This is a genomic window from Actinomadura madurae, assembly GCF_047130825.1.
In the GTDB taxonomy this organism is placed as follows: domain Bacteria; phylum Actinomycetota; class Actinomycetes; order Streptosporangiales; family Streptosporangiaceae; genus Spirillospora; species Spirillospora madurae.
In genome coordinates this window covers 5052096-5167438 of the sequence record NZ_CP083237.1, presented here as the reverse complement: position 1 = coordinate 5167438, position 115343 = coordinate 5052096, and the positions used below count along the sequence as shown (strand labels likewise).

General features: G+C 67.4%; 103 protein-coding genes and 6 pseudogenes (2 of these 109 cut by a window edge). 71 read left to right on the top strand and 38 right to left on the bottom strand.

Annotation, left to right across the window (positions count from 1 at the left end):
- The 5 genes in view from clpB to dnaK are tightly spaced (each overlapping or abutting the next) and all read right to left on the bottom strand, a layout consistent with a single transcriptional unit that may run on beyond the window.
- Window positions 1-2460, bottom strand: partial view of an ATP-dependent chaperone ClpB gene (gene clpB, locus K8Z49_RS23295; RefSeq protein WP_412520866.1) — the 5' portion only. 156 nt of this gene lie to the left of the window's left edge; 2460 of the gene's 2616 nt are visible here — the first part of the coding sequence; it begins with the start codon at window positions 2458-2460; its stop codon lies off the left edge, out of view.
- The gene (locus tag K8Z49_RS23290; protein ID WP_021591225.1) at window positions 2442-2786 is read right to left on the bottom strand and encodes a chaperone modulator CbpM; all 345 of its coding nucleotides are present in this window, start codon (window positions 2784-2786) and stop codon (window positions 2442-2444) included. The genes clpB and K8Z49_RS23290 overlap by 19 nt, the downstream gene beginning before the upstream one ends.
- Entirely contained in the window at window positions 2786-3727 is a 942-nt protein-coding gene (locus K8Z49_RS23285) for a DnaJ C-terminal domain-containing protein (RefSeq protein ID WP_412520864.1), read from the bottom strand. Before K8Z49_RS23285 ends, K8Z49_RS23290 begins: the two co-directional genes overlap by 1 nt.
- Entirely contained in the window at window positions 3727-4305 is a 579-nt protein-coding gene (locus tag K8Z49_RS23280; RefSeq protein ID WP_075021473.1) for a nucleotide exchange factor GrpE, read from the bottom strand. The genes K8Z49_RS23285 and K8Z49_RS23280 overlap by 1 nt, the downstream gene beginning before the upstream one ends.
- The gene (gene dnaK, locus K8Z49_RS23275) at window positions 4274-6151 is read right to left on the bottom strand and encodes a molecular chaperone DnaK (RefSeq protein WP_075021472.1); all 1878 of its coding nucleotides are present in this window, start codon (window positions 6149-6151) and stop codon (window positions 4274-4276) included. The genes K8Z49_RS23280 and dnaK overlap by 32 nt, the downstream gene beginning before the upstream one ends.
- Before the next feature lie 357 nt (window positions 6152-6508).
- On the opposite strand from dnaK, the gene K8Z49_RS23270 reads away from it, so the two are divergent.
- Together K8Z49_RS23270 and K8Z49_RS23265 are read left to right on the top strand one after the other, a co-directional pair.
- Window positions 6509-6958 carry a DUF1931 family protein gene (locus K8Z49_RS23270; protein ID WP_021591220.1) on the top strand — a complete coding sequence of 150 codons (450 nt, stop codon included), beginning with the start codon at window positions 6509-6511 and terminating at the stop codon, window positions 6956-6958.
- Window positions 6959-7106: 148 nt separating this feature from the next.
- The gene (locus tag K8Z49_RS23265) at window positions 7107-9947 is read left to right on the top strand and encodes a helix-turn-helix transcriptional regulator (protein ID WP_412520861.1); all 2841 of its coding nucleotides are present in this window, start codon (window positions 7107-7109) and stop codon (window positions 9945-9947) included.
- Here K8Z49_RS23265 and K8Z49_RS23260 read toward each other — a convergent pair.
- On the bottom strand, window positions 9944-10375 hold the full coding sequence (locus K8Z49_RS23260; protein WP_075021470.1) for a DUF2267 domain-containing protein: 432 nt from the start codon (window positions 10373-10375) through the stop codon (window positions 9944-9946). The two genes, K8Z49_RS23265 and K8Z49_RS23260, sit on opposite strands and share 4 nt — an antisense overlap.
- 278 nt (window positions 10376-10653) lie before the next feature.
- Between K8Z49_RS23260 and K8Z49_RS23255 the strand changes: the two genes are divergently transcribed.
- A complete protein-coding gene (locus K8Z49_RS23255) occupies window positions 10654-12465 on the top strand; it encodes an MFS transporter (RefSeq protein WP_412520859.1) in 1812 nt (603 codons plus the stop codon).
- Window positions 12466-12518: 53 nt separating this feature from the next.
- The gene (locus tag K8Z49_RS23250) at window positions 12519-12740 is read left to right on the top strand and encodes a hypothetical protein (RefSeq protein WP_200871721.1); all 222 of its coding nucleotides are present in this window, start codon (window positions 12519-12521) and stop codon (window positions 12738-12740) included.
- Here K8Z49_RS23250 and K8Z49_RS23245 read toward each other — a convergent pair.
- A complete protein-coding gene (locus tag K8Z49_RS23245; RefSeq protein WP_412520857.1) occupies window positions 12728-15259 on the bottom strand; it encodes a LuxR C-terminal-related transcriptional regulator in 2532 nt (843 codons plus the stop codon). The two genes, K8Z49_RS23250 and K8Z49_RS23245, sit on opposite strands and share 13 nt — an antisense overlap.
- 171 nt (window positions 15260-15430) lie before the next feature.
- Between K8Z49_RS23245 and K8Z49_RS23240 the strand changes: the two genes are divergently transcribed.
- From K8Z49_RS23240 to K8Z49_RS23220, 5 genes are all read left to right on the top strand, one after another.
- A complete protein-coding gene (locus K8Z49_RS23240; protein ID WP_412520855.1) occupies window positions 15431-17005 on the top strand; it encodes a Na+/H+ antiporter in 1575 nt (524 codons plus the stop codon).
- A gap of 103 nt (window positions 17006-17108) precedes the next feature.
- Entirely contained in the window at window positions 17109-17558 is a 450-nt protein-coding gene (locus K8Z49_RS23235) for an Hsp20/alpha crystallin family protein (protein WP_021591213.1), read from the top strand.
- 41 nt (window positions 17559-17599) lie between these two features.
- A complete protein-coding gene (trxA, locus tag K8Z49_RS23230; RefSeq protein ID WP_075021465.1) occupies window positions 17600-18025 on the top strand; it encodes a thioredoxin in 426 nt (141 codons plus the stop codon).
- On the top strand, window positions 18009-19601 hold the full coding sequence (locus K8Z49_RS23225; RefSeq protein ID WP_412520852.1) for an FAD-dependent oxidoreductase: 1593 nt from the start codon (window positions 18009-18011) through the stop codon (window positions 19599-19601). The genes trxA and K8Z49_RS23225 overlap by 17 nt, the downstream gene beginning before the upstream one ends.
- Window positions 19602-19619: 18 nt before the next feature.
- Window positions 19620-20858, top strand: coding sequence for an FUSC family protein (locus K8Z49_RS23220; protein ID WP_412520850.1), 1239 nt, complete (start codon window positions 19620-19622; stop codon window positions 20856-20858).
- Here the strand turns inward: K8Z49_RS23220 and K8Z49_RS23215 are convergent.
- Window positions 20838-21374, bottom strand: coding sequence for a Tc toxin subunit A (locus tag K8Z49_RS23215; protein WP_412520848.1), 537 nt, complete (start codon window positions 21372-21374; stop codon window positions 20838-20840). The genes K8Z49_RS23220 and K8Z49_RS23215 overlap by 21 nt on opposite strands.
- A gap of 100 nt (window positions 21375-21474) precedes the next feature.
- On the opposite strand from K8Z49_RS23215, the pseudogene K8Z49_RS23210 reads away from it, so the two are divergent.
- Both K8Z49_RS23210 and K8Z49_RS23205 read left to right on the top strand, forming a co-directional pair.
- Window positions 21475-22227 (top strand): annotated as a pseudogene (locus K8Z49_RS23210) (alpha/beta fold hydrolase); the annotation flags it as partial.
- A gap of 13 nt (window positions 22228-22240) precedes the next feature.
- Window positions 22241-22693: an alpha/beta fold hydrolase gene (locus K8Z49_RS23205; protein ID WP_412521364.1), complete on the top strand. Its 453-nt coding sequence runs from the start codon at window positions 22241-22243 to the stop codon at window positions 22691-22693.
- Window positions 22694-23114: 421 nt separating this feature from the next.
- On the opposite strand, the pseudogene K8Z49_RS23200 reads toward K8Z49_RS23205, so the two are convergent.
- Window positions 23115-23928, bottom strand: a pseudogene (locus tag K8Z49_RS23200) (IS630 family transposase); the annotation flags it as partial.
- A 1043-nt stretch (window positions 23929-24971) separates the two neighbouring features.
- On the opposite strand from K8Z49_RS23200, the gene K8Z49_RS23195 reads away from it, so the two are divergent.
- Window positions 24972-25427, top strand: a complete 456-nt coding sequence (locus tag K8Z49_RS23195; RefSeq protein ID WP_412520846.1) for a hypothetical protein — start codon at window positions 24972-24974, stop codon at window positions 25425-25427.
- Between the two features lie 517 nt (window positions 25428-25944).
- Here the strand turns inward: K8Z49_RS23195 and K8Z49_RS23190 are convergent.
- The 4 genes from K8Z49_RS23190 to K8Z49_RS23175 are packed head-to-tail and all read right to left on the bottom strand — an operon-like array spanning window position 25945 to window position 29627.
- A complete protein-coding gene (locus K8Z49_RS23190) occupies window positions 25945-26598 on the bottom strand; it encodes a TetR/AcrR family transcriptional regulator (protein ID WP_412520844.1) in 654 nt (217 codons plus the stop codon).
- 28 nt (window positions 26599-26626) lie between these two features.
- Window positions 26627-27385 carry an SDR family NAD(P)-dependent oxidoreductase gene (locus K8Z49_RS23185; protein ID WP_412520842.1) on the bottom strand — a complete coding sequence of 253 codons (759 nt, stop codon included), beginning with the start codon at window positions 27383-27385 and terminating at the stop codon, window positions 26627-26629.
- Window positions 27382-28911, bottom strand: coding sequence for an AMP-binding protein (locus tag K8Z49_RS23180; protein ID WP_412520841.1), 1530 nt, complete (start codon window positions 28909-28911; stop codon window positions 27382-27384). The genes K8Z49_RS23185 and K8Z49_RS23180 overlap by 4 nt, the downstream gene beginning before the upstream one ends.
- Window positions 28908-29627, bottom strand: coding sequence for an enoyl-CoA hydratase/isomerase family protein (locus tag K8Z49_RS23175; protein WP_412520839.1), 720 nt, complete (start codon window positions 29625-29627; stop codon window positions 28908-28910). The genes K8Z49_RS23180 and K8Z49_RS23175 overlap by 4 nt, the downstream gene beginning before the upstream one ends.
- A 74-nt stretch (window positions 29628-29701) precedes the next feature.
- Between K8Z49_RS23175 and K8Z49_RS23170 the strand changes: the two genes are divergently transcribed.
- From K8Z49_RS23170 to K8Z49_RS23155, 4 genes are read left to right on the top strand one after another with little or no spacing between them, the layout of a single operon-like run.
- Window positions 29702-30511, top strand: a complete 810-nt coding sequence (locus tag K8Z49_RS23170; protein WP_412520837.1) for an enoyl-CoA hydratase/isomerase family protein — start codon at window positions 29702-29704, stop codon at window positions 30509-30511.
- Window positions 30508-31896 (top strand): amino acid permease, encoded by a 1389-nt coding sequence (locus K8Z49_RS23165; protein WP_412520835.1) that lies wholly within the window; start codon window positions 30508-30510, stop codon window positions 31894-31896. The genes K8Z49_RS23170 and K8Z49_RS23165 overlap by 4 nt, the downstream gene beginning before the upstream one ends.
- Window positions 31893-32597 carry a 3-hydroxyacyl-CoA dehydrogenase family protein gene (locus K8Z49_RS23160; RefSeq protein WP_412520833.1) on the top strand — a complete coding sequence of 235 codons (705 nt, stop codon included), beginning with the start codon at window positions 31893-31895 and terminating at the stop codon, window positions 32595-32597. The genes K8Z49_RS23165 and K8Z49_RS23160 overlap by 4 nt, the downstream gene beginning before the upstream one ends.
- A 7-nt stretch (window positions 32598-32604) precedes the next feature.
- Window positions 32605-33759 (top strand): acyl-CoA dehydrogenase family protein, encoded by a 1155-nt coding sequence (locus K8Z49_RS23155; protein ID WP_412520831.1) that lies wholly within the window; start codon window positions 32605-32607, stop codon window positions 33757-33759.
- A gap of 116 nt (window positions 33760-33875) precedes the next feature.
- On the opposite strand, the gene K8Z49_RS23150 is transcribed toward K8Z49_RS23155, so the two are convergent.
- Window positions 33876-34439 carry a TetR/AcrR family transcriptional regulator gene (locus tag K8Z49_RS23150; protein ID WP_412520829.1) on the bottom strand — a complete coding sequence of 188 codons (564 nt, stop codon included), beginning with the start codon at window positions 34437-34439 and terminating at the stop codon, window positions 33876-33878.
- A gap of 88 nt (window positions 34440-34527) precedes the next feature.
- Between K8Z49_RS23150 and K8Z49_RS23145 the strand changes: the two genes are divergently transcribed.
- The 3 genes from K8Z49_RS23145 to K8Z49_RS23135 all read left to right on the top strand — a co-directional run bounded on the left by K8Z49_RS23145 (window position 34528) and on the right by K8Z49_RS23135 (window position 36666).
- Window positions 34528-34926 (top strand): nuclear transport factor 2 family protein, encoded by a 399-nt coding sequence (locus tag K8Z49_RS23145; RefSeq protein WP_412520827.1) that lies wholly within the window; start codon window positions 34528-34530, stop codon window positions 34924-34926.
- A 565-nt stretch (window positions 34927-35491) separates the two neighbouring features.
- Window positions 35492-35896: a hypothetical protein gene (locus tag K8Z49_RS23140; RefSeq protein ID WP_412520825.1), complete on the top strand. Its 405-nt coding sequence runs from the start codon at window positions 35492-35494 to the stop codon at window positions 35894-35896.
- 317 nt (window positions 35897-36213) lie between these two features.
- Complete coding sequence (locus K8Z49_RS23135; RefSeq protein WP_412520823.1) at window positions 36214-36666, top strand: tyrosine-type recombinase/integrase; 453 nt, start codon at window positions 36214-36216, stop codon at window positions 36664-36666.
- 1269 nt (window positions 36667-37935) lie between these two features.
- Here K8Z49_RS23135 and K8Z49_RS23130 read toward each other — a convergent pair.
- The 5 genes from K8Z49_RS23130 to K8Z49_RS23110 all read right to left on the bottom strand — a co-directional run bounded on the left by K8Z49_RS23130 (window position 37936) and on the right by K8Z49_RS23110 (window position 40054).
- The gene (locus tag K8Z49_RS23130; protein ID WP_412520821.1) at window positions 37936-38343 is read right to left on the bottom strand and encodes a hypothetical protein; all 408 of its coding nucleotides are present in this window, start codon (window positions 38341-38343) and stop codon (window positions 37936-37938) included.
- Window positions 38344-38533: 190 nt separating this feature from the next.
- Window positions 38534-38707, bottom strand: coding sequence for a hypothetical protein (locus tag K8Z49_RS23125; RefSeq protein ID WP_412520819.1), 174 nt, complete (start codon window positions 38705-38707; stop codon window positions 38534-38536).
- A gap of 1 nt (window position 38708) precedes the next feature.
- On the bottom strand, window positions 38709-39008 hold the full coding sequence (locus tag K8Z49_RS23120; protein WP_412520817.1) for a hypothetical protein: 300 nt from the start codon (window positions 39006-39008) through the stop codon (window positions 38709-38711).
- Between the two features lie 154 nt (window positions 39009-39162).
- Window positions 39163-39366 carry a cold-shock protein gene (locus K8Z49_RS23115; protein WP_412520815.1) on the bottom strand — a complete coding sequence of 68 codons (204 nt, stop codon included), beginning with the start codon at window positions 39364-39366 and terminating at the stop codon, window positions 39163-39165.
- 295 nt (window positions 39367-39661) lie between these two features.
- Entirely contained in the window at window positions 39662-40054 is a 393-nt protein-coding gene (locus K8Z49_RS23110; protein ID WP_412521142.1) for a MerR family transcriptional regulator, read from the bottom strand.
- 1297 nt (window positions 40055-41351) lie between these two features.
- Between K8Z49_RS23110 and K8Z49_RS23105 the strand changes: the two genes are divergently transcribed.
- Both K8Z49_RS23105 and K8Z49_RS23100 read left to right on the top strand, forming a co-directional pair.
- Window positions 41352-42098, top strand: a complete 747-nt coding sequence (locus K8Z49_RS23105; protein WP_412520813.1) for a phosphotransferase family protein — start codon at window positions 41352-41354, stop codon at window positions 42096-42098.
- Between the two features lie 33 nt (window positions 42099-42131).
- Window positions 42132-42374 (top strand): pentapeptide repeat-containing protein, encoded by a 243-nt coding sequence (locus K8Z49_RS23100; protein ID WP_412521140.1) that lies wholly within the window; start codon window positions 42132-42134, stop codon window positions 42372-42374.
- A 160-nt stretch (window positions 42375-42534) separates the two neighbouring features.
- Here the strand turns inward: K8Z49_RS23100 and K8Z49_RS23095 are convergent.
- Window positions 42535-43331, bottom strand: a protein-coding gene (locus K8Z49_RS23095; protein ID WP_412521138.1) for an IS5 family transposase whose coding sequence is annotated in 2 segments (ribosomal slippage) — window positions 42535-42989 and window positions 42989-43331 — 798 coding nt in all. Because the reading frame shifts where the segments join, the coding sequence is not laid out codon by codon here.
- Between the two features lie 99 nt (window positions 43332-43430).
- Here K8Z49_RS23095 and K8Z49_RS23090 point away from each other — a divergent pair.
- From K8Z49_RS23090 to K8Z49_RS23075, 4 genes are all read left to right on the top strand, one after another.
- Window positions 43431-43883: an L-threonylcarbamoyladenylate synthase gene (locus K8Z49_RS23090; protein ID WP_412520811.1), complete on the top strand. Its 453-nt coding sequence runs from the start codon at window positions 43431-43433 to the stop codon at window positions 43881-43883.
- Window positions 43884-43892: 9 nt separating this feature from the next.
- A complete protein-coding gene (locus K8Z49_RS23085; protein WP_412520809.1) occupies window positions 43893-44924 on the top strand; it encodes an integrase core domain-containing protein in 1032 nt (343 codons plus the stop codon).
- A gap of 97 nt (window positions 44925-45021) precedes the next feature.
- On the top strand, window positions 45022-45942 hold the full coding sequence (locus K8Z49_RS23080; protein WP_412520807.1) for an IS5 family transposase: 921 nt from the start codon (window positions 45022-45024) through the stop codon (window positions 45940-45942).
- 515 nt (window positions 45943-46457) lie between these two features.
- Entirely contained in the window at window positions 46458-47675 is a 1218-nt protein-coding gene (locus tag K8Z49_RS23075; RefSeq protein ID WP_412520805.1) for a cytochrome P450, read from the top strand.
- A 441-nt stretch (window positions 47676-48116) separates the two neighbouring features.
- Here the strand turns inward: K8Z49_RS23075 and K8Z49_RS23070 are convergent.
- Window positions 48117-48913, bottom strand: a protein-coding gene (locus K8Z49_RS23070) for an IS5 family transposase (protein ID WP_412521138.1) whose coding sequence is annotated in 2 segments (ribosomal slippage) — window positions 48117-48571 and window positions 48571-48913 — 798 coding nt in all. Because the reading frame shifts where the segments join, the coding sequence is not laid out codon by codon here.
- A 150-nt stretch (window positions 48914-49063) separates the two neighbouring features.
- On the opposite strand from K8Z49_RS23070, the pseudogene K8Z49_RS23065 reads away from it, so the two are divergent.
- Both K8Z49_RS23065 and K8Z49_RS23060 read left to right on the top strand, forming a co-directional pair.
- Window positions 49064-49276 (top strand): annotated as a pseudogene (locus K8Z49_RS23065) (transposase); the annotation flags it as partial.
- Window positions 49277-49301: 25 nt separating this feature from the next.
- On the top strand, window positions 49302-49745 hold the full coding sequence (locus K8Z49_RS23060; protein WP_412520803.1) for a group II intron maturase-specific domain-containing protein: 444 nt from the start codon (window positions 49302-49304) through the stop codon (window positions 49743-49745).
- Window positions 49746-50368: 623 nt separating this feature from the next.
- Here the strand turns inward: K8Z49_RS23060 and K8Z49_RS23055 are convergent.
- The 6 genes from K8Z49_RS23055 to K8Z49_RS23030 all read right to left on the bottom strand — a co-directional run bounded on the left by K8Z49_RS23055 (window position 50369) and on the right by K8Z49_RS23030 (window position 58605).
- Window positions 50369-51277: an alpha/beta fold hydrolase gene (locus K8Z49_RS23055; protein WP_412521136.1), complete on the bottom strand. Its 909-nt coding sequence runs from the start codon at window positions 51275-51277 to the stop codon at window positions 50369-50371.
- Window positions 51278-51335: 58 nt separating this feature from the next.
- Window positions 51336-52112: an ABC transporter ATP-binding protein gene (locus K8Z49_RS23050; protein ID WP_412520801.1), complete on the bottom strand. Its 777-nt coding sequence runs from the start codon at window positions 52110-52112 to the stop codon at window positions 51336-51338.
- Entirely contained in the window at window positions 52109-54808 is a 2700-nt protein-coding gene (locus K8Z49_RS23045; RefSeq protein WP_412520799.1) for an ABC transporter permease subunit, read from the bottom strand. Before K8Z49_RS23045 ends, K8Z49_RS23050 begins: the two co-directional genes overlap by 4 nt.
- 87 nt (window positions 54809-54895) lie before the next feature.
- Complete coding sequence (locus K8Z49_RS23040) at window positions 54896-56116, bottom strand: ABC transporter substrate-binding protein (RefSeq protein WP_412520797.1); 1221 nt, start codon at window positions 56114-56116, stop codon at window positions 54896-54898.
- A gap of 608 nt (window positions 56117-56724) precedes the next feature.
- Entirely contained in the window at window positions 56725-57819 is a 1095-nt protein-coding gene (locus K8Z49_RS23035) for an acyl-CoA dehydrogenase family protein (RefSeq protein ID WP_412520795.1), read from the bottom strand.
- A 249-nt stretch (window positions 57820-58068) separates the two neighbouring features.
- Window positions 58069-58605, bottom strand: coding sequence for a nuclear transport factor 2 family protein (locus tag K8Z49_RS23030; RefSeq protein WP_412520793.1), 537 nt, complete (start codon window positions 58603-58605; stop codon window positions 58069-58071).
- 301 nt (window positions 58606-58906) lie between these two features.
- On the opposite strand from K8Z49_RS23030, the gene K8Z49_RS23025 reads away from it, so the two are divergent.
- On the top strand, window positions 58907-60466 hold the full coding sequence (locus K8Z49_RS23025) for a class I adenylate-forming enzyme family protein (protein WP_412520791.1): 1560 nt from the start codon (window positions 58907-58909) through the stop codon (window positions 60464-60466).
- 422 nt (window positions 60467-60888) lie between these two features.
- Here the strand turns inward: K8Z49_RS23025 and K8Z49_RS23020 are convergent, their stop codons facing one another.
- Complete coding sequence (locus tag K8Z49_RS23020) at window positions 60889-61245, bottom strand: enoyl-CoA hydratase-related protein (protein WP_412520789.1); 357 nt, start codon at window positions 61243-61245, stop codon at window positions 60889-60891.
- A 450-nt stretch (window positions 61246-61695) separates the two neighbouring features.
- On the opposite strand from K8Z49_RS23020, the gene K8Z49_RS23015 reads away from it, so the two are divergent.
- Complete coding sequence (locus K8Z49_RS23015; RefSeq protein ID WP_412520787.1) at window positions 61696-62877, top strand: acyl-CoA dehydrogenase family protein; 1182 nt, start codon at window positions 61696-61698, stop codon at window positions 62875-62877.
- A gap of 259 nt (window positions 62878-63136) precedes the next feature.
- Here the strand turns inward: K8Z49_RS23015 and K8Z49_RS23010 are convergent, their stop codons facing one another.
- The 3 genes from K8Z49_RS23010 to K8Z49_RS23000 form a co-directional block, all read right to left on the bottom strand.
- Entirely contained in the window at window positions 63137-63592 is a 456-nt protein-coding gene (locus K8Z49_RS23010) for a transposase (protein WP_412520785.1), read from the bottom strand.
- An 8-nt stretch (window positions 63593-63600) separates the two neighbouring features.
- Window positions 63601-63768 (bottom strand): transposase, encoded by a 168-nt coding sequence (locus K8Z49_RS23005; RefSeq protein WP_412520783.1) that lies wholly within the window; start codon window positions 63766-63768, stop codon window positions 63601-63603.
- Window positions 63769-63947: 179 nt separating this feature from the next.
- Window positions 63948-64691 carry an SDR family NAD(P)-dependent oxidoreductase gene (locus K8Z49_RS23000; RefSeq protein WP_412520781.1) on the bottom strand — a complete coding sequence of 248 codons (744 nt, stop codon included), beginning with the start codon at window positions 64689-64691 and terminating at the stop codon, window positions 63948-63950.
- A 205-nt stretch (window positions 64692-64896) separates the two neighbouring features.
- Between K8Z49_RS23000 and K8Z49_RS22995 the strand changes: the two genes are divergently transcribed.
- The 8 genes from K8Z49_RS22995 (at window position 64897) to K8Z49_RS22960 (ending at window position 72941) form a co-directional block, all read left to right on the top strand.
- The gene (locus tag K8Z49_RS22995; protein WP_412520779.1) at window positions 64897-65892 is read left to right on the top strand and encodes a VOC family protein; all 996 of its coding nucleotides are present in this window, start codon (window positions 64897-64899) and stop codon (window positions 65890-65892) included.
- 224 nt (window positions 65893-66116) lie between these two features.
- A complete protein-coding gene (locus tag K8Z49_RS22990) occupies window positions 66117-67286 on the top strand; it encodes an epoxide hydrolase family protein (protein WP_412520777.1) in 1170 nt (389 codons plus the stop codon).
- Between the two features lie 217 nt (window positions 67287-67503).
- The gene (locus K8Z49_RS22985) at window positions 67504-68163 is read left to right on the top strand and encodes an SDR family NAD(P)-dependent oxidoreductase (protein WP_412521134.1); all 660 of its coding nucleotides are present in this window, start codon (window positions 67504-67506) and stop codon (window positions 68161-68163) included.
- A gap of 246 nt (window positions 68164-68409) precedes the next feature.
- The gene (locus tag K8Z49_RS22980) at window positions 68410-68943 is read left to right on the top strand and encodes a VOC family protein (protein ID WP_412520775.1); all 534 of its coding nucleotides are present in this window, start codon (window positions 68410-68412) and stop codon (window positions 68941-68943) included.
- A gap of 38 nt (window positions 68944-68981) precedes the next feature.
- Window positions 68982-69458 carry an FAS1-like dehydratase domain-containing protein gene (locus K8Z49_RS22975; protein ID WP_412520773.1) on the top strand — a complete coding sequence of 159 codons (477 nt, stop codon included), beginning with the start codon at window positions 68982-68984 and terminating at the stop codon, window positions 69456-69458.
- Window positions 69455-69871, top strand: coding sequence for a MaoC family dehydratase (locus tag K8Z49_RS22970; protein WP_412520771.1), 417 nt, complete (start codon window positions 69455-69457; stop codon window positions 69869-69871). Before K8Z49_RS22975 ends, K8Z49_RS22970 begins: the two co-directional genes overlap by 4 nt.
- Before the next feature lie 220 nt (window positions 69872-70091).
- Complete coding sequence (locus K8Z49_RS22965) at window positions 70092-71132, top strand: hypothetical protein (protein WP_412520769.1); 1041 nt, start codon at window positions 70092-70094, stop codon at window positions 71130-71132.
- A gap of 249 nt (window positions 71133-71381) precedes the next feature.
- A complete protein-coding gene (locus tag K8Z49_RS22960) occupies window positions 71382-72941 on the top strand; it encodes a class I adenylate-forming enzyme family protein (RefSeq protein WP_412520767.1) in 1560 nt (519 codons plus the stop codon).
- A 204-nt stretch (window positions 72942-73145) separates the two neighbouring features.
- Here the strand turns inward: K8Z49_RS22960 and K8Z49_RS22955 are convergent, their stop codons facing one another.
- Window positions 73146-73961 carry an enoyl-CoA hydratase-related protein gene (locus tag K8Z49_RS22955; RefSeq protein WP_412520765.1) on the bottom strand — a complete coding sequence of 272 codons (816 nt, stop codon included), beginning with the start codon at window positions 73959-73961 and terminating at the stop codon, window positions 73146-73148.
- A 225-nt stretch (window positions 73962-74186) separates the two neighbouring features.
- Here K8Z49_RS22955 and K8Z49_RS22950 point away from each other — a divergent pair, with 225 nt between their 5' ends.
- A complete protein-coding gene (locus K8Z49_RS22950) occupies window positions 74187-75059 on the top strand; it encodes a TIGR03619 family F420-dependent LLM class oxidoreductase (protein WP_412520763.1) in 873 nt (290 codons plus the stop codon).
- A 160-nt stretch (window positions 75060-75219) separates the two neighbouring features.
- Here K8Z49_RS22950 and K8Z49_RS22945 read toward each other — a convergent pair whose 3' ends face one another.
- On the bottom strand, window positions 75220-75978 hold the full coding sequence (locus K8Z49_RS22945) for an SDR family NAD(P)-dependent oxidoreductase (protein ID WP_412520761.1): 759 nt from the start codon (window positions 75976-75978) through the stop codon (window positions 75220-75222).
- A gap of 244 nt (window positions 75979-76222) precedes the next feature.
- Between K8Z49_RS22945 and K8Z49_RS22940 the strand changes: the two genes are divergently transcribed.
- The 14 genes from K8Z49_RS22940 (at window position 76223) to K8Z49_RS22875 (ending at window position 89984) form a co-directional block, all read left to right on the top strand.
- Window positions 76223-76618 carry an SRPBCC family protein gene (locus K8Z49_RS22940; protein ID WP_412520759.1) on the top strand — a complete coding sequence of 132 codons (396 nt, stop codon included), beginning with the start codon at window positions 76223-76225 and terminating at the stop codon, window positions 76616-76618.
- 27 nt (window positions 76619-76645) lie between these two features.
- Window positions 76646-77470 (top strand): SDR family NAD(P)-dependent oxidoreductase, encoded by an 825-nt coding sequence (locus K8Z49_RS22935; RefSeq protein ID WP_412521132.1) that lies wholly within the window; start codon window positions 76646-76648, stop codon window positions 77468-77470.
- Window positions 77467-78567, top strand: coding sequence for a CaiB/BaiF CoA transferase family protein (locus K8Z49_RS22930; RefSeq protein ID WP_412520757.1), 1101 nt, complete (start codon window positions 77467-77469; stop codon window positions 78565-78567). The genes K8Z49_RS22935 and K8Z49_RS22930 overlap by 4 nt, the downstream gene beginning before the upstream one ends.
- Window positions 78568-78635: 68 nt before the next feature.
- Window positions 78636-79616, top strand: a complete 981-nt coding sequence (locus K8Z49_RS22925) for an NADPH:quinone oxidoreductase family protein (RefSeq protein WP_412520755.1) — start codon at window positions 78636-78638, stop codon at window positions 79614-79616.
- Between the two features lie 11 nt (window positions 79617-79627).
- Window positions 79628-80656, top strand: a complete 1029-nt coding sequence (locus K8Z49_RS22920; RefSeq protein ID WP_412521130.1) for a zinc-binding dehydrogenase — start codon at window positions 79628-79630, stop codon at window positions 80654-80656.
- Between the two features lie 162 nt (window positions 80657-80818).
- Entirely contained in the window at window positions 80819-81880 is a 1062-nt protein-coding gene (locus K8Z49_RS22915) for a phosphotransferase family protein (RefSeq protein ID WP_412520754.1), read from the top strand.
- A 71-nt stretch (window positions 81881-81951) separates the two neighbouring features.
- Window positions 81952-83214: an acyl-CoA dehydrogenase family protein gene (locus tag K8Z49_RS22910; protein WP_412520752.1), complete on the top strand. Its 1263-nt coding sequence runs from the start codon at window positions 81952-81954 to the stop codon at window positions 83212-83214.
- A gap of 461 nt (window positions 83215-83675) precedes the next feature.
- Complete coding sequence (locus K8Z49_RS22905; RefSeq protein WP_412520750.1) at window positions 83676-84203, top strand: aromatic-ring-hydroxylating dioxygenase subunit beta; 528 nt, start codon at window positions 83676-83678, stop codon at window positions 84201-84203.
- Window positions 84200-85012, top strand: a complete 813-nt coding sequence (locus K8Z49_RS22900; RefSeq protein ID WP_412520748.1) for an SDR family NAD(P)-dependent oxidoreductase — start codon at window positions 84200-84202, stop codon at window positions 85010-85012. The genes K8Z49_RS22905 and K8Z49_RS22900 overlap by 4 nt, the downstream gene beginning before the upstream one ends.
- Before the next feature lie 153 nt (window positions 85013-85165).
- Window positions 85166-85888, top strand: coding sequence for a dienelactone hydrolase family protein (locus K8Z49_RS22895; protein ID WP_412520746.1), 723 nt, complete (start codon window positions 85166-85168; stop codon window positions 85886-85888).
- 33 nt (window positions 85889-85921) lie between these two features.
- A complete protein-coding gene (locus tag K8Z49_RS22890) occupies window positions 85922-87244 on the top strand; it encodes an aromatic ring-hydroxylating oxygenase subunit alpha (protein WP_412520744.1) in 1323 nt (440 codons plus the stop codon).
- A gap of 162 nt (window positions 87245-87406) precedes the next feature.
- Entirely contained in the window at window positions 87407-87718 is a 312-nt protein-coding gene (locus K8Z49_RS22885) for a non-heme iron oxygenase ferredoxin subunit (protein ID WP_412520742.1), read from the top strand.
- A 71-nt stretch (window positions 87719-87789) separates the two neighbouring features.
- Window positions 87790-88980 (top strand): FAD-dependent oxidoreductase, encoded by a 1191-nt coding sequence (locus K8Z49_RS22880; protein ID WP_412520741.1) that lies wholly within the window; start codon window positions 87790-87792, stop codon window positions 88978-88980.
- Between the two features lie 35 nt (window positions 88981-89015).
- Window positions 89016-89984, top strand: coding sequence for an alpha/beta fold hydrolase (locus tag K8Z49_RS22875; RefSeq protein WP_412520739.1), 969 nt, complete (start codon window positions 89016-89018; stop codon window positions 89982-89984).
- Window positions 89985-90240: 256 nt separating this feature from the next.
- Here K8Z49_RS22875 and K8Z49_RS22870 read toward each other — a convergent pair whose 3' ends face one another.
- Window positions 90241-91146 (bottom strand): IclR family transcriptional regulator, encoded by a 906-nt coding sequence (locus K8Z49_RS22870; protein ID WP_412520737.1) that lies wholly within the window; start codon window positions 91144-91146, stop codon window positions 90241-90243.
- Window positions 91147-91267: 121 nt separating this feature from the next.
- Here K8Z49_RS22870 and K8Z49_RS22865 point away from each other — a divergent pair, with 121 nt between their 5' ends.
- The 7 genes and pseudogenes from K8Z49_RS22865 (at window position 91268) to K8Z49_RS22835 (ending at window position 96612) form a co-directional block, all read left to right on the top strand.
- Window positions 91268-92275: an amidohydrolase family protein gene (locus K8Z49_RS22865; protein ID WP_412521128.1), complete on the top strand. Its 1008-nt coding sequence runs from the start codon at window positions 91268-91270 to the stop codon at window positions 92273-92275.
- A 185-nt stretch (window positions 92276-92460) separates the two neighbouring features.
- On the top strand, window positions 92461-93660 hold the full coding sequence (locus K8Z49_RS22860; protein WP_412520735.1) for an FAD-dependent monooxygenase: 1200 nt from the start codon (window positions 92461-92463) through the stop codon (window positions 93658-93660).
- Between the two features lie 42 nt (window positions 93661-93702).
- Complete coding sequence (locus K8Z49_RS22855; protein ID WP_412520733.1) at window positions 93703-94287, top strand: AMP-binding protein; 585 nt, start codon at window positions 93703-93705, stop codon at window positions 94285-94287.
- Window positions 94288-94770: 483 nt separating this feature from the next.
- Window positions 94771-95451: a nitroreductase gene (locus K8Z49_RS22850; RefSeq protein WP_412520731.1), complete on the top strand. Its 681-nt coding sequence runs from the start codon at window positions 94771-94773 to the stop codon at window positions 95449-95451.
- A 124-nt stretch (window positions 95452-95575) separates the two neighbouring features.
- On the top strand, window positions 95576-95932 hold the full coding sequence (locus tag K8Z49_RS22845) for a hypothetical protein (RefSeq protein ID WP_412520729.1): 357 nt from the start codon (window positions 95576-95578) through the stop codon (window positions 95930-95932).
- 240 nt (window positions 95933-96172) lie between these two features.
- Window positions 96173-96295, top strand: a pseudogene (locus K8Z49_RS22840) (hypothetical protein); the annotation flags it as partial.
- A 29-nt stretch (window positions 96296-96324) separates the two neighbouring features.
- Window positions 96325-96612: a hypothetical protein gene (locus K8Z49_RS22835; RefSeq protein ID WP_412521362.1), complete on the top strand. Its 288-nt coding sequence runs from the start codon at window positions 96325-96327 to the stop codon at window positions 96610-96612.
- A gap of 177 nt (window positions 96613-96789) precedes the next feature.
- Here the strand turns inward: K8Z49_RS22835 and K8Z49_RS22830 are convergent, their stop codons facing one another.
- Window positions 96790-97650 carry an alpha/beta fold hydrolase gene (locus tag K8Z49_RS22830; RefSeq protein ID WP_412520727.1) on the bottom strand — a complete coding sequence of 287 codons (861 nt, stop codon included), beginning with the start codon at window positions 97648-97650 and terminating at the stop codon, window positions 96790-96792.
- A gap of 2080 nt (window positions 97651-99730) precedes the next feature.
- Between K8Z49_RS22830 and K8Z49_RS22825 the strand changes: the two genes are divergently transcribed.
- The 5 genes from K8Z49_RS22825 (at window position 99731) to K8Z49_RS22805 (ending at window position 104003) form a co-directional block, all read left to right on the top strand.
- Window positions 99731-101335: an ATP-binding protein gene (locus K8Z49_RS22825; RefSeq protein ID WP_412520725.1), complete on the top strand. Its 1605-nt coding sequence runs from the start codon at window positions 99731-99733 to the stop codon at window positions 101333-101335.
- A gap of 13 nt (window positions 101336-101348) precedes the next feature.
- Entirely contained in the window at window positions 101349-101747 is a 399-nt protein-coding gene (locus tag K8Z49_RS22820; RefSeq protein ID WP_412520724.1) for a roadblock/LC7 domain-containing protein, read from the top strand.
- 87 nt (window positions 101748-101834) lie between these two features.
- Window positions 101835-102191: a DUF742 domain-containing protein gene (locus K8Z49_RS22815; RefSeq protein WP_412520722.1), complete on the top strand. Its 357-nt coding sequence runs from the start codon at window positions 101835-101837 to the stop codon at window positions 102189-102191.
- Window positions 102172-102795 carry a GTP-binding protein gene (locus tag K8Z49_RS22810; protein WP_412520720.1) on the top strand — a complete coding sequence of 208 codons (624 nt, stop codon included), beginning with the start codon at window positions 102172-102174 and terminating at the stop codon, window positions 102793-102795. The genes K8Z49_RS22815 and K8Z49_RS22810 overlap by 20 nt, the downstream gene beginning before the upstream one ends.
- On the top strand, window positions 102792-104003 hold the full coding sequence (locus K8Z49_RS22805) for a cytochrome P450 (protein ID WP_412520718.1): 1212 nt from the start codon (window positions 102792-102794) through the stop codon (window positions 104001-104003). Before K8Z49_RS22810 ends, K8Z49_RS22805 begins: the two co-directional genes overlap by 4 nt.
- Window positions 104004-104319: 316 nt before the next feature.
- Here the strand turns inward: K8Z49_RS22805 and K8Z49_RS22800 are convergent.
- Window positions 104320-104604 (bottom strand): annotated as a pseudogene (locus K8Z49_RS22800) (amino acid permease); the annotation flags it as partial.
- 264 nt (window positions 104605-104868) lie between these two features.
- Here K8Z49_RS22800 and K8Z49_RS22795 point away from each other — a divergent pair.
- Window positions 104869-106022: pseudogene (locus K8Z49_RS22795) on the top strand (IS110 family transposase).
- Window positions 106023-106280: 258 nt separating this feature from the next.
- Here the strand turns inward: K8Z49_RS22795 and K8Z49_RS22790 are convergent.
- Window positions 106281-106718, bottom strand: a complete 438-nt coding sequence (locus K8Z49_RS22790; protein WP_412520716.1) for a universal stress protein — start codon at window positions 106716-106718, stop codon at window positions 106281-106283.
- 187 nt (window positions 106719-106905) lie between these two features.
- Between K8Z49_RS22790 and K8Z49_RS22785 the strand changes: the two genes are divergently transcribed.
- A complete protein-coding gene (locus K8Z49_RS22785; RefSeq protein WP_412520714.1) occupies window positions 106906-108003 on the top strand; it encodes an integrase core domain-containing protein in 1098 nt (365 codons plus the stop codon).
- A gap of 1325 nt (window positions 108004-109328) precedes the next feature.
- On the opposite strand, the gene K8Z49_RS22780 is transcribed toward K8Z49_RS22785, so the two are convergent.
- Window positions 109329-110300 carry a helix-turn-helix domain-containing protein gene (locus tag K8Z49_RS22780; protein ID WP_412520712.1) on the bottom strand — a complete coding sequence of 324 codons (972 nt, stop codon included), beginning with the start codon at window positions 110298-110300 and terminating at the stop codon, window positions 109329-109331.
- A 92-nt stretch (window positions 110301-110392) separates the two neighbouring features.
- Between K8Z49_RS22780 and K8Z49_RS22775 the strand changes: the two genes are divergently transcribed.
- The 5 genes from K8Z49_RS22775 to xerC all read left to right on the top strand — a co-directional run.
- On the top strand, window positions 110393-110758 hold the full coding sequence (locus K8Z49_RS22775; RefSeq protein ID WP_412520710.1) for a hypothetical protein: 366 nt from the start codon (window positions 110393-110395) through the stop codon (window positions 110756-110758).
- Window positions 110759-110982: 224 nt separating this feature from the next.
- Window positions 110983-111306 (top strand): MATE family efflux transporter, encoded by a 324-nt coding sequence (locus tag K8Z49_RS22770; protein ID WP_412520708.1) that lies wholly within the window; start codon window positions 110983-110985, stop codon window positions 111304-111306.
- 336 nt (window positions 111307-111642) lie between these two features.
- The gene (locus K8Z49_RS22765) at window positions 111643-113217 is read left to right on the top strand and encodes a hypothetical protein (RefSeq protein WP_412520706.1); all 1575 of its coding nucleotides are present in this window, start codon (window positions 111643-111645) and stop codon (window positions 113215-113217) included.
- Between the two features lie 270 nt (window positions 113218-113487).
- The gene (locus K8Z49_RS22760; protein WP_412520704.1) at window positions 113488-114573 is read left to right on the top strand and encodes an IS630 family transposase; all 1086 of its coding nucleotides are present in this window, start codon (window positions 113488-113490) and stop codon (window positions 114571-114573) included.
- Between the two features lie 144 nt (window positions 114574-114717).
- Window positions 114718-115343: the start of a tyrosine recombinase XerC gene (gene xerC, locus K8Z49_RS22755; protein WP_412520702.1), read on the top strand. It continues 898 nt past the right edge of the window; the window shows 626 of its 1524 coding nt (coding positions 1-626); it begins with the start codon at window positions 114718-114720; the stop codon falls past the right edge of the window.

Genomic DNA, 115343 nt, shown 5'->3' with positions numbered 1-115343 from the left:
CGGGTCGAAGCCCTGCTCGGCGATCAGCCGCCGGGCGTCCTCGTCGATCGCCAGGTGCATCTGCCGGTCGGCCAGCCGGGCGCGAAGGTCGTTGAACATCAGGTCGACGACCTGCTCGATCTGCGGCAGCGTGAGTGGCTTGAACAGGATGATGTCGTCGACCCGGTTGAGGAACTCGGGACGGAAATGCCGGCGCAACTCGCCCATCACCCGGGCGCGGGCGTCCGGCTCGATGTCGCCCTCCGAGGTGACGCCCTGCAGCAGATGCTCCGACCCGATGTTGGACGTCATGATGATCACGGTGTTGCGGAAGTCGACGGTGCGGCCTTGGGCGTCGGTCAGGCGGCCGTCGTCGAGCACCTGGAGCAGCGTGTTGAAGACGTCGCCGTGCGCCTTCTCGATCTCGTCGAACAACACGACCGAGTAGGGCTTGCGCCGGACGGCCTCGGTGAGCTGGCCGCCCTCCTCGTATCCCACATAGCCGGGGGGCGCGCCGACCAGCCGGCTGACGGTGTGACGCTCCTGGTATTCGCTCATGTCGATGCGAACCATGTTCTCCTCGGTGTCGAACAGGGCCGCGGCGAGGGTGCGGGCCAGTTCGGTCTTGCCGACGCCGGTGGGGCCGAGGAAGACGAACGAGCCGATGGGTCGGCGCGGGTCCTTGATGCCCGAGCGGGCGCGGATGATGGCGTCGGACACCAGCTGGACGGCCTCGTCCTGTCCGACCACTCGCTCGTGTAGAACCTTGTCGAGCCTGAGCAGCTTGTCCCGCTCGCCCTCTTGCAGACGGCTGACCGGGATGCCCGTCCAGCGGGACACGATCGCCGCGATCTCCTCTTCGGTCACGATCTCGCGCAGCAGCCGGCCGCCGTTCTGCTTGTCGGTCAGCCGCTCCTCCTCGGCGCGCAGCCGCCGCTCCAGCTCGGGCAGCCGGCCGTGCCGCAGCTCAGCGGCACGGTTGAGGTCGTAGTCGCGCTCGGCCCGATCGGCCTCCTGCCCGACCTGTTCGATCTCCTGACGCAGCGCCTGCACCTTGCGGAGTGCCTGGCGCTCGGCCTCCCACTGGGCGCGCATGGAGCCGGCCTCGGCGTGCAGCTCGGCCAGTTCCTTCCGGAGTTTCTCCAGGCGGGCCTTGCTCGCCGCGTCCTCCTCCTTGGACAGTGCGGCCTCCTCGATCTCCAGGCGCATGACACGGCGGGTGAGTTCGTCCAGTGGCGCGGGCATGGAGTCGATCTCGGTGCGCAGCATGGCGCACGCCTCGTCGACCAGGTCGATGGCCTTGTCCGGCAGGAACCGGTCGGAGATGTAGCGGTGGCTGAGCGTCACGGCGGCCACCAGTGCGGCGTCCTGGATCTTCACGCCGTGGAAGACCTCTAGGCGTTCGCGCAGGCCGCGCAGGATGGAGACGGTGTCATCCACGGTGGGCTCGTTGACCAGGACGGGCTGGAAACGCCGCTCCAGGGCGGCGTCCTTCTCGATGTGCTTGCGGTACTCCTCCACTGTCGTCGCGCCGATCATGTGAAGTTCGCCGCGGGCGAGCATCGGCTTGAGCATGTTGCCGGCGTCCATGGCGCCTTCGGTGGCGCCCGCGCCGACGACGTTGTGGAGCTCGTCGACGAAAAGCAGGATTCGGCCCTCGGCCGCCTTGACCTCGTTGAGCACGGCGGTGAGGCGTTCCTCGAACTCGCCCCGGTACTTGGCGCCCGCGACGAGCGAGCCCATGTCCAGGTTGAAGATCGTCTTATCGCGGAGGCCCTCGGGGACGTCGCCGTCGGTGATGCGTCGGGCGAGCCCTTCGACAATGGCGGTCTTACCGACGCCGGGGTCGCCGATCAGCACCGGGTTGTTCTTGGACTTGCGGGACAGGATCTGGACGACACGGCGGATCTCGGCGTCCCGGCCGATAACGGGGTCGAGTTTGCCTGCCGCGGCGTCGGCCACCAGGTCCCGGCCGTACTTCTCCAGCGCCTCGTAGGCGACCTCGGGCATGGCGGACGTCACCCGCTGGTGGCCGCGAATCCGGGTGAGGGCCTCCAGGAAGGAGTCCCTGGTGATGCCCTGACGGTGCAGCAGCCGGCCCGCCGCCGTCGCCGAGCCCTCCTCCAGCAGTGCGATGACCAGGTGCTCCACGGAGACATAGTCGTCCTTCAGCCGTTCGGCCTCCTGCTGGGCGGTCTCGAGCAGGCGGGAGAGCCGCTGAGTCACCAGCACCTTGCCGGGCTCGGTCCCCGGACCGCTCACGCTCGGGCGGCGGCCTAGCTCGGCCTCCAGCGCCTCCCGCAACCGTGCCGGATCGGCCTTCGCCTCGGTGAGCAGCCGCGGGACCAGTCCGCCGGCCTGGTCGAGCAGGGCGAGCAGCAGGTGCTCGCCGTCCACTTCGACGTGCCCGAAGCGCAGGGCCTTGGTCTGGGCGTCGTGCAGGGCCTCCTGGGATTTCTGGGTCAGGCGGTTGGGGTCCACGTTCGGCCTCCGGTGTGGTGTTGGATGCGTAGTTCACGCTCGAGTTCGGCGATGCGGTCGAGCAGTTCGACCACGAGTCCCAGCGCGGCGTAGTTGAGGCAGAGCCCCGTCCGCAGGCGTTCGAGGCGTGCGTACGCGGCGACCTGCGCGGGCGGGAACCAGAGCCGGCCGGACGGGTCGCGTTCGGGGTCGAGCAGCCCGAGACGCACCAGCCGGCGTGCCAGCTCGGGATGGATTCCGGCGGCATCGGCGAAGGCGTCGAGGTCCATCCGCCGGGGACGGGTCGGGATGATGGCGTAGACCGTGCCGGGCAGCAGATGTTCCATCACGATCTCCTCGGGTCGAACGGCGACGCTGAGGCGAGCTCCTCGAACAGCCGGCGTTCCGTTTCGGACGGCTCGGGCGGGACCACGATCCGGACCTCGGCGAACAGGTCGCCCGGGGCACCGCGGGGATTGGGCAGCCCGCGTCCGCGCAGCCGGAGCCGTCGCCCACTGGAGGTGCCGGGGGGCACCTTCACCTTGGCCTCGCCGCCGGGCGTCTGCAGTCCCACCGTCGTGCCGAGGGCGGCCTCCCACGGAGCGAGCGGCAGGTCGGTGTATACGTCGCGATCTTGGACGCGGTAGCGGTGATGTGGGGCGATCCGCACCACCAGGTAAAGGTCTCCAGCGGTGTCGCCGCTCCCGCCTTGCCCGGCCAACCGGATGCGCTGGCCGTCGGTCACACCGGCGGGAACGGTGACGTCGAGGTTCCGCGGGCCCTCTGGACGCTCGAGGGTGATGGTGCGCCTGGTCCCCCGGTACGCCTCCTCGACGCTGACCTCGATCTCGGCCTCCTGGTCGGCACCGCGAGACGGCGACCAGGCGGACCAGCGACCGCCGCCCCGCCGGCGGCCACCGAAGATCCCGCCGAACAACTCCTCCACGTCGATGTCCTCCCCGAACCCGCCGGTGTAGATGCCGCCCGTGGTGGCGTAGGGGCCGGCGCCCGTGGCGGCACCCGCACGGGAACGCGCCCACATGTCCGGGTCGACGTCTTCCGGAACCCGCCGGAAGTCAGGCCCGAAGACGTCATAGCGGCGGCGCTGTTCCGGATCGGACAGGATGGCGTAGGCTTCGGAGACGTCCTTGAACTTCTCCTCGGCTCCGGGGTCCTTGTTGATGTCGGGGTGATGGGCACGGGCGAGCTTGCGGTAGGCGCGCTGGATCTCGTCCTCGTCGGCGTCCCGGGAGACCCCGAGCACCTCGTACGGATCTCGGACGGCCATCAGTCACCGGCCTTGGCCGACACCGACACCAGCGCCGGACGCAACTGGTTCTCGTCGTCGCCGTAGCCCGGCTGGTGCACCTCGACCACTGTGCCGGGCGGAACGTCGGGGTCGGTGCGCACGGCGACCGCCGAGTGCCGGGCCGGGTCGAACGGGACCCCCAGGTCATCGCGACGCGGGTAACCGAGGTCGCGCAACGTCGACACGGCCCGGTCCCGGACGCTGCGAACGCCCTCGATGACGCTGGCCGGATCGGACTCGGCGTGCTGGAGGGCGCGTTCGAGGTCATCGAGAACCGGCAGCCACATCGCGGTGACCTCCGCCCGCTGGGCACGGCGCTGCGTCTCCAGTTCACGCGTCATGCGCTTGCGCAGGTTGTCGAGATCGGCGAGCGCGCGCCGCCACAGGTCCTCGAGTTCCTCGATCCGCGCCCGGAGCCGTTCGACCTCGCCGGAATCGCGGCCGGCCGCCTCGGCGGCTCTTTCCTGCTCGGCGTGCTCGGGCTGCTCGAGTGGCCGGTCCTGGCCGACTGGCTGCCCGGTCTGCTCAGTCCGTCGTGAATTCGGCGTCGATGACATCCTCGTCCGAGCCTTCCGTCGTCGCCCCAGCGGAACGCTCGCCCGCGCCCGCTCCGGTGGTCGCTCCCAAGCCGTGCAGGATCTGCTGGAGTTCGGAGGTGAGCGTGCGCAGCCGGTCCAGCGGCGCCTCCTCCTTGATGGCTTGCCGGGCGTCCTCGATCAGCCCCTCGGCCCGCGCCTTCTCATGCACGGGCACTGTGTCGGCGAGTTCGCCGAGCCGGCGTTCGACCTGGTAGATGGCCGAGTCCAGCTCGTTGCGCGCGTCGACCTGCGCGCGCAGCCGGGCGTCCTCCTGCCGGTTCCGCTCCGCATCGGCGATCATGCGTTCGACCTCGCTCTCGTCGAGGTTCGAGCTCTGGCTGATCGTGATGCGCTGCTCGGCGCCGGTGTCCTTATCGCGTGCGGAGACATTGAGGATGCCGTTGGCGTCGATGTCGAACGTCACCTCGATCTGCGGCTGGCCGCGTGGCGCGGGGCGGATGTTCTCCAGCCGGAAGCGACCGAGCACCCGGTTGTCGGCGGCCCGTTCCCGTTCACCCTGCAGGACCACGACGTCGACCGCGTTCTGGTTGTCCTCGGCGGTGCTGAACGTCTCGGTGCGGCGGGCGGGGATGGTCGTGTTGCGCTCGATGATCTTGGTCATCACCCCGCCCATGGTCTCCACGCCGAGCGACAGGGGCGTGACGTCGAGCAGCAGGACGTCCTTGACCTCGCCCTTGAGGACGCCGGCCTGGATCGCGGCGCCGAGCGCCACGACCTCGTCCGGGTTGACCGACATGTTGGGGTCCTTGCCGCCGGTCAGCCTGCGGACGAGGCTCTGCACGGCGGGGATCCGGGTGGACCCGCCGACCATGATGACCTCGTCGATGTCGTCGGCGGTGACCTTGGCATCGCTCATCGCCCGTTCCACCGGGCCGACGCAGCGCTCGATCAGGTCAGCGGTGATCTGCTCGAACGTGGAGCGCATCAGCGAGGTGTTGAGGTGTTTCGGGCCGCTGGCGTCGGCCGTGATGAACGGCAGGCTGAGCTGTGTCTGGGACACCGTGGACAGTTCGACCTTGGCCTTTTCGGCGGCCTCGAACAGCCGCTGCAGGGCTTGGGGGTCCGCGCGCAGGTCGATCCCGTTCTCCCGCTGGAAGTCATCGGCGAGGTGATCGACGATCCGGCGGTCGAAGTCGTCGCCGCCGAGATGGCCGTCACCGGAGGTGGCGCGGACCTCCACCACGTCGTCGCCGATGTTCAGCAGGCTGACGTCGAACGTGCCGCCGCCCAGGTCGAACACCAGCACGGTCTCGTTGGCCTTCTTGTCGAGGCCGTAGGCCAGTGCCGCCGCTGTGGGCTCGTTGATGATGCGCAGGACTTCGAGCCCGGCGATCTTCCCCGCGTCGCTCGTGGCGTGCCGCTGGGCGTCGTTGAAGTAGGCGGGCACGGTGATGACCGCCTCGGTGACCTTCTCGCCGAGCGACTTTCCGGCGTCGTCCGCCAGCTTGCGCAGGACCAGCGCCGAGATCTCCTCCGGCGCGTACTGCTTGCCGCGCACGTCGAAGCGCGCAGTTCCGTCAGGCCCTGCTACCACGTCGGAGGAGACCGCGTCCCTCTCGGTCTCGATCTCTTCGTAGCGTCGTCCGATGAAGCGCTTCGCCGAGGTGATGGTGCCCTTCGGGTTCAGGATCGCCTGCCGCCGGGCCAACTGCCCGACCAGCCTCTCCCCCTGTTCGGTGAAGGCCACCACGGACGGGGTCGTCCGTGATCCTTCCGCATTGGGGATGACCCGGGGCTCACCGCCTTCGGTCACCGCGATGACCGAGTTGGTGGTGCCGAGGTCTATGCCGACTGCTCTGGCCATCAGCTTCCCTCCGATGGTTCCCACCGCGCATTACGGTGGGAGGGCGTGCACCGTTGCCGGAGATGGCAACGTCTTAGTGACCGACGCTGCGTCATCAGGTGATCGGGCACATCCACCGACCGTGTAGGTCTGTGCTCGCGCCCACCGCGGCGCGTCCGTGAACTCGCCGTGAGCGGAAGGGCACCTGTCCAGGCGGGCTCGCGGGGTCAGGCACCCGGCCGGCCTGGGCGCACGACCTTGTCGCGCGGATCTGGTCCTACAAGATCTGACGATGTGACGCCCTCTCCGAGCGGGAAGGCTGTACGAACTTGGACTTCCTTCTCCTCCTTTCAGGAGACGACAGGCGAGGTAACTGGCATGGCCGTGATAGGAATCAGCAGGTTCGAGCGCTTCTTCAGAGCGGCCGCGGGGCTGGATGTCGATAAGAATGATCTGCGGCGCTACCACGAGTTCCTTGACGCAAAGCTGTACGACCTGCTCCTCAACGGACAGGCCAAGGCGAAGGCGAACGGGCGCGACATCATCGAGCCGTTCGACCTGCCGATCACGAAGGGCCTGCAGGAGAGCATCCACCGGTTCCGCCGGTTGGACGAGGAGATCGAGGTCGAGCCGATCCTGGAGTTGCTGGCGAGGCGGCCGCCGCTGGATCTCGCGGTCCGCGATGCCACCGATGAGAAGCTCCCCGAGATCGCGGGCGGCCTTTCCTACGCGCTGTCGCAGGCCTTCCGGATCATGTTCCCGGACCGGCGCAACCCGCAGACCACGCAGTGGGAGCGGGTCCAGCGCATGTTCGACCTGCTCTTGTGACCCGGACTGCCGCTTTGACCGGGTTGCGGCAGATGGTCCCCAGGTGATCCGCCTTTGTCCAATGTTGACTTGACCCTGCCTAAAAACAGGACAGCGGCGCGTTGACGATCGCGTATCGCCCTGCGCCATCCAGGGCACGTTGCCCTGTATGGACGGCAGGCCGCCGACACGGGGCACGACCTTCGGTCGTCAACAGGAACGAGCGAGCATCGACGAGTTACTGACGCGCGTCGACGGCCCGAGGGTCATGCTCGTCGAGGGGGAGGCGGGCATCGGGCGGACCCGCCTGCTCGAGGAGGCCGCACAGAGAGCCGCTGACGAGGGCTTCGCGGTGCTGGTCGCGGACACGGCCCCCGAACTGCATCGGCCCGCGATACTGGAGATGTTGCTGTCGGTACTCGACGAGCCCGGCCCGAACCCACCGCCGGCCGGACAGGACCGGCCGACCGAGCGGTTGCGGGCCGCGCTGGAGCGGCGGGCCCGCTCCACCTCGTTGCTGGTCGTCCTGGACGATCTGGAATTGGCTGATCCCGCTACGGTCCTCGCGCTGCGTACGCTGCCGATCCGGCTCGCGTCGTCTCCCGTGTGCTGGATCCTCGCACGCCATACCGGCTCCGGTGGCACCGAGCTCGACCGGCTGTTCCTCCGGTTGCAGGCGGGCGGCGCGACCCTGCTCCAGCTTCGCCCGCTGTCGGGTGAGGCCGTCTCCGACCTGGTCACCGCCGCTCTGGGTGCGCGCCCTGATCCCGACCTGCGCGTGCTCGCGGACCGGGCGGGCGGTAATCCGCTGCTGCTTCTCGAGCTGATGAACGGACTGCTCGACGAGGGCGGGGTGGTGATCTCCCAGGGCCAGGCCCGCCTCATCACCTCCCGGCTGCCGGAGCGGGCCCGTATCGTCGTCCATGGCCGACTGGACGATCTGGATCCGGCGGCCCGGCGGCTTCTCGAGGTAGCGGCGATGCTGGGGCCGGCATTCCATCCCCTGGTCGCCGCCGACCTACTTGGCATCACCCCCTCCGAACTGCTGCCGTCACTGGAGGCGATACTGGCGACAGGGTTGCTGGCGGCGCATGAAGAGGCTCTGGTGTTCCGGCACGACGTGGTGCGCGAATCGATGATCATGGATATTCCCGGTCCCGTCCGGCAAGCGCTGCACGTGCAGATCGGTAGGAACCTGCTGGAGCACGGCGGCCGGGTGAAGGCCGCAGCGACCCACCTCATGGCCGGGGCGGTACCAGGCGTCCCGGAGGTCCTCCAGAGCCTGGACCGGGCGAGCGCGGAGATGCTCGACACCTACCCGGCGGTCGCCGCCGAGCTGACCCGCCGGGCGCTCGAGCTCACCGAGCCCGCCGACCCGCGGTGGTTCGCGCGCACGATGACGGCGATGCGGACGCTGGTCGCCGCCGGTGACCTGGTGGGAGCCGCGGAGCTCGCGGAGGCCGCGCTCGACCAGTGCGCGTCCGGCCCGTCCACCGCCGAACTGCTGACCGCGCTGTCCTTCGTCCTGGTGCCGATGGGCCAGGCCGCCAAGGCGTTTGACTCGGCCAAGGCCGTGCTGGACATGCCGGATCTGCCGGCCGAGGTGCGCGACCACGCCGAACTCGCCCTCCTGCAGGCCGAGGCCGGGCTGCAGGAGGGCGGGAGCGTACTGGACCGGGCCAGAGCGATCGTCAAGGCGGACGACGTGCCCGGTCGTGGTCTGGTGACCGGGGCGCTCATCGTCCTTGCCTTGAACGGCTGGGACGAGGGCGACCTGATCGGCGCGCTCAAGTTCACACGGACCGGTGTGCGGCAGGCGTTCAACGACGGCGTGCATGAGTGCCGGCTCCACCCCGGTCTGATCCTGGCCTCGTTCCTGGTGGACGTCAGGCTCATGGACGAGGCACGGCGGGCGATGGTGCTGGGGACCGGCGGGGCCGACGGGATCGGACGGGACGGCTGGGCGGCCGGACCGGCGATCGTGCGATCACGTATCGACCTCGCGGAGGGGCGTCCGGAGGAGGCGATCCGCGGAGCGAGGGCGGCTCTGGAGGCGGCCGACGCGGGCGGGGCGCACCTGCTGGGCGCCTGTGCCCGGTCCGCGCTGTCCTTCGCGGCGCTGCGCTCCGGCGATCTCGAGACGGCCACCGAGCATAGCCTCGGCGGCGAGAACGCGGGCGGCCCGGCACTCCCTCCCTTCGACCTGACCCGTAGCGAGCTGGTCCGGGCGCAGGTGACAGAGGCGTGCGACGGGCCGCGGGCCGCCCTGCCCGCATTGAGCCTGCTCCTCGACGGCCTGGCGGAGCACAATCGGGCGCTGACCTGCGAGCCGACGGCGGCGGCCTGGCTGGTCCGGACGGCGGTCGCGGCGGGTGAGCCCGGACCGGCCGAGGAGGTCGTAGCGGCGGCCGACCGGCTCGCCGAAATGAACCCGGGACTGCCCAGCCTGGCCGCCGCCGCCGAGCACGCCCGGGGGCTGTTGCACGGCGATCCGAACCTCCTGCGAAACGCGGCCGCGGAGCACGCCGACCACTGGGCGTGCGCCTCCGCCTACGAGGACCTCGGCATGCTGCTGGACGGGGCGGGCGGCGCGCGCGGCCAGAGGATTCAGTGTTTGGACAAGGCTCTCTCCTGTTACGCGGCGGCCGGCGCCGAACGCGATGCCGCCCGGATCCGGGGGCGCCTGCGGCGGATGGGGGAACGCCGACGGCACTGGAACCATCGCGAACGTCCCGCGGCCGGCTGGGACAGCCTCACCGGGACCGAGCAGCGGATCTCCGGGCTTGTCGCCCAAGGGCTCACCAACCAGCGCATCGCTGATCAGTTGTCCGTCAGCGTTCACACCGTCGCGTTCCACCTGCGGCAGGTCTTCCGCAAACTCGACATCCGCTCACGCGTCGAATTGGCGCGGCAGGTCCTCGAACATTCTGATGACCCTCCAGACGCGCATACCAGGAAGAGTTCCGACGGCACGAAGGCCGAGTCACCCCCGGCCCGACCGACGCCCTAGACGGGAATGAGTGGGCGCAGGTCCCGGGAAATGCTGGACTTGATGTCCTCCCATTCACCTTCTGTGACGTATCGCCGCAGCGCCTGCAGGACGGTGGACACCAGCCGCTCCATACCACCGTCGACCTCGTGCGGGAAGCCACGCCGGACATGTTGGAGGAACTCCTCCTTGTCCATTTTCACCGGCACTCGGCTGGGGTCCCAGCCCTCGTAGTACACACCGCGGACCAGCAAGGGGAGTTGGGCGGAGAGATGCGCACACTCGTCCACGGTCAGCCGGTCGCGCAAAGCGTGCAAAACGGCGCGCAGCGCATCGAAGGACCAGTTCCGTCGTTCCTTTGACCACCCGTGGGCATGCTCGATCTCATTCAGCACGCGGTTCGTCTTGTCGATGGTCTTGTCGAAGGTCGCGAATCCCGTGGCGCTCATGCGAACCTCCCTTCCGTATGAGGAGGACCTTTCGTCCCACAGCGTCGCGCGGGACCGGGTGAGAACGCGTCACCCGATGAGGGTGACGCCGGAACCGGGTCCGTTTCACCCCGCATGGGTGACGTCCCCTCACCCCCTCACTCAGACGCTGGTCGATGACAGTGACCCGCTTTCAAGGGGGTAACGGGATGACGAATGCCGGCGAATTGAGCACGATTCAGACCCAGATTCCCGCTCGGCTGGATCGCCTGGCCTGGACGCGGTTCCACTGGAGAATCGTGATCGGCTTGGGCACCGTCTGGGTACTGGACGGGCTAGAGGTCACGATCGTGGGTTCGATCGCCGCCCGGATGACCGAGCCGGGCAGCGGCATCGACATCTCCAGCGGCGACATCGGCACGGCCGCGGCCTTCTACGTTGCCGGCGCATGCCTCGGCGCGCTTCTCTTCGGCCAGCTCACCGACCGCTTCGGACGCAAGAGACTGTTCATGATCACACTGGGGTTGTACCTGGTGGCGACCGTGGCGACCGCGTTCGCGACCGAGGCGTGGTACCTGTTCCTGTTCCGTTTCCTCACAGGGGCCGGCATCGGCGGTGAATACGCGGCCATCAACTCGGCCATCGACGAGTTGATCCCCGCCCGCAACCGGGGCCGGGTGGACCTCGCCATAAACGGCAGTTACTGGCTGGGCGCGGCCATTGGAAGCCTTGGCAGCGTGCTGCTCCTCAACGATGCCCTGCTGTCGGCGGACCTCGGCTGGCGGCTGGCCTTCGCCATTGGCGGGGTCCTCGGGCTGGGGATCCTGGTGGTGCGCCGGAACGTTCCGGAGAGCCCCCGCTGGCTGTTCATCCATGGCCGTGACGAGGAGGCGGAACGGATCGTCGACCGGATCGAGCGGGAGGTTCAGACCGAGACCGGGGAGCCGCTGCCCCCTCCGGCGCAGAGCATCACCGTGCGGCAGCGCAGGTCGATCAGCTTCCGCGAAATCGCCCGCGTGACGGCCAAACGTTATCCCAACCGCACCGTTCTCGGGCTGTCGTTGTTCGTCGGGCAGGCGTTCATGTACAACGCCGTCACGTTCGACCTGGGCACGATCCTCAGCGACTTTTTCGACGTCGCGTCCGGCACGGTGCCCTACTTCCTGGCCGCGTTCGCGCTCGGGAACCTGATGGGGCCGCTCCTGCTCGGACGCCTCTTCGACACCGTCGGCCGCAAGCCGATGATCGCCGGCACCTACTTCGGCTCCGCGGCGCTGATCGCGGCGACCGCCGCCCTGCTCATGGCCGACCTCCTGACCTCGACGACGTTCATCATCCTGGTCGCGCTGAGCTTCTTCGTCGCCTCGGCCGGGGCCAGCTCCGCCTACCTGACGGTCAGCGAGATCTTCCCGATGGAGACCCGCGCCCTGGCCATCGCCCTGTTCTTCGCGGTCGGCACCGCGGCCGGCGGGATCACCGGCCCGGCGCTCTTCGGTCAGTTCATCGGCAGCGGCCGGCTGGACCTGGTCGCCGTCGGGTTCTTCATCGGATGCGGGGCGATGATGCTGGGCGGGTTCGCGGAGCTGATCTTCGGCGTCCGCGCCGAACAGCAGTCGCTGGAGAACATCGCCCGTCCGCTCACCGCGGAGGAGGCCGAGGCCACCACGCCGCAGGAGCAGGAGAGCCTCCGGCGGGCCGCACTGGAGCGGGAACTGTCGGCCGAGGACAGGCGCCGGTCCGACGAACGCGATCGCCGCGCAGGGGAGCGCGCCGCCCGGCGCCGCAAGCGGGAAATGGCGAGGCCGCAGCGCTTCCGTCCCGGGCCTGGGGGCTCGCAGACCTACTCGCCGGGAATGATGGGAACCGCGGGCACGCCAAGCCGGTCGACGGCGGTCTCCGAGCGCGAACTCGACCGTGAGATCGATGATCTCGTCCACGCGACCGGGGTGGGCCCGGTGGAGCGGCGCGACCTGGCGAAGCGGGTCAGCGCCCGAAGCTGGGGCCCCGGCCGGTTCAGGCAAGCGCTGGGCGAGGCGATCAAGGAGGGGCGCCTACGGCGGCTGACGCGCAGCAGGTACGGCCCTGGAGACGCCAGGGGGGACGAGGAGTGACGCTCGCCTGCCGTCTTCTCGGCCACCGTCCGCGGTTCACCAGTGAAGGGAACATGCTGGTGTGGATCTGCGACCGGAAATGCGCGGCCGGAGGTGCCAAGGAGTACGAGACCGCCGCGGACGCCGCCCGTTACGCCCGTGCCTTCAACCGGGAGGATCGCGAGGATCTCGGCAAGCGCGCTCCGCTGATCGGGCTGTTCCCGCTCCGCCTGTTCCGAGCCTTCCGGAACCGTCACCGCAGCGGACAAGAGAGCGGCGGCGCTCAGAGAAGCTGAGCCTCCCGCGCCTTGCGCACCGCCTCCCGGCGCCGGGAGGCGGTGAGCTTCCGGTAGATGTGGCGCATGTGCGTCTTCATGGTGTTGACCGAGACGTGCAGCTCGGCCGCGATCTCCTCGGTCGTCAGGACGCTCTGGAGATACCGCAGCACCGTCAGCTCCCGCTCGGTCAGCGGCGCGACGGGGTGGTCCGTCCGCTCGGCGGCGCACTCGATGATGTCCAGGACGAACGGCCAGTATGCCGTCCCGGAGTCCAGGTGGGCGCTCAGCAGCCGCCGCGCGGCCGGGCCCTCGCGGATGAACACACCCCGGAAACGCTCCTGATCGGCGAGTTGCAGGGCCTTCTCCAGGATCGCGGACGCGTGCCGGTCCTGGCCGAGGCGGTCGGCGGCCAGCGCTTCCAGGAGGCCCGCCTCCAGGCTGCCCCCCAGTTCCATGTTCGGAGCTCCGGCGGCCGTCCGTATCGCCGCGTCCAGATCGCCGTTTCTCAGCTGCGTGCGCGCGAGCGCGACCGCCAGCGGGGCCGAGCCGCCCGACGCCCCAACCTGGTCGGCCAGTAGCCTCGCGGCCGTGCCGGTGTCCCCGAAGTTCGTCCGCAGCGCCGCCTCGGCGGCGGTGAACCGGTGGGCGATGTATCTCGGCACCGCCCAGCCGGTGAGCTGGTGGCGGACCTCGCGCAACACCTCGTCCGCTCCGGCCTGGGATCGGCCAGCCTGGAGCAACCACAGCCGGACGATGCTGATCAGTGCGGCGAGCAACTGGTCGCCGTTGCTGTCGGCGAGATCCAGGTATCGGGCCGCCTCGTCAGCCTCCCCCCATTCGTGATGCGTGATCGCCAGGGCCAGCTGGGCGTATCCGCAAGCCGCGGGGGACGTCGCGAAGCCGAGCGAATCCTGAGCGGCCTGCTCCGCGAGATGGAGTTCGCCGAGCAGCGCACGGACCACGGCGAGCCTGCTGAGGCACGCGGCCCGGACCCGTTCCAGGCCCGCCCGCTCGGCCGCGGCCAGCCCGTCGTCCAGTGCCCGTTCTGCCATGCGCAGGTCGCCGGTGGCCAGCTGGGCCGTGCCGAGTGCGGAAAGGGCGACAGAGCGGGTGCGATCGCCGTCCCGGTGTGCGAGGAGCCGTGACGCCTGGGAGAACGTCGCGGCGACGTCACCCACCGCCACCGACCGCGCCAAGCGGATCGCCGTGATCCTGTCGTCGTCGGCCTCGGTGGTCTGATCACCGGCAAGCCGCAGGTAACGGTCGGTACCTCGCCGATCGCCGAGAATCTGCTGGTTTAACGCACAGGCCAGCGCAAGATCCGAGTTGACGCGAAATGCCGCTTCTGGCGGCGCGGCATCGAACGCCCAGAGCGGCCGGTCCGGACCCGACACAACGAGATCGGGCCAATGGTCGGCCAGCAGGTCCGTGGCCATCCGCCAGTCCAAGGACAGGAGGGCGTGGTGCAGCGCGTCCGGGGACGAGCCCCGCGCGGCATACCAGGCGGCCGCCCGCCGATGCAGGTGGGGAACCTGCCGCGGCTCTCGCCTGGCCAGCTCACGACGAAGGAACTCGCCGAGAAGATGGTGGTAGCGATACGAGGAGCGCCGGTCGTCGACCGGGTCGAGGAATGCCCCCGCGTTCCCCAGCTCGGCCAGGATCTGTTCCCCGTCCGACCGGCCGGTCAGCGCGTCCGCCAGGCTGCCGTTGATCCGCTCCAGCACAGAGCCGTACAGCAGGACCTCCAGATGCGCGCCGTCGAGTCTGTCCAGCACTTCCGAGGTGAAATAGCCCGCGATGGTCTCGTGGTCGCCGGTCAGCCCACCGACGAAGCGCAGCGGATCACGATGTCCTTGCATGGACAGCCCCGCCAGCCGCAGGCCCGCCGGCCAGCCCTCTGTGCGCCGGAGCAGGATGCGCGTGTAGCGGTCAGGCAGCTCCAGGCCCAGTGCGGCCAGCAGTTCGACGGTCTCCGGCATGGTGAAGGACAGCTCCGCTGCCTCCAGCACGGTGACCGCCCCGGCGAGCCGCAGGCGCGCCAGTGGAGGTCCCGGGCCACCGCGCGTCACGATGACCACCCGCAGTGCCCGCCCGGCGTGCTGAACCAGATACTCCAGCCCCTTCAAGACCCGCGGGTCCCGTATTCGATGGAAATCGTCGAGAACGATGCCCACGGGATCGCGCAGCTCGGCCAGCTCGGCCGCCAGCCGGGGCAGGAACTCTTCATGGCGCATCTCGTCCGGCGACGGCAGGGCATGCCCCGCGAAACCCCCCGTGGAGATCAGTACGGCCCGCAGATAGCACCAGAATCGGGGGTCGTCCCCGTCTTCGATGCCGAACCAGCCGACCCGAAAGTCGGTCGCCCTCGTCCACCAGCTCAGCAGCACGGACTTCCCCCAGCCGGGCGGAGCGTTCACCAGCGTCATCGGGTGTTGCCGCGCGGTGTCGAGGACGCGGCCGAGGCGTGGCCGCTCCACCAGCCCTGGTGGAGGGGCGGGCGGCTGCAGTTTCGAACCCAGCAGAGGTACTTCGGTCACGTCCACACCCTGCGTGTGCCGCGATGCGCCTCGTATCCTCAGTCCGGGTAGCAGCCGCTACTGGCGCGATTCACTCGCCCCGGCAGTGATCGCCGGAAAATCCGTCCCGCTTGTACATTTCGCTACCTGCCTGTTCGGCTGGACGGGGTCTCCCGCGGGAAGGCCGCGATCATGGGTTCGGAATCCCTGTTCATCGTCGGCCTGGTCATCACGGCCGTGCTACTGCTCTCCCGGGCCCTGTCCTCGCGCCTAGGGATACCCGACGCGATCCTTCTCGTCGTCCTCGGCGCAGCGGCCGCGTTCCTGCCCGGCATGCCCGAGATCGAGCTGCCACCGGAACTGGTGCTACTGGGCTTCCTGCCCCCGCTCGTCTACTACGCCGCGTTCTTCAGCTCCCCGCGCGAGGCGAAGGCGGACGCAGTGCCGATCACGGCGCTCGCGATCGGCCTGACGACGGTGACCACCTTCACCGTCGCCGTGGTCCTGCGCGGGGTCCTGCCCGATCTGGGTTGGGCGGCGGCCGTCGCCCTCGGTGCCGCCGTGGCCCCCACCGACCCCGTCGCCGCGATCTCGATCATGAAGCGGCTGAACGCGCCGAACCGGATCGCGACCATCGTCGAAGGGGAGAACCTCATCAACGACGCCGTCGCGCTCACCGCCTTCGTGCTGGCCGTCGAGGCGCTGACGACACCCTTCACCGTCGGCCACGGCATCGCACGGCTGGCCGAGGTCGTCGCCGGCGGCGTGGCGTACGGCCTGGCGGTGGGGTTCATCGCGTCCCGCCTCCGCCGCCGGATCCGCGATCCCGCCAGCCAGATCATCGTGTCCCTGCTGACGCCGTACCTGGCGTTCGTCCCGGCCGACGAACTCGGCTTCTCCGGGGTACTCGCCACCGTCTGCGCGGGCTTCTATCTGGGCACCCGCGGAGAGGGCATGCTCCAGCCGGCGTCCCGGCTGCCCGGTCATCTGTTCTGGCAGGTGCTGGTCTTCCTCCTGGAGTCGGCGCTGTTCGTGCTGCTCGGTCTTGAGATTCGCGTCATCGTGCGTGAGTTGACCGGCTCGGCATGGTCGCCGGCGATCCTGGGCGCGGCCGCGGTCACGGCCGCCATCGTGGCCCTGCGGCTGGCCTGGACCCAGTTCGTCTTCCCGCTCTCCCGGTACTTGCCCGGCCGGCACGTCGCCTTCGACCATCTGAACTGGCGCGAGCGGCTCGCCATCGGCTGGAGCGGCATGCGAGGCGCGATCTCACTGGCGATCGTGCTGTCCCTGCCGGTGTCGGCGCCGGGCCTACCGCCGGAACGACGCGGAGAGCGGCTGTTCGTGACCGGCGCCGTCGTGTTCATCACCCTGCTCGGGTGTGCGACCACGCTGCCCGGCCTGCTGAGACGGCTCGGCCTGGCCGAGTCCGACCGCGTCCGGATCGAGTACCAGGAGGCGCGAAAGGCAGTGGTGGAGGCAGCCCTGGCACGGCTGGACGAGCTCATCGAGAACGGCGAGGTCGACGATCGCACCGGCAGGACCTTCCACCAGCTGTACGAGGATCTCCTGGACCAGATTCGCACCGAATTCGGCGAGGACCTCGACGAGGAGGTCACCGACTCCCTAGGCCTCCGCCGCGAACTGGTGCGGACGCAGCGCGAGAAGCTGCGCCGGCTCTACTCCAGAGGCAAGATCAGCGCCGAAGTCCTGCGGGCCGTGGACCGGTGGCTCGATCTCGAGGACCCCGACATCCGGGAAGTCGGCTGACCGGGCGCCGCCCCGTCCAGACCTGTCAACTCTGAGGATGTGCCGGACCGGCCGGACGGGCAACGTCCCACTCAGAGAACGTCCCCAACGAGAGGATCAGACCATGGCACTGCCCAGCATCCGCCACCCCGGAGACACGATGCTCACCCCGAGGCCGCGGGCATTCGACCCCCTCTACGAGCAGATGGAACAGCTGGTCAACGCGGCCTTCGCCGGCACCACCACGGAGATGCCCTGGGCACCTGCGGCGGACGTGAGCGAGACCGACGACGCCTATGTAATCGAGGCCGAACTTCCCGGCCTGAAGAAGGACGAGATCGACGTATCACTGCACGATCGGGAGCTGACCATCACCGGAGAGGTCAAGGAGCGGGAGAGCCGTGGGCTGCGGCATCGCAAGCAGCGGCGCAGCGGCCGATTCGAGTACCGCGTGTACCTGCCCGGTGACATCGACGCTGAACGGGTCGACGCGAACCTCGGCGATGGCGTGCTCACCGTGACGGTCCCCAAGGCCACGACCGAGAAGGACCGCCACATCGAGGTCAAGGACTGACCCTCACGGGGGCGACCCGCCCACGCCAGCGGGAGGAGCCGATGATCATCCGTTGCGAGCACTGCGGCAAGAAGAACCGTGTGCCGGCAGCCGCCGACGGTGGTCCAGTCTGCGGCAACTGTCACCGGCCGCTCCCGTGGATCGCAGAAGCCGGAGACGAGGATTTCGCCGAGGTGGCCGAGCGCTCCTCGGTCCCGGTCATCATCGACCTGTGGGCGACCTGGTGTGCGCCGTGCCGCACGGTCAGCCCGGTACTGGAGCGCATCGCCCACGAGATGGCCGGGCGGCTGAAGCTCGTGAAGATCGACATCGACCGGGCGCCATACATTCAGGAGCGCTTCGCCGTGCGTGCCGTTCCCACGCTCCTACTGATGCGTGACGGGAAGGTGATCGACCAGAGAGCGGGCGCCGTACCTGCTGGTCCACTCCGAACGTGGGTGGAGGAAGCCCTTGGAAGAGACATCTGATCTGTACGGCGCCTACCCCCGGCTCGACCGGGAGCAGGTCGAGCTGGTCGCGGCATACGGGGAACGACGCCCGACCCGCCGTGGCGACGTCCTCTTCTCCGAAGGGGACCGTGCCTACGACTTCTTCCTGATCCTGGCCGGGACGGTGGCGATGCTCGACAAGGGCGAAGTCATCCGGGTGCACGGTCCGGGGCGCTTCCTCGGCGGGCTGGGCCTGCTGACCGGTCAGCCCACGTTCCTCACCGCCCGCGTCGAGGAGCCGGGCGAAGTGATCGCGGTGCCGCCACGGCGGCTGCGCGAGCTGGCCGGCAGGGAGCCCTGGTTCGGCGACATCGTTCTGCGCGCGTTCCTCATCCGCCGCGCCCTGCTCGTCGAGCAGGGCGCCGGGCTGCGGATCATCGGCTCGCGGTTCTCTCCCCGCTGCCGCCGACTGCGCGACTTCGCCGCGCGCAACCGGCTGCCGCACCGATGGATCGACGTCGAGGACGATGAGGACGCCGAATCGCTGCTCAGGGAGCTCAGCGTCCGGGCGTCGGAGACACCCGTCGTGATCCTGAACGGTGAGCGAGTGCTGCGCAATCCGGGGGACGACGAACTCCCACGGCTGCTCGGGCTGCCCCCACCGGCACCGGCCTCGTCGGCGTACGACATGCTCGTCATCGGCGCGGGCCCGGCCGGGCTGGCCGCGGCCGTGTACGGTTCCTCGGAGGGCCTGGACACGATGGTCGTGGACGCCATCGCCACCGGAGGGCAGGCCGGCACATCATCCGAGATCGAGAACTACCTCGGTTTCCCTGGCGGCATTTCGGGCGCGGAGCTGACCGATCGGGCGGTCATCCAGGCCGGGAAATTCGGGGCGAAGCTCCACGTGCCCGGCGACGCCACGGGCCTGCGGGTGGGCAATGGCCGGTACACCGTCGACCTCGGCGGAGGCGGCGAGCTGTCCGGCCGCACCGTCGTCATCGCGACCGGCGCCCGTTATCGCCGGCTGGACGTCCCGCATCTGGACGACTTCGACGGTGCCGGCGTGTACTTCGCCGCGACTCAGGTTGAGGCACTGCAATGTCGGCACGTGCCCGTGGCCATCGTCGGCGGCGGCAACTCGGCCGGTCAGGCGGCCGTGTTCCTGGCCCGGCATGCCACACGCGTGTTGCTCTTCGTCCGGGGCGCGGAGCTCAGCGAGAACATGTCGCGCTACCTCATCGACCGGATCGAGCACTGCCCCGAGATCGACGTGTTCCTGAACACCGAGGTCCGTGAACTGCACGGTCACGATCTGCTGGAGGAAGTCGTCACGGGGAACAAGCAGACTCGTGAAGTCCGCCGCTTCAAGGTGCGCGCATTGTTCGTCTTCATCGGAGCCGACCCCTGCGTCGGTTGGTTGTCCGGCACGGTCGACCTCGATCACAAGGGATATGTGCGCACCGGTGGCCGGCAGGCCCTGCCGTTGGAGACCAACCTCCCCGGCGTGCTGGCCGCCGGCGACGTGCGGAGCGGCTCGATCAAGCGCGTCGCCTCTGCGGTGGGAGAGGGGGCGATGGCCGTCCGCCTGGCGTTCGAGCGCCTGAACCGATGACCGGCCGTCGGGTGTGAGATGATCGGTGACCAGCGGATACGTGCAGCAGCCCGCACCGCCGTCACACCGGTGCGGGTGCGCCTGAAGCGGCTGCGCACACAGCCGACAGCCATAGTGATCGCCCGCCTCGCCGTGACAGCGGTCCTTTCGTTCCAGCTCGCGTCATGGCTGCCCGGCACCAGCCCAAGGCCCGTCCTCGCTCCTCTGACCGCACTCCTCGTCGTCCAGGTCACGCTGTACCAGACCATCCACCATGTCTGGCAGCGCGTCGTCAGCGTCGTGGTCGGTGTGATGGTCGCGGCACTGCTGTCGAGCCTGGTGGGATTCAGCTGGTGGAGCCTGGGCCTGGCCATCACGGCCGCGCTGATCTGCGGATTCGCGATGCGGCTCGGCAACTACATCCTCGAGGTGCCGATCAGCGCCATGCTCATCCTGTCCCTCGACACCGGCGCCGCGGCCGAGGGGCGGATCGTGGAGACCCTCGTCGGCGCGCTCACCGGCCTGGTCGCCGGGTTCCTGACCTCGCCCGTCAAGATCCAGGCAGCCGAGGAGGCGCTGGAGGACCTCAGCGGCACCATGGCCCGGCACCTCCACGACATCGCCGACGCTGTGGAGAAGCGCCCCGAGCCACGCACATTCGACGAGTCGCTCTTCCGGGCCCGCACCCTCAGCCGGGAAGTCCAACGCGTGGACGGCGAACTCGTGCATGCCGAGGAGAGCATCCGCCTCAACCCGCAGGGCGTCGGAATGCTGCGGTCAATGGTGGCTTTGCGGGAGACCTTGGTCGCACTGGAACACTGCGGAATCACCATCCGCGGCCTCGCACGTTGCCTCACCGACCATGCCAACGGGCCTGAGCAGGGGCGCGAGGACCCCCTGTCCAGGAGCGACACCCGCATCCAGCTGGCCACGACCATAGGACACCTGGCCTCGGCGATGAGCACCTACGGGCGAATGCGCCGGCAGCAATTCGCCACAGGAACCACCGAGTTCGAGGACTCGCTCGCCTCCCACCTGGACGCCGCGCGCGAAGAGCGCGTAAAGCTGACCGAGATGCTGCGGGCCGACAGCCCTGACTGGCCGCTCCATGGCGAGCTTCTCGTCCACCTCGACCGTTTGAGAACCGAACTGGAATCCGGGCGACGGATACGAACGCAAGGGCGCCCCAATCGCCGACTCCGCATTCCCAAACCTTCGCCGCCCGCCACGCTCAGCCCGATAAGGCGGCGAACCGACCTACGCCGAGCACGCTCCTGACCCGTCCCGTCGTCGGCCCAGGGTCTCGGCCAGGCCCGCCTCGTCCAGCACGGTGGTGAGGGCGGCGACGTCCTCGGGAGACAGGCCGAGGTATTCGCGGGCCAGGATGTCGTGGTCGATCCGGGAGGTGAACAGCAGGTACAACCCGTCCGGCGTGACCTCGAAGTAGTCGAGGTACTTCTTGAGCCGCTCGTTTCGCAGCGAGAAGGGCAGCCCGAGCGGATGGGCGCGCGTTCGCAGCTCACCGTAGGGATCGTCGCCGACGAGCCGTTCGAGGATGTCGTTGACGATGTCGAGATACGGCGACTCGGTATAGGTGTTCTCGCCGTCCAGAACCACCTGTTCGAGATCAGGACGCCTTTCCAGGAGCGCGGGCCGCTCGAACGTTCCCTCGAGCAGCCTCAGCAACTCGACCAGATAGGCGGCCGGTGAGTGGACCGAGCGTGCCGCGTCCTCCGCACGGATCGCCGGATCGCCGAACAGCAGCTCGTGGCTGGGAAATCCATCACTCGACACATCGTCTCCTCACGACCGCGACAGCACGGGATGAACCTGAAGGGCGGGGTGGTCTCCGGGCGCATAAAGAGGCGATCGCCATGCGCGGTAAACTGGATCGGTGCCGGGGATTATCTACCGTTTCGGTGAATACGAACTGGACACAGCGCTTTTCCGACTTTTCCGGGCCGGCGAGCCGGTGCACGTCGCGCCTCGGGCTCTCGATCTGCTGTCTCACCTGGTAGCGCACCGGGATCGGGTGGTGCCGAAGAACGAGCTCCTCGACGTCGTGTGGGGCGACCGGTTCGTCAGCGAGGCCGCGCTCACCACGGCGCTGCGAACCGTTCGTCTCGCCGTCGGGGACACCGGCGGCGAACAACGGCTGATCCGCACCGTGCACCGGCGGGGTTACCAGTTCGTCGGCCCGTTGACGGTGGACCCGGCCGGAGCCCCCCGGCGGGTCGGCGCCGGGTCGGTGGCGGCGGAAGGACCGAGCGGCGCCGACCAGATCATCCGGTTCTGCCGGGCCGACGACGGCGCCCGCATCGCCTATGCCACCCTCGGCTCGGGTCCGCCGCTGCTCAAGGCGGCCAACTGGATGACCCACCTCGACCTTGAGCGGACGAGCCCGGTGTGGTCGCACTGGATCAGTGGCCTCGCGCGCGACCGTCAGCTGATCCGCTACGACGAGCGGGGGTGCGGTCTGTCGGACTGGCAGGTGCCCGGCTTCGGCTTCGACGACTGGGTCGACGACCTTGAGGCCGTGGTCGAGGCGGTGGGACTCGACCGGTTCCCGTTGCTCGGTGTCTCGCAGGGCGGCGCGGTGGCGGTGGCCTACGCCGCGCGGCATCCCGAGCGGGTCAGCCGCCTGGTCCTCGCCGGGGCCTATGCGCGCGGACGGCACGTCCGGGCCCGCGACGACGCCGAGCGCGACGCGGCGGCACTCGACCTGGACCTGGCCCCGCGTGGGGTGGGGCCACCGGGATCCCAGCTTCCTGCGGGTCTTCGCCTCGCAGTTCCTGCCGGACGGCACTCCGCAGGAATGGGAGGAGTTCGCCGCGTTCCAGCGGCGGACGACGTCGCCGGCCAACGGGGTGCGCTTTCTGGAGGAGTTCGCCCGGATCGACGTTTCCGGTATCGCCCACCGGGTGGACTGCCCGACGCTGATCCTGCACTCTCGCGACGACGCGCGGGTCCCGGCCTCGCAGGCCGGCGAACTCGCCGCGCTCATCCCCGACAGCCGCCTCGTCCTGCTGGACAGCGGCAATCACCTGCTCACCGCCTCCGAACCGGCCTGGGCCGAATTCCTATCCCGCCTCGACGCGTTCCTGACCGAGTGATCTCGTCCCCGCGGCCTGGCGGTAGCGCGTGGCGCCTGCACATGCTCGTTCAACTCTCGGGTTCGGTACCGGGGCGGACAACTCGATCATCGGGCAGCCGGCGGCCGCACGCTTGGTTGAAGCCTGAGGTTTCTCTGAGGAGATAACTTTCGAACCTGACCGGCCCGCGGCAGGCCCGATCAGAGGTGCATGACGATCTCGTGCGCGGTCAGATCCGCACGCTCGGGCAGGCGACGGGCCGGTGGCGTTCGAGAAAATGAATTTCGCGAAGCGCTGGGCACCTGGCCGGGGAACTCGGCTGACGGCGCCGGCCCGCCGGCGTCCGTCGCAGGGCTCCGTGGGCGAAGTACGGGGGCGGGTGCCGTGACACAGCGACGACGTCAGTGCGCTGAATGGGCCTCAACCACGTCCGAGGCGGAGGCTAGTGTGATCTGCCTGAAAACCGTCGGCAGAATCGTGCGAGGGGTTCGAGGATCTTCGGCGGTCTTGGTCCACACGAACGGCCTGGGGTGGTCGTTCCACTGCCGGATCCAGTCGCGGATGTCGGCCTCCAGCGCCTGAACGCTCTTGTGGGCACCGCGGCGGATCTTCTGCTCGGCCAGGAACCCGAACCAGCGTTCGACCTGGTTGATCCAGGACGATCCTGTCGGAGTGAAGTGCATGTGGAAGCGGGGGTGGCGGGCCAGCCACGCCTTGACCGCCGGGGTCTTGTGCGTGCCGTAGTTGTCGCAGATCAGATGGACGTCCAGCTCGGCCGGGACGGTCTTGTCGATGGTGATCAAGAACTTCTTGAACTCGGTCGCGCGGTGCTGGCGGTGCAGCTCGCCGATGACGCTGCCGTCGGCGGTGTTGAACGCCGCGAGCAGGGCGGTGGTGCCGTGCCGGGCGTAGTCGTGGGTGCGACGCTCGGGCGCGCCCGGCAGCACCGGCTGCGACCGGTCCAGGGCCTGGATCTGGGACTTCTCGTCGGTGCACAGCACCACGGCCTTCTCCGGCGGGTCGTGGTAGAGCCCGACGATGTCGACGATCTTCTCCACCAGCAGCGGATCGGTCGACAGCTTGAAGGTGCCGGTCCGGTGCGGCTTGAGGCCGAAGTCCCGCCAGATCCGTCCGATCGTGGACCTGCTGAGCCCGCTGCGTTCGGCCAGCGAGGTCCGCGACCAGTGGGTGGCGCCTCGCGGGGTCTCCTCCAGGGTGGCCACCACCACCTGTTCCACCTGGTCGAGGGTGATCGACGGCGGCCGGTGGCGGGTGCCCGGCACCAAACGCTGGCGACGACCCGCGGTGCTCAAGCGACGTTCTGCGGCCGCGAGCTCGGGTGAACGGCCGGCCGCGGTGCTGGCTGCGTGATGGAGAGCTGTCTGCTCTGTGATCTGTGTCGTCTCAGCCAACGAAGGGACCTACCGAACATTTCGAGCACGTCTGTGCCGAGGGACGAGGGGCCGACGCGGTGATCGGTGCTGTCCGGTCGTTGCGCTGGTGGTGACGGGCATGAGATGCGGAAAAACGTCGGCTGGTGTCCGCTTTTCCGGCCTCAGGTCGGCCTCAGGCGGGCCCCCAGGCATGATCCCCGGCACAGCCAAGGACAGGTATTTTCCCTGGTCAGGTGGTGGGTCGCGTGGGACTCGAACCCACAACCTACGGATGGAAAGCCGGAGCCCTCATATCAGAGCGGTGCTCTCGGTATCGGGTTGTACCGCTCTGTCCGCGTCCAGCACCATCCTCGTGCCGCTCCATCCCGTTCCGTGTCAGTCCGGTTCGGAGCCGCCGAGCAGACAACGAGCAAACATACCGGCCACCGAACGCGTGTAATAGCCATGGGAGTTCGTGTCGGTGGGGCGGCACGCCCCGACAGCACATGGCCCGCCGATTCACCGCTCCGCCCGCCCCCTCGCATGACGGTTGGTACGTAGTGCTGCGGCCAACCCGTCCGATTGATACGAGCCCGCATGCAGATCCGCATCGCCCGCGTGCAGGCTCAGCATTACGGCCAGTTCAGCCACCACTGCCGACGGCGTTCGCCAGTGGCGGAGGGTGTCGTCCAGTTCGAAGGTCGCTTTTGATCCCTCCCAAGTACCGGTGACTTCCCGCTGGCGGGGGAGGCGTGCGGCCACCGGGTCTGGGAAATTAGGGAGCGTCAATCGATACCTTTTCAGGAGACTAAATGATCAAGAGTACTCGGAAATGCGCCATTTTGGCGGTGGCTTCCGTCGCGCTCGTCGCCATGGGCGCCTCCAGCGCGTCGGCCAAGCCGGCTGAGAAAGTATAAGTGCCGTTGGTGAGCCTGACCGGCTCGGCCCGCATGCACTACGCCCCCTCCCCGCAAGACCGGGTTCATGTTTCGTTCGACGCGCACGCCACGTATCCGGAATGGGAGCAGGACCCCAAGCCCGGGAAAGCGGGCGGCGTCGTCCGGATCTCCCACGCATTCACCGGCCACCCGGAAGTCAGCGGGTGGGCGGAGGCCAAGGTGGACTGCGTTCTGGCCAGCGGCGCAGTCGCGGTCGTGACCGGTGACGTGATCCGCCATTCGCAGAGCTTCTCCGGCTGGAAGAACAAAAGAGTCGGGTTCGCCGTCGTCGACGCCCGCCGGGCCGACCAACTCGGCTTCACGGGCCCCGTGGACGACCTCGACGCCTGCTTCGGCAAGGCCCTCCGCCAGAGCCCAGCGCCCTTCATCCTGACGCAGAAGGGCGGGTTCATGCTGAGGAATAACCTACCTCTAGTGCACTAATATTCTCCGCCCCCAATTGAATCCCCGCCGATACGTGTGGCCGGAGCCTGCTTTCGTGGCCTCAGCTCGGCCTAAGGTCGGCCTCAGGCATGATCCCCGGTGGACCCGGAGGAGGATGTTTGCCCTGGTCGGGATCGGTGGGTCGCGTGGGACTCGAACCCACAACCTACGGATGGAAAGCCGGAGCTCTCGTATCAGAGCAGTGCTCTCAGTATCGGCATGTACCGTTCTGTCCGCATCCAGGATCATCCCCGTGCCGCTACATCCCGCTCCGTGCCAGTCTGGTTCGGAACCGCCGAGCAGACAACGCGCAGACATGCCCAGCCACCGACCGTGTGTAAGCCCTGGAGTGCGTGTCAGCGGGACGAAATGCCCTGACAGCACATGGCCCGCCCAGCGATTCCGTCCCACTTCATGATGCCGTGGTCATCACCATGACTGATACGTCCCAGCCTCACAGCGGTTTAAAGGAGACGGGCCCGCTCAATCGTCCAGACCGCGTTGGACGAGGATGTCACTAGTCGGCGGTGAGATAGGCGGGGGGATCGCTGATCGAGAGTTCCTCTCGCTTCTTCCCCGCTTGGAGGAGCCTGAGCGCCCAGTCGGAGTAGAGCCGGCACAGGGTGGTCAGCGTCAGGGTCTGGCCTTCGGAGAACCAGTCGACGCCGGTCGCCATCTGGAGCAGCGCGGTGGTCGCGATGTCGGGCTGGGACTCGGCGAGGAGATGCGCTTCGCGGCCTTGGTAGATGGTGGTGCGCCAGATCCCTTCGTAGGAGTCGCGGGCTTGCAGGACTCGTTCGCGGTGTTGGCCGGCCAGGGCGCGGATCTCGGTGTCGGCGATCGTCGTGAGTTGGCGTTCGCGGACGTGGTGCCAGACGTGGTGCTCGACGAGTGTGGCGAGCCGTACCAGCGGGTCGTCGATCTCGGCCAGCATCTGCTCCGCTGCCCGCCCGAGCGGGGCGATGGCGTCGATCATGATCTCCACGAGGAGGTCCTCTTTGGTGCCCATGTAGTGGTAGAGGGTCGAGGTCCGGATGCCGGCGGCCGTGGCGAGGTCACGGATACCGGTTCCGTGGAAGCCTCGCTCGGCGAACAGGTTCGCCGCCGCCTGCCTGATTCGCCGGACGGTCGGCTCCTGATCGACGATGCCATCGGCTGCTCTGTTCGGCATGTTCTCCTCCTTGCTGGGGCACCTGGGGTCAGCCTGCCATGGTGAGCCCACCGCTGACGCTCAGCACCTGGCCGGTGATCTGGTTCGGACAGGAGGCGAAGAAGGCGGCGGCCTGCGCGACCTCGTCGGGGTGGGTGGCCCGTCGGGTGGGAGTGGCCTTCACGATCGCCGACATGATCGAGGCTGCCCTTTCGTCCTGTGTGATCTGCGCCAGCAGGGGCGTCTCGGTCGGCCCGGGGCAGACGCAGTTGACGGCGATGCCGTTGCGGGCCGCCTCGCGGGCGATCGATTTGGTGAAGCTGATTGTGCCTCCCTTGCAGGCGGAGTAGGCGGCTTCTCCCATGGAGCCGACACGGCCGGCGTCGCTGGCGATATTGACGATGCGGCCGAAGTTTCGCTCTCTCATCCGGGGCAGCGCGGCGTGGGTCAGGTTGAACACGCCCTTGAGGTTGACGTCGACGAGTGCGTCCCATAGCGCCGGGTCGTTGTCGGTGAACGGCTGGACGTGGTCCCAGCCGGCGTTGTTGATCAGGATGTCGACGTGGCCGTGTTCGGTGACCGTCCTGGTGACGATCTGATCCATGGCCGCGTAGTCGGCGACGTCGCCTCCGACGCCGCCGGCGTTCGGCAGGGCCGCGCCATAGGCGGTCGCAGCCGTCTCGTCCAGGTCGATGATCACGACGTGGGCTCCCGCTTCGGCCAGGTGGCGCGAGATGGCGGCGCCGATGCCTTTGGCTCCTCCGCTGACTATGGCCACCCGGTCGGAAAGCTTGGTGTGTTCGGTCACGATTTCGCCCTTTCAGTGTCGAGGTCGATGGTGCTGTCGGAGAAGGGACGTTGTTTGAGCAGGTATTTGGCGACCTTCTCGGTCGGTGTTCTGGGTAGGGTCGGATAGATTTCCAGGTAACGCGGGACCATGTGGCGTGGCAGGTGGGCGGTCGCGTACCGGAGGAGGTCCTGGGGACTGAGGGTGTGGCCGGGCTGGACGACGACGCAGACCTTGAGGTCCTCCTCGGTCAGCGGGCTCGGCACTCCGATCGCGGCGACCTCGCGGATGGCCGGGTGCTGGACGAGCACTGCCTCCACGTCGCCGGCGGCGATGTTCTCGCCTCGACGCCGGATGATGTCCTTGGACCGGCCGACGAAGTAGAAGAAGCCGTCCTCGTCCTGCCGTGCCAGATCGCCTGTGTGCAGCCACAGGTCCCGGAATGCCTCAAGCGTTTCTTGTGGCATGCCCAGGTATTCGGTCAGCAACATTCCAGGTTCGCTGGCGCGGATGCATATTTCACCGGTTTCGCCGGGAGTGGTTTCGAACCCGTGCCCGTCCTGTAGCCGGACTTCGAAGGGAGGGACCGCGCGCCCGCAACTACCAGGTCGCCGCGGCTCACCCGGCCGGTTGTACAGGACGATCCCGGCATCGGTGAGTCCGTAGACCTCGATGAGTTCGACCCCGAACCGTTGCTCGAAGTCGGGCGCCCACTCCGGGAGGGGCACACCCCAGCCGAGGCGGAGCGTGTGCCTTCTGTCGTTGGGTGAGGGTGCCTGCTTGTAGAGCATGGTCAGTGTGGCGCCCATGAAGTCGAAGACTGTCGCACCGTGCGCTCGTGCCTGGTCCCAGAAACGGCTCGCCGAGAACCGTTTCTCCAGGGCGGCGGTCGCCCCGCAGGTCAGTGAGGGTGCGACCGTGAAGATCGTGGCGTCGGCGTGAAAGAGGGGGAACGGGCAGAACAGGGTGTCCTCGTCGCTGATGCCGAGTTGTTCGCAGAAGATCTCCGCATGCCGGGTGATGTAGCGGTGGCTGAGTGCGCACGCCTTGCTGCGCCCTGTGGTTCCGGAGGTGAACAGGAGCATCGCGGTGTCCCGGCCGTCCGCCTCTACGGGCTCCAGGACGTGGCTGTCCGCGCTCGAATCACGGGGTGCCGCAATATCGGCGTAGGAGGCGAGTTCGGTCGGGGTGGGCGCGACGTCGACGGCGGTGGGCAGGAGGTCGTCGTCGGCCACGAGAAGCATGGCGTCTGAGATCCGCAGTACCTGGGCGAGTATCTGATCGCGGAATTCCGTATTGATCGGCGCCGCGACGGCGCCCAGGTGGGTCAGGGCCAGCCAGGTGCGAACCATGTCCACCGAGTTGTGCATCAGCAGCGCGACGACCGTGCCACGCTGGATGCCGCGGTTGGCGAGACTGGTCGCCAGGCGGCGGACGTCCGCCGCCAATGCCCGGTAGGTGACGCGCTCGTCGCCGACGGCCACCGCGTGACGATCAGGTCGCTGCTGTGCCCAATGTTCTAGCAGGTGGGCCAATGTTCGCGTCATGACAACTCCTTACCGGCTCTGAATTCGGCCAGTGCGCGTTGCGCGGTTTCCTGGTGCCACGCCCCGCATGCCACGCGGGTCTCTTCACTCAGGGCCGCCAAAAGCCGGGGACGGTCCTCGACATGTCGCCGGCGATTCAGCCCCCGGGCCATGAGGGCGGCCCGACGGATCAGGTGTTCCCCCGGCACTACTTCATGGACCAGCCCGGCAGCGAGCGCCCACTGAGCGTCGAAGGTGCGTCCTTCGGCGATCATCGAATCGGCGTGCTCGGCGCCGACGAGGTCGGGAAGCAGTACCGAGGCCCCGTTCGTCACCGTCAGACCCCACCGCACCTCCGGGCAGCCGAAGGTCGCCGTGGTCGCGGCGATGCGTAGATCGCAGGCCAGGGTCAGTTCCAGGCCCGCGCCCATGGCTGCACCGTTGATGGCGGCGATGACGGGGACCGGGGCGTCGAGGATGGCGAGGGTGATCCGCTGCAGGGCCTCGATGGCCTTGCGGAATCGGTCCGCTGAGGCTGTCGAGATCTCGTAGAGATCGTCGCCACTGCAGAAGGCGCTTCCGGCGCCCGTCACGACGATCGCCTTTGCGTCGCACGTCGTGCCGATGGCCTCTGCGAGTCGCGTGGCGGAGAGCGAGTCGAGCGCGTTGCGGCGGTGGGGCCGTGCGAGCCGGATCAACGCGACACCATCACCCGCCGAGGCGAGCATGATCGTCATTAACACCTCTTGCCTTTGGATTCATGTCTTGCTAAACAGTAGCCGATCGATCGATCGAGAGACAAGGAGTGCTCGTGAGCGATCTCAGAGATCGATACGCGGCGTTGAAGCCGCAGCTGGACGAGACCGGAGTCCTGCGGCTGACGCTTGACGCCCCGGGACGCCGCAACGCGCTCGACGGCACGACACACGAACTCATGTCCCGAATCTGGGTGGACGCCGACGCAGAACCGGGTGTGCGGTCCGTCCTGGTCACCGGCGCGAACGGCGCCTTCTCCGCGGGCGGTGACCTGAGCTGGGTCCGCGGCTTCACCGATGACTGGAACGCCCGTGTTCAAGGCCTGAAAGAGGCGCGCGCGCTCATCTTCAACATGCTCGACTGCTCCAAGCCGATCGTGTCCGCGATCAACGGGCCGGCCGTCGGTGCCGGGCTGGCCATCGCCTTGCTCGCGGACCTCTCGATCGCCGGCCACGGGGCCCGTCTCCTGGACGGACATGTCGGCCTCGGGGTCACCGCCGGGGACCACGCGGCATTGCTGTGGCCTCTGCTGTGCGGGATGGCGCGCGCCAAACACCGGCTCCTCCTGGGGGAACCGGTCACCGGCGTCGAGGCGGCGGAGATCGGTCTGGTCTCCCTCTCCGTGTCCGACGACGAGGTTCTCCCGACGGCCGCCGACATCGCCCGTCGTCTCGCCCGTGGCTCGACAACCGCCATCGGGTGGACCAAACGGTCGCTCAACCACTGGTTCCGGCTCGCCGCGCCCTCCGCCGAGGCGGCTCTCGCGCTGGAGTTCCTCGGCTTCACCGGGCCGGATGCACGCGAAGGGCTCACCGCCATCCAGGAGCGTCGCCGTCCTGTCTTCGGCAAGGAGGGGTCGGCATGAACACCGAGATGGAAACCGAGCCCGTGCCCAGCAAGGGAACCATGGGGGGACTGCACGCCGGGCTGCGGCATCGACACGTCAGCATGATGGCCCTTGGGGGGATCATCGGCGCGGGCCTGTTCATCGGCTCCGGGTCGGTCATCCGCTCCGCCGGAGCCCTCTCCATCGCGGCCTACGCGGTCGGCGGCCTGATCCTCGTCCTCGTCATGCGCATGCTCGCGGAAATGGCGACCGCCCGGCCCGCACTCGGTTCGTTCGCCGAGTACGCGCGGCTCGCCTTCGGTGACTGGGCGGGGTTCGTGGTCGGATGGACGTACTGGTACTTCTGGGTGACGGTCGTGGCGTGGGAGGCCATCGCCGGCGCCGAAATCATCCACAACGCGTTCCCCCAGGCGCCCATGTGGGCGATCTCGGCATCGATCATGGCGGTGATGACCGTCCTGAACCTGCTGTCCGTACGCGTCTTCGGCGAGGTCGAGTTCTGGTTCGCGGCAATCAAGGTTCTGGCGATCGTCGCGTTCCTCGCCGTCGGGGTTCTCGCCCTGCTGGAGGTGCTTCCCGGCCAAGAGACGCACGGGCTCGCGATCCGGCCGGACACCATCGCCCCGCACGGCTTCTCCGGGGTGCTGAGCGCCCTGGTGGTCGTGGTGTTCTCCTACTTCGGCGCCGAGATCGTGACCATCGCCGCCTCCGAGGCCGAGAATCCGGTGCGCGCCGTCGCGCGGGCGAGCGCCACGGTGGTATGGCGGGTGGTCACCTTCTATGCCGGCGCCACCCTGGTGATCGTCCTCCTGCTGCCCTACGACCAGGTGGACGGGCGCTCCAGCCCCTTCGTCGCACTGCTGGACCGGCTCGGAGTGCCCGCCGCGGCGACGATCATGGAGGTGATCGTGCTGACCGCGGTGCTCTCCCTACTGAACTCCGGTATCTACACCTCGTCCCGGATGCTGTTCGCGCTGACCGACAAGGGAGAGGCGCCCCGCTGGCTGGCCGGCACGACCAGCCGCGGCGTACCCGCGCGGGCGATCCTGCTGGCCACGCTCGTCGGCTGGATCTCCGTCGGCATCGCCTACCTCGCTCCGGACGCGGTCTTCACCTTCCTGCTGAACGCCGCGGGCTGCGTGGCAATGGTCATCTACGCGGCCGTGGCCGCCGCACAGCTGAAGCTGCGCCGGTCCTTCGAACGCGCCAATGATCGCCTGCCGGTGCGGATGTGGGCCTACCCCTACCTCAGCTGGCTGACGGTGATCCTGCTCGTAGGCATCGTCATCGCCATGCTCGCCGACCCCGCCACCCGCGGTCAGCTCGGCCTCGGACTGATCGCCCCCGCCGCCATGATCGTCATCTACGGCGTCTGCCGGATAGTCAGGAGCGCCACTCGATGAAGGACGCCGAACGTCCCCCGACCACCGCCGTCGTCGGCGCGGGCACGATGGGACGCGGCATCGCCCAGCTACTGCTCAGCCACGGCAGCCGCGTCACCGTCGTCGATCCCAGCCCGGAAGCACTGGAACAGGCCGAGGAGCACATCCTCCGGGAGGCGGGCGGCGACCTGGACGCCTTCCGCCAGAGACTCGTCCTCGACACGGACCTCGCCCGGATTCCCGCAGATGCGAGCCTGATGATCGAGGCCGTTCCCGAGGACCCCGCGGTCAAGGCCGGTGTCCTGCGGGCGATCTCCGAGCTTTCATCGGACGCCGTGCTGGCCACGAACACCAGCTCCGTCCCCGTGACGCGGCTGGCCCAGCACGTCCGTCGGCCGGGCCGCTTCCTCGGCCTGCACTTCTTCAACCCGGTTCCGCGCTCCGCGCTGGTCGAGATCGTGGCGGGGGAGGAGACCCAACCGGAGACGATCCAGGCAAGGAGGCGGTGGTGCGGCCACTGGCAGCGCACGGCGATCGTGGTCCTGGGACCGCTCCCGCCGACCGATCTCGTCGGGCTGGACGTGCGCCTCGCCATCGCCGAAACCCTCGCCGGCGACCTTGGGGACCGCTTCACTTCACCCGCCCTACTTCGCGAGCTGGTGGCGGCTGGCCATCTGGGCCGCAAGACCGGCCGCGGCTTCTATACCTGGACCCGAACCTAGGACCATCATGTATGACGAACTGACAGGCGAACAGCAGACGATTCGCGACGTGGCGCGAGAGTTCGCCGAACATGAGATCGCGCCCCATTCCACCCACTGGGATCGCCAGGAGGCGATGGACCGCGCCGTCCTCGACAAGCTCGCCGACGTGGGTTTCCTCGGGGCCACCATCCCCACCGAGCATGGCGGCGCCGAACTCGACCCGCTCAATTACTGCCTTCTCATCGAAGAGCTGGGTCGCGTCGACTCCTCGGTGCGCGGTGTGGTCACGGTCCACGCCGGTCTCGTGGCCAAGACGATCCTGCGCTGGGGCACCGAGGACCAGCGCGCCCGCTTCCTGCCGCGCCTCGCCGCGGGCACCGCCATCGGCTGCTTCGCACTCACCGAACCCGACCACGGATCCGACGCCGCCCAGCTCACCACCCGGGCAGTCCGCCAGGACGGCGACTGGACCCTGGACGGGAGCAAGACCTTCATCACCAACGGGACCTGGGCGAACATCGCGCTCGTGTTCGCGCGGACCGGGCCGGCCTCCGGAGCCCGCGGCATCACCTGCTTCATCGTCGACACGGCGAGCGACGGATTCCGCGCAGTTCCGATCAAAGGCAAGCTCGGGCTGCGTGCCCAGGACACCGCCACCCTCTTCCTCGAGAACGTCCGCGTCCCCGACACTGATCGTCTTGGGGATGTCGGCAGCGGCTTCAAGATCGCGATGACGGCCCTGGACGCCGGGCGCATGTCACTCGCGGCGGCGGCGGTCGGCATCGCCCAGGGCTCGCTGGACGCCGCAGTGCGGTACGCCAGGGAACGTTCCGCCTTCGGCAAATCCATCGCCGGCCACCAGCTCGTCCAAGAGCTTCTCGCCGACACTGCGGTGGAACTCGACGCGGCCCGGCTGCTCACCTGGCGCGTCGCCTCCCTCATGGCCGCCGGGCGCCCTTTCACTGTGGAAGCCTCCAAAGCCAAATACTTCGCCTCCGAGACCGCAGTTCGCGCAACCAACGCCGCCGTTCAGGTACTCGGCGGCTACGGCTATCTCGACGAGTTTCCCGTTGCGCGCTTCCTGCGCGACGCCCGCGTGACCACTCTCTACGAAGGCACCAGTCAAGTGCAGAAACTTCTCATCGGCCGAGCGCTCACGGGTGTGCCCGCCTTTAGTTGAACGCGGGCAGTTGGCGGCCCTGAGCCGCGACACAGCAGGCCGCACCCCGGGGGGCCGGAACTCGGCCTCATCCTGGGAGTTGGGCCTCTGCGCCATATCACCACTTCATCCGTGGGTCAGGGGGAGTCGAGGACGGCGGCGGCGAGGTCGCGCGCGGTGTGACCGGGATGGTGGCCGTCCTTCGTGGCGCCCATCACCAATGTCCCCTCGATCAGGAGGTGCAGTTGCTCTGCCGCGCGTTCCGGGTGGCCGTGGCCCATGGCCTTGAGTTCCCGGACGAGGAGCGCGCGAAGGCGCCGCCGGAACGCCTCGGCCTCCGCGTGTGCCGGATGGCGGGGGTCAGCGAAGGAAAGGTCGGTCGCAAAGTACCTGCAGCCTCGAAAGTCCGGGTTGGAGACAAGTTCGTCGAGCCGATCGAAGAGTCCGAGAAGCCTGGCCCGGGGTTGCGTGGCGCTGGCCAGCGCGCTCTCGTACCACGCGAGATCCTCCTCGGAGGCGCGGCGCAGAACCGCCACTACCAGGCCGTCCTTGCCTCCGAAGTGCTCGTAGAGCGACCTGCGGGCGACCTTCGCCTCCTTGAGCAGCGCGTCCACTCCGGCCGAGGCGCCCTGGGAGTAGAAGAGCCGCTGTCCGGCCGCGAGAAGTCGTTCCCGGGGTCCCGGGGGGGTGTCGGGTCTCATCAGCGAATCGTGCTCCTCTCCTTGACAGTAGATCGACCAGTCTATACCGTCTACGGTAGACCAAACGGTCTACCCCAAGGAGGGCGAAATGACCGCATCCGAGATGCCGGCCGCCAAGGACACCGCTGAGACCATCGGCCTCTTCAACGAGGCGTTCCGGCGCCGCGACAAGGACGCGCTCGCCGCGCTGGTCCATGAGGACTGCCTGATGGTGTCGGCCCAGCCCGTCCCTGACGGCACCGCGTACGTCGGGAAGGAGGCGTGCGTGGCGTTCTGGGGCGAGATGATGGAGGACGAGTCGACCACGTTCGAGGTCCAGCACGTGTTGACAGATGGCGACTGGGCCGCAGTGCGGTGGCGCTACCGCTTCGGGCCCACCGACGCGGAATCGGTTCTCGGCGTGAATGTGACGCGGGTCAGCGGCGGCCGCGTCATCGAGCAGCTCGGGTACACCAAGACGCCGGGTGGGCTCCCGCTTCCAGAGTGACCCTCGATCATGGTGGGCCGTCCGTCCCGAGGAGAGGCACGATCATCGTCGCCGGTACGACGCCACTGACGGTGGTCCCCCCTTCTGACATGGAGCAGACCTCGTCAATGGGCAAGGCGAGGCGCCCGCTCCCGATATGGGCAGCGGACGCCTCCCACCTGCGGACTGAGGTGCCCCGGCTTCCGTGATGGGAGGCAAACCAGGAGGAGCTTGTGTCGCCCTGGCCCGGGGCTGTGCTGTCGTGCTCGGTAGGCCAGTCTGTCGCCGTCTGTGATGGTCGATGCATCCACTGCAGACCCACCCTGCCCTTATGAGAAGAGCGAGGAGTGCCGGTGGTGTGTACCGGCGATGCGGCTGCGAGGATCCCGACAGTGCCCGCGCGTTGGGCAGCAGGTGCCCGCGGTTGGCGGCCGAGCGCAGCCACGGCAGCTGGTACCTGCGCCTCGAACTGGGAACCGGAACGGACGGTCGTCGGAGCCGTGTCCGCCGTGGCGGTTTCCGGACCCGTAGGTCCGCGGAAGCGGCGTTGGTGCGGTTGCGTGGTCCGGCTGGGAGTCCGCTGACGGTGGCCGAGTGGCTGCAGCGGTGGCTGGAGAACCATCCGGGTGCGCCGTCCACGGTGACCGGTTACACCGATCACGTCCGGCGGTATCTGAACCCGCTGCTGGGTCACCTGCTACTGGCGGAAATGTCGGTCCTGCACGTGGAGGAGATGTTCGCGTTTATCACCCGCGAGCACAGGGACGCTGGGCGGCGCCTGTCGGCCGCGACGCTGGATCGGATCCGCGCCACTCTGCGGGCAGCGTTGAACGCCGCGGTGCGGGCTGGGTTGGTGGAGGAGAACCCGGCGTCGCTGGTGGCGTTGCCGCCGATGCGGCGGCCCCGCGCGGTGGTGTGGACCGCCGCCCGTGTCCGGCATTGGCGTAAGACCGGGGAGCGGCCCGCGGTGGCGGTGTGGACGGCGGCGTAGACCGCGCAGTTCCTGGACGCGATCGCCGCGCATCGTCTGTACGCGGCCTACCATCTGATCGCGTTGCGGGGACTGCGGCGCGGTGAGGCGGCCGGGCTGCGGTGGTGCGATGTCGACCTGGACGAGGGCACTGCGGTGATCTGCCGCCAGCTCCAACGACGCGATGGGCGGCTGATGGTGTGCCCGCCCAAGACCGCGCACAGCACCCGCGTGATCGCGCTGGACCGCACCCCACGATCGCGGCGCTGCGCGCGCACCGCTCCCGGCAGCATGCGGAGGCGGCCGCCTACGGCGAGGGGTACCGCGACAGCGGGTATGTGTTCACCAACCTCAATGGTGACCCGGTTGCCCCGGGTCGGTTCACCCACGTGTTCCAGAAGCTGATCGTCGAGCACGATGTGCCGCCGATCCGGTTGCACGACCTGCGGCACGGCGCGGCCACTTTGGCGCTGGCGGCTGGGGTGGAGTTGATGGTGGTGCAGGAGATGCTGGGGCATCCCAGCATCGTGCTGACCGCCGACACCTACACCTCCGTGCTGCCCGAGGTCGCGCACACCGCCGCGGAGAAGACCGCCGCGTACCTGCTCCGCGCGGCTGGTGTGGTGCCCGGCACCACCCAGCGCCGGGGCCGTGCTCCGGCCCGCCGTCGACGGCCGGCGGCGAGCCGTACCCGGACGGGCCTGGTACGGCGCCGGTCGACCGCCCCCGCGCCCCGAACCGGCGTGGCACCGCACCCGGGCGCGGCCAGCTGTCCGGGTTCGCGTCGATAACACGGCTTCTGCGGCGTAATCGAGAGCATCCGCTCCCCGTCCTTGCCCGTCGACCCGCGAAGGGACTAACCGCATACCGGAGACGCGGCGGCTGCGAGCAGCTCGGCGCGGGAATTCGGCCTTGCCCCCGTCAGAATGGGGGAACACGCGGGGGTGCTGGGCTCGGCCTGGGAGTATGACGGGCCCCAGGGTGGCCCCAGCCTGGCCCCAGGCATGATCAACCATGCGCGGCGTGGAGCGTGTTTGCCCTGGTGAGGGTGGTGGGTCGCGTGGGACTCGAACCCACAACCTACGGATTAAAAGCGGAGCTCTCGTATCAGAGCAATGTTCTCAGTGTCAGACTGTACTGCTCTGTCCGCGTCCAGCGGCATCCTTGTGCCGCTCCATCCCGCACCGTGCCAGTCCGGTTCCGGTCCGCCGAGCAGACAACGAGCAAACATCCCCGGCCAACGGTTCCTTGGCTCAGAGGCCTATGCGAGTGTGGCGGTGGCGCACTGCACGAGCGGACACCGTGTCTCACGCTTCCCTCCTTGGCGTCCACGGCACCGACACCTGGCCCCAACAGACACGGCCGTGTGAAGGACCCGCACATCTCGCCGCAGTGAACACGGCCATCTGTGCAGTCGACTCCGACCGGCCGCTCCTTCGGCTGCGCGCGGGAGACGGGGCCGCCTGTATTGGCCGTCCACCGCGGGGTTCCTCGGCGGGTCCGGGCGCGGCACGGGTACCGGCGCCTCGTTCCTCGTCGAACCGGCGGTGTCCCGCTCCATCAAGCTGTCAGGTGCGGCAGGACGACAGGAGCCGCAGGTCGCGACCGCGTTGCACGGCGGTGGATCGGTTGGCGGCGCCGAGTTTGGCGTAGATGCGGGCCCAGGTGTTGTTGCCGTACTTCGTGAAGTACGGAGTCGGGTCGACCGTGGCCAGGGCAGCCGTACGTTTCCGACGACGTCCGAGACGTATCGCTGGTGCACGACGACGTTGTTCCGGGTGCCGAGCCGGCCCATGTGGCGGCCGATGTAGTGCTTCCACGGGTAGGCCAGGGTCGTGGCGGGCGCGGCGATGGCCTCTGGGACGTCCTCGCTCATGTTGAAGTCGTAGGACGGCACCCAACCCGTGAGCTGGTCGACCGCCTACGCGCAACTGGGCCGACTGGCGCGACGCCAATGGCCGGATGGCCCTGTTCACCGAGGACACCCGCTTCGTTGTGTACATGGACGCCCGCGATCCGAGCGGCCGGCGACACCTGCGAGTCTCTCCTGCCGCGCCCCCTCATATCCGCTGGGCGTCACCTTGACCAAGACTGGATTCGCCGAGCACATGCCAAGGTGGATCGACATCGATGGTGACGATTTCTATGGCCAGGTCCGCAGCGCCGGGAGCAGCGCGAAGCGCGTCACGGACGCGGAATCGGGAACGAGCTCCCGGCGAGCGCAGGCCACCGGGAAGGGTAGGGCCGCCAGGAGCCAGTGGATCTTTCACCTGCGCGGAGCCGCCGCCGCGGGGCACTCCATTCCCGTCGCGGATCAGCGTGGTCACCCAAAGCGAACGAACCGGGACGGCATAAGGGTTCACTACAGGTCCGGTGACGTTGTACCGGTGGCGCTGCGGAGCAGCGAGTTCGATGAGACTGGGCTTCTCGAAGTGGAACGGAACGTGTCGGCGCGACAGGTCCGGCACCCATGACCCTTCATGGACTGCAGTGGCGGACGCTCAGGGCGCTCCTCGGTGCTGAGCCAGCTTGGCTAGGTGGATCGTGACGTCCACGTGCACCAGAAGGCGGGTGGTGGGCTGACCGTAGCCGCCCGGCACCTCGGCCGACACCAGCGCTTCGACGGAAACCAAGCCACCCGGCTGCCCCTTTGGAGCATCATCTCGCCTGGCGTCGCTTCTTCCATTCGGCGACGACGGCCTCGACGTGTTTGCGGATATCGTCGCTGCGATCGTTGCTGCCGTTGATGTCGCGGCATGCCTGGTCGTACTCGGCCCACAGGACATCGTCGGCGAGTCGGAACTTTCGTTGCGGGCTACCGGGGGTAGGCATGTCAGCCGCTCAGCTTCGCGATCAGCGAGCGCAGGTGAGGTGCTGCGGCGTTCTCCTGGCCGCGCTTCACCCACGCTGCGATGTGGTCGCTGACCAGCTCGGCGAGGCTCGCGCGCTCGTCATCGCTGAGGTCGACCGTGGTCGTGGTGTCGGTCCGGCGGTCGTAAGCGGTGAAGAGGATGTCCCCGACCGCCTGTTCGGCCGCGGAAGGCTTGCGGTTGCGCTGGGCATGCCACGCGGCGCTGTTGTTGACGACGCCCCAGCCGTGCAGGGCCTCGTAGTTGGTGAGTTCGAGCCTCATGGGGCCGGTACCTCTCGCCGCAAGGTGTGGCCACACCCTACGTGCCGTACGCACCCCACGCAGGTGCGGCCGCACCGACAGCCCCGAGAAAGCAGGACGGGCAGGGCCGCTTGCGCGGTCCTGCCCGTCGGTGGTCTGCTGCCGGCGCGCGTTGTTAGAGCGCGCGGACCAGGTCGGCCTGTATGCCCTTGGGGCCGCGGATGGAGGTGAACTCCACCTTCTGGTCCTCTTGGAGGGTGCGGTAGCCGTCGCTGTCGATCACGGACTGATGGACGAAGATGTCGGCGGTGCCGTCATCGGGGGCGATGAACCCGAACCCCTTGTCGGCGTTGAACCACTTCACGGTTCCCTGAGTCATGTGGTGTCCTCCCTTTGGGCGACGGGCCACGCGGCTGCGCGGTCCGGGCTGCTGGCCGTACGCCCGTCTGGAGTGACCTCCAAATGACGAAACGCCCGCCGGAAGAGAACCTCCGCGGGCGTTTCCACGTTCGCATAACTCGACTACAACCATTGCCACCCATCGTGCACGACAGCCACCCGATCACCAGTGGGCCTCCCTCACTGGCAGACGCGGAGGCGGCCCCGGGCCAGGACATGACCCGGCTGAAAGGGGCACGGCCGTCTTGGCCGGCGGCGAGGCGGGCCGGCCCCGCTCAGGGACCGTGGCCGGCGTCCTGCCCGGGGTTCTGGTCGGGGTTCTGGTCGAGGCGTTGCTGGAGTCGGGCGTTGATGCGCTGAGCTTCGGCGAGCTGGTCTTGCAGGATGATGATGCGGCAGGCCGCCTCCAGGGCGGTGCCCTGGTCGACCAGGTCGCGGGCGCGATGTGCCAGGCGCAGCTGGTAGCGGGAGTAGCGGCGGTGTCCGCCGGGCGAGCGTTGCGGGACGAACAGTTTCGCGGCGTCCAGGCCGCGCAGGAACCAGGGAGTGACGCCGAGTATCTCGGCGGCCCGGCCCATGCTGTAGGCCGGGTAGTCCTCATCGTCCAGCTTGTCGTCCAGTGCAGTGTCGGCCACCGTGTCGAGCGCGGTGCCGGGATCGTCCTGCATCTGGCGGTGGGCCGGGTGGGTGCCGGACTGGACCGGCTGGGGTGCTCTCACAGAACCTTCCGTACTGTCGTTGGGTGCAGGTGCGTTGGGTGCAGGTCGATGGGTGTCGGCGCCGGAGGCGTTCGGGGTGAACGACGAGGGCCCCGGCGCCGAAAAGCGGCGCCGGGGCCATGAGGTACAACACCATCTACCCGGCGCTGCGGCCGGTTGTCTTCCGCGCCGGCCGCCTGGGGCGGGGGCGCGGGGATCGCGGATGCGTGACCGTAGACCACCGTCCAATCTGTGGGGCTGCGGTACCCGCGCGGCGTGACTGGAGCCCGCTGCGGGCGATCCCGATGGTGCCGAGACCCTCCTTCCGTGTTCTTCCTACCTTCGTTACCTGTGTTTCTTGCGGTGTTGCGACTTTCTTCGTGCCGTCGGCGGCCCGTTGGCCGCCGAGCGCGGAGCCGACTGCCCGGGTCCCTTCCACTGCGTTGACCCCGGCACGCCCGGCCCGCGTCATCCATCTGTGCGGGCAGTTCGTCATCTGCCGCGCCTGCTGGACTTGCTTCTCTTCGATGACAGGAACTATACCCCACACCGCAGCGAATATCTACCTCGATCAGTGCAGGTTTTCGGGGATCGTCTGGTGCGATTGTCCGCCGCCGGCTCATGGATGTGCCCGGACCAGGGGTTTCCCGGGGCCGGGGCGGGGTCACATGGCGAGGTGGGTGATGGCGCGGTCCAGGGTGGCGGTGACGGGGATGTACTGGTCCAGCCCGGTCCGGTGCAGGATCCGGCGGCACATCTGCGGTGGCCGGGCGATGGCCAGATCTCCCCGTCGAGGTGCACCACCAGGACGCGGCCGCCCCGGTGGGGCTCGGTGCGCAACCTCAACCGCGTCCCGGGCGCGGACGGCGACCGCCCGCCGGCATCGTCGCTCACACCGATCACCTCCGCCCGGGGTACCGGCCGGTACCCTGCTCCCGCCCACAGAAACGCGCTGGACCAGTGACGGACTGCTGGACCAGTGACGGACATGCGGACCGCGGCCTTGCGGGCCCGGTGGGCCGATCGCCGGCCGCGGGTGCGGCGGTGGTCGGCGGCGCGTCGGGCGCCAGAGCCGTGCCGCGGTGTTGGGTCGCTGTCCCGCCGTTTCCAGCACCGCATCCAACACCGCCGGGGCGATCGGGTCGGGCTCTGGCGCCGGTCGCACACAACGGCCGGTTGCGTGCCTTCTGTCGGCGTGTAGGACGTACAGGCACCGCGCAGTCGCACGTGATAAACCCGGCGACGATCGATGGTCATCCCCGCGACAATGGCCGATGTGGAGGAGGTCGAGGTCGTCGTCGCCCACCATGAGTGCGCGACCCTGCGCGTCGGCGAGGTGTTCCTGAAAATCGACGCTGATCAGACGCGTACCGACGTCGAGGTCGAGGCGATGGCCCTGGCGCCGGTCCCGACTCCGCAGGTCCTGTGGCGCAAGCCGCCCGTGCTCGCGCTCGCCGCCCTCCCGGGGAGGGCACTGGGCCGACTCGGCGAGCCGTCGAGCGCGTCGCCGGCGGCGTGGGCCGCGGCGGGCGCCGCCATCCGGAAGCTGCACGACGCGCCACTGCCGCCATGGCCCGGCCGCAGCCCCGACCAGGTCGCCTCGCTCATCGACGGCGAATGCGAATGGCTCATCACCAACGGTGTCCTTCCCGCCGAGGTGGTCACGCGTCACCGCCGGATCGCCGAGGCCGCACTCCGGCCATGGACACCGGTGTTCACCCACGGCGACCTGCAGGTCACCCACATGTTCGCCGACGGTGACCAGATCACCGGCGTGATCGACTGGACCGAGGCGTCGCAAGGCGACGCCCTGTTCGACCTCGCCACCCTGACACTCGGCCACCGGGAACACCTCGGCGAGGTCATCGCCGGCTACGGCACCGACGTCGACCTCGACGTGATCCGCGCCTGGTGGTCGCTGCGAACCCTGCGACCGATCCGCTGGCTGATCGAGCACGGCTTCGACCCCACCGGGCCGGGTGGCGAGATCGACATCCTGACATCCCAGCCATAAGCCCGCACGAGACCTGGGCACGGACGCGCGAACCTGCTGGACGGCGCGAATCTGTCGGCCGCGATCCTGTCCAGCGCGAACCTGGACGGCGCGATCCTGTCCGGCGCGCGCCTGACCCGCGCGAACCTGGCCGGGGTGCGGTGGACGGTGCCGGGTACGCGGTGGCCGGCGGGGCTGGCCGACACGATGCGGGCCCGGTCCCGGGAGATTGAGCCGGGGGTGTGGGAGGTGGTCGGGGTGAACGGCCCGGACCGCGCCCTGGTGCCCGTCAGTTAGCCCGTTGCTGTCGATCTTGCAGCGACGACCCGTTCTGGCCCCTGGGGGCCTGCTGGCCGGAACCTAGCCGCCGGGTCCCCAGCCCTCCCCCAATCATCGGCATCCACGCCCACCGCCCGCCCCCCGTTTGCCTCAAGGGACGGCGTACTTAGACGTCATCTCATTTGGTGAGTCGGCGGTGGCAGATGAGAGTGGCGGCGATGCCGACGAAGGCCAGGAAGTGTTCGGGTTTGCGTTCGTAGCGGCGGTGCAGTCGGCGGCAGCCGCTCAGCCAGGACACCGTCCGTTCCACCACCCAGCGGTAGCGGCCCAGTCGGTCGGAGGACTCGATGCCGCGTCGGGCGATGCGCGGGGTGATGCCCCGCCTGCGTAGCCAACGCCGCAGGTCGGTGTAGTCGTAGCCTTTGTCGCCGTGCAGCTTTGTCGGGCGGCGCCGGCGCGGCCCGCGCCGGGAGCGGATCGGCGCGATGCCCCGAACCAGTGGCTCCAGCGCGAGCTTGTCGTGGGTGTTGGCCGCCGAGATCCCGACAGACAGCGGCAGTCCGGCACGATCGACCAGCAGATGGATCTTCGACCCACGTTTGCCGCGGTCGACGGGATTCGGGCCTGTCAGCTCCCCCCTTTGGCGGCGCGGACGCTGACCGAGTCGATCGCGCACCGCGACCAGTCCAACTCCCCACGCGCGCCCAACTCGTCCAGCACCAGCCGGTGCAGCTTGGCCCACACCCGCGCAGCCGTCCACTCGGCGAAACGCCGGTGCGCAGTAGGGCCCGACGGACCGAACACCGGCGGCAACTGCTGCCACGTACAGCCCGTGGTCGCCACAAAGATGATCGCAGCCAGCACCTCACGATCCCCGTACCGACGTCGGCCACCGCCCTGCGGCCGCGTCGGAGCGGGCGGCACCACCCGCTGGAACAACTCCCACAACTCCTCCGGCACCAACCGCTCCACCATCTCCACGGCCGCAGACTACCGGCGCCAAGCCAAATGAGATGACGTCTTACAAGCACCGGGACTGCGGGGGGATGTGGAGGGTGGAGAATTTGGAGGGTGATGGCAAGCACTGATGACATCGAGAGGGCGGCCGGTGTGCTGCGCGCCGGAGGTCTGGTGGCCTTCCCGACCGAGACCGTCAACGGTCTGGGCGGCAACCCCGAGGACTCCGCCGCGGTCGCGCGTATCTTCCAGGTCAAGGGGCGCCCGGCCTCCTATCCGCTGATCGTCCACATTGGCGGCGCGGAGTACCTGGAGGGGTGGGTCGCCGAGGTGCCGGCGACGGCGCGCCGGTTGGCCGAACGGTTCTGGCCGGGGCCGCTGACGCTGGTGCTGCGGCGTGGTCTCCGGATGCCTTTGGAAGCGACGGGCGGCTTGGAGACGGTGGCTGTGCGGGTTGTGCTTGCCGAAAAGTGCGTCCGTGCAGGTGAGAGCCGTAATGTCCGAGGGTGGCGGCGCAGGGTTGGGAACCGTCATGGGACAGGCCACGACGCTGCCCTCGCCTCGGGATGATGGGCGGTTGTGCTGTTGCGACTGGCCTACTTGACCGCGGCGAACGCGTTCGCGGTGCTGGGTCTGCTTCCGATGACCGATCGGGAGAAGGACGCCGAGATCTTGGTGTTGCGGCATCAGATCACGGTGCTGGAGCGTCAACTGGATGGGGCGAGGGCGCGGTTCGCCGGTCCAGATCGAGTACTGCTCGCGGCGCTGCTGCACCGGTTGCCTCGCCGTGTACTGCTTCGGATGCGGCTGCTCGTGCGTCCGGACACGGTCTTGCGCTGGCACCGGGGCCTGATCGCTGGTCGGCGCGCCGCTCGCTCCAGACCTGAGCGTCCGGGGCGGCCACCGACGGTCCGCTCCATCCGGGTTCTCGTTCTTCGCCTGGTGCGGGAGAACCCGGGCTGGGGTTACCGGCGGGTGCACGGCGAGTTGCTGCTGCTCGGCGTCAAGGTGGCGCCGTCCACGGTCTGGGAGATCCTCACCGACGCCGGAGTCGATCCGGCACCCGAGCGTGCATCGACCACGTGGGCCGGCTTCCTGCGCTCCCAGGCCGGGGCACTCCTGGCGTGTGACTTCCTGGAGACCGTCACGCTCACGGGTGCGCGGATGTACGTGCTGGCGGTCATCGAGCACCACAGCCGCCGGATCCGCGTTCTGGGTGCCACCGCCCATCCGACTGCAGCGTGGGTGACACAGGCGGCCAGGAACCTGGTCATGGACCTGGAGGACGCCGGGTGTCGGGCACTGTTCCTGATCCGCGACCGGGACGGCAAGTTCCCTGACCTGTTCGACACCGTTCTGGCCGATGCCGGCGTCCAGACGGTGCTGACCGGGGTGCGGATGCCGAGGATGAACGCGGTGACGGAACGGTGGGTGCAGACCTGCCGCCGCGAGGTCCTGGACCGCACGTTGATCTGGAACCAGGGTCACCTGCTCCACGCGCTCCGGGAGTTCGAGACCTTCTACAACGAGCATCGGCCTCACCAGGGCATCGCCAACGCCCGCCCGTTGAAGCCGCTGCCCCCACCGATCACCGACCTAGGGCGTGTTTAGGAAGTCTCGTCCCAGGTCGGCATGTCGTGTCTGGAGATGAGTGAGGTCTCCGGTAGATGGATCAACGACGAAGAAGACCATCTGCACGGAGACCTCGATGGCCAGGGTATCGATTGGAGCGCGTAAGGATCTGACCGACCGGCAGTGGCGGGTTCTGGAGCCGCTGCTGCCCAGGCCGCAGCGGCCGGGGCGGCCCCGGAAATGGACGCGCAGGCAGTTGGTGGACGGTGTGCGGTGGCGGGTGCGGGCCGGGGCGCCGTGGCGGGATGTGCCCGAGCGGTACGGGCACTGGCAGTCGGTCTACGGGCTGTTTCGGTGCTGGCAGCGAGCCGGGGTGTGGGCGCTGATCTGGGCGAAGCTGATGGCCTTCGGCGACGCCGCGGGGCTGGTCGGCTGGTGGGTGTCGGTGGACTCCACCATCTGCCGGGCGCACCAGCACGCGGCGGGCGCCCGCCGCGATGGCCGCGGCCAGGTCGAGCCGCCGGGCGGGACCGGCGGCCTCGAACCGCCCGATCATGGGCTGGGCCGCTCCCGCGGCGGGTTGACCACCAAGATTCATCTGGCTTGTGAGCAGGGCCGCAAGCCAATGGTGGTGGTGCTGACCGGCGGGCAGCGTGGTGACAGCCCGCAGTTCACCGTGGTGCTGGATCGGGTGCGGGTGGCCAGGCTCGGGCCGGGCCGCCCCCGCAGGCGGCCGGACCGGGTACTGGGCGATAAGGCTTATTCCTCCCGCGGCAACCGCGCTTACCTGCGGTTTCGGGGCATCGGGGCGACCATCCCGGTCAAGGACGACCAGCGGGCCCACCGCAAGGCCAAGGGCTCGGCCGGAGGACGACCGCCGGCCTTCGACGCCAAGGCCTACCGGCAGCGCCACTCCGTGGAATGCGGCATCAACCTGCTCAAGCAACACCGCGCGGTGGCCACCCGATACGACAAACTCGCCGTGCGCTACGAAGCCACCATCCAGGTCGCCGTCATCAACATCTGGCTACGAGCCCTGACCAGCGGCACTTCCTAAACACGGCCTAGGCCAGATCGCGCAGCGGAACGTCCGAAGAACGCAACGTCTGGGCGGAACCCTCAACGAGTGCGAACATGCTGCTTGACCTTCACGGACGAAGTTTTCGGCAGGCGCACCGAGGGGGTGCCGGCCGCGCCGGTCAGTCTGGGGGCGAACCTGCAAGCCTGGTGCGTATACCTGATGGTGACACGCGATCCCAGTGCACCGGGTCGCCGAACTGGTCGCCTCGCTGACCGGAGCGCGGCTCTCGCCCGGGTTCGTGCACGGCCTCGATCGGGTTCGCCGCTGGGACTGCTTCCTCGGGCACTGGCGCGTAGTTGTCTCGGCTACTTCCGGGGAGAAGGATGTCAGTCCCGGAGAACGGCAGCGTCAGCGTGTCTCCCTCGTTGGAACGTAGGCTCCCAGGATGGTTCCGACCAGCAGAACGCCTGCTGCAGGGCCGCGGTCCTCAGGGCAACCTCATACCTCACCCTCAGCAGACGGAGAGCGATGGGAAGGCTCGGTGTGACGCAGTGACTGAGACCCGGAAGTGCCCGATTCACGACCTGGAAGCGCTGACCACGTCGCCGACCATGGCGGCGGACTACCTCGCGCTCCGGTCGGAGGCCGAAGGCGCGACTGTGCTATCGGGCAAGAAGTTGGCTGACACGGCCTATTGGGCAATCATCGACTATGACCTCATCCGCAAAGCGGCGGTCGACACGACAGCGTTCCCGTCAGGGCCGGGTATCACCATCCCGCCGCTCCGCACGCCTATCCCGCTGATCCCGGCAGAGAAGGATCCGCCTGACCACATCGGGTATCGCAAGCTGCTCGTGCCGGAGCTACGGCCGGAGCGTATGGCGAGCTGGGCGGACTTCATCCGCCGGTCCGTCGACCACGAGATCGACCAGTTCATCGAGGCCGGCGAGGGTGACCTTGGAGCCGTCGGTCGGTTCGTGCCGCCAGCGGCGATGTCAGCCATTCTCGGCGTGCCCGACGATGCACGACGCCTCGCCGAGATCACCGACCGTCTGAACGAGACTGCCACGGTGGGCGACAAGGAAGGTCGCGATAAGGCGAACCTTGAGCTTCTGCAGTATGCGGATGCCCTCGTCACCCTGGCGGAGCAGGACGGTGGCGAGCGGGGTGACCTCGTGGCGCGGGTGTCGAACGCAACGATCAAGGGCGAACCAATCGGTCATCGGAACGCGGTCGGCATGGTCATCACTCTTATCATCGGAGGTCTGGAGACCACGGTGAACGGGATCTCGTCCATGCTGGTACTCGTCGCTCGCCATCCGGAGGTTCGGGCGCGCCTGCTCGCTGACGCCAGCCTGATCCCGTTGGTTGTCGAAGAGTCGCTGCGCATCGAGTCGCCGGTGCAGATGATCGCGAGGACGATCGCCAGCGACATGGATCTTGGTGGATGCCCGGTGAAGGCGGGGGACAAGGTGGGCTTCTCCCTGGGCGCAGCCCACTTCGACGCCGAGAAGTTCGAGGAGCCGGACGTGTTCAACATCGACAGAACCTCGTCCGTGCCCCACCTGGCGTTCGGCCACGGAATCCATCGTTGTGTCGGAGAGCACCTGGCACGTTCGGAAATGATCATCTCGCTCGAGCAGGTGCTCAAGCGCATGCCGGACTATGAGATCACCGCAGAGATCAAGCCCCGGGCGACGATCGCATTCAACCGAGGTGTCGGTAGAGTTCCCGTGAAGTTCACACCCGGCGCACGCGTGCTCAGCTGACGGGTTCCCCGCACCTCACGGGTGCGGGAGCCGTGCCGCTCGACCTCCGCGTAGCGTGCTCGGTCGTCAATCGTAGGGCGGGTCCTGCTCGAACGGCTCGGTCATGGCCGGACGCGACGGGTCCCCGCTCTTGGCGGACACCGTGGCCGGCGTGGCAGAGGTACATGGCGCCATCGTCGACCAGCACCGTTCTGTACCCGGTGCCGTGAATGGCGGTGGAACCGTGGCCGGTCCAGAACGCGGATACCTTCAGTCCGGTGTCGTCGTTGGGTTGAGCTGCAGGCAGGGGTCATTCGACTCGGGCGGTGCGAGCGGACTCGCCGACTCTTCGCCTGCCGATCGGGCATCTCGAGCACGACTGGTGGGCGGATGGGGCTGTGCTGAGGGCGTCGGGAGGCGATGGGCCGTGCCGTGCGGCAGGGGCGGGACTTAGACGTCATCTCATTTGGTGAGTCGGCGGTGGCAGATGAGAGTGGCGGCGATGCCGACGAAGGCCAGGAAGTGTTCGGGTTTGCGTTCGTAGCGGCGGTGCAGTCGGCGGCAGCCGCTCAGCCAGGACACCGTCCGTTCCACCACCCAGCGGTAGCGGCCCAGTCGGTCGGAGGACTCGATGCCGCGTCGGGCGATGCGCGGGGTGATGCCCCGCCTGCGTAGCCAACGCCGCAGGTCGGTGTAGTCGTAGCCTTTGTCGCCGTGCAGCTTTGTCGGGCGGCGCCGGCGCGGCCCGCGCCGGGAGCGGATCGGCGCGATGCCCCGAACCAGTGGCTCCAGCGCGAGCTTGTCGTGGGTGTTGGCCGCCGAGATCCCGACAGACAGCGGCAGTCCGGCACGATCGACCAGCAGATGGATCTTCGACCCACGTTTGCCGCGGTCGACGGGATTCGGGCCTGTCAGCTCCCCCCTTTGGCGGCGCGGACGCTGACCGAGTCGATCGCGCACCGCGACCAGTCCAACTCCCCACGCGCGCCCAACTCGTCCAGCACCAGCCGGTGCAGCTTGGCCCACACCCGCGCAGCCGTCCACTCGGCGAAACGCCGGTGCGCAGTAGGGCCCGACGGACCGAACACCGGCGGCAACTGCTGCCACGTACAGCCCGTGGTCGCCACAAAGATGATCGCAGCCAGCACCTCACGATCCCCGTACCGACGTCGGCCACCGCCCTGCGGCCGCGTCGGAGCGGGCGGCACCACCCGCTGGAACAACTCCCACAACTCCTCCGGCACCAACCGCTCCACCATCTCCACGGCCGCAGACTACCGGCGCCAAGCCAAATGAGATGACGTCTAAGTGATCGCCCGGTGTGTCGGGCCGCGTGTCGGTGATCGAAAACGGGTGAGGTCTCCGGTAGATGGATCAACGACCAAGAAGACCATCTGCACGGAGACCTCGTGAGAAGCGTGTCCGAGGGCGCCCGCAAGGACCTGACTGATCGGCAGTGGCGGGTGCTGCGACCTCTGCTGCCTGCCAGAAGCCGGTTGGGGCGCCCGTCGAAGTGGACGTTGCGGCAGTTGATCGATGGGATCCGGTGGCGGATCCGGACCGGGGCGCCGTGGCGGGACGTGCCCGAACGGTACGGCTCCTGGCAGCGGATCTACGGGCTGTTCCGGGCGTGGGGGTTTCGACTTCTTGGGGTTCCGCATCCAGTGGCGCCGCAAGCGAGGCACGAATACCTGGCACGTCTACACCTTCATCTGCGATCGGGCGATCCGGCAGCTGAAGGCGAAGATCCGTGCTCTGACCCGCAAGACGTCCCCTCTGCAACTGGACGCGGTCCTGGCCCAGCTCAACATGGTCAGGGGCGGCTGGGCGTTCTACTTCCGGCATGCCATCGCCAAGAAGGTGTTCGCCAAGCTGGACACCTTCACCTGGTGGAGGATCGCCAGGCTGCTGCGGCAGCGGCACCGCTGGAGCTGGAAGGAGTTCCGCCGACGGCACACCAGCCCCACCGGGCAATGGCTACCGTTCACCGCCAACGGGGTTGAGTTGCGTGACATCCAGACGATCCCGGTCGTCCGGTATCTGTATCGCGGCACCAAGATCCCCAACCCCTGGGTTGCAGAAGTCTGCTGACGGCAGAGGCCGTGGAGAGCCCGGTACTCGGAGACGGGTACGCCGGGTTCGGCGAGCGGCCCGGAGAAACGGGCTGATGGCAACATCAGTACCGCGCTCCGGGCCGACTCAACGAACTGGTGAGCCGCTTCGAACGCCCACTAACCGGGCGATGAAGCGGACATCGGAGATGCCTGAGATCTGGAGTCGCGGCGCCCCTGGGAGGAGCGGCAGCGAGTGGTCGACGACCCAACGCACCGGCTGTTGCCGCCCGCGCCCGTCGGGGGTAGATCTCGCTCACGGGGCCATCGCGCTGCGCCGATCTACTCAAGGAGCACAACCGGTGAGCGCCGGGGTGACGCTCGGGCGAAGGGCGAGCGGCCCGCTGCGGGAAGACAGAGGGAAGAGAGAGGTTCGGGATGAGCGGCGACCGGCAACCGCCTCTTCTCCTTCCGCGTTGTGACGACCTGCGGGACGGAGGTCGTCGAGATGCGGCGTGTCCAGCCAAACGCAGTTCGGCGCGAGCACGGCGCGAGGACCATCCCAGTGATGCTCCGCCATGGTGCCGCTCGCAATGATCTTCGGCGTGGGCTCAGCGGTGTCCGGAGATCGCAGCCGCGACCGACCAGCAGGTTCCGCCGACTTCAGCCCACCCGCGAGTTCATCGCGCGCCTGATGAAGTGCGCGAGGGTCCTGGGCTGCTGCATCGGACCGAAGTGATCTACACCATCAACCTTGACCAGCTCGCTCCTGAGACGCTCAGCTAGCGCCCTCGTCGACGTCCTGTGGATCGGTTCGGTCAATGTGCCAACGGCGACGGTCACCGAACACGACAGCTTGTCGAGATGGGGGACAATGTCGTGTTCGTATGACTGAGCGTAGATCTGCGCCTCCGTCTCGGGCAGACACTTCAGCCGAACCCCGCCCGCTTCGTCAGCCGTGAACCCGTGGTCGACATAGGAAGCCAGGATGCCGGACTGGAATGACGACATCGGCTGCTTGCGCGCGTAGCTGAACATGGCCTCCTCTATGGAGGGGTATCGCATCCTGCGGGCCGCGGCCATTTTCACCATGGCTTCTTGGCTTCGCAGATGCTCGACGGGAGGCCTGCCGGTGGCTGCGGGCAGCGCGGGTTCGTACATGAACAGGTGTTCGAACGAGTCGCTCCGGGCGATCTGGGCCATGGCGAGCGCCGCCCCGCCAAGCGAATGTCCGACACCGACAACCGGGCCCTGTGGGATGGCGCTGAGAGCGGCCGACACGTCTCGCCCGAACCCCTCCCAAGACAAGTCGTCACCATCCGGAACAGGTGAATCGCCATGGCCGCGAAAGTCGAGGGACCAACAATGGAAGTGAGGCGTGAGGAACTCTGCGACCGCATGCCAGACAAGACCGTGAAATCCCGTCGCATGAGCTAAGAGGAGTGCCGGACCGTCGCCGCCGAGGTCATGCAATTGCACCGGGGCGCCGTCCGTGCCGGCCACGAGTATGCCTTTGGTCGGCAGGCGTCGACGTTTCGCCGATGGCTGATCAATGTCATGATTCAGACGCATGTGCACCTCAGGTGGGACGGTAGGTCGGTCTCCCGAAGTGGTCGCCACGGCCAAGGTCTCATTCTCCGATGAAGTGGCCGAACACTTCATCGCTCTTAAGAGAGGTCGCAGTTCCGGAATATGTGATTCGGCCGCGTGCTAGCACGTAGGCGTGATTCGCGAGGTCGAGTACGCGGTGTACGTACTGGTCGACGACCAGGATCGCGACTCCTTGTCCGGCAAGCTTGTGCATGAAGTTGTACACGCTATCCACCATGACCGGCGAGAGGCCCATCGACGGTTCGTCGAACATGGCCAGTGAAACCTCTCTGGCGGACACCGAAGCCATCGCCAACATCTGCTGTTCGCCGCCGCTCAGTGTTCCCGCTGCCTGGTCCAGACGCTCTCCGAGAATTGGGAACGATTCGACTCCTTGTTCAATTGCCGACCGTTCGTGGCCAGGTCGGGCCTGCATTCGCAGGTTCTCTCGAACGCTCAGCGAGCGGTAGATCGCTCGGCCTTCGGGCACGTGACACAAGCCAGCGAGCGCGCGGCGGTGCTGCGGCGCATGCGTCATGTCGGACCCGTAGAGCTCGACCCGGCCGGTTGTCGTCGGAAGCAGGCCAGCGACAACCTTCATCAGAGTTGTCTTGCCGGCGCCGTTTGCTCCGATCAGCGCCGCGACAGAGCCCTTCTCGACCTGGAGTGAGACATCGCGCAAGACTGCCGTTTCCTCGTAGCCGGCACTGACACGGCAGACGGAGAGTGCTAGCTCGGTCTTCTCGGCCTCGGGCGCCGCCTCGGCAGTATCCGAACGCACTTTACCGACCATGTGGATACGTCCATCCTCACTCATGAGACCTGCGATTCCAGCGAAGTACCTAGGTATGCTGCCTGGACCTCCGGGCTGGATGCGACTTCCCTGGGGCTGCCCTCGAAGAGCGGTTTTCCGAAATCCAACACGTAGATGTAGTCGCACAGCTTCATCACGAATGCCATGTCGTGTTCGACGAGAAGGATCCCGCACCGGCGCTCGGTCATGATGGCGGCGAGGACCTCGCGTAGCCTCGCGCTCTCCTCGTGGTCGAGCCCGGCCGAGGGTTCGTCCAGGAGCAGGATGTCGAAGTCACCCGCCAGACATCGTGACACCTCGACCAGGCGACGCTCTCCGGTCGAGAGGGTTCCGGCCAAGGAGTCCGCCAGATGCTCGATTCCACAGAGCTGAAGGGCCCGGTCCGTTGTGTCGGCGAGATGCTGGCGTTGTGCTCTCGTAGCGTTGAGACCCAGCTGTGAGATGGGGTTCCAGCCGGCCTGGGTTGCCTCGACGCCCATGCCGACGTTCTGGCGCACGGTCAGGGACTCGCACAACTCGGTCACCTGGAACGTGCGCCCCAGGCCCTCACGGGCTCGCGCCGATGCACTCATACGATTGACGTCCTTGCCATGCAGGAGGACGTGCCCCGCGGACGGTCTGACCAGCCCGCTGCATGCGTTGAACGTCGTCGTCTTGCCGGCACCGTTCGGTCCGATCAGGCCGGTCACCCGGCCGATCGGCGCTTGGAGGTCCACGCCGTCGACGGCCTTCACACCGCCGAAGTGCACGTGAAGGTTCTGGACTTCGAGACCGGGTGCCGCCTGGTCTCGTTGCCTCGTCAGCGGCCTCGGCAGCGGAAGTGCTTCGTCTCGCACCGTCCTACGAGGTTGACGGGAGAGCCTCTGGAACAGGTCGCGGACCCAGCGTGGGGCGCCGGGTGCGCCGTTCTGGAGGGCGACTACGACGGCGAAGACACCGAAGACCACGTTGAGCCAGTTCGGTACCGACTCTCCCGAGATGTAGGCCGGAATGATGACGACCGGGGCGGCGAACAGGCCGTACCAGGGAACCCCGAACGGAGAGATGATCAGAATGGCGAGCAGGACGAGAGACTGGAAGGAGGCGTAATTGCCGTCGCTGTAGGCTGCGAAACCCACGGTTGATCCGTACAGAATCCCGGCGACACCGGCGAAGAAGCCCGACACCGCGAACACCAGTATCCGCGTACTGCCCAACGTCAGACCCATTGTCCGCAGTGCGGTCGGCGATTCGGACAGTCCGCGTAGCATTCGCCCGAGACGGCCACGATCGAGCCAGGTCAGAATCGCAGCTGCCACCACGAAGAGCGCGACGAGCAGAAAATAGAAGGCCTCGTCAGAAGATGCCCAACTCGGTCTCGGCATTGGGCGGCCGGCTCCGTCGCTTCCGAACGCGAAGTTGAGCGGATAGATGAGCCGCTCCATCATGATTCCGAAGCCGAGCGTGGCAAGGGCGAAGAAGATGCCTGAGAGTCGAACTGCCGGTAGCGCGACCAGGGCCGCCACAGGAACTACCACGAGGCCTCCGAGGACCAGAGCGAGAAGCCAGGGGAGTCCGAAGTTCATGATGATCTGCGAGAAGCTGAATGCGCCGATCGCTCCGAAGGCTGCCTGGCACAACGAAACTTGCCCCGCTGTTCGCACGAGGAGGCCGAGCGAGAGGAGCATGATCGCCATCGGGATCAGCAGCATGTAGTTTGTGAGCTTCGCGCCGGCGAAGGTCGGAATGAGCAGGAGTACGGCAATCACCACGACTGCAGTAACCAGGGACGGGCCCAGCGGAGCCTGCAGGCGGACCACCGGTCGCTTGTCTGGATTGATGCGCCGGAAGAGCTTGCGCCTCGGCACGACGATGAGCGCGACGAGTAGTGTGACGAAGGGGATGCTGAGAGGGATGCCGGCAAGCCACGGGATGGTCAGTACATATTTCTGCGAGATGTCGGCGGCTATCCCGATCACAATCCCACCGAGGTAGGTCACAGGGATGCTCGAGAACGCGCCGATGGACGCGGCTCCGATCGCTGCGACCACCAAGTAGGTGAGCGACAGGACCTGGAGACCCACGAGTGGCGCGAGAAGCACCCCGGAGGCTGACGCCAGGACGGACCCCAGCACCCACGCAACTCGACGGACGCGCACCGGGTTCGTGCCGTGCGTCCCCACAAGGTCGGCATCGTCGACGACAGCGCGCATAGCCAGACCGGAACGGGTGAACCGCGAGAAGAGGTAGAGGCCACCGGTGGCCAGCAAGGCGACACAGGTGATGATCAGCTGGTCATGTCCGATGTTGACGCCCGCGATACGGAAAGACGATCCGGCTCCTGGAATATAGGGCTCCATCTGCAACGGGTCCGGACCGTAGGCGATGGTTGCCAAGGCCGTCACGATGACGATGATGCCGACAGTTGCCGAGACCTGCATCGCAGGTGATCGCCTACTGATTCGGCGCCCGATGAGCTCGAGTGCGATCCCCATGAGGCTGCCGAGGACAGGCACGGCGAGGACGAACGCGACCACCCAGTTCAGGCCGACGGTCGTGGTGAGCCAGTAGAAGACGTAGGCCGCGACAGCAGCCAGCGCACCGTGGGCAAAGTTGAAGACACCCGACGTCCGGTAGGTGATGACGAGTCCGGAGCCGGCGAGACCATAGACTGCGCCGCTGGTCACCCCGGTGACGATGAACGGGAGGAGTTCGTTCATGACTGCGCTCCTGGTTCGGGGCAGCAGGTGACGAGCCGGTGTGGGTGCCGACCACCGCAAACGGTCGGCACCCACACCGATTCTTCGTCAGCTGCTGCAGGTGGTGGCCAAGGGGCCCGACTGCCCGTTGCCGCTCGTACCGATGGCAGGCAAGAGCTTGGGATCGTCGGCTCCGGCCTCGTATGTCCACATCCAGTAGCACTTCATCTCGGGCCAGGGGGTGCCAGTGGAGATCGTTTCGGGAAGCAAGCCGTCGAGGCTTTCGTTCGTCGTGGCCTTGAGTGCAGCGACCGCTGTGGCGGGCGTCAGGTCCGCGGTCCCGCCGACCCGCTTGGCGAACAGGTCCAGCATCACCCAGACCGAGGTGGACACCTGGGTCCGGTAGTCGAGGTCGGGGGAGTGTTTGGCCATTGCGTCGCGGAAGGTGTTGACGGCGGGTGCGTCGACCCACCACGGGAACGCGCTGAGCGTGCCGCCGAACCTGGCTCCTGGGAGGCCCTTGAACGCAGAAACGGCGAATGACGATGTCGGCATGCCATAGGTGCCCTTGAAGCCCTGCTTCGTGCAGTCGCCGACGACGCGCTTGGCTGATGCCGTCGAAAGGTCGAGCTCGAGGAAGTCGACCCCGTCATTGATCATCTGCAGACACTGTGCGGTGAAGTTCGGCGCCGAGTACGAGACCGCCAGACCACCTGCGAACTGCAGTCCGTTCGCCGGAGCCGCCCGCTTGTAGATCTCGCTCGTCTGTGCGCAGACAGGTGCCTCGGCACAGTAGAACTGCCCGACCTTGCTCGCGCCGAGCTGCTTGGCCACGGCCATCTGGCCCGGCAGATACGCGGGGACGATCGTGCCGACTGCAAAGTTGCCCTTCTGAGGCGCGGCCACGCTCACGACGTTGCCCAGCATCGGAACATCGGTGGACGCCAAGTACGACGTTATGCCCGGCTCTGCGACCTGGTCGAGCACCGTCATGGCCACGACCTTGTCGGATTTTACGAGTTCCTTCGCCGCGGTCAGACCCTCCGCAGGCGAACTCTTCGTGTCGCGGACGAGAATCTCGACCGGGCGGCCGTTGATACCCCCGTGAGAGTTCGCGTACTCCTCCCACGATTCGGCGACACCTTTGCTAAGGCTGTAGATGCTGGCAGACTGGCCTGTGAGGGCGACCGCCATGCCGATTTTCACCGGTTCCCCGGTGAGGGAGCTCGAGTTCGACGAGCCGCCTGACCCGCACGCTGCGAGCAGCAGGACCGCAGCGGCCGAGGCCGCAACGCCTGCAAAGCTCGAACGTCGCCATTGGATGTTCAAGGTCTCTCCTTCGGTAACCATGCGGAGACGGCCGTAGCGGTGTGCTTTTCGGCATCCGTGGGAGAACAACGTAAGCAGCTGTGTGGTGCATCACCATCGAGTGTTCAACTGCCCGGAACACGCCGCGCCGCTCGCAGAACCACGTCGACACGAGTGCAGCCTCGATCCGTGTGGGAGCACGGCGATGAACCGCGAAGGTCCCAGAACGGGACCGACGTCGAGCGCGACGACACATGCCCGCCGGCTCGGGTGTCGCTGCCTCGGATGCGCTGCTCGGATGGGTGCGGCGCGCGGCCTCTTCGGTCGCGTCCCCGCTGGCCTCTACCGTCGTCGGATCGAGTCTCGGAACGACTTGAGCCGCAGGCTTCGAGCGCGTGACAGGAGGGAAGCGCCGTCCCAGGCAAAGCCACCGCGGACGCAGGCTCGACGCCCGGCGTCGTTGACGTGTGCCAGAGGGTCAGGAGGTTGCCGCCGAACGAATTCTCGGGGGCTTCGACAGCGGCCGACCGCGACGGGCCTCAGCCAAGAGCCGGAACGGGCCCCGGCGTCCGATCACCCTGGCGGCAGCTCAGACCCGACCTCGGCGGGTCGAGTGGAGCACCGGCCCCTCAGAGCCCGAACGTGACCTGCATCGTCGCCACAGTGTGGGCGTTTCGGTACCAGGCCTCCACAGGGTTCTCCGCGATGAAGCCGTGCCCGCCCATGAATTGCACGCCCTCGTCAGCGATCCAGCAGGCCCTTCGAGAAGCCAGGACGTGGGCCAGTCGAGCGCTGCGCCCGTCGGTGGCTCCCTTGTCGAGATGACTCGCGGCTCGCCACGCCGACCACCTCATCGCCTCCACAGATGTGTGGATGTCGACCAGCGTGAGGGCGACGGACTGCTTGCGTGCCAGCTCCGAGCCGTGCGCGACTCGCAGCTTCGTGTAGTCCACCGAGTGCTCGTAGACGGCCCTCGAAAGCCCCACGAGGATGGCCGCCGAGGCTGTCCAGGATTCAGCGATCAGCCGACTGATGTCGAAAGGCGCGCCCGCCGCGAGGATTTGTGACGGCGCGACCTCGACGTGGTCGAACACGACGTCGAGGCTCCGTTGTGCGGTCAGACCCATCGTCTCGCAGGGTTCGCCGAGAAGCACGCCCGACGCCTCGGCCGGCACGACGACGCCGACGAACCGCTCATGCTCGTCCCGAGCGACGACGAGGAAATGGCGGCTCTTCGCCGCCTGCACCACGAGCGTCTTCGTGCCGTCGAGGACCCATCCGGCGCCCTGTTTGGTGATCGACGTGGACATCCGCGAGGGGCTCCAGCGGAGTCCCTTCTCTACCGCCGCGATCGCGCCTGATGCGTTCTGCTCCCGGGTGTAGTCGGCGAGGATCGCCTGCTTCTGCTGCGGCGACCCGAGCTCGGCGACCGTGCGGACGAAGGCACTGGTGGCGGCGAAGGATGCGGCGGTGTTGACATCGCCCCAGGCGAGTTCCTCGAGCACGATTGCGGACAGAACGCGGGGGTAGAGCTCGTCGCCCTGGACCGCGGCTTCGGCAGCACTCTGCAACAACCCGAGCTTGCCGACCGCCTCGAGTGCGGCGTCGATCTCCGCGTCGTCCTGCTCGATGACCGGAGATGCCGGACGCAGGTGTGAGAGCGCGACCGTCCGTACGACGTCGCGCATCTGCTGCTGGTCGTCGGTCGGAGCGAAGGAGATCATCCCGGAGTCCTTATTTCGTATGCAGGATCAGTATGGCGGCCGAGACGTCCTTCTTGCGAAAGGTCTCCGCAGCGCCGCCCTGGCGTGGCCTGAGCGTGCAGGCCTGGGAACCGGGCGAGGAAGAGCGCCGGTGGCGCCGCGAACGAACCACCGTGCGTCCTGCGCGCGAGTTGAGCGAGGTCATCGCTGGGCGGCCACGACCGTGCACGAAGACAGTTCGACCGGCGAGGGCTCGTCCCGAAGGGCGGTTCAGCCCACCGACGTCGTCGTGGGGGCCGTGAGACCCTCCCAGTAGGACGGGTCAGTGCGGTCACTGGCGCCGCGCGCGAAGGCCGTCGCGAAGTCGTCGTCGAGCGCGGACTGGTAGCGGACGAAGTCGACCACGGCAACGCGGTGTGCGACGCGCCATTTTCCGTTCCGCCGCTCGAACCGGTCGACGTAGCGACCGTCGATGACGCGAAGAGCCCCGACCCCCTGCTCGTCGGCGCCGGCAAGCCGTCCCGGACACGTGTAATAGGCTTCGCTGTAGGCCACATCGCCGACAACAGTGATGTTGATCGTGGTGAGGTGGTGGAGGCGGATCACGGCAGGATCCTCTGCCCGGGACTTCACGAAGTCGATGAACCCGTCGACGCCCCCCTGATAGGGGCCGTGGTTCTCGATTGCGTCGTCGTGGTAACCCTCGCGGACGGTGTCCCAGTCGCCGCGATCCACCGCGCGGCAGTACCGGTGAAGGATCTCGGTGATCTCGATCTTGGCTTCCCGCTCGGCCACCTTGTCGCTCATGTGCCTGCGTCCCTTCGTCGTTGTCCGGGTCCGCCAGCCCCGGCCCGCAGCCCGTACCCTGCGGTGTGCCGAGCAGTCGCATCCACCAAGGTTCCGCTCGCCGGAACAGCACGCCCCAGGGGTGAGCCGTCATGTTGCTGCACACCCCCGAATGCTCTCCGTGAACAGCGCACGCAGGAATGCAGGGACGTCGATGCTTTCCGGTGATCGGAACCACAAGGGGCGGAGGCCTTCGCAAGACCTAGCGTGTGCTGTCCGACCGTGGGTGCGAGGCCGACCGAGGCAGAGCTGAGGAGTAGCGATGCTGACTATGCGCGATGCGCTGCTGGGTGCAGGACGCCGCTATCGGGACAGAGTGGCGGTTCGCTTCGGAGACACCGAGCGGTCCTTCAGCGACCAGGTCGACCGCGCGTGCCGACTGGCCAACGCGCTGGCGGGACTCGGGCTCGTCGCTGGCGACCGTGTCGCGGTTCTTGTCGAGGATCAGCTCGAATCGATGGAGCCCTATTTCGCGTGTGCGATCGGCGGATTCGTCTCGGTCACGGTCAATCGACGGCTCGCAAACCCGGAGATGCTCGTCATTCTGAATGACAGCGGTGTCCGGGCTCTCGTGCACACGGACGGTCTGTCCGAGGCAGTGGAGGGGCTCGGACTCATCCCGGACGTCAAGGTCCTGACCATCGGTGACGGTGCGCGCCCCTCTGGGGCGCTGTCCTATGAGGAAGTCCTGGCGAACGCCGCTGCCACGCCACCGGGGGACAACCTGGCGCCTGCTGATCCTTTCACGATTTCCTACACCAGCGGCACGACCGGTGTGCCGAAGGGGGCCGTGATGCTCCATGGTCGCCAGCTCACGGCAACGCTGCAGGGCTGCGTGAACCTCGGCATCCGCCCCTACAACGTGCTGTGCTTCTCCGGGAGCTTCTCCTTCGCCGGTGCGATGACCGGCCATGTGTACTCGAGCGTGATCACTGGCGGATCCACTCGTATCTTCGCCAAGCTCGACCCAGAAGAATGGTTCCGGCGAATGGCGCAGGATCGGTCGACATTGACCTACGTGCCCTCTCCTCTGATGCCTCAGTTCATCGAGCTCGGCCGCAAGTACCCGTCCGTGATCGAGAATTTGACGACCGTTCTGCACGGAGCTGCGCCTCCGCGTCGAGAGGTGTTCGCGGAGCTGATCGATCTGTGCGGCCCGAAGGTCGTGGAGGTGTGGGGCATGACCGAGTCCGGTGGTGCAGCAATTACAGCCACGACGCCCAGCGACAGATCACCGCACTGCCTCGCCGACGACCCCATCATGACGGTCGGACGGAGCACACCCTTTGCGCGCGTCCGAGCCGTGGACGAGGAGGGCGTCGAGCTACCGCTGGGCTCCGACCGACTCGGTGAGCTGGTCGCGGAGTGCTCGACCCTATTTGCGGAGTACTGGAACAGGCCCGCGGACACCGCACAGGTCCTGCAGGGCGACCGCTACAGGACAGGCGACATCGGAATCATTGACGAGCACGGATACTGCTACCTCACCGGTGGGCGTCTGTCAGAGATGATCAACTCTGGCGGGATGAACGTCTACCCAGTCGAGGTCGAACAAGTACTTCTCGATCACCCCGGAGTCGCAGAAGCTGCCGTGTTCGGCCGTCCCGATGAGAGGTGGGGCGAGGCTGTCACAGCTGCAATCCGGTTGCGCAGCGAGGCGAGCCTGACTGCGACGGACGTACTCGGCTTCATCGAGGGGCGCCTCGCCGGGTACAAGCGGCCCTCACAGATTCATTTCGTCGACGACATGCCGAGGACTGCGAGCATGAAGATCAAGAAACACGAGCTCAGGTCACAATTGTGTCCTCCCAATCCTGAGTAGACCGCTGCTGACCGTGCGGTGGCCTCATTCCTGACCGACCCAGAAGGCGGACGAGCATGTTCGAGGTCACTCCGGACGACGACCAGGCAGCGGTCTGCGACAGGGCCCGCGAGGTCGCCGGGGTTGTCCTCTACCCGCCGCTCGGGCGGACCTGACCATCGTGGTCGGCAACTAACCGAGCTCTGGGGACCGGCGGGCCGCCGTCCTGGAGCGGACTGCGGGGGTCTCGGTCGGCAAGACACGCTCTGTCGAGCTCCGCGGTGTCGTGGCTTCGTCTCACCACTGCCGCCCTGGCCCTGAGCCGTCGTACCGCCGGAGAATCAGGTGCGCTGGAGGGGTGACTCCTGCGACGTCCTTGATGAGCTACGACATGGACGCCGCCCTCGCCGGCCTCGATCACAGCCCCCGGAACGTCTCCCAGATCAGCGTCGGGCCAGCCCAAGCGGCACCGGATGTCGCCGGTCGGCTGCTCGGCGAGGAGAGGAGCTCGTTCGCACCCCGTCGATGGAGCCCACGAAACCCCAGTCTTCGCGCCCGGGAGCAAGGACCGACTGGCCGGCGCGGACAGCCTTGAGGTCGGCGCCTGCACAGAACGCGCGACCGGCGCCCGTCACGATGCCGACGGACAGGGCGGCATCTGCGTCCAGCTCGTCCAGCGCAGCGCCGACGGCCGCGCTGAGGTCCGCGTTGACGGCGTTCATCGCGTGCGGACGATTGAGAGTGACAACACCGACGCCGTCGAAGCGCTTCAGGATCGCCAAGGGGCCGGTGGCGGTCACCGAGACGCTGCCTCAACAGTGCGGCTGCGGCGGCCCCGCTCTCCGGATCATCCCCCGATGCTCCGCCCGTCCCCTGGCGGACGTCAGCCGCCATTCCGACGAGCGGAATCACAGCGGTCCGCCTGGGAGCCCCGTCGGCCGTGTCACGTAGGACCGGAGTTCCGACGTCTGGAACCGCGTCGTCGGCTCCGTGCTTCTTGGCCCTACAGTCGGGCGGACACCGATCCGGACTGTTCACACGGGTCGTCGGGTCACCGAGGATGGTCCACATGCAGTCGGCCGAGTCCGTGAGGTGCACGCACCTGACCGCCCTGACACGCCCACAGACGACGCCTTTCGACATCCTCACGTCGGCGGGCAGAGCGGCGGCGTCGAGATGTCCGCCGCATCGTGTCGGGGTTCCCGCCTTTCGACGGCGACTCAACTCAAATACGGACTCGGAGGATCATCGTGATTGACCTGGACCTGAACGACGTCGAAGCGGGCCTGCTCGGCGAGGTTGCGCGGCAGGCCGAGGTGTACCGCACCTACTCGCGCCGCTTCGACAGGCCGCAGGACCACACGGTACCCAGCAGCGAGCTGTACCCGATCCCCGAAGAGGCGGACTTTCCCAACGTCCGGGCACAGTTGCGGGAGGTGCTCGATCAGACGAGCGGCTGGATGGTGATGGACGCGCTGATCTACGTCCAGGAGAACTACGGGGCCAAGCCCTTCTTCCCTCGCCCGGCCGGTGCTGACGGGTTCGACGCGAACATCTCGAAGCTGCTGCTGGCCGCCGTGGGCGATGAGGAACAGAATCGAAAGTGGGGAGCGGACTACGGGTTTCTCGCATGGGGGATGACCGAGTCCGGCGCTGGATCGGATCCGGCCGGAATGCGCACCACTGCCGTCTTCGACGAGGGCACGAAGGAGTGGGTCCTCAACGGAGAGAAGATCTTCATCTCGTTCGTCGAGGAGGCGGAAGCGATCTTGACGCTTGCGCGTGTGGGCTCGGAGAAGCAGCATGGCAGCATCGGCCTTTTCATGGTGGAGAAGAACAGACCCGGTTTCCGCCTCGGCAAGCAGTACAAGAAGCTCGGCATCCGTGACCGCGATCTGGGTAGCTTCTCACTGGAGGACTACCGGATCCCCGAGGAGAACCGCCTCGGCGGAAGCCTCACCAGCGCGCTGAGCACATTCAACGGAACCCGCGCGCTGATGGGCGCGGAGGCGCTGGGACTCACCCGTGCTGCGCTCGACATCGTCCGCGATGCGCTGGTCGCCGACGGGCTCGAGATCGACTACTGGCGCGCGCCCGGCGACCTCAACGCAGACGTGCAGCGTTACATCGAGCTCGAGGCCGAGTACGAGGCGGGGTACCTGACTCTGCTGCACAGTATGTGGTTCATGGAGCAGCACGGGCCGGACAAGGTCCAAGCGGCGATCGCCAAGGTCGTGTGTGCCGGGATGGCCCGCGCACTCATCCCCGAGTGCTTTCGCCTGCTGGGCCCGAGCAGCACTTCGAGGGACCACTTCCTCGAGCGCGCACTTCGGGACTCGCGGATCACCGACATCTACGAGGGTCCCGGAGTCGTCCTCCGCCTGCTCATCGCGCGCAACCTTCTGGGCTTCTCGTCCCGCGAACTGAACTGACCGGAGGCTGCGGGCGCGCCGGTGGCGGGCCTTCGTCGCGAGGGCTCCGGTTCGCCGGCGCCCTTCCCGCTGCGGAGAGCGCTCGGTCCGTATCGGGTCGTTCCCGGAACCGCGGGTCAAGTCCGCTGGCGTGGTATGTGACGACGACGCGTGATCTTTAGTTGCGACGGCAAGGAGCGTTTCGCCGCGCTGCTCACCGCGGCATCCGCACCGAACAACAGCGGGAACCGACACGCCGACGACTTGATCTTTTACGGCTTCAGTGGGTGCGGCAGCGCTGCCAGGTCGCACCGGGCAGGGTGGCGCCGATGGCGGCGACCAGGTTCCGATGGGCGTCGCTGGTGACGAGTTTGACCCCGGTCAGGCCGCGGGCGGTGAGGTCGCGGAAGAACCCGAGCCAGCCGGCGCCGTCCTCAGCAGAGGACACCTGCAGGCCGAAAATCTCCCGGTGTCCGTCGGTGTTGACCCCGGTCGCGAGCAGGGCGTGGACGTCGACATCCGTCCGCCCTCGCGGACCTTGAGCACGAGCGCGTTCCGCGGCGAGGAAGGTGTAGGCCCCGGCGTCGAGCGGGCGGGACCGGAAGTCGGCGACCTGCGCGTCGAGCTCGGCAGCCATGACCGAGACCTGCGACTTGGACAGCCGGGTGATCCCGAGGGACTCGACCAGCTTCTCCATCCGCCGGGTCGAGACCCCGAGCAGGTAGCAGGTCGCCACGACCGTGGTCAGTGCTCGTTCGGCGCGGCGGCGAGGCTCCCATAACCGGTCGGGAAGTGAGAGCCGTTGCGCAGCTTGGGGATCGCCACGTCGATGGTGCCGGCGCGGGTGTCGAAGTCGCGGTGGCCGCCTCGCCCGTCGCCCGGCCGGTCGCATACCACTCTGATGGACGTCACTGAACCCCACTCGGGCGCATGTCCAGCGACGAGGTCGCCAGGCGCAGCCGATCGCCGGCGTGGTGCCGGAACCGTCCGGTCACGTTCTCCGGGGGCCGTGTGCTCGATTACGGACGCCATGCGAATCCGGGCGCCGTCCCGCAGATCGCTGTGAGCAGGCGGCGTAGTACGGCAGGAGGTCAGGCAGCCGTCATTCCGCCATCAATGTGCAGTTGCACTCCCGTGACGTAGTTCGCCTCGTCCGAGCAGAGGTAGAGGCATGCATAGGCGATGTCACGCGGCTCACCCTTCCTGCCCATCGGCACGCGGGCAGCCATCGAGTCCTGCGGCCGGGTGAGGGCATGGCTGGGGGCTTCGATCCGACCTGGCAGTACCGTGTTGATCCGGACGTTGCGCTGCGCATACTCGACGGCCGCAGCGCTGGTCATGGACAGCACGGCGCCCTTCGCTGCGTGATAGCCGAACGCACGTACCGACCCGAGGATCGCGGCGACCGACGAAATGTTGACGACGGAGCCGTTGCCGCTGGCCTCGAGTGCCGGCATCGACGTCTGCATCCCCAGGAAGACGCCTGTCTGGTCGACAGCGATCATCCGGTCCCAGCTGTCAGCTGTCTCCTCTTCGAGACCGCCTGCGAGGTAGATCCCTGCGTTGTTGACCAGGGTTGTGAGGCTTCCGAAGGTCTCGATCGTCGTTGCGACGAGCCCGCGCCAGTCGTCTGCGTTACTCACGTCCGCCTGCCGGAAGGCCACCTCGTGCCCGGCCCCGCGCAGCTCGGCGGCGAGTGCCTCGCCTTCGTTCACGAGTACGTCGGCGACGACGACTCGCGCGCCCTCGGCAGCGAAGACCTCGACGATCGCACCGCCCAATCCGCGAGCACCGCCGGAGACGATTGCAACCTTGTTCTCGAGTCGTCCGGCCATGCGCTCTCCTTCATCCGACAGGGGGCTCACCCTCTGTCCTCGACCTCTGTGGGCCTCGCTTGCCGCGACGCCGTCTCGGGATCGTGGCAGCCGGTGCAGGTCGTCACGACCACATATTCCGGCGGTTGGAATGACGTCCACCGGCGGGCTGCACCACCCACTACGTTCGGCCATCGCATGCGCCCGACAATGATCAGGGGGGACCGTGACGACGAGCGGTGCTCGAATCTGTCAAATTGCCATGTGCACGCTCGACCCAGCGCACTCGACTCGCTTCTACACCCAGGAGCTCGGTTTCGAGTGGGCAGGCAGCCGCCCCTTCTGGGGCGAGTTCATTGCCACACTCCAGGATCTGCCGACCGGCGCGGACACCGGGCTGATGGTGACCTGGGCGGTCGGCCATCAGGACTTCGCACAACTCGAGCTGATCACGCACACGACGCCGAAACCACGGCCGGTCAGCCCCGGGCGTCTTGCCAGTGACCACGGGTGGGTTCGTTGGGGGGCGGAGGTGGCGGACTTCGACGCGACACTGCGTCGGCTCGGTCAGGCCGGCGTCGCCACCCTGACCGAACCGGCCGCGGGCCCCGACGGCAGGAGGCGCGTCTGTTGCCGCGAACCCGGCTCGCAGGTCGTCGTCGAGATCTGTGAAGCACCCGACGCTCGCGCCGACTCATCGCGCGAGCATGTTCGCGACTCGGACGTCGGCGTGCGATATGCGGCGGCCTCGGTACCTGACATCACCAGGGCGTGCGCAGTGTTCGCCGGCCTGGGGCTGACGCGCGTTCCTGACGACCTTCTCCACGGCCCCGAGGACGAAAGGCTGTGGGGTCTGGCCGGCGCACGGCGCGACATCGCGGTGTTCACCGACGGCGACATCTTTCTCGAGGTCCTTCAGTACCGGGACCCGGCCGGTCGGCCGTACGAGGCCGGACACCTCCTCAGCGACCAGGGGTTCCTGAACGTCGCGATCGGCTATCGGGACCAGACCGACGCCGTGGCCGCCGTCGCGGCACTGACCGAGCTGGGCTGCCGCCTGCGCCGAGCGCTGCCGTCATACGTCGGAGGAACCTACCTCACCACCGCGGACGGCCTCTCGATCGAAGTCGTGGTCATGCCTCGGGAGTTCGACCCGGTGTACGGGTTCGTGCCCGCACCAGGCGTACCGGCGAAGAAGACGGGTGCGGCGCCGGCAGGATGAGGTAGTTCCGGGAGGTGCGGGCTCCATGTCGGTCCGCCTGTCCGACGCCCGGCAACCGATGGCGTGCGAGATCGACCGCAGCGTCTCTGCGCCCGGAACCGTCCTTGCTGCCAGGCGCATGCGTACGGCAGCCCACCCGTTCCGTCGGATGGAATTTGCCTTTCGCCACCTGGGCGTAGGTCATAGCGTTGTCTCACTTCACAACACCTCGCAGGGGGAGCGCGATGACGATCGAGCCGTTCGAGTTCGTGGTGTCACCGGTCGAGGTGGACAAGGTCCTTGAGCGTGTGCTCAACTTCGACTGGTCGCTGGTCCCCGACCTGGGGTGGGCCGCGGGCATCGAGCGAGGATTCCTTCAGCGAGTGTGCGAACACTGGGCGACGGAGTGGTCGTGGTCCACTGCGCACGAGCGGTTGTTGCGACACCGCCACTTCACGGCACAGGTCGACGGCCAGACCGTGCAGTTCGTCCATGAGCTGCCGGACGAGCGCGTCTCGCCGGTGCCCATCCTGCTGCTCCACGGATGGCCGGCGAGCTATCACGAATACGATCGGGTCGTCGATCGACTGACGACCGCCGGATATGAGGTCATCGTGCCCTCGTTGCCCGGCTACGCCTTTTCCTCACCACTCGTCGAGCCCAGCGGGCCACGAGCGATCGCGGCACAGCTGAACCACCTGATGACCGAGCATCTGGGATTCGACCGCTACGTCGCGCACGGCGGTGACATCGGTGCAGCGGTGGCCGGCTGGCTGGGCTGCGATCACGCGCAGTCATGCGTAGCGGTGCACGTGAACCTTCTGTTCCGACTGCTCGAGGGATCCACACCGACGACTCCGGAGGAGCTGGCCTGGGCCGAGCGCCGCCAGAAAGCGGCGTGGGACGGGATGGGATATCACCACCAGCAGACCACCAGACCGGTTACGCTCGGCATCGGGCTCTCCGACAGCCCCGTCGGTACCGCGGCCTGGATGCTCGAGAAGTACGTCGCCTGGTCTCAGCTCGCCGTGCCCGAGGACATTGAGGACGTGCTCTCCCTCGACGAGCTCGTCGACATCGTGATGCTCTACATCCTGACCGGGACCATCGCCAGCTCGACGATGACGTACTACGGGTCGGCCTCCGAGCCCAGCGGCTTCCCCCATCGTCTCGAGGTTCCGGTGGGGTACGCGCACTTCCACGAAGCCATCGGCTTTCCCCCGCCGCTCTCACTCGTCGAACAGGCCTACCCCATCGTGCAATGGTTGCCCATGGAGCGCGGCGGTCACTTCCCGGCCTATGAGGCGCCCGACCTGCTGGCCGGGGCAGTTCTCACCTTCAGGGATCACCCCTCGGTCGTCGCTGCCACTGGGGATGCACCGCGGAGGGCAGCAGGCCGAGACTCGACATCGTAGGCCAAGTGCGGCGGTGACCCCCGTCATCGGTCGCTCGAGGACCTGCCGGTCGGCCGACCCTCCGGACGAAACAGGAGAGGACATCGATGCCAGGACGTGTGCAGGACAAGGTCGTTGTGGTCACTGGCGCCGCTCGGGGTCAGGGGCGCACCGACGCCGAGTAGCTGGCGCGGGAGGGTGCCGAGGTATGGCTGACCGACGTGCTCGATGATGAGGGATCGTCGGTCACAGAGTCCTGGGACGGTCCCGGCGCAATGTACTACCGGCATCTGGACTTCCCCTCGAGCAGGACTGGGCGTCTCTGCGCGACGAGCTCGCGGACCGCTATGGACGGGTGGACGCCGTCGTGAACAACGCCGGCGTCGCCTCGCGTCACCGGTTGCCCGACGTCAGTGTTGCCGATCTCAACGCGTGCTTCGCGGTGAACCTGACCGGTGCACTGATCGGAATCCAGACCCTTCTGCGTCTCATGCCTTCGGGCAGCTCGATCGTCAACGTCGTGTCCCTGGCCGGCCTGGGCGGGTTCCTGTCGGCGCCGTACACGATCAGCAAGTGGGCGCTGCGCGGTTTGAACAGGGCTGCATCGCTCGAGTTCGGCGACCGTGGAATTCGCGTCAACGGCATCTTCCCCGGCCTGATCGACACACCCATCCACGCCCCCGCGACGCGAGAGTTCCTCGAAGCCGCAGTCCTCGACACCCCATTGGGCAGGCTCGGGACCGCGGACGAGATCGCCCCGCTCGTGGTGTACCTGGTTTCCGACGAGTCGAGCTTCGTCAGCGGGGCCGAGATCACGGTTGATGGCGGCCTGTCTGCGCACGTGTCGAGCAAGCGTATGACCGACACCATCAAGGCGGCAGCGGCGGGAACGTCCTGAACGCCATCTCCCGCCAACGGGTTCCCCGGGAGTGGCCGATGGCCTGCGGGCCCCGCGTCCTCCCTGGCCGTTCGATCCGCGTTGCCGACTTGCGAGCGAGAGCCTGCTCGGCCGCCGAGCATCCTGCGCGCCGGCGTCCGATCACCGGTAGTCGTGTGTTGCGGACGGCCGGGGAGCCTGCGCCGCGCGTTCCGGCCGATGGACCGCGGCTGCCGAGACGGTCGAGTCGCTATTAGATTCCCGACAATGAAGCCCTCCTTGCCGCCGCTCACCGTCGTCCAGAACGCCTACGTTGTCGAGGACATTCTCGACGCATGCCAGCGGTTCCACGAGCTGTACCGGACCGGACCGTTCATGTTCATGGACGTCCATCCGATGCACGACGTGCTGTACCGAGGTAAGCCGCAGGAGGTGGTCACTCAGGTGGCATTCGCACAGGCCGGCGAGCTGATGGTGGAGCTGATCTGTCAGCACTCCGACGGTCCCTCGGCCTATCGAGACGTCTATGCCAAAGGTGAACAAGGTTTTCACCACATCGCGGCATTCTCTGCCGACTACTACGCCGAGCTTGCCCAGTACGCCGCCGCAGGCTACGAGGTGGTCATGGAGATGGCGGTGCAAGACGACCGCGTCGCCTACATCGACACGCGGGCCACGACGGGACACATGCTCGAGCTGTATCCCGAGAGCGATGCCCTCCGGGACATCTATGCGAAGGTGCGCGAGGCAGCCCAGCAGTGGGACGGCGAAGAGCTGATCATCCCCTACGACATTCACTGATCCGCGGCGACGCGATCGTTCAAGGAGACGCGGGGTCCATGTCCATCGGACGTTTTCCTATCGAAGCAGGGCAGGTTCTCACATTCGTGCAGGCGATTGGCGACGAGAACCCGGTGTACCGCGTGGCGGACGCCGCGCTCGAAGCGGGGCTCGGCGCCGTCGCTGCTCCACCGACGTTCGTGCAGGCCAGCGCCCACTACGACCCCGACTATCCGCTACGTCCGCACCCGGACGCCCCCTGGTTCGGCTCTGCATCGGGATCTGGCGTCAAGGACGAGCGGAGGTACGGCGTCCTGCACGCCGAGCAGCACTTCGTCTATCACCGACCTCTGGTGGTCGGTGACGTGCTGACTGCCGACGTCACAGAGGGAGCCACTTGGGAGAAGGACGGCAGGCGAGGCGGCAGATTGGTCTTCTCGGAAACCATCACCGTCTATCGCGACACGCAGGGTGCGCCGGTCGTCACGGCCAGGCTGGTGGGCGTTCGCACCGAGAATCAGCCGGAGACGAAATGACATTCCCCCGTTTCGCGGTCGGCGACCGCTTCGTCGCCGAGGTGGTCACGGACCTGACCCGCACCCAGATCGTCCAGTACGCCGGCGCGTCCGGTGACTTCAATCCGCTGCACTCCGACGAACGCTTCGCGACGGAGGTGGCCGGATTCCCCACAGTCTTCGCCCACGGCATGTTGACCATGGCACTCACCGGGAGGGTGGTCACCGACACCTTCGGGATCGCCAACCTGACCAGCTTCGGAGGACGATTCCGCGCGCAGGTGTGGCCTGGCGACACCCTGACCTCGACGATGACCGTGCTCTCGGTGGAACCTGAGGGGGAAGCGGCTGTGGTCACTGCGACGGTGAGCACCGTGAACCAGGACGGTACCGAGGTCTTCACGGCGACCGCGACAGCGACCGCTCGAGCGTGAACCAGCCAGCTCCGCGTCGGATGAGGTGGTCGGGTCGATATCCGCAGGTGAGCCCAGCGGCTCGGCTCTGATCTTCCGGACCCTGGAGACGAACCCGCACGGGCGTGCCAGCCAACAGAACGAGGTGTGGACGACCACGGCTCCCTCGGTGAACACTCGGCGGACGAGGTGTCGTCGATCGAGCGGAGACTGTGCTGTGGGAGATGTACTGGGTCTCGGAATGACCCACTACCCGTTGTTGCTCGCCAAGGACGAGTACATGGCTGCGCTGCTCAAGTCGTCGATGCAGGACCCCGATATTCCCGCAGCGGCGAAGGACCCGACCCTCTGGTCGGAGCTCGCCAAGCAGGAGTGGGGCGATGACAGCGGCGTCGCCGCGGCCGCGGGCCATCGCGCGGCGTTGCGCAAGGACCTCGACCGCTGCCGGGCGGCCTTGGACGAGTTCGCGCCGGACGTCCTGATCGTGTGGGGTGACGATCAGTACGAGAACTTCCGTGAGGAGGTGATCCCCTCGTTCTGCGTGCTCGCCTACGAGGACACGAAGGTCGACCCGTTCGGCGTTCTGGGCCGGATGGGCCTGCCGAACGCCTGGGGCCTGCCGGACGGGCAGAGCTTCACGATGCAGGGCGCGCCGGAGCCGGCGAAGAAGCTGGCCGGCGATCTCATTACCTCCGGCATCGATGTCGCCTACTCCTACGAGCCACGTCCGGGCATCAATTTTCCGCACGCGTTCGCCAACACACAGATCTTTCTCGACTTCGACAACGTCGGCAGGCGATTCCCGTACCCGATCATCCCGATCGCGGTGAACTGCTACGGCGAGCACGTGATCGCCCGCCGCGGCGGGATCGCGCCCTTTGCCGAGATCAACGCTCACGAGGACACCGACCCGCCGGGGCCCACTCCACTGCGATGCTTCCAGCTGGGGCAGGCGGTCGGCAGGTCAGTGCGCGAGGGAGACAAGCGGGTGGCGCTCGTCGCCTCCTCGAGTTGGTCACACGCCTTCCTCTACGACAAGGGCTGGCACATGCGTCCAGACACCGAGTCGGACGTCAAACTGTACGAGGCGATGCTGGCGGGCGACTTCGACGCGTGGACCTCGGTCACCACCCGTGAGATCGTTGATGCAGGCCAGCACGAGATGCTCAACTGGTTCTGCCTTCTCGGTGCCGTGCATGAGCTCGGGCTCACACTCGAGTGGAGCGATCTGGTGGTGACCGAGATCTTCAACTCGAACAAGGCGTTCGCGATCTACAGGTAGGAACCCGCCCGGTCGACGGGGACTCCGCGTGCGGTGGACCCCGGCCCGTGCTCGACAAGTGTCGGCGCAACCGGATGGCGTTCGCTCAGCGTCGATGGACCTTGCGCCGGTACCGCCGCCTGCCGGGACAGCTCCGACGTCGGTTCCGGCCAGTAAAACGCCGGTCCTCGTGGCGATGGATGCCTCGTTACCTTCGTGTGGCCCGGCGGTAGTGGTCCGGCTGGGTGTCGTCAACGAAGGGCCGGCTCCGTGCATCTACAGCGCAACGTGTTCACCCTCCTGGACAACACCGCGTCGACGTCGGCGGGCAGCCGCCCAGCCGTCGGCTTCGAGGGGACGACCACGAGCTTCGTCGAGTTGCGTGATCGGGCACTGACCGTCGCCGCCGGCCTGCAGAAGAACGGTGTGCAGGCCGGTGACCATGTGGCTGTGATGCTCGGGAACCGGCTCGAGTGGGTCGAGGTGTTCTTCGCCCTGGCCCGGCTCGGCGCAGTATGTGTGCCGGTGAACGTCCTGCTGACCGGCAACGAGATCGCGCACGTGTGCCGGGACAGCGGTGCGCGGACTCTGGTCGTCGATGAGATCGGCAATCGGGCGATCGCCGGCCTCGAACACGAGTTCGCGCTCGTCGTCGTGGTGGGCGCCGAGACGTCGGTGCCGCCCACGCAGGCCGTGGTCGAGTACGCGGCGTTGGCGGACACCGAGGTCTCACTCCTGACCCAGCCGGGACCGGACCTCGACGACACGTTCATCCTGTACTACAGCTCGGGGACCACCGGCCTGCCCAAAGCAGCTGTGCACACACACAACGGCGTCCTGTGGAACATGGCCGGCCAGGTAGTGACGCTGCAGCTCACCCCGGACATCCGCTATGCCGTCATCCCTTCCCTGTCCTGGGCGGCCGGATTCCACAACCTGATGCTCGGGTTGGTCGCGGTCGGCGGATACTGCGAGCTCCGTCGCACCGGGTCGGCGGATGCACACAGCATCGTGGACTTTATCGTCGACCACGACATCACCCACGTTATGCTGGTCCCAAGCCTTCTGCGCGGGCTCGCCGCGCGCCCGGACCTGATGGACCGTCTCGATTCCAGTTCGCTGCGTTGGGTGGTCACGGGCGCCGAGCCCGTGCCGCGTGCGGTCCTGGACGTTTGCGTCAAGGCGATGTCGGCCGTCGCGATCTGCCAGGGTTACGGACTGTCCGAGTTCCCGACGATCGCGACGGTCCTCCAACCGCACGAGGTCGCCGACCATGAAGGCGGCGCTGGACGGCCGGTCGCGTTCACCTCGCTCGCGATCCGGGACGACAACGGTGTGATCGGACACAGCGGGCGCGGCGAACTGTTGATTCGATCCCCTTCGTCGATGCGCGGTTACTTCGGCAATCCGGACCAGACCGAGAAGGCCTTCCGTGACGGATGGCTGCACACGGGGGACCTCGTCGACCTCTCGGAGGACGGTCACATCACCGTGGTGGGCCGGACCAAGGACATGATCATTTCCGGCGGCCTCAACATCTACCCGAAGGAGGTCGAGGACATCCTGCACCGCCTGCCCGGTGTCGCTGAGGCAGCGGTCGTGGGTGTTCCGGATGAACGCTTCGGAGAGGCCGCGGTCGCAGTGATCGTGACGTCGGGCGACGAGTTCGACGAGGACGTGGTGCGAGAAACCTGTCGCGCCCAGCTGGCGTCTTACAAGCGCCCGCGCGAGGTGCTGATCCACGATCATCCCTTGCCGCGAAGCGCGAACGCCAAGCTGCTCAAGCGCGAGCTGCGGGTGTGGGCTGCCGACCAGCTGGCCACGAAGTAGCTGTTGAGCTTCTCGGCTCGCGGGCCGACCTGCCAGCGCCGGACTTGTCGCCGCAGCCGATTCGTGTCCCCGACGGTCCCGATCGGCACCGTTGAGGACGCCGTTGTAGGACGCCGCTGTGGTTGCCCATCGACGGCGGACCGCGTCGGTGAGGAGCCGAGGCTGGGGCTCTTCACCGACGCGGTCGACGGCAGCCGGTGGCTGTCAGGAATCCGTGGAGAGGGCGAACGACGCCCTCGCGTCGAAGCGTGAAGGCAGGTCGGCGAATGCTGCGGGGCGGTTCTCGAGATAGCTGATGAATCCCTCGCGGAAGTCGCCGTCTCCCTGGCTGGCCAAGGTTGCCCGTTCGCCGGCGTCCGCCAATGCCTCGGCCAGGCTGCGGTCGGAGTCCTCGAGCAGTTGACGCTTGATCGTCGCCATTGCTCCCGGAGCACAGTTCTCCGCGGCGTCCAGCGCCCAGGAACGGGCCAGGGACATCAGATCGCCCGGCTCGACCACGCGGTTGACGAGGCCCATCCTCTCGGCCTCGTCAGTGCCGAACTTGCGGCCGGACAACAAGATGTCGCTGGCGTGTCCGTAGCCGACGATCTTCGGCAGTGTCCAGGACAGGCCCCGCTCTGCCGGCAGGCCACGGCGCGCGAAGGCGGTGGAGAAGTTCGCTCCGCGCGCCGCGAACCTGACGTCGCAGGTCGCGGCGAAGACCAGCCCGAGGCCGGCGCATGCGCCGTTGATCGCTGCCACGACCGGCTTGCGTACCCGCAGGGCGAAGGCTTCCATCGGCCGTGGAATGCTGCCTGCCCACCCGTACCCCTCGATGACCCCCTTCGCGTACGCAGCGTCGCCGCCGACGCAGAAGGTCTTGCCTGCGCCGGTGATGACGATTGCTCGCACCGCGGGGTCCTCGTCGGCCCGCGTCAGCAGGTCGACGAACTCGGCCTCGGTATCGGGGTTCTGCGCGTTCGCCACCTCGGGCCGGTTGAACGTGATCGTTGCGATTCGATCTGCGACGTCCCAACGCACTGCTGCCGACACTGGCGTACCCCTGTCTTCCGGTTAGTTGGAACAACCATATGGAGCGCTGCGGGCGGTCACGCGACCCGTTCCAGCAGACAGACCACTTCCCAGATCAGCTGCCGGTGCCCCGACGCTTCCGACCACTGGAACCGATGTGGCTGTGTGGACCGGGGTACCCGACCATGGCAACAGAAGATGATCCCCACAAGCCCGACGAGCGAAGGGTGTTCGATGCGCATAGGCGTGGTGCAACTGATCGACGGCGGACCAGGACGGGGTCTCGACTTCATCCGGGAGTCCGCCGTGGCGGTGGAGGAGCGCGGCTTCGCCTCCTACTGGGCCCCGGACCATGTCCTCTTCTTCGACGAGATCGAGTCGACGTACCCTTACAACGAGTCCGGCAAGGCGATCGTCAACCAGAAGCAGGGCTTCCTCGAGCCGCTGCTCCTCCTTGCGGCAGCGGCGACCGCAACGACGCGCGTCCGTCTCGGGACGTCCGTGGAAGTGGTGCCGCTGCGGCACCCGGTCGAGCGTTCGAAGCAGGTCGCAACTCTCGACATCCTCAGCGGCGGCCGATTCGACTACGGTGTGGGGCTCGGCTGGATGAAGGAGGAGTTCGATGCCTGCGGCATCGACTTCGCGACCAGGGGCAGGCGAACCGACGAGTTCCTCGCTGCCTGCAAGGCCTTGTGGGAGAGCGAGACCTCGAACTTCGAGGGCGAGTTCTTCCACTTCCAGAACGCGCTCGCCTACCCCAAGCCGGCTCAGTCACCCCACCCGCCCATCCTGGTGGGGGGTGTGTCGCGACCTGCACTGCGCCGCGCAGCGAAGCACGACGGCTGGTACGGCTGGAACCTGACGATCGACGAGCTCGACTCGGCGTTGTCGACCCTGGACGGCGAGCTCGAGTCGCAAGGCCGTAAGCGAGGGGACGGGTACCTCATCTACCTGGGTATGCAGATCGGGCGCAAGACCGGCCCGGTGGACGAGTACGCGGACCAGCTGCGTGAGCGTGGGGTCGATCAGTTCATCCTGGGTCTTCCGTTGTCCCCCACCACGCTGCATTCTCGACTGGACGACTTCGTCCCACTGCTGGGGGCGTGACACGCCGCGGGACCCGCGCCCTTGCCGTTCTGAGCCGGCCGTTCTGAGCCGCTGCGGCCTCAGTCGCGGCAGCTCAGGACGGCAAGGGCGATCGCCCTGCTGCACCCGTTCCGGCCTTTCCTGCGGCTACGCGGCTCACTTGCCGTCAGCCACTCCGGACCTACGCTCCGAGGCCGCCGTCGACGAGGAGCTCAGACCCGGCGCAGTACGCACTGAGGTCCGAGATGAAGAAGTGGACCGCGCGTGCGATGTCGATGGGTTCGGCGAGACGCCGCATCGGAATGGCATTGGCGATGAGCGCGACACGATCTGGCACGGGGTCGTCGGACTGGGGCCGGACCATCGGGGTGTCCGTGATTCCGGGGAGAACGGTGTTGACCCTCACCCCCTCGGGAGCGAGGGCCACGGCCGCCACTCGGGAAAGGCCGCGAACGCCCCACTTGCTGCTCACATAGGCAATATCCGTGCTCCGGGTCGAAGGTACTGCACCCGCAGAGGAGATATTCACGATACTGCCGCGTCCATTGTCACGCATGTGCTCGCCGAGGACCTGGGTCCCCAGCGCAGTTCCTACTTGATTCACCGCTACGACCTGCGTGAACTTGTACCCGTCGGGCTCAGTGAATGGGTATTTGGTCATTATCCCGGCCGCGTTCACGAGTCCGTAGATGCTCCCGTGCCGATCCACGGCCGCGGCCAGGTTGGCCTGCCAGTCCTCCAGCCTGGTCACATCGTGGTGCAGATACGTACCGTTGGTCTCCTCGGCCACAGTTACACCGGCCTCGTCCTGAATGTCCAGGACGACCAGGGTGTAGCGATGGGATGCGAGGTGGCGAACGACGGCCGCACCGATGCCGCTTGCACCACCTGTCACCATCACGACACCCGGAGTACGAGAATCAACATCGCTGGTGCTCATCAGGGCCCTTCATCCACGGACGGTTCCGCCGAAAGTCACACGGCGCGAAACTCATCGCAACGTAGCGGCTCACGCTAGACCGACTGGCTGGAGCCGGGATTCCTCGTTCCGTCCCCCGGAACGTTGTCGGGTCGAGCCGCGGTGCAGTGCCAGGCTGGGTGAGATACGTAGCCTCGAGCCGTGTGGTTGCCGTTGTCACGCGACCATCGGCGTCCCCGGGAGCGGCCATATGAGTCAGTCCGTCATGGAGTCGATCACGCTGCAGGCTGCTCCGGATCGCGTCTGGCAGGTGGTGAGCGACGTCGCGAATGTGGCTTCGTGGACGCCGGGTGTGAAGTCGAGCTGGGTCGAGGGCGACGTACGCCACGTCGAACTCCTCCGTGGCGGGCCCAACGCACGCGAGCGAATCCTCGGTGTCGACGACGCCACGCGAACCCTCACCTACGAGTACCTGGACGGCGGCCTTCCGGTGACGCACTACGCCGCCGAGATCGTCGTCCAACAAACTGACCACGGCACCACGGTGGTCTGGACGGGGCAGCTCTCGGCAGAGTCGGAGCAGGCCGAGAACAAGCTCGCCCCAGTCATCGCCGGCATGTACGCGGCTGCACTCCAATCGCTCGCCGAGCGGGTCCGATAGTTCTGCCCCTGAGGCGGGCCCGTGACCATGGGCGGAAAGTCGCCCCGCGCGGCGGCTTTCGGGCCCGTTCGGGGCGATGGCAAGGCGCAGGTGGAGGAACAGATGCAGATGGACGAGCTCAAGGGCAAGGTCGTGCTGGTGACGGGTGGGAGCAGGGGAATGGGCGAGGCCATGGTCCGCGGCTTCGCCCGTCATGGGGCCAGCCCGGTCATCGCCAGTCGAAAGCTCGAGAAATGTGTCGAGCTGGCAGACCGTGTCAGCAGTGAGTTCGGAGTGCGCACGCTCCCGGTCGCGGTCAACGTCAGCAACTGGTCGCAGTGCGACGACCTGGTCGACCAGGTCTACGATGAGTTCGGGCGCGTCGACGTCCTCGTCAACAACGCCGGCCTCTCGCCCCTCTACCCCAGCGTGGCGGAGGTGTCCGAGCAGTTCTTCGACAAGGTGATCGCGGTGAACCTGAGGGGGCCGTTCCGGCTCACCGCCAACATCGGCACCCGAATGGCTGCGGCGGAGGGCGGTTCGGTGATCAACATCGGTTCCATCGAGGCGATCCGTCCCCACCCGAGAGCCTTGCCGTACGCCGCTGCAAAAGGGGCACTGCATGTGCTCACGGAGGGCTTCGCCAAGACCTTTGGGCCGAAGGTGCGGGTCAACACGATCCAGGCCGGCCCGTTCCTCACCGACATCTCGACCAACTGGCCAGCGGGGCTGCGGGAGGAGATGGAGAACCACGTGGCGCTCGGCCGCTGCGCAGACGCCGACGAGATCGTCGGGGCAGCGTTGTACTTCGCGACGTCAGCGTCGTCGTTCGTCACCGGTTCCTGCCTTCGGGTCGACGGGGGCTGGCAGTGACGGGCGGGCCGCTGGCCGGGTTGCGGGTCGTCGAGTTGGCTGGCATCGGGCCCGGCCCGCACGCTGCTATGCAACTCTCGGATCTCGGTGCGGACGTCGTGCGAGTCGTTCGCCCCGACACACCGGTCGACGATCTCGCGCCGGGCCTGTACACCCAGCGGGGACGCACGTCCGTCGTCGCCGACCTCAAGCGGTTCGATGATCAGGCCATGGTGGTCGAGATGATCGGCCTCAGCGATGTGCTCATCGAAGGACTGCGTCCCGGGACGACCGAACGACTGGGGCTCGGCCCCGACGACATGACTGCCCGCAATCCGCGGCTGGTCTACGCACGGATGACCGGGTGGGGCCAGGACGGTCCACTGGCGCACACCGCAGGGCACGACATCAACTACATCTCCACGACCGGCGCCCTGCACGCGGTCGGCACCGAGGACGCTCCGCTTCCGCCGCTGAACCTGGTCGGTGACTACGGAGGGGGCTCCATGTATCTCATGGTCGGCATCTTGGCCGCACTCTGGGAACGGGAACGCTCCGGCAAGGGACAGGTCGTCGACGCCGCCATGATCGACGGGGTGGCAGGACTGCTGGTACCGATCCTCGAGCTACGTTCGCGCGGGATATGGAACGACGACCGTGCGAACAACATTCTGGACGGCTACGCCCCCTTCTACCGCACCTATCGCTGCCTCGACGGGCGGTACGTCGCGGTCGGGTCCATCGAGCCACAGTTCTACGCGTTGCTGGTCGCCGGCCTTGGGCTCGATCCCGCGGTCCTCCCCAACCAGAACGACCGATCGGCTTGGCCCGACCTGTCTCGGACGTTCGCAGCGGTCTTCCTGACACGAACACGTGACGAGTGGGCCGAGCACTTCGCCGGATCCGACGCTTGTGTGACACCGGTACTCACGTTCGCGGAAGCACCGGCCCACCCCCAAGCCGTCGCCCGTGGGTTCCTCGTCGACTCCGCCGTCGGCGTGACGGCCGCCCCGGCGCCTCGGTTCTCGCGTTCTCAGCCGTGCTGGACCAGCGGCCCCTCGGGCGGCACCGGTACGGCGCTGGACGTGGTCCGCCGCTGGACGGCGCGAACCTCCTGATGGGCCGCGGGTTCCGAGCGCTGGAATGCCCACAGTCCGTCCGCGGACGCAATGCCTAGATTCGGGGGATGCGAGCGCAGGAACTCCGGAGGCTGGCCGGCCCCGACGGGCTGGAGCTCGTCGAGATCCCGGATCCGCCCGAGAATGGTCGGGATGTGGTCATTGACGTCCGCGCAGCGGGAGTCAGCTTTCCCGAGCTGCTCTACACCTACGGCAAGTACCAGGATCGGAGGGAGCCGCCGTTCGTGCCCGGGGTCGAGGTCGCCGGGGTGGTGCACTGGGCACCTCCGGAGGTGCCAGTCACCGTGGGAGACCGGGTCGCCGCCTGCACGTTCTTCGGGGGCTTCGCCGAGCGGGCGACCGCCAGTCCCGACTTCACCTTCCGGCTGGCCGACGAGCTGAGCTTCGAGCAGGGCGCCGCACTGGTGCTGAACTACCAGACCGCCCACTTCTGCCTGTCCCACCGCGGTCGGGTTGCATCGGGCGAGACAGTCCTGGTCCACGGCGCAGCGGGGGGCGTCGGCACCGCGGCCCTGCAGGTACTCGCCGGACTCGACGCACAGCCCATCGCGGTGGTCAGCTCGGTGACCAAGCGCGACTTCGTGCTCGCTCACATGCCGGACGTCCCGGTCGTCCTCCTGCGCACGGGATGGACGGATGAGGTCCGTGACCTGACCGATGGACGTGGCGTGGATGCGGTCTTCGATCCGGTGGGGGGTGATCGGTTCACCGTCAGCCTGCGCGTGCTCGCTCAGGAAGGGCGGGTGATCGTCGTGGGTTTTGCCGACGGGCAGATCCCTTCCGTGAAGGTGAACAGGTTGCTGTTGCGCAACGTCGGTGTCGTGGGCGCGGCCTGGGGGCCGTTCGTGCAGGCCGATCCCCGGGTGGCCCGGGGGATCGGTGATGCTCTCGCAGACATGGGGCGCCGCGGCCTGGTCGCGCCCGTCGTGGGATCCCGGTTCCAGCTCGCTGAAGCCGCCGACGCGCTGCGTGAGGTGGAGCGCAGGACATCGCTGGGCAAGGTTGTCCTGCAGGTCCCACCGCGGTGAGCCGTCCGACGATGCGGGCCGTCCGGTTCGACGCGACGAGCGGGGACGTTGGCGTTGTCGACGTACCGAGGGCCCGTCCGGCGGCCGGGGAGGTACTCGTGAGGGTCGCAGCGACCGCAGTGGGACGGCTTGATCTCGACGTGATCAGTGGGCGGGTCCCCACTCACGTGCCCGGCCGGACCGAGATCGTCCCGGGCCACGAGGTCGCGGGCCGCGTCGCCGCCCCTGGCGCCGGCGTCGACGGATGGCCGTTGAACCGACGGGTGGTGGTCCATCCGATCGTGAGCTCACGCTCCGCCGAGCACGTGCTGGGCCTGGACCGGGACGGTGGTTGGGCGGCCTATGTCGCCGTACCGTCGTCCCGCCTCGTCCCTCTTCCGACCTCCATCAGCTTCGAACACGCCGCCGTCCTTCCGAGCACTGTTGCGACGCCGTGGAGTGCGCTGACCGGGCCGGCAGGCCCGCGACCGGGTGACTCGCTCGGTGTATGGGGGATCGGCGGGCTGGGCGCGCACGCGGTACAGCTAGGCCGTCTCATCGGAGCGGCACCAGTGGTCGCGGTGGACCCCCGGGCCGCCGCGAGGGATCTGGCCATCGCCGCCGGTGCGGATGTCGTGCTGGAACCCGGGTCGGAGACCTTCGGCGCAGAGTTGGCTGCAGCAGCACCTGGCGGAGTAGATGTCGCTCTGGAGGCATCGGGGGACCCTGCGGCCGGGGCGCAGGCTCTCGAGGTGCTCGGCCGAAACGGACGGCTGATCCTACTCGCGATGACCGGTATGAGCTTGACGATCGACGACCACACGGCCTTGGGATCACGGCGCCGACAGGTTGTGGGCCATTTCGGTTCGCGCGTGGACGATCTCGCGAACCTCGTGCGGCTGACTGCCCTCGGACGCATCGATCTCTCGCGGTCGGTCGCCTCGGTGTACTCACTGGATGAGAGCATGAACGCTGTGGACACGGCCCTACGAAACTGGCCCACAACCGGACGTTTGGTACTGAGACCGGAGGCAGCACCACCGCGCTTCCCGTCAGCGTGAACGTCCTATAGGTCCGGGGGTGGCGTCCGAGCGAGCGGCGGCACCGTTTCCGGCCCGCGGAATGCGCCGTGCGCGCGAGAAGCCACATCCGAGAGCATCGGAAGCTCACCCCGGTGGTCGACACGTCCACAACGTTCGCACGCCCGACGAGGAGCTTGAGAGATGACCGCCTCCGGGCCAGAAGATCCGGCCCTCGACCGTGCCGCTATTCGTCGATGGATGGACGAACAAGAACTCGGCTCCGGACCGCTCTCCACGTTCGAGCCGTTGAGCGGGGGCACTCAGAACGTCATGGTGGCGTTCGAGCGAGCAGGTCGGCGGTACGTACTACGGCGAGGCCCGAAGCACCTCCGGCCCCGCAGCAACAGGAACATCAGCCGAGAGATCACGCTGCTCGCGTCCCTCGCCTCAACGAGTGTTCCGCATGCCCGCCTGATCGCTGCATGTGAGGACCCCACCGTGCTGCACGGCGCGATCTTCTACCTGATGGAGCCTGTTGACGGCTTCAACGCACGGGTCGCGCTTCCGGACCGGTGGGAGCACGACATCGCGATCCGACATCGGGCCGGACTGGCGCTTGTCGAGGCTCTCGCCACCTTGGGCGCCGTCGACCACGAACGGGTCGGTCTGGGCGGGTTCGGCAAGCCTGACAACTTCCTGGAGCGCCAGGTCGACCGCTGGATGGGTGAGCTCGATAGCTACTCGACACTGCCGGGCTACGCGGGGCCGGAGATCGACGGACTTGACCGCGTCGCGGCGTGGCTCACGGACAATCGTCCGAGTAGCTGGTCACCCGGCATCCTGCACGGCGACTACCACGTTGCCAACGTGATGTTCAGGCCCGACCGGGGGGAGGTCGCCGCGATCGTCGACTGGGAGATGTCGACGATCGGCGACCCCGTTCTCGACCTCGGACAGCTCATTGCTGTTTGGCCCGAAGGCTCCGGGACTGACCTGATCGGGTCGGCCCTGGCTCGTGCCGGTGGTCTCCCGGCAGCAGACGAGCTCGTCGTCCACTACGGCGAGCGGTCGGCCCGGGACCTCTCGGCCATTGACTGGTATGTCGTCCTCGGGTGCTTCAAGCTCGGCATAGTGCTCGAAGGTACCTACGCAAGAGCGCAGGCCGGTAAGGCTGACCCCGCGACCGGCATGGCCCTGCACGCCACCACGCTGGCTCTCTTCGCCCGGGCTCGCCAGCGCATCAGCGGACGATCACAAGCCTGAGGCGATGTCCCCGGGTTCCCGGACACCACGTCAGATGCATACGTCATCTGCAGCCGAGACGGAGGCCGAGTTTGTTCGACACCACCCCACGCACAGCCGAGCTCATGAAGGTCCTGACCGATTTCCTCGAGGAGGACGTCTACCCCCGCGAGGCACTGTACGAGGAGCAGGTGGCCGCGGCCGGTCCCGAACGACAGCAGCCACCGGTGATGGAGGAGCTGAAGCGCAAGGCTCGTAGTCTCGGCCTCTGGAACTTCTTCCTTCCCCATAACGAGGAAGGGCACGAACCCCTCACCAACAGCGAGTACGCTCCACTCGCCGAATTGTCGGGCAGGAGCCTCCATCTCGCCCCCGAGGCGATGAACTGCTCGGCGCCGGACACGGGCAACATGGAACTGCTCTCCATGTTCGGGACGCCCGAGCAGAAGGAGCGCTGGCTCGTGCCGTTGATGAACGGCGAGATCCGCTCGGCCTACGTGATGACCGAACCTCAGGTCGCGTCGTCGGACGCATCAAACATCGAGACGTCGATTGTTCGTGAGGGTGACGAGTGGGTCATCAACGGGCGGAAATGGTGGATCTCCGGGGTGAACCGGGCCAACTGCGGTCTCCTCATCCTGATGGGCATCACATCTGCGGACGGAGCGCGCCACGAGCGGCACAGCATGGTCCTCGTGCCGAGGGACACGCCGGGTATCACGGTGAAGCGAGACCTCACCGTGATGGGCTACAACCCATTCGAATCCCACGTGGAGATGACCTTCGAGGATGTCCGAGTACCCGTCGGAAATCTGCTCGGTGAGGCGGGCGCCGGCTTTGCGATGTCGCAGGCACGACTCGGACCCGGCCGCATCCATCACTGCATGCGGCTCATTGGTGCGTGCGAGCGAGCTCTCGAGCTCATGCTCCATCGGGCCACGACACGATCGACCTTCGGGACACGACTCATCGACCAGGGTGTCATCCGCGAATGGGTCGCCGACGCGCGCATCGAGATAGACCAGGCGCGCCTCTACACCCTCTACACCGCCCATCTCATGGACACGGCGGGAAATCGTCAGGCTGCCAGCCAGATCTCGGGAATCAAGGTGGCCGTGCCGAGCATGGCAGGCCGGGTACTCGACAGAGCGATGCAGATCCACGGCGCGGCCGGCCTCAGCGCCGATTTCCCTCTCGCCCGGATGTGGACAGAGAGCCGGATCATCCGTTTCGCCGACGGTCCCGACGAGGTGCACCGCCGGGCGGTGGCCCGAACCGAGATGCGACGCTTCGCCGCAGCGATGTCGCCACGGCCGACAGGGCTACTCGCCCATCTGAAGCAGGCCGGCGGATAAGGACTCTTACGGCGATCGGCGTCAGTGCCGGCAATCCTCACAGGCAGGCAGCCGCAGGAAGACAAGGACGCTTGAGAACGAACCGGGGAAGAGATTATGACACCTGCTGTGGACGCGTTGCAGCGGCAGGAGGATCGGACGGGTGCAGGATCTCGGGACGGGAGTTGCGCGCCGCAGGGTGCTCCGGGCGTGACGACTCGCGCATGGTCCCTCTCGGCAACCGCTCGCCGAGCCAGGCGCGGACTGATACGGACAGGTTGAGCTAGGACGTCGGCGATACATCCGGAACAGTCTCGTCGCGACCAGCGCTTCTGCCCGCTGGGGTGGTGGTCCGTGTCCGAGTGTGACGGCACCATCTCCGAGTCGCGCGAACGAGCGGGTGCCTCTGCCGTTCCGGGCCGCGGAACGCGGTCTGGCGCGTGTTCGGGCCCAGTAGCAGTGTGCGTCCACCGGAAGGGGACATGATGACCGTGGAAGACGTGGCCCGAACAGGCAGCAAAAATGCCGAGCAGTTGACGATCAGGAACTCCGTCGAGGAGTTCCTGATCGACGAGGCCGAACTGCTGGACACCTGGCGACTGCACGAATGGCTCGGCCTCTTCACGACGGGTGCCCGATATCTGGTGCCCGCAACCGATCTTCCGGACGGGGATCCGACGGTCGATCTCTTCCTCGTCCAGGACGACCGCTTTCTTCTCGAGCAGAGGGTGAACTCCCTGCTGACCCGCTCCGCCCATGCCGAGTATCCGCATTCTCGCACCCGTCGACTCATCACGAATCTCAAGGTCTCTGCAGACGGGGACGACCAGGTCCACGTCCGTGCGAACTTCGCGATCTTCCGGGTGCGCAACGGAGTGCTCGACACCTATATGGGCCAGTACCGGCATGTGCTCGAGCGGGAGGGTGACAGCTTCAAGTTCCTCGTGCGCAAGTCGGTGCTCGATCTCGATGCCCTGCGTCCGCAGGGGAAGGTGAGCATCATCCTGTGAGGCCACTAGCGGACCGGGTCGCCGTGGTCACCGGAGCGAGCCCCAACATAGGGGGGGTCCTGGCGCGGGGCCTAGCCTCCGCGGGCGCACGGGTGGTGTGCACGGACGTCGCCGACGATGTGGCGAAGGCCTGCGCCGACCGAATCCGTTCCGAGGGCGGCGAGGCTCTTGCGGTCGTCGGTGACGTGACCGACGAGTCGCACGCCGACGACGTGGTGGCCCAGACCCTCGATCGGTTCGGCCGGGTGGATGTTCTCCTCAACAATGCTGTCTCGTTCAACCGCAAAGGCCTGTTCGACATGCCCCTCGACCAGTATCGGCGGCAGATCGACATCATCCTCGGCGGGTCCTTCCTCTTCACCAGGGCGGCTGCGCGCGCGATGGTCGACGCGGGGATCGGCGGGAGCATCATCAACGTGCTCTCCACTGCTGCCTGGCAGGGCGAGCCCGGAAACATCGCCTACAGCACTGCGAAAAGCGGAATGATCAACTTCACGCGGTCGGCAGCGATGGAACTCGCGGAGCACGGCATCCGGGTCAACGGTTTCACGCCCACCGCCACCCAGCCGCAGGATCCGGAAGTGATCGCTCGGATGGTTGCGGCACTTCAGGAGCCCACGAAGTTCCCGATGGACTTCTACTCCCAGTTCCCCATGGACCGGCTGCCCTCGCCCGAGGACTATGTGGGAACGGTCGTCTTCCTCGCATCGGACGACTCTCGGATGATCACTGGCAGCAACATCACGGTCGATGGGGGGGCAACGGCGAAGTACTGGCCGTGGGCTCCACAGCGGGCGCACCGGCCCTGACGCACGGCACGCCGCCGGTCCGTAGATGTGAAGGACTCGGCGGCCGGTTCCGGTCGTCGAAACAGTCGCTGCCGGTCCAGCAGGAGCAGGACAGACTCGACCTGTCGGCCGGCAACCTCGGTCGGCCGTGCAGTGCAGGATCAGGAGGCTGAGGTGGAGGAGAAGGTTCGCGTCCAGCCCCGTTCGACAGAGGTCGTTCTGGGTGAGCGAACGGTGCCGATCCACACCCTGTGGCTGGGAGGCATACCTCGTGGCGCGGTCCTGATCTTGCTTGATGCGGACAGCACCGACTACGACCGCACGGAGGCCATGAACAAGGTGGCGGCCCACGGTTATGAATCGGTCGCCGCAACGCATCTCCGTGACAGCAAGGCCGAATGGGGCGACACGCTGGTCGATGTCCTCGTTACTCGGCTGGCAGAACGTGGTTGGTCCGAGGAGCAGATCGGAATAGTCGGATTCGGCACGGGGGGATCGGCGGCTTTGTTCGCGGCAGGTCGTGTGCCCCTTGGTGGTGCGGTCAGCGTTGCACCGACGGGGATGCCTGCTCTGCTCATGGAAGGCGACCGCGTGAGCCGGCTGAGCCTGCGGGCTCCCTGGCTGGGCCTGCTCGCCTCGGGGGACGGGCCAGCATCAGGGGAGTGGCCGGTGGTCCTGACGTCCGCTCTGATGTCTCGGACACGCGTCTACAGCGAGGTCGTTCAGTACCCTGACGTCGGCGAGGACTTCTACCGCGACTCGCACGAGCCGCCCGTCCACGCGGCTGCGTTCGACAGTTGGCAGCGAATCATCGAGTGGCTGGACGCCATGGTGGCCCCCCGCCCTACTCCGCTCGCCACGGCCTGGCGGCTGCGTTACGCGGCCAGCGTTCACTAGCCCGCGCACATACCGAGAGATGGAGTCGTGCAGATGTCGCACTTCGTTGACGACGACCGTGAGATGCCACGCTTCCGGGTCAACCGGGCAGCCATGACCGACCCCGAGGTCTTCGCCCGTGAACGCGAGGAGATCTTCGACAAGGTGTGGCTCTATGTCGGCCACGAAACCGAGTTGAAGAAGAACAACGACTTCAAGACCCGTCGGGTCGCGGGGCGTCCTGTCATCTTCGGACGGGATTCCAAGGGGTCGATCCGGGTGTGGATCAACTCGTGCCCCCACCGCGGAGCGATGCTGTGCCGCGAGGGCAAGGGCAACGCACGCTTCATCACGTGCTTCTACCATGGCTGGTCGTTCTCCTCGAGTGGCGAGATGGTCTCCATGCCGGACGACGCGTCCTACGGGCCGGACTTCGAGCGCCCGCGGCTTGCCTCACCGGCACACGTCGACTCGTACCGGGGGTTCGTCTTCGTCAGCTTCAACCCCAACGTCCAGGACCTGCCGTCGTACCTGGCCGGCGCGAAGGAGTACCTCGACCTGGTGGCAGACCAGTCCGAGGTCGGCATGGAGGTCCTGGAGGGCACGCACGAGTACTCGGTGCGCGCGAACTGGAAGCTCCTGGTCGAGAACAGTTACGACGGTTACCACGCAATCACCACCCATCAGCGGTACTTCGAGATGGTGGTGGCCGCACGCGGCAGCCTCGACACCGCCGCGATGGCCGAGTCCCGAGGGATAGCCCTCGGCAACGGCCATGCTGTCGGTGTCGGCGGACCAGGAACGGATGCCGTCTTCGGGAGGCCGCTGTCCGAGGACGCGAAGGCTGAGAGGAACGCTCGTTTCGAGCGCCTTCGAAAGAAGCTCGGAGACGCCTGGGTCGACCGGCTGAGCGGGTCGCGAAACCTCGTCATCTTTCCCAACCTGGTCGTAATCGACCTCGTGATGGGCGTGGTCATTCGGAAGATCGATCCTGTCTCCCATGACTACATGGAGGTCTCGGCCTGGGAACTTGCACCTCCGGAGGAGGGAGCAGAGCTGAGGCGCCAGCGGCTCGACAACTTCCTCACGTTCTGGGGTCCGGGCGGCCTGGCGTCACCGGATGACGTCGAGGCACTGGAAACCTGCCAGAGGAGCTTCGCCGCGCGGAAGGAGCTGGCCTGGTCCGACATCTCACGCGGGATGCACAAGCCGGTGGCCACCACGAACGACGAACTTCAGATGCGCACCTGGTGGCGACAGTGGAACAAGATCATGACCGGGGAGGAGCTGCCCCCCGAGCCCCATCAGAGGTTGACTCCGTTCTACGCGGGCCAGCGCCAGCCGCAGGTCGAGACGCCGGTCGCGGGCGCCACCTGAGCCGTCGTCGCCGGCTGGACGGACGAGCGGAAGAACCGGCTCGGTCTCACCCGCCGAGCCGGTTCTTCCGGGTCAACAGCACGCCGCTTGAAGCGGGCGCGGACACGTGCGGAAGACAGTGCCCCTGAGCCCCTGCCCGGCCACAATGGAGGTCTCAACCAGATGGAACGCCGGTTCGCCTGCCTCGAGAGTGATCTGGGCCCTGGTGCGTCAATGACCCTCGACTGGGACCCGCCCGTGGCGTTGTTCCGGACCGAGGACGGCAGTTTGTACGCCACGGCAGACACTTGCACGCACGAGCAGTGGTCGCTCGGCGCGGACAGCGATCTGGAGGGCAACGAGGTGGAGTGCCCGCTGCACATGGCCCGCTTCGACATTCGGACCGGAGAGGCACTGTGCTTCCCGGCGACGGTGGCTCTCCGGACGTACTCGGTCGAGGTCGACCCCGATTCGAAGGTGTACATCCTCATCTGACAGCTCGCATGTCGTTCCAATGGTCGGCACCGCCGCTTTCCCGATTGCCCGGAGCGGTCGACACTCAAAGCGTGGCGATCGTGATCGTGGGCGCATCCGTGGCGGGTATCCGTACCGTGCAAGCCCTGCGCAAGCTGGGCAGCGAAGCGGACATCACCGTTATTGGTGAGGAGCCCCACCACCCGTACGACAAGCCGCCTCTTTCGAAAGAGATGCTCCTGCGCAGTGGTGCACCTGGAGCCGTCCCACTACTGACGGTCGACGAGCTGGCCGCACTCGACGTCGACCTGCGGCTCCGCGCACGCGCCGTGGCGCTCGATCCGGACCAGCGGGTGGTGAGAACTGCTGACGGGGGTGCGGTCCACTACGACGAGTTGGTTATCGCGACGGGTGCCACACCCCGGACTCTCCCGTTCGAGACCCCGAATGGGGTACACACCATCCGCACCGCCGACGATGCGACAGCGCTGAGGGACGCCATGGGCAGTTGTCCTCGTGTCACCGTCGTCGGTGCAGGCTTCGTCGGAGCCGAGTTCGCCTCTGCCGCGCACGACCTCGGCTGTGCCGTGACGATCGTCGAGAAGCAGCGGGTGCCGATGGCTCACATCCTGGGTCCGGAGGTGGGCGCGGTGCTGGCCGACCTGCACCGAGCGAACGGCGTCGATCTGCACACGAACGTCACACTCCGCCGTCTCGATGCCAACGCCGACGGCTCGGTCACTGGCGCAGTGCTCGACGACGGTCGGGTGCTGCCCGCCGACCTCGTCGTCGTCGGGATCGGTGTTTGCGCCGCCACGGATTGGCTGATCGGCTCGGGCTTGCCGATCGAGGACGGGGTGGACTGTGACGATCGCTTGCGGGTGGTGGGTCATCACCACATTCACGCGGCCGGCGACGTCGCACGATGGCCACATCCGCTCTACGACAACGCTCGGCTACGCATCGAACACTGGACGAACGCGAACGAGCACGCGGCGGTCGTTGCCGCCGACATTCTCGGGCTGCCGCCACCGGCCACGCAACTGCCGTACGTCTGGTCCGACCAGTACGGCCACCGCATTCAGATCGTCGGCCGCCCCGGTATCGGCAGCCTGGCACGACGCCACGGTGACGCGCACACGGGGCTGACGGCGCTGTACGCCGACTCGAACGGTGTTGCGGTCGGGGCCGTGGTGGTGGACGACCCCCGCAGCTTCATGAGGATCCGTAGAGCCATCAGCAAGGGGTCGACAGTCGAAGGCATCGACGTCCCCGCCGCCTGACCGGAGTCGCTCGAGCCCACGAAGGAGAACAGCACATGGGATTGACTGAGGAAGGCATCATCGAGGTCGAAGGCATGTCGAGCCAGTGGGTGCGTCTCCCCAACGGCGCGAAGGCCCATTACATGACGTCGGGCACGACCGGTCCAGCAGTCCTGCTGCTGCATGGCGGTCTGCCGGGCTCGTCGGGCACGGCAGGCTGGCGATTCATGGCCCCTTTCCTCGGCGCGAACGGGTTTCGGGTCTACGCTCCCGACATGCCCGGATTCGGGTTGTCAGATACGAGACCAGAACACCAGCCGACCACGTTGGCCAGTCACGCCGACTTCATTCACGAATTCGTCACCGCCCTAGCTCTCGAAAAGTTCCACATTGCAGGGAACTCGATGGGCTGCATCAACACCGTGAACTATGTCGTCGCCCATCCCGAACGAATTCTCAGCTTCGCGCTCATCGCCGGTGATATCGGTGACGTCCAGCCACTGACCGATCGACCGGGACCCAAGATCATCCCGAGCTGGGAGGGCACGCGCGAAGGCATGCGGTCGTTGATGGCGTCGATCATCTATCGGGAGGAGGCCATCGGTGACGATCTGGTCGAGATGCGTTACCTCGCGGCCACCCGCCACAAGGCGACACACGAGGCCTTCTGGCCCAGCATCCTCGAGTACGACCGCATCATCCCGTGGCGGGACGCGAACACCGCAGCGCGGCTCGTCACCAAGGGCCGCCTGGACACGGTGACGCTCCCCGGCATCTACCTCTACGGCACCGAGGACGTCCTCACGCCCGTCGAGTGGGGCTACGAGCAGGAGAAGGCACTGCCGAACGTGCAGTTCTTCTATCCCGAGGAGTGTGGACACCAAGGCCAGACAGATCGTCCCGACCTGTTCAACCCTGTGTTCCTCGAGTTCTTCCGTGACGGCAAGGTATCGCGTCGTACTGCGGACGCCGCCGGCGTCTCGAAGAGGCGTCCGGAGCTCACCGAGGTTGTCGAGCAGCCCTGACGACAGCTCACGATCCCTGTCGCTCCCTTGCCAACCGATCCCCGAGGAGCAGGCCAGCTGCTCCTCGGGGATCGAATCGCCCGGTCACCGTCGGCGTCAGGCCCCGGCTCGTCCGGCGTGGCGACTCGAGCGACGCCGGCCGCCCGCGGCATCAGTCCGAGTGTGAAGCGCGGTGTTGGGCGGCACCGACCGCGGAGACTGCACGTGCGACTGACACCTCTGGCAGCGGCGGGCCCGCCACGCAGCGCGTGCACCGTCAGATCTGCTGTTGAAACCACTTCGCGCGCCGCGAGTCACCGATCGAGACCTGAACATCACGAGCGATGTGCCCTGCGGCCTCGCGCAATATGAAGTCCATCTGCTGCCTAGGAGGATTGTTCGTGGGGAAGCCGATCGACACCGCCGCCACGGCAAGTCCTTGGACGATGACGGGCGTCGCAACACACGACTGCCCTAGGGCTGCCTCGTTCTCCTCGCGCGCGAGGCGGGTCGCTCTCACCTCGCGCAGCTCCTGAATGAGCTTGTCGACATCGCCGCGAGAGAACGGCGTCAACCTGGGCATCGGCGAAGGCAGGAAGTGTGCCAGGTCATCGAAGTCTTCCCAAGCCAGGAGAGCCTTTCCGACGGCCGTACAGTTCGCAGGCAGACGGGAACCGACGCGAGACAGACTGCAAACGGAGCCGAGCCGCGCCAATTTCTCGAGGTATACGACGTCGAACTGACGGAGTACCGCGAGCCGGACCGTCGATCCCGTCCAACGGTGCAAGGCGGCGAGATACGGCATCGCCACGTCACGGAGGCTCGCCGCCGGAGTCGTCGCCCCCAACTGGAGCAGGCCAAGGCTGAGTTTGTACCCTTCACCGTGCGGCTCCACGGCGTCGAGCTCGATCAGGCGAGCGAGCAGCCGATGCACGGTGGACTTCGGCAGCTGCGCGGCGCGGGCGATCTCGCTCAGCGTCATCACACGCTCCTGGGAGTTGAACGCCCGCAGGAGATCGAAGGCCTTGGTCAGGATGGAGGGCGGCTCGGCCGTTTCTCGCCGAGCCAAGGAGTTCTGGGTAGGCGCGTCGGTGATTATGGTGCACCTCCTCCGTTGGCGTTGCCCGGAACACGCTACTACAGCGATTTCGTGGGCGCCATGGCGTTCCGGCGCCTGGAACATCGACGACGACGGCACTCGACGAGGCCTATCGTGAGCGCCGAACGGCCCGAGCTCAGCGCGGGCCATATGTGCAAGGAAGGTTGGGGGCGGAGCCGTGAGAGAGCGGGCTGGGTTGGCTGATGTGCATGCGCACTACTTCCCCGCTGACATCGGCGACTGGTCCGAGCGTGCAGGTGACCAGCGTTGGCCCTCGCTGGTGACGGCCGAGGTGGACGGCCCGGGAACGGGACGGATCATGCTCGGCCCTTCCACCACGTTCCGGAAGGTTCGTGCGTCGCTCTGGGATCTCGACGCCCGGCTGGCGGAGCTCGACGCGAACGGGGTCGCCCTGCAGGTGGTGTCGCCGACCCCGGTCATGTTGACCTACTGGGCCGAACCGAAGCGCGCACTCGACTTCGCTCGGGCTGTCAACGACTCCCTGGCGTCACAGGTCGCGGCGTCCGGAGGACGATTGGCAGGTTTTGCCTCAGTCCCCCTGCAGGACGGAGAGTTGGCTGCTGGCGAGCTGTACCGCGCGGTCACCGAGCTTGGGCTCGCCGGCGCGGAGATCGGGACGAATATCGGAACCCGGGAGTTGGACGATCCCGAACTCATCCCGTTCTTCGACGCCGCCGCGGAACTCGATGCCGCAGTTTTCGTCCACCCCGCCAACGGAGGCGAGAACTCGATCAGGCGCGGCGGTCAGCCCTACGACTTCGGCCTGGGGATGCTGACTGACACCGCGATGGCGGCGACTGCCCTGATCTGCGGGGGAGTGCTGGATGAGCGCCCGCGCCTGCGTGTCGGGCTCGCTCATGGCTGCGGGACGTTCCCGTGGGCGGCCCCGCGGCTGAAGATGGGGACCGCGCTGAGCGTCGATCCCGGGCGGCAGAGCACATTCGACGAGCTCGTCGCAAGGCTGTGGGTGGACACCCTCGTCCTCGACCCTGAACACCTGCGGCTGCTCGTTCGACGGTTCGGGAACGAGCACGTCATGTTCGGCTCCGACCACCCGTTCATCCCCGGCCAGCTCGATGGAGCCCGGTCTTTCGTCGCTCTGGCGCAAGAGCAGGGCGCCTTGTCGAGGGACGAGGCCTATGCCGTCCTTCACGAGAACGCTTTGGCATTTCTCGGACACCGAGCGGGCTGACTGCTCATGCCGTTGCTCATGCCGCTGCTCGGACCAGCAGCTCCGGTGGGGTCGACTACTCACCCTAATCGGACAAATTCGGCGCAACCGGGGCTGCGTGGACAAGTGGCCGCAACCTCCTTGTCCGAGACTTGAGTTAAAGTCGAGGTTGATTGCTCGCGTAGCCCAAGGCGAAAGTGGTTCACGTGGTGAAGGACAACAGCGTAATTATTGTCGGCGCGGGTAGCGTCGGCCTGGCAACGGCAGTCGGCCTGGCTCAGGCCGGCATCTCTGTTCGCGTCATCGAGACGGGAATCTCGGCACCTACCGGCGCACGCGACACGGTCTACCACTGGTCGATCCTCGGCGGATTCGAGCGGCTCGGCGTGCTGGAAGAATGCCGTGCAGAGGCGCTGCGTACTGATGGTTGGACGTATGCCGTCCGTCGGACGGGCGAGCGTATCCACGTCGGCCTCGCTGCCATTGCTGACGACGTCCCTCATCCGTACAACCTTCATGTCGGGCAGCAGACCGTCACGCGCGCGTTCCTGTCGCAGCTCGAACGGCATGGTGGCGTGGTTGACTGGGGCACCACGGTGACGGGAATCGCCCAGGACTCGCACGGGGTCACCGTTCTCGCAGAGGGCGGGTCCGGCGCGCAGACCTACCGGGCGGATTGGGTTGTCGGAGCCGACGGCGCGCGCAGTATCGTCCGGCGCGATCTCGGACTCGCCCTCGCGGGACTCACCTGGCCGGACAGGTTCGTCGCTACGAACCTGTACCACGATTTCGGAGCGGACGGCTTCGACATAGCGGGCTACCAGATCGACCCCTCGCTCGGTGCCGTCGTGGCGCAAGTCGACGCTCGCGGGCTATGGCGGTACATCTTCGCGGAGAGCCGATTGCTGCCCGAGGAGACCATTGACAGGCGTGTGGATTCGGTTTTGCGCCAGGTCTTGCCCGAAGGTGTCGAAGCGCGGATCGACGGTTCGCACCCCTACCGGATCCATCAGCGCTCGGCCGAGAGCTTCCGTGTTGGCCGGGCCCTGCTCGTCGGTGACGCAGCCCACCTCACCAACCCCACGCTGACCCTGGGCATGACCAGCGGACTGGCTGACGCATACTCTTTGATCGAAGCTCTCTCTGCGGTCATCGTGGATCATCACGACGACGAGATCCTCGATCGTTACTCCGAGGTTCGACGCGAGAATTTCTGGAACTACACCTCTCCCCTGTCGACCGCCGCGAAAGACCTCGTTTTTCCAGTTGACGAGGCGGCGCAGCGCGATGAGATCGACCTTCTTCGCAGGACGGTTGCAAATACGGACGCTCTTCGACGCTACCTGCTTCACATGGGAAGTTGCGTATCCCAGACACTGCTCGGTGGCACCCAACGGCGCCCGTGAACCCGGTTGTTCCGGTCAGCGAAACCATATCGATTAGTCGTCGTGGCCGGCGCTAATGTGGACGTAGCTTCTGACCGAGCCCGCCCAGCGAAGGGGTCAGCCGTGCGTCTCGATTGCAACGTCCTCACGTTGCTTGATCGCGCGGCCGCCATAGGGCCAGGGGTTCACCCGGCGGTCGGAGTTGAAAGCACACAGCTCAGCTCCGTCACCCTGCGCGACCGTACCCTCTCCGTCGCTGCCGGCCTTCAACGGCGAGGCGTCCGGCCCGGTCACCAGTTCGCGGTACTGCTCGACACCCGCCTGGAGTCGATCGAACTGTTCTTCGCCTCCGCTCGGCTCGGCGCAGTCTGCGTGCCAATCAGCCCGATTCCGACTGGCCCTGTGATCTCACACGTCTGTCGTGACGGTGACCGCGACGTCTACAACGTGGCCGCCCTCCTTGTCGAGCACAAGATCACTCACAGCATGGTGGGGTCCGAGCATCGTGCGGGCGTTGGCGACCCGGACCGGTCTACTCGCGCGTCTGAGCCCAAGCCAGCCGGAGTGGATTGCCACATGCACCGACGCCGTGTCTCGCGCCGTGCTCGACGTGTGTGTGAAAGCCATGCCTGCGGTGCCCGTCCGTGAGCAAAATTCACCGTCGGGCTTCCCGGACCGTCGCAACCGGGCTCCTGCAACCACGTGAGCCCAAGGACCACGAACGACACTTCGTCGACCAGTCGGGCCTGCGCGGCGGCGCGCGACGATGGCGGGTCGCTGTACACGGCGGCCCCGTGGAGGTGCTTCGTAGATCCGTTTCGTCGGTTCCTGGAACGGAGGAAATGTGGTCGGCGGCAGGCGGCTACGCACGAGGATGCGCCGAAAAGTTCCCGACACGGCCGAAGTTGAGTTCGTCGGCACCGAACAACCATTTGGAGAGGCGGTTCCTGTCATCATCAAAGTTGCTCTGAACTTCGACGATCAATCGGGGCTCATGGTCTGCTGCACGCAGCTGCCGGACCAGATGAGACCCCGACAGGTGCAGGTGGACGGACAGCGGTGCCCCTGCATCGTGCACACGATGGTGCTCTCGGACGAGAGCGTTGTCTCTGCCGGGCTCCAGGGGACGTTGTGATCGGCGTCGGCGTCAGGACCCTCGACGATGTGATCGTGCGGCGCTACAGCTGTCGGAGCTTCTTGGAAGATCCGGTCCCGATGGACACCATCAGGGCCGTTCTGACGCTCGCCCAACGAACCCCGTCCTGGTGCAATACGCAGCCCTGGCAGGTGCACCTCGTCATGGGCGATGCCGTGCCGCGGTTCAGCGGGGCTCTCGTCGAACAGGCCACTACCCGAGGAGAGCGTGCTGACCTCGTCACACCGGAGGAGTATGTCGGGGTCTACAAGGCGCGCCGTCGGGAGGCTGGGATCACCTTGTACCGCAGCCTGGGGATCGAGCGTGACGACGTCGCCGGACGTGTGGCGCAAGCCAACCGGAACCTGACCTTCTTCGGTGCACCGCATGTCGCCGTCATCACTACCGACCGAGGGCATGGTGCCTACGGGACCGTCGACTGCGGGGGCTATGTGTCGACCCTTCTGCTGGCACTCGAGTCCCGCGGGGTGGGAGCAATTCCGCAGGCGGCAATCGCCCTGTACTCCGATGCGGTCCGCTCGTTCCTCGACCTACCGGACGATCGGCTCGTGGTTTGTGCGGTGGCGTTCGGCTTCGCCGACGACGGACATCCTGCCAACGGCTTCCGGACAGCTCGAGCCGAGCTCACCGAGGTCCTACACGTCGTCGATCACTGAACTGAGGCGTCGCCTGCTGGTACGTCGTGGAGACCACTGTCATCCATAGCGACCCGGAGGTTCAATGAGTCGGAAAGTCCGCAGAACCGTGTCTGCAGGCGTCGCCGCAGCCTTACCGGCAGCGATGACTGTGCTCGTGTTCCCCCCCGGATGTCGCGTCGAGGCGAGCGACCGTGACGAGACGATACGGTGGGCGACCGGAACAGCTGCGACCTTCGCCGCTCGTCTCGGCGTCGATGAGACCGCGACTCGGGCCCTCGTCAATGGCGCCCTGCGGGAACTGTTCGAGGAGACAGGAGTGCTGCTCTGCGAACCAGACCCCCCGATGGACCTTGATCGGGCGCGGCTGTCGGTGGAGCGCGGCGAGATCACACTGGCTAACGTGCTCGTGCAGCAGGGGAGCGCACTGGCTACAGCGCACCTTCATCCGTGGTCCCGATGGATCACGCCTCCGATATCCAAACGCCGCTACGACACCTAGTTCTTCCTCGTCACCTTGCCGCCTGGGTTGAGTCCATCTCATGTGAGCGGTGAGGCGCACACGGTCGGTTGGATGCTCACGCATGACGTACTGGCCGCGCACGCACGAGGCAACAGCCTTGTTCTCCCACCCACTCAAGTGATGCTCCATGAACTGGTCGACGCCGTAACAGTGTCCGAAGCCGTTGTGAGGTTCCCCCGTTGCACGGACACTGATGTTGCCCCTGTTTGACGGGCATGGATGTTGAGAGAGGTAGGGTTCGGCGATCTTGTGAAGGAGATCGTTCTGGTGCCCAAGCCTTACCCGCCGGAGTTCCGTCGGCGTGCCCTGGAACTACTGGAGTCGGGACGATCGGTGCGGGACATGGCTGCGTCACTGAGCATCGCGGAGTCGTGCCTGCACCGCTGGAAACGGCGGGACCTGATCGACGTCGTGTCGGTGTGCCGCAGTACGGCGACGGGCCAGTCGGCCTGCACAGCAAACTGTTCGCCCGCAACATCACCCTCGCCGGTGGTGTGGCTCACGTCCGAATCTACATTGACGTACTGCTGCCGGCTGTCCGAGAAGGGCTTGTTGAACCGGGTCGGGTGTTCGATCGCACCCTGTGCTTGGACGACGTGGCAGAGGGATATCGCATGATGGACCGCCGAGACGCAGTGAAGGTGATGGTCAGGCCGTAGAACGCGTGCCTCGACGAGGCTGCCTTGTCGTTCGCGTCGACGGGCCTCATTCCCGCGAGCTCCGTGAACGCGACAACCATGGGGCGAACGATCCGGCGAGCCTCGACGACATCGTGGTGCGACCCGGTACCCAGCCACCTGGGAACACGCCACCAGCGGGGTCGGCCTTGCCGAAGCCTACACAGGAAGCCCTGCGGCGACCTCGATCATGGCGACCAGTCTCTCGGGCTGTTCCTCGGGAATCCAATGACCGGCTCCCTCGACGATCTCGAAGCGGGTGTCGGTCGCGATCTCGGACAGCATCGCGGTGAGGTTGGGCACGTCCGCGGTGACCCCACTGGCGGCGAAAGTCACCGGCATGGTCAGCTTTCCCCCCGCGATGATCGCCGCGCGGTTCAGTTCGGCGTCCCGGCCGAGTGCTCGGTACCATTCGAGACCCGCTCGCATCGCGCCCGGGGCGGCGTAGGCCGCGGCGTAGGCATCAATAGCGTCTTCAGTAACGGCGGCCTGGTCGTAGCTGCGGGCTCGCACGAATTGGCTGATGTAGGCGCGTTCACGGCCGGCGATCAACATGTGTGCCACGTCGACGTTGGAGTGGAAGGCGATGTGCCAGGCACGTGGGTTCGACGCCACTGCGTCGAGGAGGCTCGTGCCCGGCAGTGGGGTGTCGACCAACACCAGCGAGCGGACGCTGTCGCGGTGGTTCAGCGCGTAGGCGAACGCGACACAGCCACCCATGTCGTGGCCGCAGAGCACAATGGGCTGGTCGCCCACGGCTGAGTGGACGATGGCATGCACGTCATGGGCCAGGCTGTGTTTGTCGTATCCGGTCGCTGGTCCGGGGTTACCGCCGAGGCCGCGCAGGTTCGGCGCGATGATCGTGAACTTCTCCGCAAGACGGTCGATCATGGGCATCCACTGCAACCACGTTTGCGGGAATCCATGAAGCAGCACCAAGGGGGCTCCGTGGCCGCCGGTGACGTAATGGTGGACTACGCCGTTAGCGACGATCTGACGGTGAGAGAGGTCAACGCTCATCCCGATAGATCCCTTCCTCTTAGGTGCAGGCGAGTCTCAGGGTAGCCAGCAGGGCCGGTCGTCCCTGGCCTAGTTCCGAACATCGGAACTGGGCGCCCGTGGGACTTGTCACCAGTTACCGCTGACGGGTCGAACTTCCCCTCTGGTCCGTAATGCATTGGATTCCGTGATCTGCTGGGATGGCGGACTCATCCCTTGTTGGGAGACACAGAGGTCGCGCAACAGTCCTTGTGGCTTATTCAAGTTGCCACGAACGTTGAAGGGGGTCGCCGTCGGAGATCTCTCTGACCCGGATTGGCTCGCCCTGGACTTTCCGGACGGCTACTTAACGGCTAATTCACGCTACGAGCTGCCGGTTCTCGTACTCGCTGCGGACTTGTAGCGGGGTACTGGGTGCGGTGCACGCGTTCGTTCTTCAAGGTCGCGAAGAATGATTCGGCCATCGCGCAATGCCGTTTAGTTAAGTCACAGGCTGGTTGGCTGTCCACATTTCCATAGGGCGACACGCCGCTCGTCTGTGTATAACTTGGTTTTACTTGAGATTCTGCGGGCTTGAGTCTATGTTGCCGGCGTGCATGGAGTAGAAAACAGTGAGGTCTTTCCGTGCGCCCAGCAGAGCAGGAGGTGAAGCCGTGACGTAGCGGTGGATCTTGTTCGTAAGCTCGTCGTCGCTTGCCGGTGGAAGTCCGGTCCGGGTAGCTGCCAGGAGGCCCGGTAGCAGGCTGGCGGGTTCGTCTGGAAACGGGCGGGCTTGGAGCCCAGTGTCAAAGGCCCTTTCAAGGGGGAGCGACGGTGCGGTCCGTAGCATGAAGCGAAGCCTGCGGCGTCGTTACTCAGCCTGCCCGGTGGGTGGGACGAGGGAGTGCCGAGCCTCTCGAAATCGGGGCGAAGGCCATGGACGCGGTGTAGATCCTGGAAGCGCAGCCGTCAAGGACTCCCCGGCGTATGGGCCGCGGAACGCACCGATGGTGGCGACGGGAACTGGGGAGGCCCTCCCCGGCCCGGTGACCTGCGGAAGCTATTTGTTGCCGGAGTGGCGTGCCTTTGCTTAAGTGCGGGTCCGTAGAGAGCTGGGCCGATCTTGTTGATGTGGCCTTGGTGTGACCATTCGGACAGTTGGAAGCGGAAGCTGTTGACGTTGTCGATCCCGAGGATGGCGGCCAGTTCGGTGCCCTTCCATGCCCGCCAGGGCTGGACGGCCAGGAGTTCGAGGACCTTGCCGCGCCGGTCGGGGCTGGCCGGCGCCGGCAGCGGTGGAGGGTCGCTTCAGCGGCCGTGGGCCGGCAGTCCTGCCAGGTCGCGGATCGCCTGACCGTCGCTGACCGGCCAGGTCGATCAACGATCCCGCCCCAGCGACGCCCGAACCCTGCGATACAGGAACGAGGTGGGGTAGCGGAGCAATTTGGCCGATTTGGCCAATCGTGGTCACGCGCGCCTTGGAGGGCCGCCGCGTCTGGGTCTCGTGCGCCTACGGTAGGGGTCCAATTTTCCAAGACACGCCCCGCTACCGGGCAGGTACCCGACGTGTCAAGGAATGCCTTCGCTGATCGATCCGGAGCCGCTCGCCGGTCGGCTGTGTCCGTCCGCTGTGACCCTGGCCGGTGGAACGGGACGGGGTACCGGTCACGGTGGCCGGCACCGGGAAAGCGGTCGCTGACCAGCCGCGAAGGCGGAGACGCCGGGTGCCCGTCGCGGGGATGCGGGCGGGCGTCCGGTGCGGCGATCTGAGGGCACAGAGGCCGGGCCCGAGGCCGCAATTCGAATCTTATTCTAGAGTGAAATTTTAAGTTGCCAGAAAATAGTGGCGGCTTCCGCATTCGTCGTCACCATGCGTTGCGCAAACGCGATATGAAGCCAAGATCCGCGCCTTGACGACATGTTGTACATCGCGGTTTGCTTACGCCCGTCCATGCCACCCGCATGAACGTGTGAGCCCAGCCTGCCCCTTGCGTCCCGCGCCCTCTGGAGACCCCGACGGGCGACGTGCCGCCTTCCGAGTCGGCCCACCCGGCGTCGAACGGGCCCGTGGGGCTGCGGCGTGCCTGCTCGCGAAGCCGTGTCCCGACCCTCGGAAGCGCCCATGACCCCCTCCTCGGCCACCCCGGCATCGCCCAGCACGCAGACGCTCTGGGCGGCGGTGCTGCCCCTCGCCGCCTTCGTGACGGCGTCCATCCTCGCCGCTCCGCTGCTGTTCGGGGCGGGCGCGTGGTACCTCGCCGTCCTCGCCGACCTGGTCGCGCTCGCGATGTCCGGCGTTCTGGCGTGGCTGTACATGCTGCAACGCGCCGAGAGGCTCATGCTCGCGCAGCACCACCAGCAACTCGAACGGCAGGCGGCGGACCTCCTGCGGACCCGGGAGGAGGGGACTGGACGCGAGGATGTACGGCAGACCCGCGTCGCCGAGCTGTCCGCCGGGCACGAGGCGGCGGTCGCGATGGTGGAGCGGCTGGTCGGCGTCCTCCCCGAGGCGATCGCCGGCCGCGCCGTCCCGCCGTCCGATGACGAAGGGCTGGACCCGCGGCTGGTGAAGCTGCGGGACACCGCACTGGAGGCCGCGGCGGAGGCGGGACGCGACAACCTGGACGTGCTGGAGTCGCAGCAGCTCACGATCGTGGCGCTGGCGCGGCGCGTCCAGTCGGCCATGCACCGGGTCCAGGCGGAGGCCGCCACGACGGCCGAGCGGAACCGCGACCTGCCCGAGGTCTACCTGGCCTGCCAGAACATCGACCACCTCGCGGCACAGGCCGCCCGGCTAGCGCAGGGCCTGGCGGTGGTCTGCGGAACATGGGAGGGCCAGCAGTGGGACGCTCCCATGCGGCTGGCCGAGGTCGTGCAGGCCGCGCAGGCCCGCATCGAGGACTACCAGCGCGTGAGCGTCGAGGGCGACCCCGACATCGCGATCGCCCCCATGGCCCTGGAATCGGTGATCCATGTCATGGCCGAGCTGCTGGCCAACGCCACCGAGTCCTCGCCGACGGCCACCACCGTCTCGGTGAAGGTGACCGCTGCCGCGCAGGGCGCGGTCTTCCGGGTCGACGACCACGGCGCCGGACTTGAGGAGCCCCGGTTCTCCCAGGCCCGCCAGCTGCTGAACGGCCTCCACGAGGTGAACCTGGCGGAGATGGGCGAGGTCCCGCGGCTCGGCCTGCCCGTCGTCGCCCGCTACGTGCGGCGGCACGGCTTCAAGGTCAGCCTCGACGAGTCCCCGTACGGCGGTCTCCAGGCCGTCGTCCTCGTACCCAAGGAGATGGTGACCGCCGCGCCGTCTGTCATGGCCGTTGGGGGCGAGCTGCACGAACGGCGTGCGGAGCCGTCGCGCGCCCCCGCCGCGGCACCGGCCGACCCTACGGCATCACCGTCGGTTCGCACCGGGTCTTCGCCCGTCCCGTCCCCCCCGGCAACCTCGCCCTCGCCCGCCGGACCGCCGCCGGACGGCGCCGACCCTTCGCCGGACGGCCAGGACGCGATGCTCCCTCGCCGGGTCTCCCGGCGCAGGGAGGACGGCGGGGCGAAGATCTCCCCGCCACCGATCGCCCCGTCCCCCGAGAGCCCCGAAGAGGCGGGCGCGCTCATGGGGGCCCTCATCCAGGGCACCGGCGTCGCCAATCCGCAGCCCCCCGTGTCGTCCGGCCAGAACCGGGAGGGCCCGCAGCGGCCGTCCCTGGACCATGACGAGAAGAACTGACAGGAGACCACTGGTGACCGCTGATCAGGACTGGGTCGTCGGACGCCTCGCGCGTGTTCAGGGCGTACGGCACGCCATCGTGTGCTCGGTGGACGGCCTTCTCAAGGCCAGATCGGAGAGTATCGACCAGGAGGAGGGCGACCGGCTGGCCGCCCGCTGCAGCGGTCTGCTCTCCCTCGCCCGCGACCAGGCCGGCGAGTTCGGCTCCGGGGGGAAGGCGCTCCACCAGCTGATGGTGGGCCACGAAGGCGGGTACCTGTTCGTCCGCAGCGCCGCCGCCCGCTCCTGCCTCGCCGTGGTCGCGGAACCGGTGATCAACGCGGCGCTGATCGCCCAGGAGATGCAGGCGATGGTCCTCAAGCTCGGGGAGCAGACCCTGGCGACCCCGGCACGCGGGGGCGGCATGCCGTGAGCGATCTGGATGAAGGCGAGGTCCCCTGGACAGGGGAACGGGACGGGAACACCCACGGGCGTCCCGGGGGCGCGCGGGAAGCGCCGCATGAATGATTCCGAGGCATACCGCGACACACCCTTGCGGCCGTACGTGCTGACCGGGGGCCGGGCGGCCCCGTCCGACCCGGGCATCGGCGTCGACACGCTGCTGAAGACGATGCCCAACGGCACCTCCCTTCCGATGGAGGCGACGCCCCAGCTCCGCGCGCTCCTGCGCCTGTGCAACGGCGGCGTCCTGTCGGTCGCCGAGGTCTCCGCTCACCTGGAACTGCCGGTCAGCGTCGTGCGGATCCTGGTGGGCGATCTCCTGGCCTCCGGCCACCTGCACGCGCACGCCGGAAGCTTCGACGAACCCAGCACGGACCTGCTGAAGGAGGTGCTCGATGGCCTTCGCAACCTCTGACCGCGCGGTCCCGACCGAGCAGAGCCCCTACCTGTCCGACACCGTCACCCGCACGGCGAAGATCCTCGTGGTCGGGGACTTCGGTGTCGGCAAGACCACCTTCATCGGCTCGGTGAGCGAGATCGCCCCGCTGCGCACCGAAGAACCCATGACGCAGGCCAGCGTCGGCATCGACAACCTCGACCACCTCGACGCCAAGACGACGACCACGGTCGCGATGGACTTCGGCCGCCTGACCCTCAGCTCCCGCCTGGCGCTGTACCTCTTCGGCACCCCCGGGCAGCGACGCTTCTGGAGCATGTGGGCGGGTCTGGCCGAGGGGGCGGTCGGGGTCCTGGTCCTGGTCGACTCGCGCCGCCTGGCGGGCTCGTTCGACGTACTCGATCAGCTCGAGACGCACGTCCCCGCCCCGTTCGCCATCGCGGTCAACCATTTCCCGGACTCACCCGCGCACACCCCCGACCAACTGCGCGAGGCACTCGACCTCCTCCCCGAGACCCCCGTCGTCGACTGCAACGCGCTCGACCGAGCCTCTTCGATCGACGCCCTCATCACCCTTGCCGAACACGCCATCACGGCCCGCGCCCGGAAGACAAGCCCATGACCAGCCCCGTGCATGACCAGCCACTGCCCTTGTGGGAGACGAACGGCGCCGACTCGGCGGAGGTCTTCGAACGCCTCTGGCGCGACTACGGCCCCGTGGTAAGGGTGGAACTGGAACCGGGCGTCAACGCCTGGCTGGTGATGGGCTACGAGGAACTGAAGACCGTCACGGGGAGCCCGCACCTTTTCTCCCGGAACTCCCAGAACTGGCGTGATTTCGTGGACGGGACCGTCCGGCCCGATTCCCCGCTGGGCCCGGTCATGTTCCCCCGCGACGCCGCCACCAATGCCGATGGAGAGAACCACCGGCGCCTCCGCGAACCCTTGGTAAGCGCCATCGAATCCATCGACCACCGGCGCCTGCGCCGGTCCGTGCAGACCCTGTGCACCAACCTGATGGAGACCTTCGCCGAACGGGGCAAGGCGGACCTCGTCGCTGAGTACGCCGCGGCCGTCCCCGTCCTGAGCATGGGGGAGCTCGTCGGCCTGGACCCACGCCAGAGCCACGAACTCCTCCGCGCCACGCGCGCCCTTCTGAGCAACGGTGAGGACGCGCAGGACGGCAACCTCCGCATGCAGAGCCTGCTCCGCTCCAACATGGAACTCCGCCGCGCGCATCCCGCCGACGACATGACCAGCGCCCTGCTGGCCCACCCTGACCTGCGCACCGACACGGAGGTCGTCGACTCCCTCCTCCTCCTGATCGCGGCGAGCAACCACATGACCGTCATCTGGATCGCCCAGGCGCTGCGCCTGATGCTGACCGACCCCCGTTTCGCAGGCCGGGTCCGCGGCGGCCGGCTCGGCGTCGACGACGCCCTCGACGAGGTCCTGTCCATCGCGCCCCCGATGTCCAACGTTCCGGCGCGCTACGCCCTCCGCGACATCGAGCTGGGCGGCCGCCTCATCCGCCGCGGCGACGCCATGATTCTCGGTGTGGGCGGCGCGACCTACGACCACCGCGCCCACGCCGGCACCGTCCTCCGCCACCGCACCCACCTGGCCTGGAGCGCCGGTCCGCACGCCTGCCCCGGACGCGACCCCGCCCGCACCATCACCCGCACCGCGGTGGCGACGGCCCTGCACCTCCTTCGCGACGTCCGCCTGACGGTCGACCCGAAAGACCTCCCCTTCGACGTGACCCCGTGGGCGCGCAGCCCCGCGCAGCTGCCCGTCACCTTCAGCGCCCTCGGCCGCTCTCACGAATGAGGTCACGCCGTGTTCACGACGGCGCGTTGAGTGCTTCGGCGGCGTCCTGGTAGGCGCGGGCGGCGCGGCTTCCTGCGCTCCCAGGCCGGGGCACTCCTGGCGTGTTCCGCCAGGTCACCGCACTCACCAAAGCCCAGATCGACCTACTCGCCAAGCTCAACATCCCCCAGCCCGAGCAGATCATCGACCTCCAGCCCACACCCCGCTGACCAGCATCAACACCACCGCCTAGAGAAACGCCCTCCAGGCGGCCTGATCCATCTCCGCCCAGCTCAGAGTCAAGATCCGCGTCTCCAGCCCGCCAAATCACGCGGAACGCGGGTTTGTCGTCGCCCAGCGCGGGCCAGAAGTGCGCGAGGTAGCCGACGAACGCGACGGCGATCGCCGCGTTCCCGGCCCACACCGCGATCCAGTAGCCCCACGCGGTCTGGAATCCGACGAAGTCGCCGAAGGCCCGGCGCGCGTAGGCGTAGGGGCCGCCGGTGCGGGGGTAGGCGCGGGACAGACGAGCGAACACCAGCGCCAGCAGGATCGCCCCGGCCGCGGTGAAGCCCCAGGCGACCAGGCTGATCGGCCCGTACTCGGCGAGCGAGCTGGGCAGCAGGAAGACCCCTAATGGGAGCTACCGGGTTGGCCGCGCTGGCAGACTCGGTGCCTGGTAGCCGCTGGTGGGTGAGCACTTCCAACCCCTGGACCGATCGTGAGTCCTAGGGTCAGACCGTGTCCTCGCCGGTTTGGCCGGGAGAGGAACGGCTGATGGGGTGTCGTGGCCCGCCGCGGCTTGGCGTGAGCACTGGTCCATTAGGGCGCTCGGAGTCTCCCGCGGGCTGCTCGATGGTGATGACCAGGAGCGGAGACGGGTGTGCTGCTGTTTGTGGGTGATGACTGGGCAGAAGATCGCCACGATGTGGAGGTGCAGGACGAGCAGGGCCGGACGCTGAAGACCGCGCGGCTGCCCGAGGGCAGGACGGCATGACCCGCTTCCATGAGCTGGTCGCGGCGCTGCTGCCCGATGATGCCGGGCCGGCCGATGTGCTGGTGTGCATCGAGACCGACCGGGGCCCGTGGGTGCGGGCGCTGGTGACGGCCGGCTACCGGGTGTTCGGGGTGAACCCCAAGCAGGCCGCCCGGCACCGCGAGACGATGTCGCTGTCGGGCGCCAAGAGCGACAAGGCCGACGCGCGCACCCTGGCCGACATGGTCCGCACCCGCCGTCACCAACTCCGGCAGGTCGCCGCCGACTTTACGCTGATCTGGGAACGCACCCGCCACATGCTCCGGCTGCGGGCCGCGCTGCGCGACTACTTCCCGGCCGAGCTGATCGCCTACAAGCCGCTCGGGCTGACCGGCGCCGACACGCTGGAGCTGCTGGCCAAGGCCCCGACTCCGCAGGCGGCGGCGAGGCTGTCGACCGCGCAGATCGGCGCGGCGCTCAAGCGAGCCCGCCGCCACCAGGTGCCCGACAAGGCCGCGGCCATCCGGGACGCGCTGCGCACCGCCCACCTGGGCCAGGCCGAGATCGTCACCACCGCCTACGCCGCCACGGTGCGCGCCCAAGTGGCGATCCTGCAGACGCTGAGCGAGCAGATCAAATCACTGGACGGGCAGGTCGAGGCGCATTTTGGCCGGCACCCGGACGCTGAGATCTACCTGTCCCAGCCCGGAATGGGCACGATCAACGGCGCCCGGGTGATCGCCGAGTTCGGCGACGCCGACGCCAAGTCGCGCAAGAACTACGCCGGCACCGCCCCGATCACCCGCCAGTCCGGCAAGTCCAAGACCGTCCATGCCCGCTTCATCCACCACGACCGCCTGGTCGACGCCCTGCACAACCAGGCCAGCGCCGCCGTCCTGCACGATGACGGCGCCCGTACCTACTACGACGAGCTTCGCGCCCGTGAGACCGGCCACAACGCCGCCCTCCGCCAGGTCGGCATCCTGCACGGCTGTCTCAAGACCGGCACCCGCTACGACCCCGTGACCGCATGGTCACACCGCTACCAACACCTCGCAGCTTGACATCAAAGCTCCTGGGGTGTCTGACCCGATCATGTTGCCCACCACCAGGGCCGTGGCCATCCACAACCCCAGCCTCCGGCGGGACGGTCGCGCGCTCATGAGCGCCTCCTTCGATCAGCGGCCTTATCGCCGCCCCTCCAGCTGATCGCCGCGCCGCCGGCCTGAGCTCCGGGCGGTGGTCCCCGGGGCGGACGGACCAATGTCCTGCTCCGCCCCGGCCACCTGTCCCGACTCGGGCACGACCGGATGGACGGCCCGTCAGTCGTAGGGCCGGACCACGGCGACGGGGCAGCGGGCGTGGTGGATCACGCCGTGGCTGACCGAGCCGATCGAGAACGACCGTCCCCACGACCCGACGACGACCAGGTCGGCGTGCGCCGACGCCGTCGCCAGCATGTCGACCGGGTGGCCGACGACGACGTCCTCGACGACCTCGACGTCCGGGTGGCGGTTGCGCCATGGCGCGAGGGCCGCGGCCAGGTGACCGCGGTAGGTGCCGGCGGTGATCTGCAGGTCCACGCCCGACTCGACGGTGAGCGCCGGGGGATGCCAGGCGTGCAGCACCCGCAGCCGCGCGCCCCGGACGGTGGCCGCGGCGAACGCGTGGTCGAGGACCGGTCCGGGATCTTCGGCGAGGTCCAGCCCGGCCACGACCTCGCCCGCCGCGGTGCCGGCCTGATCACGGACCACGATCACTGGGCCCGGGTAGTGCCCGGCCAGGCGCAGGCCGGTGGAGCCGAGCAGCAGCCCGGCGAAACCTGTGCTTGCCGAAAAGTGCGTCCGTGCAGGTGAGAGCCGTAATGTCCGAGGGTGGCGGCGCAGGGTTGGGAACCGTCATGGGACAGGCCACGACGCTGCCCTCGCCTCGGGATGATGGGCGGTTGTGCTGTTGCGACTGGCCTACTTGACCGCGGCGAACGCGTTCGCGGTGCTGGGTCTGCTTCCGATGACCGATCGGGAGAAGGACGCCGAGATCTTGGTGTTGCGGCATCAGATCACGGTGCTGGAGCGTCAACTGGATGGGGCGAGGGCGCGGTTCGCCGGTCCAGATCGAGTACTGCTCGCGGCGCTGCTGCACCGGTTGCCTCGCCGTGTACTGCTTCGGATGCGGCTGCTCGTGCGTCCGGACACGGTCTTGCGCTGGCACCGGGGCCTGATCGCTGGTCGGCGCGCCGCTCGCTCCAGACCTGAGCGTCCGGGGCGGCCACCGACGGTCCGCTCCATCCGGGTTCTCGTTCTTCGCCTGGTGCGGGAGAACCCGGGCTGGGGTTACCGGCGGGTGCACGGCGAGTTGCTGCTGCTCGGCGTCAAGGTGGCGCCGTCCACGGTCTGGGAGATCCTCACCGACGCCGGAGTCGATCCGGCACCCGAGCGTGCATCGACCACGTGGGCCGGCTTCCTGCGCTCCCAGGCCGGGGCACTCCTGGCGTGTGACTTCCTGGAGACCGTCACGCTCACGGGTGCGCGGATGTACGTGCTGGCGGTCATCGAGCACCACAGCCGCCGGATCCGCGTTCTGGGTGCCACCGCCCATCCGACTGCAGCGTGGGTGACACAGGCGGCCAGGAACCTGGTCATGGACCTGGAGGACGCCGGGTGTCGGGCACTGTTCCTGATCCGCGACCGGGACGGCAAGTTCCCTGACCTGTTCGACACCGTTCTGGCCGATGCCGGCGTCCAGACGGTGCTGACCGGGGTGCGGATGCCGAGGATGAACGCGGTGACGGAACGGTGGGTGCAGACCTGCCGCCGCGAGGTCCTGGACCGCACGTTGATCTGGAACCAGGGTCACCTGCTCCACGCGCTCCGGGAGTTCGAGACCTTCTACAACGAGCATCGGCCTCACCAGGGCATCGCCAACGCCCGCCCGTTGAAGCCGCTGCCCCCACCGATCGCCGAACCCGACGAGATCGCCGACCTGAACGTCCGAAGAACGCAACGTCTGGGCGGAACCCTCAACGAGCACCGACATGCGGCTTGACCTGCGCGGACGAAGTTTTCGGCAGACGCACCGCTCGGCCCGCCGCTTGCAACTGCACCTGCCCCGGCACTGGCCCTGGGCCGACGCCTGGCGGCAGTTGTTCGACACCCTCCACGCCCCACCCGACAGCCGCTGACCTGCCGCTATTCACCGCCCGATCGGGCCCGACCGGGACCGAACACGTGGAAAAGCTGGGCAGACCAGCCGATCCCCCCTGCCCGCGGGTGGCCGAGACTCGACCCTCCTCCCAAAAGGCCGAGAGATCGACCCCGATTCACCCTCGGTGGATCGAGGCTAAGTGAGGGGAAGGACGTCCATATCGGGACGCCGTCAGGGAGGAAGGCGGCCTGCCATTCGCGGCTGCAGCTCTGCCAACATGAATCTGCTGTCCTCAGCTTTTCCAACGCCGAGCGCTTCTCCCCGCTCGTTCCGGTCAACGCGAAATACCAGACGTCGGCTGCTTGTCTCTACGTGCTTTTCTACCGTGCCGGGCTGGATGCGGCACCCGGCATCCAGGCCCACCGGAAATCCACCTCTTCAGCCCGGCGGCGCAACTAAAGGGCATCGGGTCATGACGCGGAGACTGCTCGTGCGCTACGGCAGGGCCCGACCACCACTGCGGTGGGCGGGCCCTTTCGCCTGTGCCGGCAGTCAATCAATGCCGATGATTTCCGAACTCGCTAGTTGCGTGGACGGGACACCATCTCGTCGAGATTGACCATCGCGATGGCTTGTCTGACCTCACGAGCTGCCGCAGGTGCCGACCGTGCCGGAGCCGGTGTTCCAATTGCATGCGCGGAAGCGCACATCTCGGTAGCCCGAGCCGCTGTAACGAGGGTTGTCGGAATAGCCACCAGGGGCAGCTGACCATCCAAACGATGCTCCGTTCCGGATGCCCTTCCACTGGAGCACACCGTCGTATGGGTTTGCCTCGCTTCCGCATGTTGTGTTTTGACGCCACTGATTGAACGCGTCGTATGAGATTCGGAAGGAACTCCCCTCGGCCTGCACGGTATATGAGATGCTGATGTACGCGCACTCGTTCGCACTTTCCCGGCCGAGTAAAATGGTGCTTGCGGAAGCGGTTTGAGCGGGAAGGACGGTGGCGGCGGCGAGTGTGAGAGCGGCGAGTGCTGCATGGGAAGCCTTCATGGATCTCTCCAAGGGAAGCCGGGGAGGGGGGAGCGTAACCTCGCGCGCCCTCGTGGCCGACGGGAAGGCCCGTCAGCACGCCGGGGCTGTCGGTTTGCGCTTGAAAGAAGAATAAGGCCAGGTGCCGGTACCGTCATTGGATGCTGGCGTGGGAAATCTTGACTATCCGTGCGTCAGTGCTGGTCGAGGGCGGTGCGGCGATAGCGGCCAGGGGGTATGCCATAGGTGCCGCGGAAGGCGCGGCTGAAGTGAGTCGCATCGGTGAACCCCCAACGGCGGGCGATTGCCTGGACAGGGTAGGCGCGAAGCAGGGGATCGGCCAGGTCAAGGCGGCAACGCTCAAGGCGTAGGTGTCGAATCCACGCCGATACGGTCATCTCCCGCTCAGCGAACAGTTCATGCAGGTGACGTACAGAGATCCGATGAGCGACGGCGATGGTGGCCGGGCTCAGGGCCGGGTCGCCGAGCCGTTGCCGGACGAAGTCGTCGATCCTCAGCACGAGCACGCGTCGGCTCGTCTCGGCTGTGTCGGGCAGGGGGCTGTCGAGATGGTGGGCAAGGACGGCGCCGAGTAGATCGACGGTGAGGGAGGTCAGCGCAGTCGCGTCCGGGGCGGTGAACTCCTCGGCCCGTACGACGAGGCCAGTCAGCCATCGTGCGAACACCGCGCTGATCCCCTGTTCGGTGGGGAAGGAGATCGCCGTAAGCTGATCTGCCGTGTTGGGTGATAGAGGGAAGGAATGCCGGGGGATCTGGAGGATCACGCCCGAGGTGGCTTGTCCAGTGCAACGACGCCTGGCTTCAAAGGGGCGCGCGCTGTCGAGTACGGCGAAGTGTCCGGGCCCGAACACGGTTTCCCGTCCTGCCTGACGTAGCGCAGCTTCTCCTTCGAGGATCAGGTTGACCTGGTAGACCTCCGGGTCGCACCGCCGGATCAACTTGGTTGTTCTGCTGATCCGCACCGCGGAGTGCGTCATCGCGGACACGCACACCTCACCCGACACCGCGCCGCGCGCTTGGCCCAGGAAACTTCGCGGGTCCTCGCAACTCAGCCACGTAGGAAGCAAAACATCGGCCTTGTGCTGCCAATACGCGAACCGCTCACGCGGCAAGACGCTCTGGGTGCTGAACTTGATGGTCCGCATAGCCCACCCCAGATCCAGGCGGCATCTGATCGATTTCTAAAGGCCTCCTTCGACCAGCGCCAAATCAGGCCCGCCCGCGCAGGGGCCTTGGAATGCTCGAGGAGGACTCTTCACGCCGTACGGTAACTCGCGACGACGACATCGCCAAGGCGCGCGATCAGCTGCGTCCCCTCTTCGCCCACCTGATCGGCGCGACCTCGGCGGGCGGCCGCAAGACCTATTTCGATGTGGCGTGCCAGATGGGATTCGAGGGCGCCGCCCACGCCGTTCGCCAGGAGTTCATCAGCGGGCGGCGGGCCGACGCCGTCCCGGACCTGCTGATCGACCGGGTCGCGCTCGCCGGACCCCTCCCGGCGATCGCGGACCGGCCCCAGGCATGGAAGCAATCACGAATGCACACCCTCATTCTGCTCGACCGCGACATTGAGGTACTGGAAGCCGCGCAGGCCGCGCTGTGACCCGTACCGTGACCCGTGCTGTGAGCGAGCGCGAGGCACCGTCCGCGTGCTGGATCTGGTCGCTGGCCTACCCGCTGCTGTCCCCCGGCTCACCCAGATCATTTTCAACATGGTGGACACGGCCATGCTCGCCCCGGCTGTCCACCCGCGCGCGGGGCGCCTTCGCGCTCGCCGCTCCGGTCTACCTGAAAGCGCTCGTTATCGTGCGCGGCTAGGCGAGCGCAGTGCAGGTCCAGGTCGCCCAGCACCACGGCGGTGGACGACTCGGAGCGGTCACCCGGGTCGTGCGCACCGGCCTGCTCGCCTCGCTCGCCGCCGGGACGGTGGTCGGAGCAGCGCTGTCCGCGCTCGCACCTGGCATCCTCGCGCTCCTGGGCGGATCTGCGGAATTGATCGGCGACGGCACCTCCTACCTGCGCGTGCTGGCCTGCGCCGTCCGCTTCGCCGCCGCCTCCTTCACCCTGCAAGGCGCATGCGCGGGAATCGGCGCGACCCGCGTCTCGATGTCCCTAGCCTCGGGCTTTCACCGGACGGCGGGTCGAGAGTGACCGTCTAGACAAGAAAAGTGCCCCCGAGCTGGGAGGATAGGGCTTGTCGAGAGTCCTGTCCGCACCAGTCCGAAAGCACTTTTCGCCGCAGGGGGGCGCCGGTCCGACCGTCCCGGACACGGCCGGTGCCGGAGCGGCCATGCCACGGCAGGCCGCCATGAACACCCTCGGGGACCGGTCGCGCGTCCGTCAGGTGGCAGGTGGCCCGCCGTCGACCGGGGCCTCCGCGCCGCCCGCCGCCGTGCGACGACGTCCCGGGAACGGCGAACCCTCTCGCCGCAAGTGGCTGATCCCGGTTTCGGCCTCCGCCACGGTGGCCCTGCTCGTGACAGCCGTGTGGTCGCCGCCACCACGTTCGGGTCGAGATCGGAGGCGAATCAGCCGGACCCGGCGGTGACGACGGTCGGACCGACCACGGCGGTGACGACCACGGTCACGCCGACCAAGCCCAGGCCCACGCCGACCACGTCCACACCCAGATCCGCGTCGCCCAAGCGCTCGGTGGGGACGGCCGTCCCGCCCGGATATGTGTTGCGGACGGTTTTCGCGGCGCGGCTGGCCGTCCCGTCCGGCTACCTCTCCACCCAGCTCGACGACTATCGCTACATGTTCAAGGCGCCCCCCGGGCAGCAGGACAAGCAGATCATCCAGATCTTCGTATGCAGTCACGAGGACTCCCCGGACGCGCCGAGAGGGGCCGCCGCGCGCGCCGCGTACTGGGAGCAGCGTTTCCTGTCCGACCCCCGTCTGCACGACCCCGAGATCGACGTCGTCGATATGACGGTGAACGGACGGGTGGCCAAGGTCCTCACCATGATCTTCGGCGACGACGCCAACCATGTCCGGGGAAAGCAGGAGATGTACTACAGCGGCAGCGAAGGGGAATGGAAGATCGTCATCGACTATCGGCTGGAGAGCTACCACGACAAGATCGACCAGTCGCCCTTCCGCAAACGCGATCAGGACCTTCCGGGTATGAGTGTCGTCGCCACGGCCGTTGCGCTTGACCAGTGCGAATCAAGCGGCGGTAAGGCGGTCGCCGCGGGACGATGGGCGGCTGTGTCCTTGCGACTGGCCTACTTGACCGTGGCGAACGCGTTTGCGGTGCTGCGTCTGCTTCCGATGACCGAACGGGAGAAGGACACCGAGATCTTGGTGCTGCGGGCATCAGATCGCCGTCCTGGAGCGCCAGCTTGCCGGAAAGCGGGTGCGGTTCACTGCGGCGGACCGGGCGCTGCTGCACTGGTTGCCTTTCGGCGCGCTGCGGCGGATGCGGCTGCTGGTGCGGCCGGACACAGTACTGCGCGCTGGCACCGGGACCTGATCGCGGGTCGGCATGCCGCCCGGTCCAAACCCAAGCGGGCGGGCCGCCCACCGACCGTCCGTTCCATCCGGCTGCTGGTACTGCGACTGGTGCGGGAGGACCCGAGTTCGGACTACCGGCGGGTGCACGGTGAGTTGCTGGTGCTCGGCGTCAAGGTCGCCGCCTCCACCGTCTGGGAGATCCTCAACGACGCCGGCGTCGATCCGGCACCCGAGCGTTCCGCCACCACCTGGACTGGCTTTCTGCGCTCGCAGGCCGAGGCGCTGCTGGCGTGTGACTTCCTGGAGACCGTGACCCTCACCGGCGATCGCATGTACGTGCTGGCGGTCATCGAGCACCACACCCGCCGCATCCGTGTCCTGGGCGCCACCGCTCACCCGACCGCGTCGTGGGTGACCCGAGGAGCGGTGCGGAACCTGGTCATGGACTTGGAGGACGCCGGCCGTCGGGCACGGTTCCTGATCCGCGACCGGGACGGCAAGTTTCCCGCCCTGTTCGACGCTGTCTTGGCCGATACCGGAATCCAGACGGTGCTGAGCGGGGTACGGATGCCGAGGATGAACGCGGTGATGGAGCGGTGGGTGTAGATCTGCCGCCGTGAGCTCCTGGACTGCACGTTGATCTGGAACCAGCGGCACCTGCTTCACGCCCTCCGCGAGTTCGAGACCTTCTACAACGAGCACCGCCTTCATCAGGGCATCGCAAACGCCGCCCGCTGAAGCCGCTGCCTCCACCGATCATCGAACCGGATGAGATCACCCGCCTGGGCATTCTAAGAAGGCAACGGCTGGGCGGAATCCTCAACGAGTACTAGTGTCTTGAGTCATTAGTTCTTTGTTAGTCGGTAGGTTGTGGGGATGCCGAGCCCGAAGCTGGAACCGGTGGTGTTGTCCGACGAGGAACGGTCGGTTCTGACCGGGTGGGTGCGCCGTCGCAAGACCTCGCAGGCGCTGGCCTTGCGGGCGCGGATCGTGCTGCTGTGCGCCGAGGGCGGCACGATCGCCCAGGTCGCCGAGCGGGCCGGGACCTCCCGCAACACTGTGTCGAAGTGGCGGTCGCGGTTCCTGGCCGATCGGCTGGAGGGCCTGACCGATGAGCCACGTCCGGGCCGGCCCCGCGTGATCACCGATGAGCAGGTCGAGCGGGTGGTCACCGCCACGCTGGAGGAGACACCTGGCGCCGATACGCACTGGTCGACCCGGTCGATGGCCTCGGCGACCGGAATGTCGCAGTCGGCGATCTCGCGGATCTGGCGGGCGTTCGGCCTCAAACCCCACACCGTGCAGACCTGGAAGCTGTCGACCGATCCGCAGTTCGTGGACAAGGTCCGCGACGTGGTCGGCCTGTACCTGGCCCCACCCGACAACGCACTGGTGCTGGCGGTCGACGAGAAGAGCCAGATGCAGGCGATCGATCGGACGGCCCCGATTCTGCCGATCATGCCGACCACCCCGGCACGGATGACCCATGACTACGTCCGGCACGGCACCACCAGCTTGTTCGCCGCCCTGGACCTATCGTCCGGCTCGGTGATCGCCCAGCACTACCGGCGACACCGCCATCAAGAGTTCCTGCGGTTCCTCAAGCTCATCGACGCCGCCGTCCCCAAGGATCTGGAACTGCACCTGGTACTGGACAACTACGCCACCCACAAGACCGAGGCGGTCAAGCGGTGGCTGATCCGCCACCCCCGGTTCCACCTGCACTTCACCCCCACCAGCTCATCCTGGCTCAACCTGGTGGAGCGCTGGTTCGCCGAACTGACCAACCGCAAACTGCGCCGCTCGGCCCACCGCAGCGTGGTCGAACTGGAGCGCGACGTCCGCGGCTGGATCAACGAGTGGAACAACAACCCCAAGCCGTTCGTGTGGACCAAGACCGCCGACGAAATCCTCGAAACCCTCGCCGCATACTGCCAACGGATTAACGACTCAAGACACTAGCATGCTGCTTGACCTGCACGGACGTAGTTTTTGGCAAGCGCAGGGCGCAACCATGTGGACCCGTTCTGGGTGTTATGAGTAAAAGCTGGCTATACCTTTTAGTGTTGGTTCAGCTCGCGACATGGTATGTAGTCTCAGGTTTCGATGAAGGGGTCGGTGTACAAGAGGTGTAAATGCCGTGGCGCGGGCGGAAAGGAACTTGCTTCCCGCTGTCCGCAGCTGCGTCACGAGGACGGCACGTGGAATCCGCGGCACGGTACCTGGTACTTCTACCTGGAGCTCGACGCCGGCCCGGGTGGCAAGCGCCGTCGGCTCCGCCGGGGCGGGTTCACCACGCAAGAGGACGCTGAGAAGGCTCTTGAGGACGCACGATGCCGGGCATTGCGCGGCCTGGATCCGGGCGCGCGGTACACCGTCGGGCAATACCTCGACGAGTGGCTGGCCGGCCACAGCGGCCTGCGCCGCAGTACCAGCAAATCCTATGGCGAGCACATCCAGCACTACCTCAAACCCCACCTCGGCCACATCGAACTGGACCAGCTATGCGTTGTGCATGTGAATGAGATGTTCGCTGCGATCGACGCCGACAACGAGCGCATCTTGTGGGCGGTCGGGGAACGCCGGCGGTTGCTTGCGGGTGCCCGGCAGGCATGGCGGTCCGGGGACAAGATCGCACACCGAGCCGCTCGCGCTGAACTGGCCGGGATTCCGCCGCACCGCCGGACGGTCGGGGCGGCGACCATGCAGCGCATCCGCGCGACGCTTCGGTC

Excerpts from the sequence above, each read along its gene's own strand:
- K8Z49_RS23290 (WP_021591225.1), bottom strand. The coding sequence starts at position 2,786 with ATGGAACATCTGCTGCCCGGCACGGTCTACGCCATCATCCCGACCCGT.
- K8Z49_RS23285 (WP_412520864.1), bottom strand. The coding sequence starts at position 3,727 with ATGGCCGTCCGAGATCCGTACGAGGTGCTCGGGGTCTCCCGGGACGCC.
- K8Z49_RS23280 (WP_075021473.1), bottom strand. The coding sequence starts at position 4,305 with ATGTCATCGACGCCGAATTCACGACGGACTGAGCAGACCGGGCAGCCA.
- dnaK (WP_075021472.1), bottom strand. The coding sequence starts at position 6,151 with ATGGCCAGAGCAGTCGGCATAGACCTCGGCACCACCAACTCGGTCATC.
- K8Z49_RS23270 (WP_021591220.1), top strand. The coding sequence starts at position 6,509 with ATGGCCGTGATAGGAATCAGCAGGTTCGAGCGCTTCTTCAGAGCGGCC.
- K8Z49_RS23265 (WP_412520861.1), top strand. The coding sequence starts at position 7,107 with ATGGACGGCAGGCCGCCGACACGGGGCACGACCTTCGGTCGTCAACAG.
- K8Z49_RS23260 (WP_075021470.1), bottom strand. The coding sequence starts at position 10,375 with ATGAGCGCCACGGGATTCGCGACCTTCGACAAGACCATCGACAAGACG.
- K8Z49_RS23250 (WP_200871721.1), top strand. The coding sequence starts at position 12,519 with ATGCTGGTGTGGATCTGCGACCGGAAATGCGCGGCCGGAGGTGCCAAG.
- K8Z49_RS23240 (WP_412520855.1), top strand. The coding sequence starts at position 15,431 with ATGGGTTCGGAATCCCTGTTCATCGTCGGCCTGGTCATCACGGCCGTG.
- K8Z49_RS23235 (WP_021591213.1), top strand. The coding sequence starts at position 17,109 with ATGGCACTGCCCAGCATCCGCCACCCCGGAGACACGATGCTCACCCCG.
- trxA (WP_075021465.1), top strand. The coding sequence starts at position 17,600 with ATGATCATCCGTTGCGAGCACTGCGGCAAGAAGAACCGTGTGCCGGCA.
- K8Z49_RS23220 (WP_412520850.1), top strand. The coding sequence starts at position 19,620 with ATGATCGGTGACCAGCGGATACGTGCAGCAGCCCGCACCGCCGTCACA.
- K8Z49_RS23205 (WP_412521364.1), top strand. The coding sequence starts at position 22,241 with ATGCGCGCGGACGGCACGTCCGGGCCCGCGACGACGCCGAGCGCGACG.
- K8Z49_RS23190 (WP_412520844.1), bottom strand. The coding sequence starts at position 26,598 with ATGCCGAACAGAGCAGCCGATGGCATCGTCGATCAGGAGCCGACCGTC.
- K8Z49_RS23180 (WP_412520841.1), bottom strand. The coding sequence starts at position 28,911 with ATGACGCGAACATTGGCCCACCTGCTAGAACATTGGGCACAGCAGCGA.
- K8Z49_RS23175 (WP_412520839.1), bottom strand. The coding sequence starts at position 29,627 with ATGACGATCATGCTCGCCTCGGCGGGTGATGGTGTCGCGTTGATCCGG.
- K8Z49_RS23165 (WP_412520835.1), top strand. The coding sequence starts at position 30,508 with ATGAACACCGAGATGGAAACCGAGCCCGTGCCCAGCAAGGGAACCATG.
- K8Z49_RS23160 (WP_412520833.1), top strand. The coding sequence starts at position 31,893 with ATGAAGGACGCCGAACGTCCCCCGACCACCGCCGTCGTCGGCGCGGGC.
- K8Z49_RS23155 (WP_412520831.1), top strand. The coding sequence starts at position 32,605 with ATGTATGACGAACTGACAGGCGAACAGCAGACGATTCGCGACGTGGCG.
- K8Z49_RS23150 (WP_412520829.1), bottom strand. The coding sequence starts at position 34,439 with ATGAGACCCGACACCCCCCCGGGACCCCGGGAACGACTTCTCGCGGCC.
- K8Z49_RS23145 (WP_412520827.1), top strand. The coding sequence starts at position 34,528 with ATGACCGCATCCGAGATGCCGGCCGCCAAGGACACCGCTGAGACCATC.
- K8Z49_RS23125 (WP_412520819.1), bottom strand. The coding sequence starts at position 38,707 with ATGCCTACCCCCGGTAGCCCGCAACGAAAGTTCCGACTCGCCGACGAT.
- K8Z49_RS23120 (WP_412520817.1), bottom strand. The coding sequence starts at position 39,008 with ATGAGGCTCGAACTCACCAACTACGAGGCCCTGCACGGCTGGGGCGTC.
- K8Z49_RS23115 (WP_412520815.1), bottom strand. The coding sequence starts at position 39,366 with ATGACTCAGGGAACCGTGAAGTGGTTCAACGCCGACAAGGGGTTCGGG.
- K8Z49_RS23110 (WP_412521142.1), bottom strand. The coding sequence starts at position 40,054 with ATGCAGGACGATCCCGGCACCGCGCTCGACACGGTGGCCGACACTGCA.
- K8Z49_RS23105 (WP_412520813.1), top strand. The coding sequence starts at position 41,352 with ATGGCCGATGTGGAGGAGGTCGAGGTCGTCGTCGCCCACCATGAGTGC.
- K8Z49_RS23090 (WP_412520811.1), top strand. The coding sequence starts at position 43,431 with ATGGCAAGCACTGATGACATCGAGAGGGCGGCCGGTGTGCTGCGCGCC.
- K8Z49_RS23080 (WP_412520807.1), top strand. The coding sequence starts at position 45,022 with ATGGCCAGGGTATCGATTGGAGCGCGTAAGGATCTGACCGACCGGCAG.
- K8Z49_RS23055 (WP_412521136.1), bottom strand. The coding sequence starts at position 51,277 with ATGCGTCTGAATCATGACATTGATCAGCCATCGGCGAAACGTCGACGC.
- K8Z49_RS23050 (WP_412520801.1), bottom strand. The coding sequence starts at position 52,112 with ATGAGTGAGGATGGACGTATCCACATGGTCGGTAAAGTGCGTTCGGAT.
- K8Z49_RS23045 (WP_412520799.1), bottom strand. The coding sequence starts at position 54,808 with ATGAACGAACTCCTCCCGTTCATCGTCACCGGGGTGACCAGCGGCGCA.
- K8Z49_RS23035 (WP_412520795.1), bottom strand. The coding sequence starts at position 57,819 with ATGATCTCCTTCGCTCCGACCGACGACCAGCAGCAGATGCGCGACGTC.
- K8Z49_RS23030 (WP_412520793.1), bottom strand. The coding sequence starts at position 58,605 with ATGAGCGACAAGGTGGCCGAGCGGGAAGCCAAGATCGAGATCACCGAG.
- K8Z49_RS23025 (WP_412520791.1), top strand. The coding sequence starts at position 58,907 with ATGCTGACTATGCGCGATGCGCTGCTGGGTGCAGGACGCCGCTATCGG.
- K8Z49_RS23000 (WP_412520781.1), bottom strand. The coding sequence starts at position 64,691 with ATGGCCGGACGACTCGAGAACAAGGTTGCAATCGTCTCCGGCGGTGCT.
- K8Z49_RS22990 (WP_412520777.1), top strand. The coding sequence starts at position 66,117 with ATGACGATCGAGCCGTTCGAGTTCGTGGTGTCACCGGTCGAGGTGGAC.
- K8Z49_RS22980 (WP_412520775.1), top strand. The coding sequence starts at position 68,410 with ATGAAGCCCTCCTTGCCGCCGCTCACCGTCGTCCAGAACGCCTACGTT.
- K8Z49_RS22975 (WP_412520773.1), top strand. The coding sequence starts at position 68,982 with ATGTCCATCGGACGTTTTCCTATCGAAGCAGGGCAGGTTCTCACATTC.
- K8Z49_RS22970 (WP_412520771.1), top strand. The coding sequence starts at position 69,455 with ATGACATTCCCCCGTTTCGCGGTCGGCGACCGCTTCGTCGCCGAGGTG.
- K8Z49_RS22965 (WP_412520769.1), top strand. The coding sequence starts at position 70,092 with ATGACCCACTACCCGTTGTTGCTCGCCAAGGACGAGTACATGGCTGCG.
- K8Z49_RS22950 (WP_412520763.1), top strand. The coding sequence starts at position 74,187 with ATGCGCATAGGCGTGGTGCAACTGATCGACGGCGGACCAGGACGGGGT.
- K8Z49_RS22945 (WP_412520761.1), bottom strand. The coding sequence starts at position 75,978 with ATGAGCACCAGCGATGTTGATTCTCGTACTCCGGGTGTCGTGATGGTG.
- K8Z49_RS22940 (WP_412520759.1), top strand. The coding sequence starts at position 76,223 with ATGGAGTCGATCACGCTGCAGGCTGCTCCGGATCGCGTCTGGCAGGTG.
- K8Z49_RS22935 (WP_412521132.1), top strand. The coding sequence starts at position 76,646 with ATGGGCGGAAAGTCGCCCCGCGCGGCGGCTTTCGGGCCCGTTCGGGGC.
- K8Z49_RS22925 (WP_412520755.1), top strand. The coding sequence starts at position 78,636 with ATGCGAGCGCAGGAACTCCGGAGGCTGGCCGGCCCCGACGGGCTGGAG.
- K8Z49_RS22920 (WP_412521130.1), top strand. The coding sequence starts at position 79,628 with ATGCGGGCCGTCCGGTTCGACGCGACGAGCGGGGACGTTGGCGTTGTC.
- K8Z49_RS22915 (WP_412520754.1), top strand. The coding sequence starts at position 80,819 with ATGACCGCCTCCGGGCCAGAAGATCCGGCCCTCGACCGTGCCGCTATT.
- K8Z49_RS22905 (WP_412520750.1), top strand. The coding sequence starts at position 83,676 with ATGATGACCGTGGAAGACGTGGCCCGAACAGGCAGCAAAAATGCCGAG.
- K8Z49_RS22890 (WP_412520744.1), top strand. The coding sequence starts at position 85,922 with ATGTCGCACTTCGTTGACGACGACCGTGAGATGCCACGCTTCCGGGTC.
- K8Z49_RS22885 (WP_412520742.1), top strand. The coding sequence starts at position 87,407 with ATGGAACGCCGGTTCGCCTGCCTCGAGAGTGATCTGGGCCCTGGTGCG.
- K8Z49_RS22875 (WP_412520739.1), top strand. The coding sequence starts at position 89,016 with ATGGGATTGACTGAGGAAGGCATCATCGAGGTCGAAGGCATGTCGAGC.
- K8Z49_RS22870 (WP_412520737.1), bottom strand. The coding sequence starts at position 91,146 with ATGTTCCAGGCGCCGGAACGCCATGGCGCCCACGAAATCGCTGTAGTA.
- K8Z49_RS22845 (WP_412520729.1), top strand. The coding sequence starts at position 95,576 with ATGACTGTGCTCGTGTTCCCCCCCGGATGTCGCGTCGAGGCGAGCGAC.
- K8Z49_RS22830 (WP_412520727.1), bottom strand. The coding sequence starts at position 97,650 with ATGAGCGTTGACCTCTCTCACCGTCAGATCGTCGCTAACGGCGTAGTC.
- K8Z49_RS22825 (WP_412520725.1), top strand. The coding sequence starts at position 99,731 with ATGACCCCCTCCTCGGCCACCCCGGCATCGCCCAGCACGCAGACGCTC.
- K8Z49_RS22815 (WP_412520722.1), top strand. The coding sequence starts at position 101,835 with ATGAATGATTCCGAGGCATACCGCGACACACCCTTGCGGCCGTACGTG.
- K8Z49_RS22810 (WP_412520720.1), top strand. The coding sequence starts at position 102,172 with ATGGCCTTCGCAACCTCTGACCGCGCGGTCCCGACCGAGCAGAGCCCC.
- K8Z49_RS22805 (WP_412520718.1), top strand. The coding sequence starts at position 102,792 with ATGACCAGCCCCGTGCATGACCAGCCACTGCCCTTGTGGGAGACGAAC.
- K8Z49_RS22780 (WP_412520712.1), bottom strand. The coding sequence starts at position 110,300 with ATGCGGACCATCAAGTTCAGCACCCAGAGCGTCTTGCCGCGTGAGCGG.
- K8Z49_RS22775 (WP_412520710.1), top strand. The coding sequence starts at position 110,393 with ATGCTCGAGGAGGACTCTTCACGCCGTACGGTAACTCGCGACGACGAC.
- K8Z49_RS22760 (WP_412520704.1), top strand. The coding sequence starts at position 113,488 with ATGCCGAGCCCGAAGCTGGAACCGGTGGTGTTGTCCGACGAGGAACGG.